This is a genomic window from Sphingomonas sp. Tas61C01, from assembly GCF_052567495.1.
The window spans coordinates 2,005,001-2,116,483 of the sequence record NZ_CP199583.1 but is presented as its reverse complement, the minus strand read 5'-3'; the positions used below and the strand labels follow the sequence as shown (position 1 = coordinate 2,116,483).

Annotated in this window: 113 protein-coding genes, 1 tRNA gene and 2 pseudogenes (2 of these 116 only partly in view); 73 read left to right on the top strand and 43 right to left on the bottom strand. The window is 67.9% G+C overall.

Annotation, left to right across the window (positions count from 1 at the left end; translation table 11 throughout):
• Together ACT009_RS09825 and ACT009_RS09820 are read right to left on the bottom strand one after the other, a co-directional pair.
• Positions 1-499, bottom strand: partial view of a hypothetical protein gene (locus tag ACT009_RS09825; protein WP_445190913.1) — the beginning only. It extends 1,286 nt beyond the left edge of the window; 499 of the gene's 1,785 nt are visible here — the first part of the coding sequence; its start codon is at positions 497-499; its stop codon lies off the left edge, out of view.
• Complete coding sequence (locus tag ACT009_RS09820; protein WP_445190912.1) at positions 496-750, bottom strand: hypothetical protein; 255 nt, start codon at positions 748-750, stop codon at positions 496-498. The genes ACT009_RS09825 and ACT009_RS09820 overlap by 4 nt, the downstream gene beginning before the upstream one ends.
• A 92-nt stretch (positions 751-842) precedes the next feature.
• Between ACT009_RS09820 and ACT009_RS09815 the strand changes: the two genes are divergently transcribed.
• Positions 843-1,247 carry a hypothetical protein gene (locus ACT009_RS09815; RefSeq protein WP_445190911.1) on the top strand — a complete coding sequence of 135 codons (405 nt, stop codon included), beginning with the start codon at positions 843-845 and terminating at the stop codon, positions 1,245-1,247.
• A gap of 55 nt (positions 1,248-1,302) precedes the next feature.
• Here ACT009_RS09815 and ACT009_RS09810 read toward each other — a convergent pair whose 3' ends face one another.
• The 6 genes and pseudogenes from ACT009_RS09810 to ACT009_RS09785 form a co-directional block, all read right to left on the bottom strand.
• Positions 1,303-1,740: a hypothetical protein gene (locus ACT009_RS09810; protein WP_445190910.1), complete on the bottom strand. Its 438-nt coding sequence runs from the start codon at positions 1,738-1,740 to the stop codon at positions 1,303-1,305.
• 278 nt (positions 1,741-2,018) lie between these two features.
• Positions 2,019-2,903: a flagellin gene (locus ACT009_RS09805; protein WP_445190909.1), complete on the bottom strand. Its 885-nt coding sequence runs from the start codon at positions 2,901-2,903 to the stop codon at positions 2,019-2,021.
• A gap of 205 nt (positions 2,904-3,108) precedes the next feature.
• A pseudogene (gene flgH / locus ACT009_RS09800) lies at positions 3,109-3,855 on the bottom strand (flagellar basal body L-ring protein FlgH).
• 16 nt (positions 3,856-3,871) lie between these two features.
• A complete protein-coding gene (gene flgA, locus ACT009_RS09795; protein ID WP_445190908.1) occupies positions 3,872-4,300 on the bottom strand; it encodes a flagellar basal body P-ring formation chaperone FlgA in 429 nt (142 codons plus the stop codon).
• Positions 4,297-5,085 carry a flagellar basal-body rod protein FlgG gene (gene flgG, locus ACT009_RS09790; protein ID WP_445190907.1) on the bottom strand — a complete coding sequence of 263 codons (789 nt, stop codon included), beginning with the start codon at positions 5,083-5,085 and terminating at the stop codon, positions 4,297-4,299. The genes flgA and flgG overlap by 4 nt, the downstream gene beginning before the upstream one ends.
• A gap of 29 nt (positions 5,086-5,114) precedes the next feature.
• On the bottom strand, positions 5,115-5,858 hold the full coding sequence (locus ACT009_RS09785) for a flagellar hook-basal body complex protein (RefSeq protein ID WP_445190906.1): 744 nt from the start codon (positions 5,856-5,858) through the stop codon (positions 5,115-5,117).
• Between the two features lie 128 nt (positions 5,859-5,986).
• On the opposite strand from ACT009_RS09785, the gene ACT009_RS09780 reads away from it, so the two are divergent.
• The 4 genes from ACT009_RS09780 to ACT009_RS09765 are packed head-to-tail and all read left to right on the top strand — an operon-like array spanning position 5,987 to position 8,476.
• Complete coding sequence (locus ACT009_RS09780) at positions 5,987-6,547, top strand: flagellar basal body-associated FliL family protein (protein ID WP_445190905.1); 561 nt, start codon at positions 5,987-5,989, stop codon at positions 6,545-6,547.
• Positions 6,544-7,569 (top strand): flagellar motor switch protein FliM, encoded by a 1,026-nt coding sequence (gene fliM / locus ACT009_RS09775; RefSeq protein WP_445190904.1) that lies wholly within the window; start codon positions 6,544-6,546, stop codon positions 7,567-7,569. Before ACT009_RS09780 ends, fliM begins: the two co-directional genes overlap by 4 nt.
• Positions 7,566-7,919: a hypothetical protein gene (locus tag ACT009_RS09770; protein WP_445190903.1), complete on the top strand. Its 354-nt coding sequence runs from the start codon at positions 7,566-7,568 to the stop codon at positions 7,917-7,919. The genes fliM and ACT009_RS09770 overlap by 4 nt, the downstream gene beginning before the upstream one ends.
• On the top strand, positions 7,916-8,476 hold the full coding sequence (locus ACT009_RS09765) for a hypothetical protein (protein ID WP_445190902.1): 561 nt from the start codon (positions 7,916-7,918) through the stop codon (positions 8,474-8,476). The genes ACT009_RS09770 and ACT009_RS09765 overlap by 4 nt, the downstream gene beginning before the upstream one ends.
• 139 nt (positions 8,477-8,615) lie before the next feature.
• Here the strand turns inward: ACT009_RS09765 and ACT009_RS09760 are convergent, their stop codons facing one another.
• Genes ACT009_RS09760 through ACT009_RS09745 form a run of 4 tightly spaced genes read right to left on the bottom strand, consistent with a single transcriptional unit; the run spans position 8,616 to position 13,028 of the window.
• Positions 8,616-9,533: a 50S ribosomal protein L11 methyltransferase gene (locus ACT009_RS09760; protein WP_445190901.1), complete on the bottom strand. Its 918-nt coding sequence runs from the start codon at positions 9,531-9,533 to the stop codon at positions 8,616-8,618.
• The gene (locus ACT009_RS09755; RefSeq protein ID WP_445190900.1) at positions 9,523-10,221 is read right to left on the bottom strand and encodes an SDR family NAD(P)-dependent oxidoreductase; all 699 of its coding nucleotides are present in this window, start codon (positions 10,219-10,221) and stop codon (positions 9,523-9,525) included. Before ACT009_RS09755 ends, ACT009_RS09760 begins: the two co-directional genes overlap by 11 nt.
• Positions 10,222-10,261: 40 nt before the next feature.
• Positions 10,262-11,626 carry a methyl-accepting chemotaxis protein gene (locus ACT009_RS09750; RefSeq protein WP_445190899.1) on the bottom strand — a complete coding sequence of 455 codons (1,365 nt, stop codon included), beginning with the start codon at positions 11,624-11,626 and terminating at the stop codon, positions 10,262-10,264.
• A 19-nt stretch (positions 11,627-11,645) separates the two neighbouring features.
• Positions 11,646-13,028 carry a methyl-accepting chemotaxis protein gene (locus tag ACT009_RS09745; RefSeq protein WP_445190898.1) on the bottom strand — a complete coding sequence of 461 codons (1,383 nt, stop codon included), beginning with the start codon at positions 13,026-13,028 and terminating at the stop codon, positions 11,646-11,648.
• 161 nt (positions 13,029-13,189) lie between these two features.
• Here ACT009_RS09745 and sdhC point away from each other — a divergent pair, with 161 nt between their 5' ends.
• The 4 genes from sdhC to ACT009_RS09725 are packed head-to-tail and all read left to right on the top strand — an operon-like array spanning position 13,190 to position 17,011.
• Positions 13,190-13,618, top strand: coding sequence for a succinate dehydrogenase, cytochrome b556 subunit (gene sdhC / locus ACT009_RS09740; protein ID WP_445190897.1), 429 nt, complete (start codon positions 13,190-13,192; stop codon positions 13,616-13,618).
• Entirely contained in the window at positions 13,618-14,001 is a 384-nt protein-coding gene (gene sdhD / locus ACT009_RS09735; RefSeq protein ID WP_445190896.1) for a succinate dehydrogenase, hydrophobic membrane anchor protein, read from the top strand. The genes sdhC and sdhD overlap by 1 nt, the downstream gene beginning before the upstream one ends.
• Positions 14,001-15,815, top strand: a complete 1,815-nt coding sequence (gene sdhA, locus ACT009_RS09730) for a succinate dehydrogenase flavoprotein subunit (RefSeq protein WP_445190895.1) — start codon at positions 14,001-14,003, stop codon at positions 15,813-15,815. Before sdhD ends, sdhA begins: the two co-directional genes overlap by 1 nt.
• Before the next feature lie 14 nt (positions 15,816-15,829).
• Positions 15,830-17,011, top strand: a complete 1,182-nt coding sequence (locus ACT009_RS09725; RefSeq protein WP_445190894.1) for a CaiB/BaiF CoA transferase family protein — start codon at positions 15,830-15,832, stop codon at positions 17,009-17,011.
• A gap of 101 nt (positions 17,012-17,112) precedes the next feature.
• On the opposite strand, the gene ACT009_RS09720 is transcribed toward ACT009_RS09725, so the two are convergent.
• The 4 genes from ACT009_RS09720 to ACT009_RS09705 all read right to left on the bottom strand — a co-directional run bounded on the left by ACT009_RS09720 (position 17,113) and on the right by ACT009_RS09705 (position 18,763).
• Positions 17,113-17,400 (bottom strand): hypothetical protein, encoded by a 288-nt coding sequence (locus ACT009_RS09720; protein WP_445190893.1) that lies wholly within the window; start codon positions 17,398-17,400, stop codon positions 17,113-17,115.
• A 219-nt stretch (positions 17,401-17,619) separates the two neighbouring features.
• Positions 17,620-18,327, bottom strand: coding sequence for a hypothetical protein (locus tag ACT009_RS09715; protein ID WP_445190892.1), 708 nt, complete (start codon positions 18,325-18,327; stop codon positions 17,620-17,622).
• Between the two features lie 39 nt (positions 18,328-18,366).
• Entirely contained in the window at positions 18,367-18,552 is a 186-nt protein-coding gene (locus tag ACT009_RS09710) for a hypothetical protein (protein WP_445190891.1), read from the bottom strand.
• A 124-nt stretch (positions 18,553-18,676) separates the two neighbouring features.
• Positions 18,677-18,763: transfer RNA gene (locus ACT009_RS09705), tRNA-Leu, on the bottom strand.
• A gap of 102 nt (positions 18,764-18,865) precedes the next feature.
• Here ACT009_RS09705 and ACT009_RS09700 point away from each other — a divergent pair.
• The 6 genes from ACT009_RS09700 (at position 18,866) to ACT009_RS09675 (ending at position 28,162) form a co-directional block, all read left to right on the top strand.
• A complete protein-coding gene (locus ACT009_RS09700) occupies positions 18,866-19,810 on the top strand; it encodes a complex I NDUFA9 subunit family protein (RefSeq protein ID WP_445190890.1) in 945 nt (314 codons plus the stop codon).
• 12 nt (positions 19,811-19,822) lie between these two features.
• Positions 19,823-20,629, top strand: a complete 807-nt coding sequence (locus ACT009_RS09695; RefSeq protein ID WP_445190889.1) for an undecaprenyl-diphosphate phosphatase — start codon at positions 19,823-19,825, stop codon at positions 20,627-20,629.
• A gap of 153 nt (positions 20,630-20,782) precedes the next feature.
• Positions 20,783-22,231, top strand: a complete 1,449-nt coding sequence (locus ACT009_RS09690; RefSeq protein ID WP_445190888.1) for an NAD(P)-dependent oxidoreductase — start codon at positions 20,783-20,785, stop codon at positions 22,229-22,231.
• Positions 22,228-22,809 carry a DUF2059 domain-containing protein gene (locus ACT009_RS09685; protein ID WP_445190887.1) on the top strand — a complete coding sequence of 194 codons (582 nt, stop codon included), beginning with the start codon at positions 22,228-22,230 and terminating at the stop codon, positions 22,807-22,809. Before ACT009_RS09690 ends, ACT009_RS09685 begins: the two co-directional genes overlap by 4 nt.
• A gap of 38 nt (positions 22,810-22,847) precedes the next feature.
• The gene (gltB, locus tag ACT009_RS09680; RefSeq protein ID WP_445194055.1) at positions 22,848-27,323 is read left to right on the top strand and encodes a glutamate synthase large subunit; all 4,476 of its coding nucleotides are present in this window, start codon (positions 22,848-22,850) and stop codon (positions 27,321-27,323) included.
• A gap of 164 nt (positions 27,324-27,487) precedes the next feature.
• Positions 27,488-28,162, top strand: coding sequence for a glutathione S-transferase family protein (locus ACT009_RS09675; protein WP_445194054.1), 675 nt, complete (start codon positions 27,488-27,490; stop codon positions 28,160-28,162).
• A gap of 15 nt (positions 28,163-28,177) precedes the next feature.
• Here the strand turns inward: ACT009_RS09675 and ACT009_RS09670 are convergent, their stop codons facing one another.
• Positions 28,178-28,588, bottom strand: coding sequence for a DUF1810 domain-containing protein (locus ACT009_RS09670; protein ID WP_445190886.1), 411 nt, complete (start codon positions 28,586-28,588; stop codon positions 28,178-28,180).
• An 84-nt stretch (positions 28,589-28,672) separates the two neighbouring features.
• Here ACT009_RS09670 and ACT009_RS09665 point away from each other — a divergent pair, with 84 nt between their 5' ends.
• Positions 28,673-29,173, top strand: coding sequence for a hypothetical protein (locus ACT009_RS09665; protein WP_445190885.1), 501 nt, complete (start codon positions 28,673-28,675; stop codon positions 29,171-29,173).
• Positions 29,173-29,793, top strand: a complete 621-nt coding sequence (locus ACT009_RS09660; protein WP_445190884.1) for a YbhB/YbcL family Raf kinase inhibitor-like protein — start codon at positions 29,173-29,175, stop codon at positions 29,791-29,793. Before ACT009_RS09665 ends, ACT009_RS09660 begins: the two co-directional genes overlap by 1 nt.
• 464 nt (positions 29,794-30,257) lie before the next feature.
• Here ACT009_RS09660 and ACT009_RS09655 read toward each other — a convergent pair whose 3' ends face one another.
• Together ACT009_RS09655 and ACT009_RS09650 are read right to left on the bottom strand one after the other, a co-directional pair.
• Positions 30,258-31,295: a diguanylate cyclase gene (locus ACT009_RS09655; protein WP_445190883.1), complete on the bottom strand. Its 1,038-nt coding sequence runs from the start codon at positions 31,293-31,295 to the stop codon at positions 30,258-30,260.
• 79 nt (positions 31,296-31,374) lie between these two features.
• Positions 31,375-31,902 (bottom strand): peroxiredoxin, encoded by a 528-nt coding sequence (locus ACT009_RS09650; protein WP_445190882.1) that lies wholly within the window; start codon positions 31,900-31,902, stop codon positions 31,375-31,377.
• 75 nt (positions 31,903-31,977) lie between these two features.
• Here ACT009_RS09650 and ACT009_RS09645 point away from each other — a divergent pair, with 75 nt between their 5' ends.
• The 9 genes from ACT009_RS09645 (at position 31,978) to ACT009_RS09605 (ending at position 41,986) form a co-directional block, all read left to right on the top strand.
• Positions 31,978-32,781 (top strand): inositol monophosphatase family protein, encoded by an 804-nt coding sequence (locus tag ACT009_RS09645; RefSeq protein WP_445190881.1) that lies wholly within the window; start codon positions 31,978-31,980, stop codon positions 32,779-32,781.
• A gap of 129 nt (positions 32,782-32,910) precedes the next feature.
• The gene (gene rpmI, locus ACT009_RS09640) at positions 32,911-33,114 is read left to right on the top strand and encodes a 50S ribosomal protein L35 (RefSeq protein WP_055841668.1); all 204 of its coding nucleotides are present in this window, start codon (positions 32,911-32,913) and stop codon (positions 33,112-33,114) included.
• A gap of 17 nt (positions 33,115-33,131) precedes the next feature.
• Positions 33,132-33,497 carry a 50S ribosomal protein L20 gene (gene rplT / locus ACT009_RS09635; protein ID WP_445190880.1) on the top strand — a complete coding sequence of 122 codons (366 nt, stop codon included), beginning with the start codon at positions 33,132-33,134 and terminating at the stop codon, positions 33,495-33,497.
• A gap of 292 nt (positions 33,498-33,789) precedes the next feature.
• Complete coding sequence (locus ACT009_RS09630) at positions 33,790-34,128, top strand: GIY-YIG nuclease family protein (protein ID WP_445190879.1); 339 nt, start codon at positions 33,790-33,792, stop codon at positions 34,126-34,128.
• A gap of 17 nt (positions 34,129-34,145) precedes the next feature.
• Positions 34,146-35,228: a phenylalanine--tRNA ligase subunit alpha gene (gene pheS, locus ACT009_RS09625; RefSeq protein ID WP_445194053.1), complete on the top strand. Its 1,083-nt coding sequence runs from the start codon at positions 34,146-34,148 to the stop codon at positions 35,226-35,228.
• Complete coding sequence (gene pheT, locus ACT009_RS09620; RefSeq protein WP_445190878.1) at positions 35,225-37,627, top strand: phenylalanine--tRNA ligase subunit beta; 2,403 nt, start codon at positions 35,225-35,227, stop codon at positions 37,625-37,627. Before pheS ends, pheT begins: the two co-directional genes overlap by 4 nt.
• Positions 37,620-38,495, top strand: a complete 876-nt coding sequence (locus ACT009_RS09615) for an aldose 1-epimerase family protein (RefSeq protein ID WP_445190877.1) — start codon at positions 37,620-37,622, stop codon at positions 38,493-38,495. The genes pheT and ACT009_RS09615 overlap by 8 nt, the downstream gene beginning before the upstream one ends.
• Before the next feature lie 110 nt (positions 38,496-38,605).
• On the top strand, positions 38,606-40,135 hold the full coding sequence (locus ACT009_RS09610; RefSeq protein ID WP_445190876.1) for a peptide chain release factor 3: 1,530 nt from the start codon (positions 38,606-38,608) through the stop codon (positions 40,133-40,135).
• Positions 40,136-40,369: 234 nt separating this feature from the next.
• Complete coding sequence (locus tag ACT009_RS09605) at positions 40,370-41,986, top strand: hypothetical protein (RefSeq protein ID WP_445190875.1); 1,617 nt, start codon at positions 40,370-40,372, stop codon at positions 41,984-41,986.
• 149 nt (positions 41,987-42,135) lie between these two features.
• Here the strand turns inward: ACT009_RS09605 and ACT009_RS09600 are convergent.
• Positions 42,136-42,243 (bottom strand): annotated as a pseudogene (locus ACT009_RS09600) (PEPxxWA-CTERM sorting domain-containing protein); the annotation flags it as partial.
• Between the two features lie 740 nt (positions 42,244-42,983).
• Between ACT009_RS09600 and ACT009_RS09595 the strand changes: the two are divergent.
• Positions 42,984-43,235 carry a hypothetical protein gene (locus tag ACT009_RS09595; protein WP_445190874.1) on the top strand — a complete coding sequence of 84 codons (252 nt, stop codon included), beginning with the start codon at positions 42,984-42,986 and terminating at the stop codon, positions 43,233-43,235.
• Between the two features lie 46 nt (positions 43,236-43,281).
• Positions 43,282-43,920, top strand: coding sequence for a phosphatase PAP2 family protein (locus ACT009_RS09590; protein WP_445190873.1), 639 nt, complete (start codon positions 43,282-43,284; stop codon positions 43,918-43,920).
• Here ACT009_RS09590 and galE read toward each other — a convergent pair.
• Positions 43,917-44,921, bottom strand: coding sequence for a UDP-glucose 4-epimerase GalE (galE, locus tag ACT009_RS09585; RefSeq protein WP_445190872.1), 1,005 nt, complete (start codon positions 44,919-44,921; stop codon positions 43,917-43,919). The two genes, ACT009_RS09590 and galE, sit on opposite strands and share 4 nt — an antisense overlap.
• A 62-nt stretch (positions 44,922-44,983) precedes the next feature.
• Here galE and msrA point away from each other — a divergent pair, with 62 nt between their 5' ends.
• Entirely contained in the window at positions 44,984-45,526 is a 543-nt protein-coding gene (msrA, locus tag ACT009_RS09580; RefSeq protein ID WP_445190871.1) for a peptide-methionine (S)-S-oxide reductase MsrA, read from the top strand.
• 132 nt (positions 45,527-45,658) lie between these two features.
• On the opposite strand, the gene ACT009_RS09575 is transcribed toward msrA, so the two are convergent.
• Positions 45,659-45,997 (bottom strand): DUF6481 family protein, encoded by a 339-nt coding sequence (locus ACT009_RS09575; RefSeq protein ID WP_445190870.1) that lies wholly within the window; start codon positions 45,995-45,997, stop codon positions 45,659-45,661.
• Between the two features lie 238 nt (positions 45,998-46,235).
• Between ACT009_RS09575 and ACT009_RS09570 the strand changes: the two genes are divergently transcribed.
• The 4 genes from ACT009_RS09570 (at position 46,236) to ACT009_RS09555 (ending at position 51,885) form a co-directional block, all read left to right on the top strand.
• Positions 46,236-48,566, top strand: a complete 2,331-nt coding sequence (locus tag ACT009_RS09570; RefSeq protein WP_445190869.1) for a PAS domain-containing protein — start codon at positions 46,236-46,238, stop codon at positions 48,564-48,566.
• Positions 48,567-48,711: 145 nt separating this feature from the next.
• The gene (locus tag ACT009_RS09565) at positions 48,712-50,322 is read left to right on the top strand and encodes an isocitrate lyase (protein ID WP_445190868.1); all 1,611 of its coding nucleotides are present in this window, start codon (positions 48,712-48,714) and stop codon (positions 50,320-50,322) included.
• Positions 50,323-50,554: 232 nt separating this feature from the next.
• Positions 50,555-50,893: a hydroxyisourate hydrolase gene (gene uraH, locus ACT009_RS09560; RefSeq protein WP_445190867.1), complete on the top strand. Its 339-nt coding sequence runs from the start codon at positions 50,555-50,557 to the stop codon at positions 50,891-50,893.
• Positions 50,890-51,885: a bile acid:sodium symporter family protein gene (locus tag ACT009_RS09555; protein ID WP_445190866.1), complete on the top strand. Its 996-nt coding sequence runs from the start codon at positions 50,890-50,892 to the stop codon at positions 51,883-51,885. The genes uraH and ACT009_RS09555 overlap by 4 nt, the downstream gene beginning before the upstream one ends.
• Here the strand turns inward: ACT009_RS09555 and ACT009_RS09550 are convergent, their stop codons facing one another.
• The 4 genes from ACT009_RS09550 to hppD all read right to left on the bottom strand — a co-directional run bounded on the left by ACT009_RS09550 (position 51,886) and on the right by hppD (position 55,620).
• Entirely contained in the window at positions 51,886-52,242 is a 357-nt protein-coding gene (locus ACT009_RS09550) for a Rieske (2Fe-2S) protein (RefSeq protein WP_445190865.1), read from the bottom strand.
• A complete protein-coding gene (gene maiA, locus ACT009_RS09545) occupies positions 52,239-52,871 on the bottom strand; it encodes a maleylacetoacetate isomerase (RefSeq protein ID WP_445190864.1) in 633 nt (210 codons plus the stop codon). The genes ACT009_RS09550 and maiA overlap by 4 nt, the downstream gene beginning before the upstream one ends.
• Positions 52,868-54,148: a homogentisate 1,2-dioxygenase gene (gene hmgA / locus ACT009_RS09540; RefSeq protein ID WP_445190863.1), complete on the bottom strand. Its 1,281-nt coding sequence runs from the start codon at positions 54,146-54,148 to the stop codon at positions 52,868-52,870. The genes maiA and hmgA overlap by 4 nt, the downstream gene beginning before the upstream one ends.
• Before the next feature lie 401 nt (positions 54,149-54,549).
• Entirely contained in the window at positions 54,550-55,620 is a 1,071-nt protein-coding gene (gene hppD / locus ACT009_RS09535; RefSeq protein ID WP_445190862.1) for a 4-hydroxyphenylpyruvate dioxygenase, read from the bottom strand.
• Positions 55,621-55,702: 82 nt separating this feature from the next.
• Here hppD and ACT009_RS09530 point away from each other — a divergent pair, with 82 nt between their 5' ends.
• The 5 genes from ACT009_RS09530 (at position 55,703) to ACT009_RS09510 (ending at position 63,194) form a co-directional block, all read left to right on the top strand.
• Positions 55,703-56,146: a MarR family winged helix-turn-helix transcriptional regulator gene (locus tag ACT009_RS09530; RefSeq protein WP_445190861.1), complete on the top strand. Its 444-nt coding sequence runs from the start codon at positions 55,703-55,705 to the stop codon at positions 56,144-56,146.
• Between the two features lie 130 nt (positions 56,147-56,276).
• On the top strand, positions 56,277-58,397 hold the full coding sequence (locus ACT009_RS09525) for a malate synthase G (protein WP_445190860.1): 2,121 nt from the start codon (positions 56,277-56,279) through the stop codon (positions 58,395-58,397).
• 179 nt (positions 58,398-58,576) lie between these two features.
• Positions 58,577-59,443: a UDP-2,3-diacylglucosamine diphosphatase gene (locus ACT009_RS09520; RefSeq protein ID WP_445190859.1), complete on the top strand. Its 867-nt coding sequence runs from the start codon at positions 58,577-58,579 to the stop codon at positions 59,441-59,443.
• 12 nt (positions 59,444-59,455) lie between these two features.
• Positions 59,456-60,478, top strand: coding sequence for a glycosyltransferase family 4 protein (locus ACT009_RS09515; protein WP_445190858.1), 1,023 nt, complete (start codon positions 59,456-59,458; stop codon positions 60,476-60,478).
• A 79-nt stretch (positions 60,479-60,557) separates the two neighbouring features.
• Positions 60,558-63,194 carry a TonB-dependent receptor gene (locus ACT009_RS09510; protein WP_445190857.1) on the top strand — a complete coding sequence of 879 codons (2,637 nt, stop codon included), beginning with the start codon at positions 60,558-60,560 and terminating at the stop codon, positions 63,192-63,194.
• Here ACT009_RS09510 and ACT009_RS09505 read toward each other — a convergent pair.
• Together ACT009_RS09505 and ACT009_RS09500 are read right to left on the bottom strand one after the other, a co-directional pair.
• Entirely contained in the window at positions 63,191-64,726 is a 1,536-nt protein-coding gene (locus tag ACT009_RS09505; protein WP_445190856.1) for an ABC transporter permease/substrate-binding protein, read from the bottom strand. The genes ACT009_RS09510 and ACT009_RS09505 overlap by 4 nt on opposite strands.
• On the bottom strand, positions 64,723-65,472 hold the full coding sequence (locus ACT009_RS09500) for an ATP-binding cassette domain-containing protein (protein ID WP_445190855.1): 750 nt from the start codon (positions 65,470-65,472) through the stop codon (positions 64,723-64,725). Before ACT009_RS09500 ends, ACT009_RS09505 begins: the two co-directional genes overlap by 4 nt.
• A gap of 68 nt (positions 65,473-65,540) precedes the next feature.
• On the opposite strand from ACT009_RS09500, the gene ACT009_RS09495 reads away from it, so the two are divergent.
• The 9 genes from ACT009_RS09495 to ACT009_RS09455 all read left to right on the top strand — a co-directional run bounded on the left by ACT009_RS09495 (position 65,541) and on the right by ACT009_RS09455 (position 72,395).
• The gene (locus tag ACT009_RS09495) at positions 65,541-66,320 is read left to right on the top strand and encodes an SDR family oxidoreductase (RefSeq protein ID WP_445190854.1); all 780 of its coding nucleotides are present in this window, start codon (positions 65,541-65,543) and stop codon (positions 66,318-66,320) included.
• Between the two features lie 60 nt (positions 66,321-66,380).
• Positions 66,381-67,283 (top strand): heme o synthase, encoded by a 903-nt coding sequence (locus ACT009_RS09490; RefSeq protein WP_445190853.1) that lies wholly within the window; start codon positions 66,381-66,383, stop codon positions 67,281-67,283.
• The gene (locus tag ACT009_RS09485) at positions 67,280-67,426 is read left to right on the top strand and encodes a hypothetical protein (RefSeq protein ID WP_445190852.1); all 147 of its coding nucleotides are present in this window, start codon (positions 67,280-67,282) and stop codon (positions 67,424-67,426) included. The genes ACT009_RS09490 and ACT009_RS09485 overlap by 4 nt, the downstream gene beginning before the upstream one ends.
• Positions 67,423-67,956 carry a cytochrome c oxidase assembly protein gene (locus tag ACT009_RS09480; RefSeq protein ID WP_445190851.1) on the top strand — a complete coding sequence of 178 codons (534 nt, stop codon included), beginning with the start codon at positions 67,423-67,425 and terminating at the stop codon, positions 67,954-67,956. The genes ACT009_RS09485 and ACT009_RS09480 overlap by 4 nt, the downstream gene beginning before the upstream one ends.
• Before the next feature lie 54 nt (positions 67,957-68,010).
• Positions 68,011-68,943 carry a cytochrome c oxidase subunit 3 gene (locus ACT009_RS09475; protein WP_445190850.1) on the top strand — a complete coding sequence of 311 codons (933 nt, stop codon included), beginning with the start codon at positions 68,011-68,013 and terminating at the stop codon, positions 68,941-68,943.
• A 23-nt stretch (positions 68,944-68,966) separates the two neighbouring features.
• A complete protein-coding gene (locus ACT009_RS09470) occupies positions 68,967-69,368 on the top strand; it encodes a DUF983 domain-containing protein (protein WP_445190849.1) in 402 nt (133 codons plus the stop codon).
• Positions 69,365-69,958, top strand: a complete 594-nt coding sequence (locus tag ACT009_RS09465) for an SURF1 family cytochrome oxidase biogenesis protein (RefSeq protein WP_445190848.1) — start codon at positions 69,365-69,367, stop codon at positions 69,956-69,958. Before ACT009_RS09470 ends, ACT009_RS09465 begins: the two co-directional genes overlap by 4 nt.
• 179 nt (positions 69,959-70,137) lie before the next feature.
• Positions 70,138-71,529, top strand: coding sequence for a threonine synthase (gene thrC, locus ACT009_RS09460; RefSeq protein WP_445190847.1), 1,392 nt, complete (start codon positions 70,138-70,140; stop codon positions 71,527-71,529).
• Positions 71,526-72,395 carry a class I SAM-dependent methyltransferase gene (locus ACT009_RS09455; RefSeq protein WP_445190846.1) on the top strand — a complete coding sequence of 290 codons (870 nt, stop codon included), beginning with the start codon at positions 71,526-71,528 and terminating at the stop codon, positions 72,393-72,395. Before thrC ends, ACT009_RS09455 begins: the two co-directional genes overlap by 4 nt.
• On the opposite strand, the gene ACT009_RS09450 is transcribed toward ACT009_RS09455, so the two are convergent.
• From ACT009_RS09450 to ACT009_RS09440, 3 genes are read right to left on the bottom strand one after another with little or no spacing between them, the layout of a single operon-like run.
• Positions 72,392-73,036: a heme exporter protein CcmB gene (locus ACT009_RS09450; protein ID WP_445190845.1), complete on the bottom strand. Its 645-nt coding sequence runs from the start codon at positions 73,034-73,036 to the stop codon at positions 72,392-72,394. The genes ACT009_RS09455 and ACT009_RS09450 overlap by 4 nt on opposite strands.
• Positions 73,033-73,614, bottom strand: a complete 582-nt coding sequence (gene ccmA, locus ACT009_RS09445; protein ID WP_445190844.1) for a heme ABC exporter ATP-binding protein CcmA — start codon at positions 73,612-73,614, stop codon at positions 73,033-73,035. Before ccmA ends, ACT009_RS09450 begins: the two co-directional genes overlap by 4 nt.
• Complete coding sequence (locus ACT009_RS09440) at positions 73,611-74,024, bottom strand: metallopeptidase family protein (RefSeq protein WP_445190843.1); 414 nt, start codon at positions 74,022-74,024, stop codon at positions 73,611-73,613. The genes ccmA and ACT009_RS09440 overlap by 4 nt, the downstream gene beginning before the upstream one ends.
• A gap of 49 nt (positions 74,025-74,073) precedes the next feature.
• Between ACT009_RS09440 and ACT009_RS09435 the strand changes: the two genes are divergently transcribed.
• Positions 74,074-74,367, top strand: coding sequence for a 4a-hydroxytetrahydrobiopterin dehydratase (locus ACT009_RS09435; RefSeq protein ID WP_375419968.1), 294 nt, complete (start codon positions 74,074-74,076; stop codon positions 74,365-74,367).
• A gap of 161 nt (positions 74,368-74,528) precedes the next feature.
• Here the strand turns inward: ACT009_RS09435 and ctaD are convergent, their stop codons facing one another.
• The gene (gene ctaD / locus ACT009_RS09430) at positions 74,529-76,190 is read right to left on the bottom strand and encodes a cytochrome c oxidase subunit I (protein ID WP_445190842.1); all 1,662 of its coding nucleotides are present in this window, start codon (positions 76,188-76,190) and stop codon (positions 74,529-74,531) included.
• Between the two features lie 3 nt (positions 76,191-76,193).
• Positions 76,194-77,300 carry a cytochrome c oxidase subunit II gene (coxB, locus tag ACT009_RS09425; protein WP_445190841.1) on the bottom strand — a complete coding sequence of 369 codons (1,107 nt, stop codon included), beginning with the start codon at positions 77,298-77,300 and terminating at the stop codon, positions 76,194-76,196.
• Between the two features lie 258 nt (positions 77,301-77,558).
• On the opposite strand from coxB, the gene pyrE reads away from it, so the two are divergent.
• The 5 genes from pyrE to ACT009_RS09400 all read left to right on the top strand — a co-directional run bounded on the left by pyrE (position 77,559) and on the right by ACT009_RS09400 (position 81,628).
• Positions 77,559-78,137: an orotate phosphoribosyltransferase gene (gene pyrE, locus ACT009_RS09420; RefSeq protein ID WP_445190840.1), complete on the top strand. Its 579-nt coding sequence runs from the start codon at positions 77,559-77,561 to the stop codon at positions 78,135-78,137.
• Entirely contained in the window at positions 78,134-78,865 is a 732-nt protein-coding gene (locus ACT009_RS09415) for a pyridoxine 5'-phosphate synthase (RefSeq protein WP_445190839.1), read from the top strand. The genes pyrE and ACT009_RS09415 overlap by 4 nt, the downstream gene beginning before the upstream one ends.
• Before the next feature lie 315 nt (positions 78,866-79,180).
• Positions 79,181-79,600 carry a holo-ACP synthase gene (acpS, locus tag ACT009_RS09410; protein ID WP_445190838.1) on the top strand — a complete coding sequence of 140 codons (420 nt, stop codon included), beginning with the start codon at positions 79,181-79,183 and terminating at the stop codon, positions 79,598-79,600.
• Positions 79,597-80,541, top strand: a complete 945-nt coding sequence (gene lepB / locus ACT009_RS09405; RefSeq protein WP_445190837.1) for a signal peptidase I — start codon at positions 79,597-79,599, stop codon at positions 80,539-80,541. Before acpS ends, lepB begins: the two co-directional genes overlap by 4 nt.
• 1 nt (position 80,542) lies before the next feature.
• Complete coding sequence (locus ACT009_RS09400; RefSeq protein ID WP_445190836.1) at positions 80,543-81,628, top strand: AI-2E family transporter; 1,086 nt, start codon at positions 80,543-80,545, stop codon at positions 81,626-81,628.
• Here the strand turns inward: ACT009_RS09400 and ACT009_RS09395 are convergent.
• Entirely contained in the window at positions 81,602-82,651 is a 1,050-nt protein-coding gene (locus tag ACT009_RS09395; protein WP_445190835.1) for a glycosyltransferase, read from the bottom strand. The two genes, ACT009_RS09400 and ACT009_RS09395, sit on opposite strands and share 27 nt — an antisense overlap.
• 114 nt (positions 82,652-82,765) lie before the next feature.
• Between ACT009_RS09395 and ACT009_RS09390 the strand changes: the two genes are divergently transcribed.
• Genes ACT009_RS09390 through ACT009_RS09380 form a run of 3 tightly spaced genes read left to right on the top strand, consistent with a single transcriptional unit; the run spans position 82,766 to position 85,428 of the window.
• Entirely contained in the window at positions 82,766-83,707 is a 942-nt protein-coding gene (locus ACT009_RS09390; RefSeq protein WP_445190834.1) for a hypothetical protein, read from the top strand.
• Complete coding sequence (locus tag ACT009_RS09385; protein ID WP_445190833.1) at positions 83,704-84,222, top strand: DUF2141 domain-containing protein; 519 nt, start codon at positions 83,704-83,706, stop codon at positions 84,220-84,222. Before ACT009_RS09390 ends, ACT009_RS09385 begins: the two co-directional genes overlap by 4 nt.
• A 9-nt stretch (positions 84,223-84,231) precedes the next feature.
• Positions 84,232-85,428, top strand: coding sequence for a glycosyltransferase (locus tag ACT009_RS09380; protein WP_445190832.1), 1,197 nt, complete (start codon positions 84,232-84,234; stop codon positions 85,426-85,428).
• Here ACT009_RS09380 and ACT009_RS09375 read toward each other — a convergent pair whose 3' ends face one another.
• A complete protein-coding gene (locus ACT009_RS09375; RefSeq protein ID WP_445190831.1) occupies positions 85,429-86,853 on the bottom strand; it encodes a hypothetical protein in 1,425 nt (474 codons plus the stop codon). It abuts the gene before it with no gap.
• A gap of 105 nt (positions 86,854-86,958) precedes the next feature.
• On the opposite strand from ACT009_RS09375, the gene ACT009_RS09370 reads away from it, so the two are divergent.
• Positions 86,959-88,575, top strand: coding sequence for an alkaline phosphatase D family protein (locus ACT009_RS09370; protein WP_445190830.1), 1,617 nt, complete (start codon positions 86,959-86,961; stop codon positions 88,573-88,575).
• Positions 88,576-88,688: 113 nt separating this feature from the next.
• Here the strand turns inward: ACT009_RS09370 and ubiG are convergent, their stop codons facing one another.
• Positions 88,689-89,426: a bifunctional 2-polyprenyl-6-hydroxyphenol methylase/3-demethylubiquinol 3-O-methyltransferase UbiG gene (gene ubiG / locus ACT009_RS09365; protein WP_445190829.1), complete on the bottom strand. Its 738-nt coding sequence runs from the start codon at positions 89,424-89,426 to the stop codon at positions 88,689-88,691.
• 52 nt (positions 89,427-89,478) lie between these two features.
• On the opposite strand from ubiG, the gene ACT009_RS09360 reads away from it, so the two are divergent.
• From ACT009_RS09360 to pal, 8 genes are all read left to right on the top strand, one after another.
• Positions 89,479-90,741, top strand: coding sequence for an aspartate kinase (locus ACT009_RS09360; RefSeq protein WP_445190828.1), 1,263 nt, complete (start codon positions 89,479-89,481; stop codon positions 90,739-90,741).
• A gap of 29 nt (positions 90,742-90,770) precedes the next feature.
• Positions 90,771-91,760: an NAD(P)H-dependent flavin oxidoreductase gene (locus ACT009_RS09355; protein WP_445194052.1), complete on the top strand. Its 990-nt coding sequence runs from the start codon at positions 90,771-90,773 to the stop codon at positions 91,758-91,760.
• A gap of 53 nt (positions 91,761-91,813) precedes the next feature.
• The gene (ybgC, locus tag ACT009_RS09350; RefSeq protein WP_445190827.1) at positions 91,814-92,275 is read left to right on the top strand and encodes a tol-pal system-associated acyl-CoA thioesterase; all 462 of its coding nucleotides are present in this window, start codon (positions 91,814-91,816) and stop codon (positions 92,273-92,275) included.
• Positions 92,272-92,964, top strand: coding sequence for a protein TolQ (gene tolQ, locus ACT009_RS09345; RefSeq protein ID WP_445190826.1), 693 nt, complete (start codon positions 92,272-92,274; stop codon positions 92,962-92,964). The genes ybgC and tolQ overlap by 4 nt, the downstream gene beginning before the upstream one ends.
• Positions 92,965-93,109: 145 nt before the next feature.
• Positions 93,110-93,547, top strand: coding sequence for a protein TolR (gene tolR / locus ACT009_RS09340; RefSeq protein WP_445190825.1), 438 nt, complete (start codon positions 93,110-93,112; stop codon positions 93,545-93,547).
• Positions 93,547-94,479: a cell envelope biogenesis protein TolA gene (locus ACT009_RS09335; protein WP_445190824.1), complete on the top strand. Its 933-nt coding sequence runs from the start codon at positions 93,547-93,549 to the stop codon at positions 94,477-94,479. The genes tolR and ACT009_RS09335 overlap by 1 nt, the downstream gene beginning before the upstream one ends.
• Positions 94,480-94,611: 132 nt before the next feature.
• Positions 94,612-95,982 carry a Tol-Pal system beta propeller repeat protein TolB gene (gene tolB, locus ACT009_RS09330; RefSeq protein ID WP_445190823.1) on the top strand — a complete coding sequence of 457 codons (1,371 nt, stop codon included), beginning with the start codon at positions 94,612-94,614 and terminating at the stop codon, positions 95,980-95,982.
• A 53-nt stretch (positions 95,983-96,035) separates the two neighbouring features.
• Positions 96,036-96,554 carry a peptidoglycan-associated lipoprotein Pal gene (pal, locus tag ACT009_RS09325; protein WP_445190822.1) on the top strand — a complete coding sequence of 173 codons (519 nt, stop codon included), beginning with the start codon at positions 96,036-96,038 and terminating at the stop codon, positions 96,552-96,554.
• A gap of 200 nt (positions 96,555-96,754) precedes the next feature.
• On the opposite strand, the gene ACT009_RS09320 is transcribed toward pal, so the two are convergent.
• The 3 genes from ACT009_RS09320 to ACT009_RS09310 are packed head-to-tail and all read right to left on the bottom strand — an operon-like array spanning position 96,755 to position 99,743.
• Complete coding sequence (locus ACT009_RS09320) at positions 96,755-97,615, bottom strand: S1/P1 nuclease (protein WP_445190821.1); 861 nt, start codon at positions 97,613-97,615, stop codon at positions 96,755-96,757.
• Positions 97,616-97,659: 44 nt separating this feature from the next.
• Positions 97,660-98,580, bottom strand: coding sequence for an isoaspartyl peptidase/L-asparaginase family protein (locus ACT009_RS09315; RefSeq protein ID WP_445190820.1), 921 nt, complete (start codon positions 98,578-98,580; stop codon positions 97,660-97,662).
• Positions 98,580-99,743 (bottom strand): acyltransferase family protein, encoded by a 1,164-nt coding sequence (locus ACT009_RS09310; protein ID WP_445190819.1) that lies wholly within the window; start codon positions 99,741-99,743, stop codon positions 98,580-98,582. Before ACT009_RS09310 ends, ACT009_RS09315 begins: the two co-directional genes overlap by 1 nt.
• An 89-nt stretch (positions 99,744-99,832) precedes the next feature.
• Here ACT009_RS09310 and ispG point away from each other — a divergent pair, with 89 nt between their 5' ends.
• The 3 genes from ispG to ACT009_RS09295 all read left to right on the top strand — a co-directional run bounded on the left by ispG (position 99,833) and on the right by ACT009_RS09295 (position 102,590).
• Positions 99,833-100,957 (top strand): flavodoxin-dependent (E)-4-hydroxy-3-methylbut-2-enyl-diphosphate synthase, encoded by a 1,125-nt coding sequence (gene ispG / locus ACT009_RS09305; protein WP_445190818.1) that lies wholly within the window; start codon positions 99,833-99,835, stop codon positions 100,955-100,957.
• Positions 100,958-101,223: 266 nt separating this feature from the next.
• Complete coding sequence (locus ACT009_RS09300) at positions 101,224-102,117, top strand: DMT family transporter (RefSeq protein ID WP_445190817.1); 894 nt, start codon at positions 101,224-101,226, stop codon at positions 102,115-102,117.
• Positions 102,114-102,590: a GNAT family N-acetyltransferase gene (locus ACT009_RS09295; RefSeq protein ID WP_445190816.1), complete on the top strand. Its 477-nt coding sequence runs from the start codon at positions 102,114-102,116 to the stop codon at positions 102,588-102,590. Before ACT009_RS09300 ends, ACT009_RS09295 begins: the two co-directional genes overlap by 4 nt.
• 126 nt (positions 102,591-102,716) lie before the next feature.
• Here ACT009_RS09295 and ppa read toward each other — a convergent pair whose 3' ends face one another.
• From ppa to ACT009_RS09280, 3 genes are all read right to left on the bottom strand, one after another.
• On the bottom strand, positions 102,717-103,292 hold the full coding sequence (gene ppa / locus ACT009_RS09290) for an inorganic diphosphatase (protein ID WP_445190815.1): 576 nt from the start codon (positions 103,290-103,292) through the stop codon (positions 102,717-102,719).
• Between the two features lie 37 nt (positions 103,293-103,329).
• Positions 103,330-105,258 carry a M61 family metallopeptidase gene (locus ACT009_RS09285; protein WP_445190814.1) on the bottom strand — a complete coding sequence of 643 codons (1,929 nt, stop codon included), beginning with the start codon at positions 105,256-105,258 and terminating at the stop codon, positions 103,330-103,332.
• Positions 105,259-105,355: 97 nt separating this feature from the next.
• The gene (locus ACT009_RS09280) at positions 105,356-106,006 is read right to left on the bottom strand and encodes a DUF1345 domain-containing protein (protein ID WP_445190813.1); all 651 of its coding nucleotides are present in this window, start codon (positions 106,004-106,006) and stop codon (positions 105,356-105,358) included.
• 49 nt (positions 106,007-106,055) lie between these two features.
• Here ACT009_RS09280 and hisS point away from each other — a divergent pair, with 49 nt between their 5' ends.
• The 4 genes from hisS (at position 106,056) to ACT009_RS09260 (ending at position 110,683) form a co-directional block, all read left to right on the top strand.
• Complete coding sequence (gene hisS, locus ACT009_RS09275) at positions 106,056-107,306, top strand: histidine--tRNA ligase (protein WP_445190812.1); 1,251 nt, start codon at positions 106,056-106,058, stop codon at positions 107,304-107,306.
• Positions 107,303-108,376: a peptide chain release factor 1 gene (prfA, locus tag ACT009_RS09270; protein WP_445190811.1), complete on the top strand. Its 1,074-nt coding sequence runs from the start codon at positions 107,303-107,305 to the stop codon at positions 108,374-108,376. The genes hisS and prfA overlap by 4 nt, the downstream gene beginning before the upstream one ends.
• Positions 108,377-108,574: 198 nt before the next feature.
• On the top strand, positions 108,575-109,393 hold the full coding sequence (gene prmC, locus ACT009_RS09265; RefSeq protein ID WP_445190810.1) for a peptide chain release factor N(5)-glutamine methyltransferase: 819 nt from the start codon (positions 108,575-108,577) through the stop codon (positions 109,391-109,393).
• Positions 109,394-109,663: 270 nt separating this feature from the next.
• Entirely contained in the window at positions 109,664-110,683 is a 1,020-nt protein-coding gene (locus ACT009_RS09260; protein WP_445190809.1) for a DUF4167 domain-containing protein, read from the top strand.
• A 67-nt stretch (positions 110,684-110,750) separates the two neighbouring features.
• On the opposite strand, the gene ACT009_RS09255 is transcribed toward ACT009_RS09260, so the two are convergent.
• Positions 110,751-111,029, bottom strand: a complete 279-nt coding sequence (locus ACT009_RS09255) for a hypothetical protein (protein WP_445190808.1) — start codon at positions 111,027-111,029, stop codon at positions 110,751-110,753.
• Between the two features lie 67 nt (positions 111,030-111,096).
• On the opposite strand from ACT009_RS09255, the gene ACT009_RS09250 reads away from it, so the two are divergent.
• A protein-coding gene (locus ACT009_RS09250; protein ID WP_445190807.1) for a CBS domain-containing protein crosses the window boundary here: on the top strand, positions 111,097-111,483 show its 5' portion. It continues 42 nt past the right edge of the window; 387 of the gene's 429 nt are visible here — the first part of the coding sequence; it begins with the start codon at positions 111,097-111,099; its stop codon lies beyond the right edge, outside the window.

The window sequence follows — 111,483 nt, the reverse complement described above, 5'->3', positions numbered from 1 at the left end:
GTGCCAGTGCAGCGGCGCCGAGCCCGGCCTCGGCCAGCGCACGCATCCGCCAAAGGCACGCCTCCGGATCGCCGATCAGCCGGTCGTCGGCGAGTGCCGCGATTGCGTCGTCGGGGCGCCGCAGCAGCGTCAGCGCGGCGCCGCGCGCGCGCCGCCAGGCGGGCACCAGCGTGAGATCGGGGTCGTCGGTCGCCATCACCTCGATTGCGCCGAGCGCGTCGCTGCCGCGTCGTGCGCCGATCAGGCTCAGCGCGTAGGTCCAGCGGGAGGATTGGCGTGCGGCGGCGCCACCGACGAGGTTGGCGCGCCACGCGGCGGCTTCGGCGATCCGCGGCCAGGCCGATGTGCCGATCGCCAGCGGTCGGTCGATCAACACCGCGGCGAAGCCGGGCATGCGCGCACGCGTGATTGCCGCGGCAGGCGAGGGCGGCGGCGGAAGCGACACCGCCGCGGATGGCGCCACTGCCGCCAGTGCCAGCGCGGCGGCGGCGCGGATCATGATCGAGTCAGCAGCGCGACGAGGATGCCGCCGCCGCCCGCGGCCAGCAGGAAGAGCGCGCCGAGCGCGAGCGTCATGCCCGCGCGCGCGTCGGCGATATCGGCGGCGCCGCCGGTGGTGGTGGCATCGACCGGGGGGTTGCCGTCGATCACCGCGACCGCGGGGGAGCCGCCATCGCGGCGGCGACGCCGGCTGGGGGTGCCCGCATTCTGCACGACCCGGACACGGGGTGGTTTCTGATCGTGGCTCATCGCGCTCCGCGTCTCCCTCTGCCCGCCTATTATAGGAGGGAGCGACGCCGCCCGTCGGGGGCGGCCGGTTTCGCGTCGATCGGAGTAGTTGCATGCGCCCGCCCCTCTATCTCGCCATCGCCGCGGTCGTCGCGTCGCAGGGCGGCGGCGCGGTCGGCGCCGAGGGTGGCGAGGCCGAGGCCGCACCGGTGTTCCTGTTGCCGATGGCGCCGCTCGACGTGCCGATCGTCGAGGGCGACCGATCGGACGGTCGATTGCGGCTGAAGCTGGTGCTGCGCGCGGCCGACGCCGCCGATCTCGAGCGGCTGCGCGGCGCGCTGCCGGCGTTGCGGGAGACGACGCTGGCGACCGCGAGCGAGTTCGCGCGGCTCTATGCGACGCCGTTCGCGCCGGTGAATGCGCGGTTGCTGGCGCGCGACATGACCGAGGCGCTACGTGGGCGCGACGCGACGATCAGCGCAGTGCTGCTGGTCGAGGTCGCGGCGGTCCGCGCCTGAAAGTCGCCGAAATGCGCTCCTCGGCGCATTTCCGAACGGACTCCGAGCGGCAGATTCAGCGAAGGTCGAGCATCGTCCCGGTCGCGGCGGGCATGCCGCGCATCGGCGGCTTGCCCTGCGGTTCGATGTCGTGGACGCGGGACGGGGCGATCGCCTGGTTGGTCTCGAACGCGAAGCGCTCGCGCCGGGCCTCCTCGCGCCGGGCCTCGACGTCGTGCCGCGTGCTCGGCGGCAGATCGTCATGGGCGGACGGCGCCGGATCCTGGACGATCGCGATGTCCAGCCCGTGGATGTCGCACCCGCCGAACCGCTCGGGCTGCATCAGCAGCGCCAGGCAATCGTCGATCTGCGGCGCGTCGATCGGGCCGATCGTCTCGATCACGTCGTCCATCGTCATGTAGGGAGAGTTCATGGCCAGCGCGGCGGCCGCTGCCCACAGGGCGGACGGGTCTGTGATCGCCAGCGAAAGGGTCAGCCGATAGCGGGTCTCCACGATGATCTCTCCCAAGGTAAATACCTGCCATTGCTGGATTGTCGTGGGCTGTCGCCTCTTCAAACCGAATTGGATGTATTTACAGGTGAACTTTATTATTTACTAGTGATAGTAATGTGGCTTCATGAAATCATTTGCAACCGCGATCACGTTACCAATGTTGTAAATCGTGCAAACGATTGATGTAAATTAGAAAAAAGAACCGGGATGAGCATCGCTCACCCCGGTTCTCCCCGTCCCGCCGACGTCTGGGGGGTGCCGGCGGAGCCGGCGAGCCCTTAACGGAAGAGCGAGATGATCGTCTGCGGCGCCTGGTTGGCGATCGACAGTGCCTGCACGCCGAGCTGCTGCTTGACCTGCAGTGCCTGCAACCGGGCCGATTCCTTGGCCAGATCCGCATCGACGAGATTGCCGATGCCGCTTTCGATGGTGTCCGACAGCTTGCTGGTGAAGACCAGCTGAGCGTCGATCTTGCGCGATGCCGCACCGAGCGTGCTCATCTTGGTGCCAAGCTTACCGGACAACACGTTGAGCGTATCGACCATCTTCGCCGCATCCGCGGCGTCGGCGATCTCCGAATCCTTGCCCAGCAGGCCGTCCGTTGCCGTGGTCGCCTGGGTTTCGGTGGCCGGCAGATCGAGCGCCAGATTGTCGACGGTCAGGGTATCCGCGACATAGGTGTCGGCAGTAGCTGCCTTCATGTTCGCCAGCGACTGGATCGCGCTGACGCTGCCGCCGGACGTCTTCAACAGGTTGGTGCCGTTGAACTCCGACGAGTTGATGATCGTCGAGATCTGATCGCGCAGATTCTTGAACTCGTTGTTGTAGGCCTCGCGGGTTTCGGTGCTGACGATACCCGTGTCCGCGGCCTGCTTGGCGAGCGTCTTCATCTGGTTGACGACATCCGAGATCTGCTCGACGCCGGCGACGGCGACATCGGTAACGCTCTTGGCGCGACCGAGCGACGACGTAACGGCCTTCAGGCCGCCGAGATCGCCGCGCAGGTTCTGGGCGATGGCGAACGCCGCCGAATCGTCCTTCGACGAAGACACGTTCAGGCCGGTGTTGATGCGGCTCTGCACGGTTTCGAGCTGGCGATTGGTCGCATTGAGCGACTGGAGGGCAGCGGCGGCGCCGATGTTGGTGTTGACGGACAATGCCATGGTGATCGTTCCTTCAAGTAAGCGCAGCCGCTTCTGCGGCCGTGGGCCCATCCGGGGACCCACCCGACCCGCCGGAACATCCGACGCGTCCCTCATTCTGGGAAGGAAAGCGGAGCGGCGGTCGCGGAGACGATTATTTTGATGGTGAACAGGAGGTTAGGGGCTTTGGGTGCGTGGAAGGAGCCCTCCCCCCGGGCGCTGCCCCTCAGAACGGAAACAGCGCGTCGTAGATCTGCTGGCCCCAGCGCGCCTGTTGCGCCTGGGTGAGTTGCCCGCGGCCGCCATAGCTGATCCGGGCTTCGGCGATCTGGCTGTGGCGGATGCTGTTGTCGCGGGCGATGTCCTGCGGGCGGATGATGCCGCTGACGATCAGTTCGCGCAGCTCGTAGTTGACGCGGATCTCCTACCGGCCGCGGATCGCGAGGTTGCCGTTGGGCAGCACGTCGGTGACGATCGCGGACATCGTCATGTTGATCGTCTCGCTGCGGCTGATCGTGCCGCTGCCGGTATATTGCGACGCCGAGTTCGTGGCGGCGAGCTTGCCCGGATCGCCGGGCAGGACCTTTTCGAGCCCGAGCAGCGCGGTCACGCCCGCGCTCTCGTTGCCGCCGCGGGTGCGGGCGGTGGTGTTGCCGATGTCCGCCTTGTCGGCGACGTTGATGCGTACCGTGACGATGTCGCCGGTCCGCGACGCGCGCTGATCGCCCAGGAACGCGCCGGCGCCGGCGCGGAACAGCGAGGCGCTGGGCTCCGCGGCCTGCGGCGTCACCGCGCGGCGGCGCTGGGTGCCGCTCGCCTGGCCGATCGAATCCTCGATCTCGGGGGAAAGCACCGCGTCCGCCTGGGTCAGCGGCGGCGCCTTGCCGATCTGTTTCAGCCGGCCGACCGTGCCGCAGCCCGACAGCAGCACCGCCCCCGCGCCGACCGCGAGCCAAGTCGATGTCTTCACCATGATCGTCTCCGAATGGTCAGGGCGTGCCGAGCCGGACCGCGCCGCTGCCCTCGACCACCGCGTCGAAGGTGCGGTTGGTGGCGGTCGCGACGACGCGGACGAGATCGCCCATCGCGCCGGCATTGAGCGCGCGGCCGGCGGTGGCGATCAGCAGGCCGCGGGCGCGCAGGTTGATGACGACCGGTTCGCCGCGCCGCACCAGCCGCGGCGTGATCGTGTCGCTCGCGCGTACCACCGCGCCGGCGGGCAGTGCGCGGACCAGCTCGCGTCCCGCGGCGCGCGTCGCACTCACCGCGCCGATCGCGAGGCCGGGCGCGCGCGGCGTCGTCTCGAAGTCCGACACCGCCAGCGTCTCGCCGCGCTCGACCGGGCGGACCAGCACCGCGACCTCCGCCACCGCGGGCGGCGCATCGGCGGCGAGCAGCAGCGCGAGCAACGCGATCATCGCAGCTGGCTCGACGTCGCGAGCATCTCGTCGGCGGTCTTCACCACCCGGCTGTTCATCTCGTAGGCGCGCTGGGCGGTGATCAGCGAGGTGATCTCCGACACCGGGTTGACGTTGGAGCTCTCGATGAAGCCTTGCAGCGTCGTGCCGAAGCCGGGTTGGCCGGGGGTGGCGACGGTGGGCAGGCCCGACGATCCGGTCGGCATGAACATGTTGCCGCCCTGCGCCTCCAGCCCCGCTTCGTTCACGAAGGTCGCCAGCTGGAGCTGGCCGACGGTCTGCATCTCGTTGGCGCCGGCGAGCTTCACCTGGACCTCGCCGGTCTTGCTGATCGCGACGTCGACCGCCTCGGGCGGCACGATGATGCCGGGTTCGATCGGGTAGCCGTCGGAGGTCACCAGCTCGCCCTGGTCGGACAGCTGGAACGCGCCGTCGCGGGTATAGCCGATCTCGCCGCTCGGCATCGTGACCTGGAAATAGCCGCGACCCTCGATCGACAGGTCGTAGCGGTTGCCGGTCTGGCTCGCCGATCCCTGTTCGATGATCCGGTAGATCCCGCCGGTCTTGACGCCCGAGCCGATCTGGATGCCCGCGGGCACCTTGTTGCCGCTGTCCCCCGCCGCCGCGGAACCGGGCCGGATCTCCTGCTGGTAGAGCAGGTCCTGGAACGCCGCGCGCTGGCGCTTGAAGGCGGTGGTGTTCATGTTGGCGATATTGTTCGAAATGACGTCGACGTTGGTCTGCTGGGCGAGCATCCCGGTGCTGGCGATGGAGAGCGAACGCATGGCGGGGCCTTTCTACTGGGGGGGTGGGGTCAGCCGATGCGGCTGAGCGAGCCGATCGCCCGCTTGCGCAGTTCGTCCATGTCCTGCGCGATCCGCATCGTCGTCTGGTAGGCACGGAGGATGTCGACCATCGCGGTGGTCTCGACGATCGGCTCGACGTTGGAGCCTTCGACGCCGCCGCTGCGCAGCCGGGTCTCGGTGGCAGGGAGTTCGCGGCCACCGCCGCCCGCCATCATCCCGTCGCCGCGCGGGGTCAGCGCGCGCTCGTCGCCGAACACCGTGACCGTCAGCCGGCTGAGCACGCCTTCGCGCGTCGATACCGTGCCGTCGCCCGCGATCGACAGGGTGGCGAGCTGTTCGATCGGCACCGCGATCGGCTTGCCGCCCTCGCCGAGCAGCTTCTGACCGTCGGCGCCGATCAATTCCCCGGTGTCGTTGGTCTTCACGAAGCCCGCACGGGTATAGGCCGTGCCCCCGCCCGGCGCCTCGACCGCGAAATAGCCGGGGCCGTCGATCATCACGTCGAGCGGATTGCCGGTCGCCTGGAACGCGCCCGCCTTGGTATCGTGGAGCGCGCCGTAATCGAGCACGAACGAGGTCGATTTCGCCGCGTCCACCGCGTTCTCGGCACTGCGTTCGACATATTCGCGGAACACCGGGCGCTCGCGCTTGAAACCCACCGTGGTCATGTTCGCCATGTTGTTCGCGGCGACGTCGAGCTGGCGGCGCAGCGCCTGCTCGCGGCTCAGCAACACATAGGAGGAGACGTCCATCGGATGCGACCTTCGAAAAGTTCGTTTTGTCGGCGGCTAGGCAAAATCTGCCTGCCACCCGTCCTATAATAGTCGGGAATGCGTCGCGCCGGTCGGCCGCGGGGCACAAACTCGAAGGGGCAGCGCACGTGGCGAGCGACGAGATCGGCAAGAACACGGGCGGCAAGGACGCGAGCGACGAAAACGGCGCCGACGGCGAGGAGGTGCTGGTCGGCGACGGCACCGCCGTCGCCCCCCGGCCGCGCCGCAAGAAGCTGGTCGTGATCGGCGCCGCCGCGGCGCTGGTGCTGGTCGGCGGGGGCACCGGCGCGGCGCTGCTGATGGGCGGCGGGGACAAGGCCGAGACTGAGGTCGCGTCGCACGAAGGCGGCGACGACGACGTGCTCAACCAGCCGGTCGACGTGCCGCCGCTGCTGGTCAACCTGCGCTCGCCCGACAATGCGCCGCATTTCCTGAAGGTCCACGTGATGCTGGTCCCCGGCCCCAGGAGCAGCAGCGAAGCGCTGAAGAAGGAGGTGCCGGTGCTGCTCGATGCCTATCAGCCGTTTCTGCGCGAGCTGCGGCCCGAGGATCTGGCGGGCTCCGCCGCGGTATTCCGGATCAAGGAGCAATTGCTGGTCCGCGCCCGCGAGACGCTGGGCGACGGCCATGTGAAGGACGTGCTCGTACAGGACCTGATCCAGCAATGAGCGACGCCCTCGACGATTTCGACGATTTCGCGCTGCCCGAGCCGCCCGCTGGGGGCGACTTCCCGATGGGCGCGCTCGACCAGGCCGGCATCGACGCGCTGTTCGGCGACGTCGGCGGACCGCAAAAGCCTCGCAGCGGGCTGAAGGCGGTCATCGAATCGGACGTCATCAGCTACGAACGCCTGCCGATGCTGGAGGTGGTGTACGACCGCATGGTCCGCGCCTTCTCCACGTCGATGCGCAACCTGACCTCCGACGCGATCGACGTCAGCATCGAGGAAGTCAGCTCGATCCGCTTCGGCGACTTCATCAACCGCATCGCGCTGCCCGCGATGATCGGGGTGTTCCGGGTCGAGGAATGGCGCAACTACGGGCTGATCACGGTCGAATCGACGCTGATCTATTCGGTGGTCGACGCGCTGCTCGGCGGGCGCAAGGGCGGCGGGCCGACGGTGATCGACGGCCGCGGCTTCACCGGGATCGAAACCGGTCTGGTGGCGCGGATGCTCAACCTCGCATTATCGGATCTCAGCGCGGCGATGCAGCCGATCACCACCGCGACGATGGCGCTGGAACGGGTCGAGACCAGCCCGCGCTTCGCTTCGATCGCGGGGGCGACCAACATCTGCACGATCGCGACGCTCCGGGTCGACATGGACGGGCGCGGCGGCTGCATCAACGTGCTGCTGCCGTACGCGACGATCGAGCCGGTCCGCTACACGCTCAGCCAGCGGTTCATGGGCGAGACGCTCGGCCCCGACAATATCTGGGGATCGCACATGGCGAGCGAGATCCGCCGCACCGAAGTCTCGGTCGACGTCGTGCTCGGCGAGGCGTCGCTGACGCTGGGCGACGTGCAGTCGCTCGCGGTCGGCGGGATCATTCCGCTCGGCAAGCGCCCCGACGAGCCCGTCGAACTCCATGTCGGCGGCGTGGCGCTGGCGCGCGCGCAGATCGGCCAACGCTGCAACAACATCGCCGTCCGCCTCTCCACCGACATCGACAAGGGACCGCTGTCATGAATTTCGCGACCGTCGCTAATCTCGGCACGATGATCCTGTGCGCCGCGGTGCTGGTGCAGAGCGTGCGCATGATGCGGTCGCTGAAGGCGGTGCGCGGCGGTGCGATCGTCGAGGTCGTGACGCTGCTCGACCGGTCGACTGCGGAGGCGCGGATGGTGCTGTCCGAACTGAAGACCGCGCTGGGCGACTGCGCGGGCGCGGCGCGGGCACTGGCCGACGGCAAGGCGATCGCCGACGAGCTGACCGTGATGGTCGGGATCGCCAACGCCTCGGCGGACCGGATGGCGGATGCGGCGCACGCCGCCCGGCGCCAGCATGCCGAGGATCGCGCGCAGGGGAGCTACACGTGATCGGCCGGCCATCGCTGCTGCTGATGACCGCGGCGGCGACCGCGCTCGCCTCGATCGCCAATGCGGTCGGGGTGGCGTCGCCCGATCCTGCGGTGCCGCAGACCCGGCTCGGCGTCGCGATCGCCGACGATGTCGACGCGCGCGACAAGACCGCGGTGCGGCGCGGCCGCTCGCTCGACCTGCGCGAACAGGCGATCCGCGCGGCGGAGGCACGGCTGAAGGCGGATCTGGAAACCCGCGCCGCGCCCGCCGGATCGGCAGCGCCGGGCGTGGTGGCGGGCGGCGACGGCGCGGCTTCGCCCGACCAGTTCGACGATCTCGCCAAGATCTACCAGGCGATGAAGCCGGCGGCGGCGGCGCTGGTGCTCGAACAGCTCGACCTCGACGTGCAGATGCGCGTCGCGCAGCGGATGCGCGAGCGATCCACCGCGATGATCCTCGCGGCGATGACCCCGAAAGCCGCCGCGGCGCTGACGATGGCGCTGGCGAGGCGGCAGGCGCCACGGCCGAGCTACGTGACGCCCGCCGGGGTGAAGCCGCAGGTGGCGAAGCGGTGAGGGGTGGGGCCTGTTCGCACGTCCACCCCGGCGTAGGCCGGGGCCCAGTAGGGAATAGGAGGTAACGAAGCACCGCCCGTCGTCACTTGGGCCTGCGTGACTGGGCCCCGGCCTTCGCCGGGGTACGACGGGGGAACGGCTATCCCGCGGCTTGAAGGCGCAGGATCGTCCAGTCGCCGCGCGCCAGTCGTTCCACGCAAGTCGCGCCTTGCGCCTCGTACGCCGCCACCACCCCGTCCGCCTGCGTCCCGAGCAGCCCCGCCAGCACCACCGTGGCGCCGGGCACGGCGATGGTCGCGATGTCGGGGGCCATGTCGACCAGCGGGCCGGCGAGGATGTTGGCGATCACCAGGTCGAACGGCGCGCGAGCCGCGATCGCGGCGTCATGGATGCCGTCTGCGACCACCAGCGCCACTGCGTCGGCGGCGACCGCGTTGATCGCGGCGTTCTCGCGGGTCACCGCGATCGCGATCGCGTCGATGTCGGTCGCCATCACCGCTGCGTCGGGCCAGAGTTCGAGCGCCGCGAACGCCAGCAGCCCGGTGCCGGTGCCGAGGTCGACGATGTCGGCGAAGCGTTCGCCCGCGCTCGCCAGCCGGTCGAGCATCTCCAGGCAGCCCGCGGTGGTCTCGTGATGGCCGGTGCCGAACGCCTGACTCGCCTCGATGCGGAACGCGCGCCCTCCCGGCGGCGCGTCGGCGGGGTAGGCGGCGGTGTGGACCACGAAACGGCCCGCGCGCACCGGCTCGAGCCCCGCCTGGCTCAGCGTCACCCAATCCTCGCTCGTCAGCCGCTCCACGGTCGGCGCGGTGTCGCCCGCGCTCGGCACCAGCGCGCGGACCAGCGCGATCGTCGCGGAATTGGGTTCCCGCTCGAAATAGGCGTCGAGGTGCCAGCGTTCGGCATCGTCGATCACATCCTCGGTGGTCATCAGCACCGGCATCGGATCGATCTCGGCGTTATCCGCCCAAGGTTCGCCCCAAGGCTCGGCGATGTCGATCGCCTCGGCCTCGGCACGGGTGCAGGGCAGGGTCAGCTTCCAGCTCTCAGCGGACATAGCTCGCCCCGTTGACGTCGATCACCGCGCCGGTCATCGACGCCGGCGCCTCCAGCGCGAGGAAGCGTGCCGCGACCGCGACCTCATGCGGATCGGCGACGCGGCCGAGGGGGATGTCGGCGAGCAGCTTGTCGCCGCCGCGGCTGGCGAGATAGTCGTCCGCCATTCCGGTCATCGTGAAGCCCGGGCAGATCGCGAAGGCGAGGATGCCCTGGCCCGCATAGCCGCGCGCGATCGACTTGGTCATCGCCACCATTCCCGCCTTCGACGCGGCATAATGCCAGTGCGCGGGGCTGTCGCCGCGATAGGCGGCGCGACTGGCGATGTTGACGATCCGCCCGCCGCATCCGCGCGACTGCCAGTGCAGGATGGCGAGGCGGCAGAGCTCGGCCGAGGCGGTGAGATTGATCCGCATCGTGCGTTCCCAGCCGGCGAGCCAGGCGGCATCTTCCGCGTCGATCGGATTGGCCTCGAACACTCCGGCATTGTTGATGAGCACGTCGATCGCACCGCCGGCCCGGTCGAGCGCCGCGGCCCAGAGCGCGGCGGGGGCGCCGGGATCGGCGAAGTCCGCGGGAATGCCGCTGGCGGTGCCGTGGCCGATCACGCTCGCGCCGGCGTCGGCGAGCGCGACGGCGGTGGCGGCGCCGATACCGCGGCTCGATCCGGTGAGGAGGATGTGGGTCATGGCTGCGCTCTAGCCGCAGCGATGGGCGCCCGTCACCCCGTCAGGCAACCTCGGACGAGAAGGTTTCCGCGGCCTGCTTCAGCAGCGCGAGCTGGTCGCCGACCGCGCCGAAGCCCTTGCCGAGCGCCTCGATCTCCTGCGCGACGATCTGCGCGTCGCCGCGGATCAGCGCGACGTTGGACGACATGGAATCGGCGGCGAGCGCGGTTTCGTCGACCGCGGCGGTGATCGCGGTGACGGTGTGCGCCTGCGCTTCCATCGCGGCACGGATCCGCTGCGCACCCGAGAGGACGTCGGCGACGGTGGATCGGATGCTGGAGTTGGTCTCCACCGCGCTGCGGGTCGCGGACTGGATCGCGGCGATCTTGGCGGCGATGTCGTCGGTAGCGCGCGCGGTCTGGTTGGCGAGGCTCTTCACCTCCTGCGCGACGACCGCGAAGCCGCGGCCGGCATCGCCGGCACGCGCGGCCTCGATGGTGGCGTTTAGCGCGAGCAAGTTGGTCTGCCCGGCGATATCGCGGATCAGGCCGAGGATCGATTCGATCGAGCGGGCGTGCTCGGTCAGCACCTCGCTCATGCGCACCGCCTCGCCGGTCTGCACCGATGCGCGGGTCGCGATGTCGGCGGCGGCTTCGACCTCGCTGCGCGCATCCTCGATCGCACGGATCAGCCCCGCCGCGGTGCCCGCCGCCTCGCGCATCGCGACCGCGGATTGTTCGGCGGCGGCGGCGACCTCGTTGGCCTTGCCCAGCACCTGACGGGTCGAATCGGACGCACCGTCGGCCTGGATGCGGATGCGGTTGCCGAGCTGGGCGGCGCCTTCGATCGATTGCGCGATGCTGCTGCGGAAATCGATCGAGCGCGCCTGTCGCTCGCCGAGCGCCTGCGCGGCATCGGCGGCGGCGAGGTGACCGCTCATCAGGTCGGACTCGACGAGCGTGACGCGCTGGACCGCGTCGCACAATCGCAGCAACCGCTTGGTGTCGCCGGGGATGCGTTGCTCGATCAGCGCCAGCGTCCGGCTGTGCGATACCGATAGCGCCGCCTGCAAGGTCGACAAGGGGATGCCCGCGGCCCGCGATTCCTCCGCATGCGCGATCGCGATCAGCTTCCATTCCTCGCCGAACGGCGCGCCGTATTTGGACACGGCATAGGCGGTGCTGCGCGCGATGCGGCGTTCGAGCCGGGCGGGGGTGAAATAGCTGCGAACCGACTGGGTGGCATCGAGCGACAGATAATAATGCCAGAAGCCTGCGGCGATCGTGCGATAATCGTCGTCGGCAAGCAGCGAGCAGATATCGCGGCACGAACCAGCGATACTGTCGTCCCAATCATAATCGCCGAGATGCTGGGCGACGGTGCGCACGGCACCGCCCCAGCTGCCTAGTGCGATCGCGTCGGCCATGTCGCGCTCCCCCGGCAGGTCATGCGGCGACCTTCGCGACGAATTCGCCGGCGCTGCTCTTCAGGCTGCTGAGCCGCCCGTCGAGCATGTCGAACCCACGGCCGACGCCGTCGATCTCGGAGGCGACCGTCTCGGTATCCTCGCGGATCGCGGCGATCGTCGACGACATCGAATCGGCGGCGAGTGCGGTTTCGTCGACCGCCGCGGTGATCGCGGTGACGGTCTGCGCCTGCGCTTCCATCGCGTAGCGGATGCGGTTCGCGCTTTCCTGCACCTCGGCGACGGTCGCCTTGATGCTGGCATTGGTGTCGACCGTGCCCTTGGTCGCGGACTGGATCGCGGCGATCTTGGCGGCAATGTCGTCGGTAGCGCGCGCGGTTTGGTTGGCGAGGCTCTTCACCTCCTGCGCGACGACCGCGAAGCCGCGGCCGGCATCGCCGGCACGCGCGGCCTCGATGGTGGCGTTAAGCGCGAGCAGGTTGGTCTGCCCGGCGATGTCGCGGATCAGGCCGAGGATCGATTCGATCGACTTGGCGTGATCGCTCAGCGCCTCGCTCATGCCGACCGCCTCGCTCGCCTGCGCGGAGGCGCGGGTCGCGATGTCGGCGGCGGCCTCGACCTCGGTACGCGCATCCTCGATCGCGCGGATCAGCCCGGCGGCGGTTTGTGCCGCCTCGCGCATCGCGACCGCGGATTGTTCGGCGGCGGCGGCGACTTCGCTTGCCTTGCCGAGCATCCCGCGCGCGACATGCGACGCCTGGTCGCTCTGTCGACGCAGTGCGTTGCTGTCGTCCGACGCCGATTCGACGGTACGGCCGATGCTGACGTTGAAGTCGCCCGCCAGCCGATCGCGGTCGAGCCGTTCTGTATGCGCCAGGAAGCCCGAATAGAGTTCGACGGTCAGCTCGGCTTCCATGCCGAACAGCCGCATCAGCGTGTCGACGAAGCGCGTCATCCGCGGATCGTCGAACGGCACCAGCCGCATCAACAGGTCCAGCGCCGCCCGATCGCTGGCGCAGGTCATCGACAGGAGCGACATCGTCTTGACCCCGGCCTTGTAGCCGGCGGCGACCGCGCGCTCCATCGATTCGACCCAGGCGCGGTCGGCGACCTTGCAGAAGCGGTTGCGCAGATACACCAGTCCGAGTTCGATCCGGCGATCGCGGCTGTGCTGGATCCAATGCGCCTGACCAGGATTCTGGCTCAGCCACTGGCTCCAATAGGCATCGACGATCTTGTCCGCCTCCGGCTCCAGGATCGCCCATAGCTCGCACCCGGACGATTCCAGCGTGCCTTCCGGATCGAATGCCGCGATCCGTGCGCCGAGATCGATATGGGCGGCGATGCTGCCGGGAACGGGAAGATCGTCGTCGGTGAGGGCGGTCAAGGCGGTGTGCTCCATCGGCCGGAAATCGGTTGAGCGTCCTGCCTAGGCCGGAAGAGTTAACGCCCGGTTAGGCACCACGCCCGCCGTTCCCCGCGCCGCACGCGGCTTGCATCCCTCCGCTCGCGGCCTAAATGGGCAGCATCGCCCGTTCGGGCGTCGCTACCCTGAGGATACACATGGCATCCCGCACCCCGGCCCGTCCGCGCAGCCCGCATCTCTTCGCGGGCTTCATGCGCCTGAACTATCGCTGGGGGCCGCACATGCTGGTCTCGATCCTGCACCGCGCGACGGGCAGCGGCATGGCGACGGTCGGCACGCTGTTGCTGGTGTGGTGGCTCGCTGCGATCGCGGCGGGGGCGGAAGCCTATGCCGAATTCGTCGACGTGTTCACGACGAACACCGGCAATCTCAACATCCTCGGCTGGATCGTCGGGGTCGGCCTGACGCTGTCGTTCTTCACGCATATGAGCAACGGCATCCGCCATCTGTTCATGGATGCGGGCGCCAATTTCGAACTGCGCCGCAACCGCATGTCCGCGCTCGCCGCGATGGCCAGCGGCGTGCTGCTGACGGTGGCGTTCTGGCTCTACGTGGGGATGAACTGATGGGTAACGGCACCAGCATCGGCCGCGTCCGCGGGCTCGGCAGCGCCAAGGAAGGCGCGCATCACTGGTGGCGCCAGCGGCTGACCGCGGGATCGAACCTGCTGCTGATGCTGTGGTTCTTCATCTCGATCGCGCGGTTGACTGGCTACGATCACGCGACCGTCTATACCTGGCTGCGATCGACCTGGGTCGCGGTGCCGATGATCCTGTTGATCGCGTCGGTCTTCTATCACTTCCGTCTGGGGCTTCAGGTGGTGATCGAGGACTATCAGCATGACCAGGCGCGGGTGGCCGCGATGATCCTGCTGAACCTGTTCACCGTCGCGACCGCCGCGACCGCCATCTTCGCGATCCTGAAGGTCGCATTCGGAGCCCCCGCCTGATGTCCGCATCCGTTCCCGCCGCCTACAAGATCATCGACCACACCTATGACGCCGTCGTCGTCGGCGCCGGCGGTGCCGGCCTGCGCGCCACCATGGGCATCGCCGAAAGCGGGCTGAAGACCGCCTGCATCACCAAGGTGTTCCCGACCCGCAGCCACACGGTCGCCGCGCAAGGCGGCATCGCCGCGTCGCTCGGCAACATGGGCCCGGATCACTGGACCTGGCACATGTACGACACCGTGAAGGGGTCGGACTGGCTCGGCGACCAGGACGCGATCGAATATATGGTCCGCGAAGCCCCTGCCGCAGTGTACGAGCTCGAACATGCCGGGCTGCCGTTCAGCCGCACCGACGAGGGCAAGATCTACCAGCGCCCGTTCGGGGGCATGATGCAGAACATGGGTGAGGGCCCGCCCGCCCAGCGCACCTGCGCCGCCGCGGACCGCACCGGCCATGCGATGCTGCACGCGCTGTACCAGCAGAGCCTGAAGTACAGCACCGACTTCTACGTCGAATATTTCGCGCTCGACCTGATCATGGAAAACGGCGTCTGCCGTGGCGTGATCGCGCTGTGCATGGAGGATGGCTCGATCCACCGGTTCCGCAGCCACCAGACGGTGCTCGCGACCGGCGGTTACGGCCGCTGCTATTTCTCCGCGACCTCCGCGCACACTTGCACCGGCGACGGCAACGCGATGGTGCTGCGCGCCGGCCTGCCGCTGCAGGACATGGAGTTCGTCCAGTTCCACCCGACCGGCATCTACGGCGCGGGCGTGCTGATCACCGAGGGCGCGCGCGGCGAGGGCGGCTACCTCACCAACTCCGAAGGCGAGCGCTTCATGGAGCGCTATGCCCCCTCGGCGAAGGACCTCGCGTCGCGCGACGTGGTGTCGCGGTCGATGGCGATGGAGATGCGCGAGGGCCGCGGCGTCGGCAAGAACGGCGACCATATCTTCCTGCACCTCGACCATATCGATCCGAAGGTGCTGCACGAGCGGCTTCCGGGCATCACCGAGACCGGCAAGATCTTCGCCGGCGTCGACCTGACACGCCAGCCGCTGCCGGTGACCCCGACCGTACATTACAACATGGGCGGCATCCCGACCAATTTCCACGGCGAGGTCGTTAACCTGGTCGACGGCAATCCCGACACCGTCGTGCCCGGCCTGTTCGCGGTCGGCGAGGCGGCGTGCGTCTCGGTGCACGGCGCCAACCGGCTCGGCTCGAACAGCCTGATCGATCTCGTGGTGTTCGGCCGCGCGACCGGCAAGCGCATCGCCGACATCACCAGGACCGACACCGCGCACGCCCCGCTGCCGAACGGCTCGGAAGAACTGGCGCTGGGGCGGCTCGACAAGTTCCGCCATTCGAGCGGCGGATCGTCGACCGCCGAGATCCGGCTCGACATGCAGCGGACCATGCAGAAGCACTGCGCGGTGTTCCGCGACAATGCGCTGCTGACCGAGGGTCAGGAGAAGATCACGGGCATCTACAAGCGGATGACCGACATCGGCATCGCCGACCGCAGTCTGATCTGGAACACCGACCTGATCGAGACGCTGGAGCTCGACAATCTGATCGGCCAGGCGGTGGTGACCGTCGATTCCGCTGCCAACCGCAAGGAATCGCGCGGCGCGCACGTCAACGAGGATCATCCCGATCGCGACGACGCCGGCTGGATGAAGCACACCATCACCACCTTCGACGGCTGGGGCGGGGAAGGTGGTAAGACCGCGATCGATTACCGGCCGGTCCACGAATACACGCTCACCGACGACGTCGACTACATCAAGCCGAAGAAGCGGGTCTACTGATCGGGCGTGGCGGCGTGCTGCCGTTGAACGGGATCCGCGTGCTCGACTTCGGGCGCTACATTGCGGGTCCCTATTGCGCGGCGCTGCTCGCCGATTACGGCGCCGACGTGATCCGCATCGAACGGATCGGCGGCAACGAGGATCGCTTCACGGTGCCGGTCGCCGACGATGGATCCGGCGCGGCGTTCCTCCAGCTCAATCGCAACAAGCGTTCGCTGGCGCTCTCGCTCGGCAGCGAAGCGGGTCGCGCGATCGTCCGCCGGCTGGTCGCGACCGCCGACATCGTCATCGCCAACATGCCCGCGGATGCGCTGGCGAAGGCGGGGCTCGATCTCGCCACGCTGCGGACGATCAAGCCCGACATCATCCTCGTCACCGCCTCCGCCTTCGGCGACGACGGGCCGATGGCGGGGCGGGTCGGTTTCGACGCGGTCGGGCAGGCGATGTCGGGCGCGGTGCATCTCACCGGCACGCCCGATCGGCCGCACCGGGCGCAGGTCAACTACGTCGATTTCGGCACCGCGCTCCACTGCGCGTTCGGCGCGATGGTCGCGCTCCGCGAACGTGACCGGACGGGGCAGGGGCAGCAGGTGTCGGGCTCGCTGCTCGGCACCGCGGTGGCGATGACCAACGGTCTGGCGATCGATCACGCCCTCAACGGCATCGAGCGGCGTCCGATCGGCAACCGCAGTTACGGATCGGGCCCAACCGACCTGTTCCGCACCAGCGACGGGTGGATCGTGACGCAGGTCGTCAGCAACGCGATCTTCGCGCGCTGGGCGATGCTGGTCGGCGCACCCGAGATGATCGCCGACCCCCGATATGGCGACGATATGGCGAGGGGCGACAATGGCGACGCGCTGAGCGCGAAGATGGCCGACTGGTGCGTCTCACGCACTACGGAGCAGGCCCTCGACGCCCTCGCTGGCGCCCGCGTCCCCGCCGGACCGGTGCTGGCCCCGTCACAGGTCGCCACGCACCCCCAGGTGATCGCGTCGGGCCTGCTCGAACCGATGGATTATCCGGGCACGTCCGCAGCAGCGCCGGTGATCGGCGCGCCGATTCGGATGAGCGAATCGCCCCGCGATCCGATGCAGCGCGCACCGCAAGCGGGCGAGCATACGCGCGCGATCTTATCCGAAGCCGGGTTCGCGGCGGAGGAAATAGCGGCGATGGCTGCGGCTGGGGCGATATGAGCCAGAAACTGAGCCGACGGAGTGGCATGCCTACCCCGCGAGACAGACCCAACCACGTCTCCTAGGACGTGCCCTGCTGCCAGCAAAGGCATCTTCAGTGATCAGTCAGCGGCAGCTCGGATGGCGTCGAGCTTGGCCATCGCGACCGGATCATCTTCCGCGAGCAGTTCCTCCAGATAGAAGCCCGATGGGATGCTGCGGACTGATTTTGCGGTTTCCTCGTCGTGCTCCAAGGCAACGACCGCGAACGCGTCGATCAACTCACGAAGGAATGCCCTGTCGAGCTGATCGAGATCATACCCCAGCGTCTCCAGCATCTCTACCGCAGCGTCTGGATCAAGGATCTCTTCGTCAGCACCTTCGAGAAACATGACGAAGTTCGTGATCATGCGTGCAATCTGTATAGCAATCATAGCTTGACTAGTCTCACCCTGATGTTGGTAACGTTGTACTTCTTGAACATGATCTGGGCCTTGCGCATCAGCTTGGGCGAAGGTACTTCCCAGACTCCGACGAGACCGTGTTCACGCAATACTTGCGATTGACGCAATAGCTGATCTCGTGCGTTCGGTCGGTCAACTACATTCGTCTTGCGATCGATGAGGGTCTCACCCTGCACGCCGTCGAATTTGACGGGTCGCTTCGATCCGTCCGGCATCGTGCGTTTCAACACTGGCGCTTGACCGGCGCGTGCCCCCGTCGCGGCATCGTTGTAGCGTGTAGCCGCATTGCTCTTGCCGAGGTTCTCCTTGACCCATTCGATCTTCGGCGACGGGAAGGGCCTTGGCCTGGGCCTTGCCATCCGCAGGCGACGCAAGGCCGACACCCTGGCAACACCGGCGCCCGGGGGCTGCAACAAGCGCGGCGTTGCCGGCCACCGTTCCCACCGCTTTGCCGATATCGCGTGCAGACGCGTTCGCAACCTTATCGGCTGCGCGCGCAATCTGCACACGCGCCGGTGTAGCCTCCGCCGCGATCGCGGCGTCGATCATGTCGGCGACGCCGCCGATCGTCTCGCGAGCGGTCGATACCGGGTTTGTCGTTACCGCGGAGTAGATCGCCTTGCCGGCTTGTTTGCCGACCTCCGCAATGCCTTGTCCGACACCGCTGGCGAACTCGGTCACCGGATCCGGTCGGGCGTCCAAGGTCGACTTGTAACGACGATAGCGCGCTTCGATGGCTTCGCGGTACGCCGGTCGATCGCCGTAGCGCGCCAGCAACTTGGCCCGCCAGGCATCGGCTTCCGGTATCGTCCGGATCGGAGGCTTCTTCGGATCTTCCCGATATTCTACCCGCGCTGCGGCACCGCCGCCCATTCGACCGCCCTGGCGTTCGACCTGCCCAGCACCGCCCGCCTATCCGGATCCCCCCGCGCCAAAGAAGCGACCCGATTGGGCGAACGTAAAACGCCCGTCGTCCGGGTCATGCCAGTGATCATATTTGAGCTCGAGCCCGCCAGGATCGATGACCAGCGGCAATCTGCCGGTCCGCAACCAATTCGAGAAATCGCGTGCTCGCTTGTTGTTCGATGTCTCGATCATGTAGCCTCACCCGCCTGTGCGACGAGAACATCTGGGCAACAAAATCCAACATTGCAAACGATGGCATCGGAACGCCGCGCTCAGCGGCCATGCCTGCGAGCGATCGCCGCTGCCGCGGCGGAAATGGTGCCCAGAAGAGGACTCGAACCTCCACGACCTTGCGATCGCCAGCACCTGAAGCTGGTGCGTCTACCAATTCCGCCATCTGGGCACGGGGTAGGCCGGCGCCTCTAGGGGAGCGGCGCGGCGCTTGTCAACCGGGCTCGGGCTGGGGCAAGGGGCTCGGGCGAATGCCACGGGAAAAGGTCGGGCGATGAAAGACGGATTGGTGACGATGATCGGCGGCGGCGGCTTCGTCGGCCGCTATGTCGCACAAGCCTTGTTCAAGACGGGCGTCCGGGTGCGGATCGCGCAGCGGGATCCGCGCGCGGCGTATTTCCTGAAGCCGCTCGGTGCGCTCGGCCAAACCCAGATCGTCGCCGCCGACGTGACGCGGGCGGACAGCATCGCGCAGGCGGTCGCCGGCGCCGATGTGGTCATCAACCTGGTCGGGGTGCTCGCGGGCGATTTCCAGCGCTATCACGTCGCGGGCGCACGCACCGTCGCGGAGGCGGCGGCGAAGGCGGGCGCTTCGGCGTTGGTGCATGTCTCCGCGATCGGTGCCGATCCCGAATCGCCGTCCGCCTATGGGCGGTCGAAGGGCGAGGGCGAGGCCGCGGTGCGCGCGGCGTTTCCGGGGGCGACGATCGTGCGGCCCTCGATCGTGTTCGGGCGCGAGGATGCGTTCATCAACCGCTTCGCCGGGATGATCGCCAAGGCGCCGGTGGTGCCGGTGCTGCGCGCGGGGACGAAGTTCCAGCCGGTGTTCGCGGCCGACGTCGCCGACGCGATCGCGGCGATCGTCGATCGGCCGGGCGAGGCGGCGGGGAAAACCTACGAGCTCGGTGGCCCCGATGTGATGACGATGGGCGCGATCATCCGCTGGATCGCCGCCGCGATCGGGCGGACGCCGTCGATCGTCGAGCTGCCCGACATCGCCGGGTCGCTGATCGCCCGCGCGGGGTTCCTGCCGGGTGCGCCGATCACCTACGATCAGTGGCTGATGCTCCAGCGCGACAATGTCGTCGCACCCGGCAGCGAAGGGCTCGCCGCGCTCGGCGTGACGCCGACGCCGCTCGCTGCGGTGGCGCCCGAATGGCTGGTGCGCTTCCGCCGCCAGGGTCGGTTCGGGCGTCGCAACGCCGATCTCGCCGCCTGATCGGCCGCAGCCATGGAACTCCTCACCGTCATTCTCCTCGGCATCGTCGAGGGGATCACCGAATTCCTGCCCGTCTCCTCGACCGGCCACCTGATCCTCGCGACGCGGCTGCTGGGCTATGATGCGGGCCGCTGGGAGGTGTTCAACGTCGTTATCCAGCTCGGTGCGATCCTGGCGATCGTCGTGCTGTACTGGCGGACCTTCTGGGCGGTCGGCATGGGGCTGCTGCGGTTCGATCCGATCGCGGTGCGCTTCGTGCGCAACCTGCTGGTGGCGTTCATTCCCGCGGCGGCGATCGGGCTGGCGATCCACAAGCAGATCGAGGCGATGCTCGGCAATGCCCAGATCGTGTCGATCGCGCTGATCGTCGGTGGATTCGCGATCATTGCGGTGGAGCGGTTCGCGCCGCGCGGGGATATCGTCGGCGTCGCGGATATCCCGTTGCCGCGCGTGATCGGCATCGGCTTCCTGCAGTGTCTCGCGATGGTGCCCGGGGTGAGCCGGTCGGGCGCGACGATCCTCGGGGCACTGGCGCTCGGGGTCGAACGGCGGACCGCGGCGGAGTTCAGCTTCTTCCTCGCGATCCCGACGATGCTCGGCGCCAGCGCGCTGGAGCTGGTCAAGAACCGCGATGCGCTGATGAGCGGGCAGGGCGTCGGGCTGGGTGCGATCGCGGTCGGCTTCGCGGTCTCGTTCGTCGTCGCGCTGCTGGTGGTCCGCTGGTTCATCGGGATCGTAACCAAGCACGGCTTCGTGCCGTTCGCCTGGTATCGGATCGTCGCCGGCGCGCTCGCCCTCGTCCTGCTGCACCAGCTATAGGAACAAAACGGACCTAATATCAGGTAAGATGATGCTCAAGATGAACCTCGCAGCATCATCAACATAGAAATTAGGGATGCAATGCTGTCGTATCGGCCATAATGTTCGTGACGAGCCCCGTTCGATCGCTTAGGGGCGACGACGGAGGCTGACATGGCGAACGAATCCCTGCTGAAGTTTGTCGATCGTGAGCAGGCTTATCCGGCCAAGCGAGCGGCCGAGGATCGGGCGGACGATTTCCGCGAGATCGCGGATCGCTATGCCGTCGTCACGGCGGAGGATCAGGCGGGGCGATGCTCGCAATGCGGCGTCCCATATTGCTCGGTGCACTGCCCGCTCCACAACCATATTCCCGACTGGCTGCGCCTGACCGCCGAGGGGCGGCTTCGCGAAGCGTACGAACTCAGCAACGCGACCTCGACGATGCCCGAGATTTGCGGCCGGATCTGCCCGCAGGACCGGCTTTGCGAGGGCAATTGCGTGATCGAGTTCTCCGGCCACGGCGCGGTGACCATCGGGTCGGTCGAAAAGTTCATCACCGATACCGCGTGGGAACAGGGTTGGGTCGAGCCGCTGGTGCCGGGATCGGCGCGGGGCGCGTCGGTCGCGGTGATCGGCGCGGGCCCCGCGGGGCTGACCGCGGCAGAATATCTGCGCGGCAACGGCTACGACGTCCATGTCTACGATCGCCACGATCGCGCGGGCGGGCTGCTGACCTATGGCATCCCCGGCTTCAAGCTGGAAAAGCCGGTCGTAATGCGCCGCGTCGATCGGCTGAAGGCGGGCGGCATCGTCTTCCATGAAGGCTTCGCGGTCGGCGACGACGCGTCGCTCGACGACCTTCGCCGCCGCCACGACGCGGTCCTGATCGCGACCGGGGTCTACCGCGCCCGCGCGCTCGATCTGCCGGGCGCCGACGGCGATGCCGACGGCAAGGGTAAGGCTATCGCCGCGCTCGATTTCCTGATCGCGTCCAACCGCAAGGGCTTCGGCGATGCGGTGCCCGCGTTCGACGACGGCACGCTCGATGCCGCCGGCAAGGACGTGGTCGTGATCGGCGGCGGGGATACCGCAATGGATTGCGTGCGCACCGCGATCCGCCAGGGCGCACGATCGGTAAAGTGCCTCTATCGCCGCGACCGCGCCAACATGCCGGGGTCGCAGCGCGAGGTCGGCAATGCCGAGGAAGAGGGCGTCGAATTCATCTGGCTATCGGCTCCCGCAGCGTTCGAGGCGGGCGGCGTCGTCCGTGCGCGGCGGATGCGTCTGGGCGCCGCCGACGCCAGCGGCCGCCGTGCGCCCGAGCCCGATCCGGCGGGCGATTTCACGCTCCACGCCGACCTGGTGATCAAGGCGCTCGGCTTCGACGCCGAGGACCTGCCGACGCTGTTCGGCGCACCCGAGCTCGGCGTCAGCCGCTGGGGCACCGTGCTGGTCGACGGCAAGACGCTGATGACCAGCCTCGACGGCGTGTTCGCGGCGGGCGACATCGTCCGCGGCGCCAGCCTGGTGGTCTGGGCGATCCGCGACGGCCGCGACGTCGCTTCGGCGATGCACAAGTGGTTGAAGAACAAGGCCAAGAACGAACGGGTCGCGGCGTGAGGCGGGCAATCATCGCCCTTGCGCTCGCAACGTTGCCGACCGTTGCCGCGGCACAGGCCGTAGCGCCCGCGGCCGACACGGCGGCGGTCGATCCTGCTCGCCTCACCGTGGCGCGGCGGGTGATCGACACGATCATGCCGCCGGCGACCCGCGAACAGATGATGAGCGCGATGCTCACGCCGATGATGGCCAATATCCGGCAGGGCATGAACCAGAACCCGGACTTCGCCAAGATGATGGGCGACGATCCGAAGGTCGCAGCGGCGTTCGAGCGGTACATGCAGCGTCAGCAGGCGCGATCGATCGAGATGATCGGTGCCTCGTTGCCGCAGATGGCGACCGCGATGAGCCGTGCCTATGCCCGTCGCTTCGACGTCGCGCAGCTCGAGGAGATCGAGCGCTTCTTCAAGACGCCGACCGGTCGTGCGTACATGCAGGCGTCGATGACGATCATGGCCGATCCCGACGTCGCTGCCTGGCAGCGCACGATGATGAACGACGCGATGAGCCATGTGCAGCAGGACACCGCCCAGTTCGTGAAAGAAATCACCGCCATCAAGCAGGGTGAGAAGAAGTGACCACTGAAGCCGAACGTCTCCGTCTCGCCGAACACGGCATGTACCGCCCCGAATTCGAGGGCGACGCCTGTGGCGTCGGCATGGTTGCCGCGACCGATGGCAAGGCGTCGCGTCGCGTCGTCCAGTCGGCGGTCGATGCGCTGAAGGCGGTGTGGCACCGTGGTGCGGTCGATGCCGACGGCAAGACCGGCGACGGCGCCGGGCTGCACATCGATCTGCCGCACCGCTTCTTCGACGATGCGGTGGTCGCATCGGGGCACAAGGTGCTGCCGAACCGGCTGGCGGTCGGCATGATCTTCCTGCCGCGCACCGATCTCGGCGCGTCGGAGAGCTGCCGTACGATCGTCGAGAGCGCGATCATCGAGGCGGGCTACACCATCTATGGCTGGCGACAGGTGCCGGTCGACGTCTCGGTGATCGGGATGAAGGCGCAGGCGACCCGGCCGGAGATCGAGCAGATCATGATCGCGGGCCCGCTGCCGGAAGAGGTCAGCGCCGACGAATTCGAGAAGAACCTGTATCTGGTCCGCCGCCGGATCGAGAAGCGCGTCATCGCCGCGCAGATCCAGGGTTTCTACATCTGTTCGCTGTCGTGCCGCTCGATCGTCTACAAGGGGCTGTTCCTCGCCGAGAGCCTGTCGGTCTTCTATCCCGATCTGCAGGATCAGCGTTTCGAATCGCGCGTCGCGATCTTCCATCAGCGCTATTCGACCAACACCTTCCCGCAATGGTGGCTGGCGCAGCCGTTCCGCTGCCTCGCGCACAATGGTGAGATCAACACGATCCGCGGCAACAAGAACTGGATGCTCAGTCACGAGATCCGGATGGCGAGCCTCGCGTTCGGCGACAATTCGGAGGACATCAAGCCGGTGATCCCGGCGGGGGCGTCCGACACCGCGGCGCTCGACGCGGTGTTCGAGGCGATCTGCCGCTCGGGCCGTGACGCGCCGACCGCCAAGCTGATGCTGGTGCCCGAGGCGTGGCAGAAGCGCGGCGACGTGCCCGACGATCATGCCGCGATGTATTCGTATCTGTCGTCGGTGATGGAGCCGTGGGACGGCCCCGCCGCGCTGGCGATGACCGACGGCCGCTGGGCGGTGGCGGGGATGGACCGCAACGCGCTCCGCCCGCTGCGCTACACCCGCACCGCCGACGGCCTGCTGATCGTCGGGTCCGAAAGCGGCATGGTGGTGGTGCCGGAGAGCACCGTGGTCGCCAAGGGGCGGCTCGGCCCCGGGCAGATGATCGCGGTCGATCTCGAGGAAGGCCGGGTGCTCGAGGATCTCGAGGTGAAGGACCGGATCGCCGGCGAGCAGGATTATGCCGGGATGATCGGCGAGTTCCACACGCTGAAGGACCTGCCCGTGGTCGAGGGCGGCATGATCGTCCGCTACGATCGTGCGGAACTCGCGCGGCGCCAGGTCGCGGCTGGGCAGACGCTGGAGGACATGGAGCTGATCCTGTCGCCGATGGTCGACGGCGCCAAGGAAGCGATCGGATCGATGGGCGACGACACCCCGCTCGCGGTGATCAGCGACAAGCCGCGGCTTATCAGCCAGTTCTTCCGGCAGAATTTCAGCCAGGTGACCAATCCGCCGATCGATTCGCTGCGCGAACGCCATGTGATGTCGCTGAAGACGCGGTTCGGCAATCTCGCCAACATTCTCGACCTGCGCGACCAGCGCGAGCGCGTGCTGGTGCTCGATTCGCCGGTCCTGACCGGCGAGCATTGGGCACGGCTGAAGGCGCATTTCGGCACCAGCGCGATCGAGATCGACTGCACCTTCGATGCCGGCGGCGGCCCGGAAAAGTTGCGCGCCGCGATTCAGCGGATCCGCAACCAGGCCGAGCAGGCGGTGCGCGAGGGCAAGAGCGAGCTGTTCCTGACCGACCAGCACGTCTCGGAGGAACGGGTCGCGATTGCGGGCGTGCTCGCCGCGGCGGCGGTCCACACCCATCTCGTCCGGCGCGGGCTGCGGTCGTTCGCGTCGATCAACGTCCGTACCGCCGAATGCCTCGACACCCATTATTACGCGGTGCTGATCGGCGTCGGCGCGACCACGGTGAACGCCTATCTGGCCGAGGCTGCGATCGTCGATCGCCAGGCGCGTGGCTTGTTCGGCGATCTTGCCCTCGAGGAATGCCTGCGCCGCCACCGCGTCGCGATCGAGGAGGGGCTGCTCAAGATCATGTCGAAGATGGGGATCGCGGTGATCTCCTCCTATCGCGGCGGCTATAATTTCGAGGCGGTCGGCCTGAGCCGTGCGCTGGTCAACGATCTCTTTCCCGGCATGCCCGCGAAGATCTCGGGCGAGGGCTATGCCTCGCTCCACCACAGCGCGACGGTGCGCCACGACGCGGCGTTCGACGATGCGGTGGCGACGCTGCCGATCGGCGGCTTCTACCGCCAGCGCCACACCGGCGAAACGCATGCCTATTCGGCGCAGCTGATGCATCTGTTGCAGACTGCGGTCGCGACCGACAGCTACACCAGCTACCTGCAATTCTCGCGCGGGGTCTCTGACCTGCCGCCGGTGTATCTGCGCGATCTGCTGCAGTTCAACTTCCCGGCCGAAGGCGTTCCCGTCGACCAGGTCGAGGCGATCACCGAGATCCGCAAGCGCTTCGTGACGCCGGGCATGTCGCTCGGCGCGCTCAGCCCCGAAGCCCACGAGACGATGGCGATCGCAATGAACCGGATCGGCGCCAAGGCGGTGTCGGGCGAAGGCGGCGAGGACAAGGCGCGCTACACGCCCTATCCGAACGGCGATAACGCCAATTCGACGATCAAGCAGATCGCCAGCGGGCGGTTCGGCGTGACCGCGGAATATCTCAACGCCTGCGACGAGATCGAGATCAAGGTGGCGCAGGGTGCCAAGCCCGGCGAGGGCGGGCAGCTGCCCGGCTTCAAGGTCACCGAATTCATCGCGCAGCTGCGCCATGCGACGCCGGGGGTGACGCTGATCAGCCCGCCGCCGCACCACGACATCTATTCGATCGAGGATCTCGCGCAGCTCATCTACGACTGCAAGCAGATCAACCCGCGCGCGCGGGTCTGCGTCAAGCTGGTGTCGTCCGCCGGGATCGGCACCGTCGCCGCCGGCGTCGCCAAGGCGCATGCCGATGTGATCCTGGTCGCCGGCCATGTCGGCGGCACCGGCGCGAGCCCGCAGACTTCGATCAAATATGCGGGGACGCCGTGGGAGATGGGGCTGAGCGAGGTCAACCAGGTGCTGACGCTCAACGGCCTGCGCGGCCGGGTGCGGCTGCGCACCGATGGCGGGCTGAAGACCGGGCGCGACATCGTCATCGCCGCGATCCTCGGCGCAGAGGAATTCGGGATCGGCACGCTGTCGCTGGTCGCGATGGGCTGCATCATGGTCCGGCAATGCCATTCCAACACCTGCCCGGTCGGGATCTGCACCCAGGATGCGCGGCTGCGTGACAAGTTCGTCGGCACGCCCGAAAAGGTCATCAACCTGATGACCTTCATCGCCGAAGAAGTGCGCGACATTCTGGCGCGACTGGGCGTCAAGAGCCTCGACGAGGTGATCGGCCGCACCGAGCTGCTCCGCCAGGTCAGCCGCGGTGCTGAGCATCTCGACGATCTCGATCTCAACCCGATCCTGGCCAAGGTCGACGCGACCGATGCCGAGCGCCGCTTCAGCCTCGCGACCTTCCGCAACGAGGTTCCCGACAGTCTCGACGCGCAGATCATCAAGGACAGCGCGGCGGTGTTCAGCCGCGGCGAGAAGATGCAGCTCACCTATTCGGTGCGCAATACCCACCGCGCAGTCGGCACCCGGCTGTCCAGCGAGGTAACGCGCACCTTCGGCATGTCGAAGCTCGCCGACGGTCATGTCACCATCCGCTTGCGCGGATCGGCGGGGCAGAGCCTCGGCGCGTTCCTGTGCAAGGGCATCACGCTCGAGGTGTTCGGCGATGCCAATGATTATGTCGGCAAGGGGCTGTCGGGCGGGATCATCATCCTGCGCCCTGCGGTCAGCTCGCCGCTTGCCAGCCAGGACAATACGATTCTCGGCAACACCGTGCTGTATGGCGCGACCTCGGGCAAATTGCTCGCGGCGGGCCAGGCGGGCGAGCGCTTCGCGGTCCGCAATTCGGGCGCGATGGTGGTGGTCGAGGGCTGCGGCGCGAACGGCTGCGAGTACATGACCGGCGGCGTCGCGGTGCTCCTCGGCAAGGTCGGCCAGAATTTCGGCGCGGGAATGACCGGCGGGATGGCGTTCGTCTACGACGCCGACGGCAGCTTCGAACGACGCGCCAACCCCGACAGCATCGTCTGGCAGCGCGTCGCGTCGGAATTTTGGGAAAATACGCTGTACGACCTGGTCGCCGACCACGCGAAATCGACCGACAGCAAATGGTCGAAGGGCCTGATCGAGGATTGGCCGCGGGTGATCGGCGATTTCTGGCAAGTGGTGCCGAAGGAGATGCTCACCCGCCTGCCGCACCCGCTGGTCGACGAGGACGAGGCGGTCGCGGCGGAATAGGGAAGTTTGGAGCGGGTAGACGCGAGCGCGCCGCTCACACCCGTCGTCCCCGCGCAGGCGGGAATAACGAAGTCGGCTGACACGTTCTGCGACAGGTCGCCGGGCTCGGCCTACCCACCCCGCGCCCCTTGCAGGCGCGCCTTCGCCGCCGCTACAGCGAGATGATGTGGCAGCTTTATCAATTCCCCCTGTGCCCCTTTTCCCGCAAGGTCCGGCTGTTGCTGGGTGAGAAGGGGGTCGGCTACGAGCTGGTGAAGGAATATCCCTGGGAACGCCGCGACGAGTTCATCGACATGAACCCCGCCGGCCAGACCCCGGTGATGGTCGACGTCGCCCGCGCGTCGGCGCCGCTGATCGATTCGGTCGCGATCTGTGAATATGTCGAGGAGACCGTCGACAAGGCGGCGATGATCAACGGCACTGCCGCGAACCGCGCCGAGATCCGCCGGCTGGTGACGTGGTTCGACACGCAATTCTATCGTGACGTCACCGGGCTGCTGCTCCACGAGCGTGTCGTCAAGCGCATCGCGCAGCGCGCCGCACCCGACGCGCGGGGCCTGCGCGATGCGATGAAGGGCGCGGTCGGGCATCTCGACTATATCGATTACCTGCTCGATCACCGGAACTGGCTCGCGGGCGCGACGATGAGCCTCGCCGATCTCGCCGCCGCGGCGCAGATCTCGGTCACCGATTATCTCGGCGGGATCGACTGGAAGGGCCACGAACAGACCGCGCGCTGGTATCGCGGCCTGAAGAGCCGGCCGGCATTCCGGCCGTTGCTGTCGGAACGGATGGAGATGATCAACCCGCCCGCGCACTACGACAACGTGGATTTCTGAGCGGGTTCGTTGCCGTCAGCCTAACAACCGCAACGTTGCCGCATCCCGCTCACCGGCAAAGAACCGCTCGATCGCCGCCGCGAACGGTGCAGCATCTGCTGCCACCGCCTCGAACAATGTCATCGACGAGCGCAGCTTGACTGCATCGATGCCGCCGAAGATCGCCTCCGCGGTGCCGCTCGCCGTAGTCGCAGCTTCCGTCGCCTCGATCAGTCGCGAACCAAGAACCGGATGCGACAGATACGACCGCGCCTCCTCCATCGACGCGATCGCGTAGAACCGCGCGGTCTCGCTCCGCCCCAGCCCGGCGATCTGCGGAAATATGAACCACATCCAGTGGCTGGTCTTGCGCCCGCACCGAAGCTCCGCGAGCGCCTGAGCATAAGCATCCTGCTGCGCGCAGAAGAAGCGGTCCAGATTATCCATCCGCTTCATCTGGGCGTCGGCCTTGCCGACCGCAACCGTCGCCCCAGCGATGCGTTCTGATCCCGTAACGACGGGGAACACGGCATGCGGGCGAGCATCGGATTGACGGCATTGGTCTTGCTGGCCGGCTGTGGGGGTGGTGGCGATCCGCCGCCGCCGACGAACGCTGCTGCCGGCTTCGTGCCGCCGCCGGTGCAGGCGCCGACCCCGCTGCCCGGACAGGCGCAGTCCAACCCGCTCACCGCCTATGTCGGCAGATACCCCGGAGAGGCGGTCGACGGCGTCGGCTTCTTCGACCGGACCGAAGTCGCCTCCGCCTTGATCGAGGCGGTGCCCGACGCGCGCTTCCGCCGCACCATCACCAGCCGCGACGTCACCGCGACGCCGATCTTCGCACGCGGCGGGCGGATCGGCGCGCATGGCTGCGAACCGCATAATTGCAGCGACAACAACTGGACCTTCATGGTTCGCGCCAACGGCACTGGCGGCGTTGCCTGCCATCATCTCGCATCCGACGGCGGCAACAGCCGCTGGTATTCGGGCGACAAGCCGGTGGTCCGCCCCGGCGATTGTCCGAGCGCCTGATGCTCGAACATCTCCCCTCCTGGCTGGGCAAGGCGCTCTCGGGACTGCGCGCCGGTGCCGACAAGCTCGCGATCGCCCGCACCGAACTCGGCGGCACCTATCCCGCGCTATCGCTGTCGAGCCCGGCCTTCGCCGATGGCGCGAGGCTCCCCGAGCGCTTCACCGCGGATGGCGAGGGCAGCTCGCCGCCACTGGTTTGGGGCGATCCGCCGGCGGGGACTGTATGTCTGGCGTTGCTGGTCGAGGATGCGGACGCGCCGGCGCCGCAGCCGCTGGTTCATGCGGCGATTTGGGGCCTCGCGGCCGATGCGGGTCGCCTGACCGAGGGCGCGATCGCGCCGGACGGCGCCGGTGACGCTGCGGGCGATGTCGGTCGCAATTCCTTCCGTCGCGAAGGCTGGCTGCCGCCCGATCCACCGACCGGGCATGGCGAGCATCGCTATGCGTTCCAGCTGTTCGCGCTGTCGGCTGCGGTCCGCGATCCCGGTCCGACGCCGGGCCGGACCGCGATGATCGAGGCGATGAGCGGTAATGTCCTCGCGGCGGGCCTGCTGATCGGCACCTATAGCCGCGGTGAGGAGGCGCCGGTCGGTCCGGTCGGGATGGTGGCGCCGGCTTGATCGATTTGAGAAATTGGGCGGCCGCGCAGGGGGTGGCCTGCGCGGTTCAGCCGATCGTCGTGCCGCCCTGGCCGACGATCATCAGCGCGGTCGCTACGAAGGCCGCCGCGGCGATGATGAAGCTGCGAAGCATCGGCTGCGTCCTGGTCCAGGCCGTCACGATCACGCGACCGGAACGACGGGGACCGCGGCGCTGATGGCGACGGCGGCGAAGAACAGGGCGCTGGCGAGCGAGAGAGCGACGCGCTGGGCGTTCTGGAAGCGGTAGGTCATGGTGGAACTCCTTGTCTAAGTCGGAGCGGACCGTCCGCTGCCGATGCAAAGGACTCTGCAACCACCGTGCCAAACATTGTAAGTCGTTGATCCGGCTGGATCGGGATCTCCGGTTCATCCCGAGTTGGTGCGATACGCCACATCCCGCGGTGAATTTCGCCAAAGCTCGGCGCCGGTCGCGGAAGGCGCCGCTATTCTGCCAGCACCCGGTTCCGGCCGGCGGTCTTCGCCTTGTACAATAGCTGGTCGGCGCGGACGAACGCCTGCTCGCCGGTCTCGCCGGCACGGACCGTGGTGATCCCCACCGACATCGTCACCGCGCCGAGCGAGCGATCGGTCTCGCGATTGCGGAAGCGCTTGGCGGCCACCGTGGCGCGCGCGACGTCGATCAGCGCCGCAGCCTGGGCCAGCGAGGTCGGGCCGATCAGGACCGCGAACTCCTCGCCGCCGTGACGCACCACCAGATGTTCGCCGCAGGCATCCGCAATGGTCTGCCCGACGACGCTGAGCACCCGATCGCCGACCGCGTGGCCGTGTTCGTCGTTCACGCGCTTGAACCGGTCGATATCGCACACCGCGAGGCACCAGACGCCGTGCGACAGGTCCCGCGCGGCGAACGCCTCCTCGAACGCGCGACGGTTGGGCAGCCCGGTCAGCGGATCGCGGCGTGCGGCGAGATGGGCCTCCGCCAGCTTCTCGCGCAGGTCGTCGGTCTCGTCGGTGGCGCGGGCGAGGCGTTTCTCGGCGTCGTGGATGCGCGCGATCATCGCGCCGGTCACTCGCGCGATCTCGTCGATTCCCTCGATCCCCGGCCGGTGGACGATCGCGGCCGCGCTCTGTTCGAGATCGCGGCCGAAGCCGCGGGTCTCGTCGTGCATCGCACGCACCATCAGCGCGAAGCCCTCGACCTGCGCCTGGGTCTGCGCAACCAGCTTATCGGCGCCGGCGGCGGCATCGTCGTTGCCGCGCATCGCGCGAGTCGGCTCGCCGGTGGCGACGCTCGTGCCGAGCTTCTCGATGTCGCGCGGGGTCACCCGGACGCGTCCGTCGCTCAGCCGATCGACGGCTTGCGCGATCGAGCCGCCGGGGTCGGTGAGGATCTGGTAGGCGAAGCTGTAATGCGCCGGATCGGGGCTCAGCCCGTGGTCGATGAGGAAGCGGCCGATCCGATCGTAGAGATCGTCCGCTGCTTCCTCATCGACCTGACGTGCGTGCCCCGATGCGCTCATTCATCATCCCATGCCGCCACAGCGATACACGGGAATGGTTAGGGTAGCGTTGACGATGGATCGGGTTCGGGCGGATCGGTTAGCCGCGCGCGGCGCCGCGCACCGCCGCCAGCGTCTTGGCGACATGCTCGCTCGCGTTCATGTCGCTATGGACGAACAGCACGCGGCCGTCGCGGCCGATCACGTAGCTGGTGCGGTTGGTGATCGCGCGGCCCTGCATCTTCTGCGGCAGCGCGACGTCGTATTCCGCGATCACCTTCGGCCCCGCGCTCGCCACCGCGAACTTGCCGGCGCACTTCTCCGCCGAGAACTTCGCGAGCGTGTCGACGGTATCAGCGGACATGCCGATCACGGTCGCGCCAGCCTTGCTGAAATCGGGGATCGCTTCGGCAAAGGCGCGCGCCTCGGCATTGCAGCCGCCGGTGAACGCCGCGGGGAAGAAGTAGAGCACGACCGGGCCCTTCTTCAGCGCGTCCGAGAGTTTCAGGTTGAAGACCTTGCCCGCGATCGCGCCGCGCGTCGCGAAGTCGGGCGCCTTGGCGCCGGGCGCGAGCGCAGCGGTGGCAGGCGAGGCGAGAAGCAGGGCGGCGGCGACGAGATAGCGCATGGCGGAAACTCCTGGATGATTGCGATACGCTAGGCGCCGTTGCCGCCTGCGTCCATTGGCGATACCGCTGCGACGATGCCCGTCAGCCAAGCCGATATCGATCTCGCCCACCGTCTCGCCGACGCTGCCGGCGCTGCCATCCGTCCTTATTTCCGCCGCGACCACGGCGTCGAGCTGAAGGAGGACCGCTCCCCGGTGACGCTCGCGGATCGTGCCGCGGAGACCGCGATGCGCCGGCTGATCGATGCCGAGCGATCGGGCGACGGGATCGTCGGCGAGGAATTCGGCACCAAGCCGGGCGTGACCGGGCGGCAGTGGGTGCTCGACCCGATCGACGGCACCCGCAGCTTCACCGTCGGGCGGGCAATTTTCGGCACGCTGATCGCGCTGGTCGAGGATGGCTGGCCGGTGCTCGGAGTAATCGACCAGCCGGTGCAGCGCGAGCGCTGGATCGGCGTCGCCGGGCGCCCGACGCTGTTCAACGGCGTCCCCGCCGCCACCCGTGCCTGCGCGATACTGGAGGGCGCCATCACCGCGACCACCAGCCCGCATCTGTTCGGTGAGGGCGACGTGCCGTATTATATGGCGCTGGTCGCGGCGGTCTCGGGCGGGAACGCGCGGCAGGGGCCGGTCTATGGCGGCGACTGCTACAATTACGGACTGCTCGCGAGCGGGCATCTCGACATCGTCTGCGAATCGGGGCTGCAGCTTTACGACTTCGCGGCCTTGGTCCCGGTGGTGGAGGGCGCGGGCGGGCGGATGTGCGACTGGAACGGCGATCCGCTGACCGCCGCCAGCGAGGGCCATGTCCTCGCGATCGGCGATCCCGCCCGCACCGACGACGTACTGGAGGCGCTGCACGCCGTCCCGCACGCGTGACGGCGATTGCGTTTCGCGCGGGGTTCGGCTAACGGCCCCGCTTCCTCGAACTTCGCGTGGAACAGATTGCCCGGCCAGTGTGGGCTGCCGCGGCGGTTTTTAGCGAAGATCGTTATCGAAAGGACGAAAATGCCCAAGCTCAAGACGAAGAGCGGCGTCAAGAAACGCTTCAAGCTCACCGCCACCGGCCTGTTGAAGCACGGCGTCGCCGGCAAGCGCCACCGTCTGCTGCATCACAACGGCAAGTACATCCGCCAGAATCGCGGCACCAAGGTGTTGGCCAAGGCCGACACCGCAGCAGTGAAGGCCTGGGCGCCTTACGGCCTCGGTTGAGCGGAAGGAATTAGACAATGGCACGCGTCAAACGGGGTGTAACCACCCGCGCCAAGCACAAGAATATCCTTGAGCAGGCGAAAGGCTATTACGGCCGCCGCAAGAACACCATCCGCATCGCGCGGCAGGCCGTCGAGAAGGCCGGCCAGTACGCGTATCGCGACCGCAAGGTTAAGAAGCGCACCTTCCGCGGCCTGTGGATCCAGCGCATCAACGCCGGCGTCCGCGCCGAGGGCCTGACCTATTCGCAGTTCATGCACGGCTGCAAGCTGGCGGGCATCGAACTCGACCGGAAGGTCCTGGCCGACATCGCGATGCACGAGGAAGCGGCGTTCAGCGCGATCGTCGCGCAGGCCAAGGCAGCCTTGCCCCAGGCCGCCTGAAGCGCCTGTCGCGAGGATGAGACAAGGGGCGTCGGTGGCAACACCGGCGCCCTTTTTCTTTGGTGCGGTATGCGTTCGCCTCTCCTCATTCGTCATCCCGGCGAACGCCGGGACCCATAGACCAGGGAGGCAACGAGGACGTGCCACCATCAGCCAAACCGCTCCCTTGGGTCCCGGCGTTCGCCCGAATGACGTGCCAGGTGGTGCGAGGTGTCGACGGTCACGTGCTACCATCGGCGGCACCGCTACCATGGGTCCCGGCGTTCGCCGGGATGACGGAAGGATCAGGCACGTGCGCGACGACTTCCAGCCTTGCGTCTATCTTCTCGCCAGCCGTCGCCATGGCACGCTCTACATCGGGGTCACCTCCAACCTGCTCGCGCGAACGGTGCAGCACCGCGAGGGGTTGATCCCCGGCTTCACGAGGCAGTACGGCGTCAAGCGCCTTGTCTGGTACGAGGTGCACGACACGATGGAGGCCGCCATTCTTCGCGAGAAGCGACTGAAGGAATGGCGGCGGGCGTGGAAGATCGATCTGATCGAAGCGCACAACGAAGACTGGGCCGATCTCGGCATCGCATTGGGACTGCCTCGCCTCGCGCCGGCATCATCGAAAGTGAGCACTACGTGACCGAAGACCTCGATCAGATGCGCGACCATATGCTCACCGCGATCGACGCGGCGGCGGGGCTCGAGGCGCTCGATGCGGTGCGGATCGAGGCGCTCGGCAAGCAAGGGCGGGTGACGCAGTTGCTGAAGACGCTCGGCGGGATGACCGCAGAGGAGCGCCAGGAACAGGGGCCGCGGATCAACGGGTTGCGCGAGGCGGTGGCCACCGCGATCGCGTCGCGCAAGGCGGTGCTGGAGACGGTCGCGCTCGACATGCGGCTTGCGTCGGAGACGATCGACCTGACGCTGCCGGCGGACGCGCCGCTCGCCGGCACGATCCACCCGGTCAGCCAGGTGATGGACGAACTCGCGGAGATCTTCGCCGATCTCGGCTTCGCGGTCGCGACCGGGCCCGAGATCGAGGACGACTGGTACAATTTCACCGCGCTCAACATACCGGAGACCCACCCGGCGCGGGCGATGCACGACACCTTCTATTTTCCGGACGAGGTCGATCCCGGCACCGGCGCGGTGACCAAGCGGACCGTGCTCCGCACCCACACCTCGCCGGTGCAGATCCGGGCGATGCAGGCGGCGGGCGGCAACACGCCGATCCGGATCATCGCGCCCGGCCGCACCTATCGATCCGACAGCGATGCGACCCACACCCCGATGTTCCATCAGGTCGAGGGGCTGGTGATCGACAAGGGGATCACGCTCGGCCATCTGAAGTGGACGCTCGAGACGTTCCTGAAGGCGTATTTCGAGCGCGACGACATCGTCCTGCGGCTGCGACCGAGCTATTTCCCGTTTACCGAGCCCAGCGCCGAGATCGACGTCGGTTATTCGGTAGTGAAGGGCAAGCGCGTGATCGGCGGCGCCGATGGCTGGATGGAGGTGCTCGGCAGCGGTATGGTCCACCGCACCGTGCTGGAGGCGGGCGGCTATGATCCCGATGTGTGGCAAGGCTTCGCATTCGGCTGCGGGATCGATCGGCTGGCGATGCTGAAATACGGCATGGACGATCTGCGCGCGTTCTTCGACGGCGATGTCCGCTGGCTGAAACATTACGGTTTCTCGAGCCTCGACGTGCCCACGCTGTCGGGGGGAGTCGGCGCATGAAGTTCACCCTGGGCTGGCTTCGCGAGCATCTGGACGGCGCCGCGACGCTCGACGACGTGGTCGAGGCGCTGACCCGCATCGGGCTGGAGGTCGAGGGAGTCGAGGATCCCGCGGCGAAGCTGGCGGCGTTTCGCGTCGCGCGCGTGCTGTCGGCCGAACGTCATCCGCAGGCCGATAAGCTGCAGGTGCTGTCGGTTGATGCGGGCGACGGGCCGCTGCAGGTGGTCTGCGGCGCGCCGAATGCGCGTGCCGGGATGGTCGGGGTGTTCGGCGCGCCGGGCGCCTATGTGCCCGGGCTCGACGTGACGCTGAAGGTCGCGAGCATCCGCGGCGTCGAATCGAACGGCATGATGTGTTCGACGCGCGAGCTGGAACTCGGCGACGATCACGACGGCATCATCGAGCTGCCCGCGGATGCGCCGGTCGGCATGTCCTACCCCGATTATGCCGGGCTCGCCGATCCGGTGATCGATGTCGCGATCACGCCCAACCGGCAGGATTGCATGGGCGTGCGCGGCATCGCGCGCGATCTCGCCGCGGCGGGGCTCGGCAATTTGAAGCCGCTCGCGGTCGAGGGTGTCGTCGGCGAGGGCGAAGGGCCCGACGTCCGCACCGAGGACGCGGTGGGCTGCCCCGCCTTCCATGCGCAGTCGGTGACCGGGGTGGCGAACGGCGAGTCGCCCGACTGGATGCGCCGCCGGTTGATCGCGATCGGGCAGAAGCCGATCTCGACGTTGGTCGACATCACCAATTACGTGATGATCGATCTCGGTCGGCCGCTCCACGTCTACGACCGCGCGACGCTTTCCGGCGGGCTGGTCGCGCGGACGGCGCGAGCGGGGGAGGAAGTGGTCGCGCTCAACGGCAAGACCTACGCGCTCGACGCGGGTATGACCGTGATCGCGGACGATGTGCAGGTCCACGACATCGGCGGGATCATGGGCGGCGAGCATTCGGGCGTGTCGGCGACGACGACCGACGTGCTGATCGAATGCGCCTATTTCGATCCCGACGCGATCGCGCGGACCGGGCAGAAGCTGCTCCTCACGTCCGACGCACGCACGCGATTCGAACGCGGAGTCGATCCGGCGTTCCTCGACGACGGGCTGGCGATCGCGACGCGGCTGGTGGTCGAGCTGTGCGGCGGCACCGCGAGCGGGGTCACCCGGGCCGGCGCGGCGCCGGTGGAACCGCGCACCGTCAGCTACGATCCGCGGCTGTGCAGCGAGCTTGCGGGACTGCATGTCGCACCCGAGCGGCAGGCACGAATCCTGCTGTCGCTCGGCTTCTCGGTCGGCGCGATCCAGCGGCCCGATGCTTTCTCAGATGCGCTGTTCGCGACGATCGGCTCGGCCTGGCCGGTCAGCGTGCCGAGCTGGCGCCGCGACGTCGACGGACCGGCCGATCTGGTCGAGGAGATCGTCCGGATCGAGGGGATCGACAAGGTGCCGTCGACCCCGCTGCCGCGCGTCCCCGGCGTGGCGCGGCCGACCGCGACCCCCGAACAGAAGCGCGAACGCCGCGTCCGTCGCGCCGCCGCGGCGCGCGGGCTCGACGAGGCGGTGACGTGGAGCTTCCTGTCGGAGGCCGAAGCCGCGCCGTTCGGCGGCGGCACCTGGTCGCTCGCCAATCCGATCAGCGAGGATCTGAAGGTGATGCGCCCGTCGCTGCTGCCGGGGCTGCTGTCCGCGACCACGCGCAACCTGCGTCGCGGCGCTACCGGCGTGCGGCTGTTCGAGCTCGGCCGCCGCTATCTGGCGACCGGCGAGCACCCGACGATCGGCGTCATCCTGGCGGGCGAGCGCCGTCCGCGTGGCTGGCGCGACGGCAAGGCGGCGAGCTTCGACGCCTTCGATGCCAAGGCGGAGGCGATCGCGCTGCTCGCCGCGGCGGGCGCACCGATCGAGAATCTGCAGGTCATGAAGGAAGCGGGGCATGCCTGGCATCCCGGCCAGTCGGCGACGCTGCGGCTCGGGCCGAAGACGGTGCTCGCGGCGTTCGGCATGCTTCACCCGCGGCTGCTGAAGGCGTTCGATCTCGACGGCGCGGTGGCGGCGGTCGAGCTGTACCTCGATGCGGTGCCGCTGAAGCGCGCGGCCGGCTTCATGCGCCCGGCCTATGCGCCGCCGGCGTTGCAGCCGGTCCGGCGCGACTTCGCCTTCCTGGTGCCCGCCGATCTTGCGGCGGACGCGCTGGTCCGCGCGATCCGTGGCGCCGACAAGGCGGCGATCGTCGCGGCGCGGATCTTCGACGTGTTCGAACGCGACGGGGAGAAGTCGGTGGCGGTCGAGATCGTGCTGCAGCCCGGCGAGAAAAGCTTTACCGAGGCCGAACTGAAGGCGATCGCCGACAAGGTCGTCGCGGCTGCTGGAAAATTAGGAGCATCGCTGCGTGGCTGAACCGATCCGCATCGCCTCCGACTTGCTGAGCGCCGCGATCGACCCGATGGGTGCGGAGCTGTCGAGCCTGCGCGACGTCGAAGGGCGGGAGCTGATGACCAACGCCGATCCGGCGTTCTGGACCGGGCGCGCGCCGCTGCTCTTTCCGGTGGTCGGAATGCCGTACCGCGAGACGATCCGCGTCGACGGCACCGAATATCCGATGAAGAAGCACGGCTTCGCGCGTCATTCGCGCTTCGCGGTCGCGGAGGTCGGGGCCGAACAGGCGCGACTCGTCCTCACCGACAGCGACGAGACCCGCGCGATCTACCCGTTCGCGTTCGAGCTGTCGGTCACGTTCCGCATCGACGGGCCGACGCTGTCGATCGAGGTAGCGGTGATCAACCGTGGGCCAGCCGAGATGCCGGCGAGCTTCGGCTTCCACCCCGCCTTCGCCTGGCCGCTGCCCTATGGCCAGGATCGTGGCGCTCACCACATCGTATTTTCCGCCGACGAGCCAGACGCGCTGAAGAGAATCGCCGCCGACGGCACGATCGCCGAGGCGACGCGGGACACGCCGCTGGACGGCCGCGTTCTGCATCTGTCCGACGCGGTCTTCGCGACCGACGCGCTGGTGTGGGATCGGGTGCGGTCGGACAAGGTCATCTACGGCGCGACCGCGGGTCCGCGGCTCGAGATCCGCTTTCCCGACACGCCGATGCTCGGCATCTGGACCAAGCCCGGTTCCGCCTATGTCTGCGTCGAACCCTGGCACGGCATCGCCGACCCCGAGGGCTATACCGGCGAGTATCGCGACAAGCCGGGGGTTTTCGTCGTTCCCGTCGGCGGCGAGAAGCGGATCGGGATGAGCGTGACGCTGGTGCCGTAGCGAGCGTGCGTCATGCCGCGCCCCGCGCCGGCATCCACCCATCGACGCACCGGCCGCGACCTGCGGCGCGGTGGATGCCGGATCGAGGCCGGCATGACGAAGAGCCGATCATGACCCAATCCCCCCGCCGCACCTTCGCGATCATCTCGCATCCCGACGCCGGCAAGACGACCCTGACCGAAAAGCTGCTCTATTTTGGCGGCGCGATCCATCTCGCGGGCGAGGTGAAGGCACGCGGGCAGAACCGCCGCGCGCGATCCGACTGGATGAAGATCGAGCAGCAGCGCGGCATATCGGTCACCTCGTCGGTGATGACCTTCGAACGCGAGGGGATCACCTTCAACCTGCTCGACACCCCGGGGCACGAGGATTTCAGCGAGGACACCTACCGCACGCTGACCGCGGTCGACTCCGCGGTGATGGTCATCGACGCGGCGAAGGGCATCGAGCCGCAGACGCGCAAGCTGTTCGAAGTCTGCCGGCTGCGCAGCGTGCCGATCATCACCTTCGTCAACAAGGTCGACCGCGAAGGCCGGCCGGTGTTCGAGCTGCTCGACGAGATTGCCGACATGTTGGCACTCGACGTCTGCCCGATGAGCTGGCCGATCGGCATGGGCGGCGAGTTCGAGGGCGTGCAGGAGCTGGCGACCGGCAAGGTCAGCCGACCCGAGGGCGACAGCCGCGCATTCCTGGGCAAGATCGACACCGACGTGACGCTGCCCGAGCGCTTCGCCGAGGAGATCGAGCTTGCGCAGATGGGCTATCCCTCGTTCGACGCCGAAGCGTATCGCAACGGCGATCTGACGCCGGTCTATTTCGGGTCGGCCCTGAAGGATTTCGGGGTCGCCGAGCTGATCGCGGCGCTCGCCGAGTTCGCGCCCAGCCCGCGGCCGCAGCCCGCCGAGCCGGAGCCGATCCTGCCCGACGAAAAGGAGGTCACCGGCTTCATCTTCAAGGTCCAGGCGAACATGGACCCCAACCACCGTGACCGGATTGCGTTCATGCGGCTGTGTTCGGGCGTGTTCAAGCGCGGCATGAAGCTGACACCGACCGGACATGGCAAGCCGATCGCGGTGCATTCGCCGATCCTGTTCTTCGCGCAGAATCGCGAGCTAGCGGACGAGGCGTTCCCGGGCGACATCATCGGCATCCCCAACCACGGCACACTGCGGGTCGGCGACACGCTGTCGGAACGCGCCGCGATCCGCTTCACCGGGCTGCCGAACTTCGCACCCGAGATCCTGCGCCGGGTGGTGCTGAAGGACCCAACGAAGACCAAGCAGTTGCGGAAAGCGCTCGACGATATGGCCGAGGAGGGCGTCACCCAGGTCTTCTATCCCGAGATCGGATCGAACTGGATCATCGGCGTGGTCGGGCAGCTCCAGCTCGAGGTGCTGCTCAGCCGCCTCGACGCCGAGTACAAGGTCGCCGCCGGGCTTGAACCCGCGCCGTTCGACACCGCGCGCTGGGTTTCGGCCGACGACGTGGCAGACCTGAAGGCGTTCACCGACATCAACCGCTCCGCGATGGCAAAGGACCGCGACGGCAACCCGGTATTCCTGGCGAAGAGTGCGTGGGAGGTCGGGTACATCGCCGACCGGTATTCGAAGGTTCGGTTCGCCGCCACGCGGGAGCGCTGACGCACTGATCAGGCGCAATAGGTACGAACGGTTCCCCCTATTTGGGGGGTTCGTCTCACGCCATGCACCGGCGGTCGCTGCACCGCAAAAATCGCCTTGTATCAAGCATGTGGCCGCGCTTTGTGGAAGATGCAGGCGGGAGGCAACGATCTCTCCCCGCCTGACCTCCATCATCGCTACACACGGCGTCGCGCTGTTCGCGCGCGGCTGCCCAAACGCCAGAACGGGCCCTCCATGCACCTCATTCCGTACCAGCCGAAGAAGATCATCACCAAGCGCCGCCTCCTGTCGACCGCTGTCGTCTGCGTCGTCGCCACGGCCGCCTATGCGGAACTTAAAGAGCCGTATGGCGAGGAGCTTCCGGTGATCATCGTTCCGGGTGCCACGCCGACGCCGACACCCGTCGCCACCCCGACCCCGACCCCCACCGCAACGCCGACCACGACGGCCGGCCGGTCGAACCGCCTGGGCGTCAACGTGGCGCCGAGCATCTATTACAATACGGAGCGGGTGTTCGCGAACCTCGCCCAGGCATCGGGCGGCTGGAAGGATCCCAATGCGGGCTGGGGCATCATGGCGGCCAACAAGCTCAACGCCTCTGGTTACCCGATCACCGGCGGCGTGCTGGCGCTCAACGTTCCCCAGCCGGTCTGGTCGGGCAAGGACGTCGCGGTCACCTGCACCTGGCTCGGCAGCGGGTCGGTGCGGATCGACGGCGATGCACGGGCGAGCGGTGCCAACAACCGCGTGTCGTTCACCTGGCTCGGCTCCAAGGGCAAGACGCGACCCAACATCCTGGTCTATGTCACCGGCGCCACGGCGTCGGCGCCGTTCCGCGGTCTCGACTGCCGCGAACCCGGCCTCGCGGTGACGGGCCAGTTCGACCAGCGGTATGTCGACGACATGAAGCCGTTCGGCGTGCTGCGATATCTCGACTGGTCGAACACCAACGGCAACCCGGCAAGCGTTACCTGGACCAATCGCTCGACGCTCGACAAGAGCGGCGTCGACGGGACCGCGATCGAAAGCCAGATCGATCTGGCCAATGCGACGGGATCGGACCCCTGGTTCACGATCGCCTACAATGCCGACGAGACCTACGTCCGTAACATCGCCAAGCTGGTCCACGATCGGATGGCGCCGGGCCGCCGGGCGTATTTCGAGCTTTCGAACGAAGTATGGAACTTCGCCTTCCCGGTTGCGACCCAGGCGCTCAACGAAGGCATTGCCGAGAAGCTGTCGACCGACAAGTACAGCAACGGGCTGATGCGCTATGCCGAGAAGTCGATCTGGATGCACAAGCTGCTGACCCAGGCGTTCGCGGACAATCCGTCGCGGCTGGTGCGCGTGGTCAGCGCGCAGAACGACAACAGCTTCACCGCGCGCACGATCATGTCGTTCCGCGATACCGCGAACTGGGTCGATGCGCTGGCGACCGCGCCGTACTTCGGGCACAGCTTCTACACTGGCGCCAACGCCAACGTCACCGATCTGTCGAAGCTGTTCACCGCACTCGAGGCGACGCGCGTCAACGCACTGGCCAAGGCCCGCGAGAACAAGGCGGTCGCGGACAAATACGGCAAGCGCTACATCACTTACGAGGCGGGGCAGCACGTCATCGCACCGACCGCGAAGGCGCCGCTCGATGCCGCGTTGCAGCGCAGCACGCTGATGTACGACATGTACAAGCGCTACATCGCCGACTGGAAGGCGCAGATGGGCGATGTGATGACGCTCTATTCGGCGACCGGGCCGCTTGGGCAGTCAGGCTCATGGGGCATGCGCGAATATGCGGGTCAGCCGCTCGCCCAGACCCCGAAGCTGCGCGCGGCGCTGGAGGCTGCCAAGTAACGCCTGATGGAAGCGCCGGCGCAGTTTACCGAAAGATCGGGAACCTGCCGGCGTCCAGGGGCGTACACTGGCATCGCTTCAGCATGGCGACTTTGACTGGCGGCGCCCCGTGGCGCCGCCAGTCGTCTTTTCGCCCCCGCGAAATCTGATCAGGTGTAGGTGACGACCGAGCGGCGACGGCGGTAGCGCATCGACGCGCCGAGCATGCCGAACCCGACGAGCATCAGGCCCCAGGTGGCGGGTTCGGGCACCGCAGTCCCATTGTCGGCGAACGTGGTTCCCGGACCATCAAAGGTTAGCGTATAGGCACCGAAATCGATGTTGTTGAAGCCGGTGACGACCGCCTGATACCCTTGGCCGAGTTCCAGATCGACGATGACCTGCGACGTGGTGAAGTTGCCTAGGACGATGTCGTCGTCCAGCGCGATCAGGTCGACGAGCGGTTTGGCCGGATCGAACGCGCCATTGTAGAGCGCCAGGAATGGATCGTAGGCGCGCGTCTGCGTAACCAGCGTCAGCGTGTAGGTCCCGCTCACATCGACGACGAATTCCGTGATCTGGAACGCGACTGCAGTTCCGACCAAGGACTTGATGGTCGGCGTCACCGGCCGGTTGAACGTCGGGCCACCGGTGGTGTTGCCGGAAATTACCACGGTCGCTGCGTAAGCCGGCGAGATCGTCGCGGCGAGCAGCGCCGCAGCCAATATGGTCTTCATGACGAACCCTCCGTGCCTGATCGTCGATCTTGCAAACCGTCTGGTTGCACCCTTCGTTAAGGATGTCGGATCACCCGGCGATTCGCAAACTTATTCCGCCTGCGAACCATTAACCCTGCGCAATACGTCCCACGATGATACAGGGGGCCGCGCGTCGATCGACGGCATTGCAACTCACCGTATCGGACGGGGCGGCTGTCGCAATCGCGGCGGGCATCGGTAGACGCCGCAGGGTCGCCCCGGCATTGGCTGACCGACGCCGGGGGGCTGGAGTTCGATTCTTGTTCAACACGATGTGGAAGATGCCCGCCCGATTGTGGCGCAGCCGCGACGCGGCCGTCGACGGTGGCCATGCCAGCGATCGGCTCGAGATCGCGCACGGCCCGCTCGAAGAGATGGTGAAGCTCGCCGCCGATGTCGACGAGGATGAAGGGCAGCTGCTCTCGATCGACTGCGTCGGCGCGAAGAAGCCGATCGCCTGGTCCGAGATCCGTGCCCTGCGCCGCGCACCGACCTTCCCGATCGAGATCTGACATCGGCGCTGCCGACGCGACCCGCCCGACGATCGGCACGCGGCGCATGCCGCGCGTGCTCGCGGGTGCGGGAGTGATCTCGGCAGGCGTCGTCCTCGTCCTGCTCGCCGGCGTCGCGATCGGTCGCTGGCCGTTCCCGTTCGACGGCCCGATCGTGACGGGGTTGCGGCACTGGGGCGGACCGCGCTGGCTGGCGCATGCGGCGGGCGACGTCACCGCGCTCGGCGGCGGCACCGTGCTGACGATCGTGGTGATCGCGGTGGCCGGGCTGCTCGCGGTGCAACGTCTCTGGCTGACCGCCGCCTCGGTCCTGCTCGCCAGCACGACCGGCGGGATCGCGGTCGACCTGATCAAGAACCATGTCCTCCGCGCGCGCCCCGATCTGGTGCCGCACCTCGTCCCGGTATCGGGGTACAGCTTTCCAAGCGGCCATGCCGCCAGCAGCGCGGTGGTCTATCTGACGATTGCCGCGATTGCGGGGCAAGTCACTCCCGATCGCGCGATCCGCCGCTACCTGCTCTGCTGCGCGATCCTGCTCGTCGGGATGATCGGCAGCAGCCGCGTCTATCTTGGCGTGCATTGGCCGAGCGACGTGCTCGTCGGCTGGAGCTTCGGCACGCTGTGGGCGCTCGGCTGGTGGATCGCCACCGCCCGCACCCGCGTCGCGATCGGCGGCGAGCGCTAGCGCCCCATCTCCGCGAGCTTGCGCTCCCAGGCCAGGGCGTCGCGGACGATGCCGTCGAGATCGTCGCGCTCGGGGCGCCAGTCGAGCGTGCGCAGGATCGCGGCATTGTCGGCCACGAGTTCGGCGGGGTCGCCCGCGCGGCGGCCCTCCAGCCGGCGCTCGATGACGTGGTTGGTCACCCGGTCGACCGCGTCGAGCACCTCGAGCACCGAGAAGCCGCGGCCATAGCCGGCGTTGAGGGTATGCGAGCGGGTCGGCTCGCCGATCAGGAGCGCCAGCGCGGCGACATGCGCGGCGGCGAGGTCGCTGACGTGGATATAGTCGCGCACGCCGGTGCCGTCGGGGGTGTCGAAATCGGTGCCGTAGATGCCCACCGCATCGCGCTTGCCGGTCGCCGCTTCGACCGCGATCTTGATCAGGTGCGTCGCGCCGACCGTCGACTGGCCGCTGCGCGCCTGCGGGTCGGCGCCGGCGACGTTGAAATAGCGCAGCGCCGCATAGTTGAGCGGATGCGCCGCCGCGACGTCGCGCAGCATCGCCTCGGTCATCAGCTTCGACATGCCATAGGGGTTGATCGGGACGGTCGGATCGCCCTCCGCGACGGGCACCTTGGCGGGCGTGCCATACGTCGCCGCAGTCGAGGAGAAGATGAAGTGCGGCACGCCCTCGGCCACCGCGCTCTCGATCAGTGCGCGCGAGGCGGCGGTGTTGTTGCGATAATATTTGAGCGGATCGCTCACCGATTCGGGCACCACCACCGATCCGGCAAAATGCATGATCGCGCGAACACCGTGTTCGCGGAGCGCAGCGCGGACCCTGGCATCGTCGGCAACGTCCGCCACCACCAGCGCCGCGCGCGGATCGACCGCCCAGTCGAAGCCGGTGACCAGATTGTCGAGCACGACGACGTCGTAACCGGCGTCGAGCAGCGCCAGCACCGCGTGGCTGCCGATATAGCCGGCCCCGCCAGTCACCATCACCTTGCCCTGCAATCGCGTCATTTCCGGCCTCCCACTTTGCGCGCGCCGTAGCGGCTTCCTATCTTGGCGGAAAGGAGATCGTGATGACCGACTATGCCACATTAGCGGGCGGTTGCTTCTGGTGCACCGAAGCCGTGTTCAAGGACGTGATCGGCGTCGAGAGCGTCGAGAGCGGTTATATTGGCGGCGATGTGCCGGATCCGACGTACAAGCAGGTCTGCGGCGGCGACACCGGCCATGCCGAGGCGATCCGGGTCGGCTACGATCCCGAACAGCTGCACTATGGCGACCTGCTGGACATCTTCTTCGCGACGCACGATCCCACCCAGCTCAACCGCCAGGGTGGCGATGTCGGCACGCAATATCGCTCGGCGATCTTCCCGGAGAACGAGGCGCAGGAGCGCGAAGCGCTGGCCGGCATCCAGCGCGCGCAAGCCGATCAGGACAAGCCGATCGTCACGACGGTGGAGCCGAAGAGCGTTTGGTATCCTGCGGAAATATACCACCAGGATTATTGGGAAACCTCGGGCCGCAGCAATCCCTATTGCATGGCGGTGATCCCGCCCAAGCTGCAGAAGCTGCGCAAGTCGTTCGCGGCGCGATCGAAGGCGGTGGTCTCGGCGTAGGGGCGAAGCTCCCGGAGTTACCTCCCGCTCCGCCACGGCGTCGCCGCGCCACCTCCGCTTGGCGGAGGAGGATCTTTAAATTCCTCCCTCGCGAAGCGGAGGAGGGGGCCCCTTCGTTAGGCGCTACCTAGATCAGCGCGACCGCGTGCGGCTCTTCCGCGCGGCGTATTTCGCGTCGCGGATCGCCTTGCGATCCGCATCGCTCAACTCCGGCGCTGCCACGGGAGCCGGCACCGCGGCGGCTGCTTCAGCCTTCTCGCGCTTCAACCGCTTCGCTTCCTCTTCGGCCGCGCGCTTGGCGATCCGCTTCTCCGCCTCGGCAGCCTCGCGCGCCTCGCGCGCGGCGGCCTTCGCTGCGACGACTGCTTCGTCGACCGGCGGTTTCGCCTTCAGCTGTTCCAGCGCCTTCTGCTTGGCGAGCGCGGACGCGCCCATCCGGTCGTTGTAATCGGGAAGCTTGAACCCCGCCATTCTCGTCGTCCTTGTGTCGTTCGTCGCGGCCCGCTGCTCCGCGGGCGATCGTGCCAGCCCCTTAAACATTTCTCGGCGTCACGATATCCCCCGCCCGTGCTTTTCATGATCGCACCACGGCAAGGGGCGGTGCGGAAGCGGCTTTCATTCGCAGGATTACTGTCCTAAGCCGGATGCCGAAACGCTGGGGCTCACCGATTTACGGTAGGTGTTTCAATAGCGTAGGGGAGGCTAGCGGTTGACGAGCGGACCTGCCAATCTGTCGGAGATCATCGTCCAATCCGGACGCGGTCCGATCTGCGCATTCGACCACGACTTTCGGCTGATCGCCTTCAACCAGGCCCATAGCGACGAGTTCTTCCGCATCTACGCCTATCGCGTGAAGATCGGCGACGTCTTCCCCGATCTGTTCCTGCCCGACCAGGCCCCGATCATCCGCGGCTTCATGGCGCGCGCGCTGGCGGGCGAGATCTTCAGCGTGGTCGAGGAATTCGGCGATCCAGACATGGCACGGCCTTATTGGGAGATTCACTACGCGCCGCTGCGCGAGGCGGACGGGGCGATCATCGGCGCCTTCCATCACGCGCAGGACATCAGCGCCCGGCTCCGGGCCGAGGCCGCGTTGGCCGAGACCCGCAACGTGCTGCGCGCTTCGCAGCGGATGGAGGCGGTCGTCGCCCAAGCCGCAGCCGGGATCGCCAATCTCGACGCGGTCGGCAACTTCACCTTCGTCAACGATCGCTATTGCGAGATGCTCGGGCGGCCGCGGGAGGAACTGTTGCGGCTGCGCATCCAGGACCTGACGAGCGTGACGGACGTCGGCCGCGACGTCGCCGACATCGCGGCGCTGGTCGAGGGCGGTCCATCGTTCGAAAGCGAACGTCGCTTCCGCCGTCCCGACGGCAGCGAGGTGTGGATCCGCAACGGGGTGTCGGCGATCCGCGGGCCCGACGGGCAGCTCGATTCTATCCTCGCGGTCGCATTCGACGTCACCGAGCGTCGCGGCCTGGAGGACGAACTCGCCCGCGCCCGCGACACGCTGGAAGGCGAGATCGCGACGCGCACCGCGCAGCTTCGCGCCAGCCAGGACCGATTGCGCTCGATCTTCGAGACGAGCTTCGGGTTCCAGGCCCTGATGGACGCCGACGGTGTCTTGCTCGACGCCAACGCGACCTCGCTGGCGACGATCGACGCGTCGCTCGACGAGGTGGTCGGGCGGCGCTTCTGGAACACGCCGTGGTTCGCCGCGACTCCGGGGATGAGCGACGCGGTACAGGCCGGGGTGAAGTCCGCCGCCGGCGGCGACATCTTTCGCCGGTCGATCCATGTCGACCTGCCGGTCGGCGGCTGGCGCTGGTACGACTTCGCGATGCGCCCGATCACCGATCAGGCGGGCAATGTCGTTACCATCGTCGCAGAAGCGATCGAGACGACTCGCCGTCGCATTGCCGAAGAAGCGCTGCGGCAGTCGCAGAAGCTCGAGGCGATGGGCCAGCTCACCGGCGGCGTCGCGCATGATTTCAACAACCTGCTCACCCCGATCATCGGCGCGCTCGACATGCTGCAGCGGCGCGGCGTCGGTGGCGACCGCGAGCACCGGCTGATCGACGGAGCGATGCAGGCTGCGGATCGCGCGAAGACGCTGGTCCAGCGGCTGCTCGCCTTCGCGCGGCGCCAGCCGCTGCGTTCGACCGCAGTGGATCTGTCGGCGCTGGTCGGCAGCATGGCGGGGCTGATGGCGAGCACGCTCGGCCCCAAGATCGCGGTCAATGTCGAGGTGCCGGCGGATACCCCGGCGGCGCAGGCCGACGCCCATCAGCTCGAGATGGCGATCCTCAATCTCGGGGTGAACGCGGGCGATGCGATGCCGGACGGCGGCGTGCTGACGATCTCCGCGCATCTCGAGACGGTCACGGCACGGCACTTCGCGGGGTTGGCGCCGGGCGTCTATCTGCGTCTGCGGGTGGCGGATACCGGTGCGGGCATGAGCGCGGAGGTGCGGACCCGCGCGGTCGAGCCGTTCTATTCGACCAAGGGGATCGGCAAGGGCACCGGGCTCGGATTGTCGATGGTCCACGGGCTGGTCGCGCAGCTCGGGGGAGCAATGGCGATCGACTCTGCGCCCGACGAGGGCACCCGTGTCGACCTGTGGCTGCCGGCCAGCGCGCAGCCCGCGCCGCGCAGTGCCCGCCCGGTGGAAACGCTGCCGCTGATCCGCACCCGGGGGATCGCGCTGCTGGTCGACGACGAGGAACTGGTCCGCACCAGCACCGCGGACATGCTCGTCCAGCTCGGCTACGACGTCATCGAGGCGCCGTCAGCCGAAGACGCGCTGACGATCATCCAGGGCGGCAGGCGCATCGACCTGCTCGTCACCGATCATCTGATGGCGGGGATCTCCGGAGCGGAACTCGCTCGCATCCTGCGCGATATCCGGCCGGACCTGCCGATCCTGATCGTCTCGGGCTATGCCGAGGTCGCCGAGATGGCTCCGGACGTTCCGCGCCTCGCCAAGCCGTTCCGGCAGGCGGATCTTGCCGCCAGCGTGGCGGCGCTCGCACCGGCGTGAGGATTTGTGTGATCTTTACAGCATGACTAGATGTGAACGCCGGCAGTGACCAGCCGTACGCGAAAACTCACGGTTAACGGCTAATCCAAGCTGCATCATCATGTACGTACCTTTGCAACGACGACTCGCAAGGGGACCTTCCGCCATGACCTATCAAGACAGCATCGCCCAAACCGACCAGCTGATCCGCAGCTACAAGGGCAGTTGGGACGGGATCGATGCCGAGGCGGTGGCGCGGATGAAGCTCCAGAACCGGTTCCAGACCGGGATCGAGATCGCGCGCTACACCGCCGCGATCATGCGCCGCGACATGGCTGCGTACGACGCCGATCCCGCGGCCTACACGCAATCCCTGGGTTGCTGGCATGGCTTCATCGGTCAGCAGAAGATGATCAGCATCAAGAAGCATTTCGGCTCGACCGAGCGTCGCTATCTCTACCTGTCCGGCTGGATGGTCGCAGCGCTGCGCAGCGAATTCGGGCCGCTGCCCGATCAGTCGATGCACGAGAAGACGAGTGTCCCGGCGCTGATCGAGGAACTCTACACCTTCCTGCGCCAGGCCGACGCGCGCGAACTGGGGATGATGTTCCGCGACATCGATGCGGCGCGCGACGCCGGCAACGAGCTGGAGGAGAAGCGGCTGCTGAACGCGGTCGAGAACTACCAGACCCATGTCGTGCCGATCATCGCCGACATCGATGCGGGCTTCGGCAATGCCGAGGCGACCTATCTGCTCGCCAAGAAGATGATCGAGGCGGGTGCCTGCGCGCTGCAGATCGAGAACCAGGTCAGCGACGAGAAGCAGTGCGGCCACCAGGACGGCAAGGTCACCGTGCCGCACGAGGACTTTCTCGCGAAGGTGCGAGCCTGCCGCTACGCCTTCCTCGAACTCGGGGTCGACGACGGCATCATCGTCACGCGCACCGACTCGCTGGGTGCCGGCCTCACCAAGCAGATCGCGGTCAGCAAGGAGCCGGGCGACCTCGGCGACCAGTATAACGGCTATCTCGACTGCGAGGAGATCGACCCCGCCAGCCCGAATGCAGTGATTGGGCGCAACGGCGACGTCATCCTCAACCGTGACGGCAAGCTGATGCGCCCGAAGCGGTTGCCGTCGAACCTGTTCCAGTTCCGCGAAGGCACCGGCGCCGACCGCTGCGTGATGGATTGCATCGCGTCGCTGCAACACGGCGCCGACCTGCTGTGGATCGAGACCGAGAAGCCGCACATCGAACAGATCGCGTCGATGGTCGACCGCATCCGCGAAGTCGTGCCCAACGCCAAGCTGGTCTACAACAACTCGCCGTCGTTCAACTGGACGCTGAACTTCCGCCAGCAGGTCTACGATGCCTGGGTGGAGGCGGGGCGCGACGTGTCCGGCTACGACCGGACGCGGCTGATGTCGGTCCAGTATGACGACACCGATCTCGGCGCCGAGGCCGACGAACGCATCCGCACCTTCCAGAAGGATGCGGCAGCGCGGGCGGGCATCTTCCACCATCTGATCACGCTGCCGACCTATCACACCGCGGCGCTCAGCACCGACAATCTCGCCAAGGAGTATTTCGGCGAGGCGGGGATGCTGGGTTACGTGAAGGGCGTGCAGCGCAAGGAGATTCGCGAGGGCATCGCCTGCGTGAAGCACCAGAACATGTCGGGCAGCGACCTCGGCGACGACCACAAGGAGTATTTCGCCGGGGAAGCCGCGCTGAAGGCCGGCGGCGCACACAACACGATGAACCAGTTCGCGGCGTAAGGGTAAGTGTAGTCGCTGCGGGTCTCGCCCGCACCCCGTGTCCCCGCGAAGGCGGGGACACAGTACTGTGCTCCCGCCTTCGCGGGAGCACAAGTTCGGATGCTGCCTGCTCACGAGCACCGATTGGCAACGGCTAGTCGCGCGTTCCGCTTGTATCGCGTCGTTTGGTGGGCAATTGACGGCGCGAACCCTGCGAGGACGCTCCCCTGACCCATGATCCGGCCGCGATCGCATGACCGGCCTCACCACCCACGTCTTCGACACCATGCACGGCTGCCCCGCCGCAGGGATGGCGGTGCGGCTGTTCATCGACGGCGACCTGCTGTCGGCCTGCGTCACCGATCGCGATGGCCGGTGCGAGGCGCTGCTGCTCGATGCGCCGCTGCGACCCGGGCGCTACCGGCTGGAGTTCGGGGTCGCGGCCTATTTCGCCGGCAAGGACGTGACGCTCGCCGATCCGCCTTTCCTCGACGTGGTGCCGGTCGAATTCGGTGTCGCTGACGAGGAGACGCACCATCACGTCCCGCTGCTCGTCTCGCCCTACATGTATTCGGTCCATCTGGGCGCATGATCCGCCGCGTCCTCGCGCTGGTCGAGCCGTTCATCCTGCTGCTGCTCGGCACGGTGCTGCTGGCGACGCTGCTGCCCGCGCGCGGCGGGTGGGCGACGGTGGCGAGCGTGACGGCGGACATCGGTATCGTGCTGCTGTTCTTCCTCCACGGCGCGAAGCTGTCGCGCGAGGCGATCGTCGACGGCGCGCGCAACTGGCGGCTGCATCTCGCGGTGCTCGCCACCACCTTCGTGATTTTCCCGCTGCTGGGGCTGGCGATCGGCAATGTTCGCCTGTTGTCGCCGCTGGTGTTGCAGGGCCTGCTGTTCCTGACGCTGCTGCCCTCGACGGTGCAGTCGAGCATCGCCTTCACCGCGATCGCGCGCGGCAACGTCGCTGCGGCGGTGTGCAGCGCGTCCTTTTCGAACCTGATCGGCATCGCGCTGACCCCAGCGCTGGTGGCGCTGACGATCGGCGGCGTCGGCGGGGCGGGCAGAGGCATCTCGATCGCGGCGGTCGAGGCGATCGTGCTCCAGCTGCTGGTACCGTTCGTCGTCGGCCATCTGCTGCGGCCGTGGATCGGGCCGCTGGTGACGCGGCACAAGTCGGCGCTGACGTTCGTCGATCGCGGCTCGATCCTGCTCGTCGTCTACACCGCCTTCGGCGCCGCGGTGGTGGAGGGACTGTGGCACCGCGTCTCGGCCGCCGATCTCGCGCTCATCGCGCTGTTATGTACCGTGCTGCTCGGCATCGTCATGCTGTTCGCGACGCTGCTCGGGCGGCTGATGAAGCTGGAGCGCGGCGATGCGATCGTGCTGCTGTTCTGCGGCTCGAAGAAGAGCCTCGCCTCGGGCGTGCCGATGGCGGGCGTGCTGTTTCCCGCCGCGCAGGTCGGGATCGTGCTGTTGCCCGTCATGCTGTTCCACCAGATCCAGCTCATCGCCTGCGCCTTCATCGCCCGCCGCTACGCCAACGCCGTGGTCGATACCGGCGAGGCGGACATCGCGATCTGATCAGGCGGTGACGATCGCGCCGTCGACCACCGCGACCGGCCACGCGGTCAGCCGCGCGCCGACGCAGGGGCCGCCGACGCAGCGGCCATCGTCGATCTCGAACAGCGCACCGTGCCAGCTGCACGCGATCAGCGCCCCGTCCGGCGCCAGATAGTCGTCGAGCGTCTGCGCGAGCGGTACGCCCATATGCGGGCAACGGTCGACATAGCCGGTCACCGATGCGCCGCGGCGAACCACGAAGCCGTGGAACCGCCCCGCCTTCATCTGCAGCACGAAGTTGCGTGCGGCGCCGTCCGCCACCTCGTCCAGCCGTGCGAGGGTGACACCAGGGGGGGTCGCGAGCAGCTTCTCGGTCATGGCGCGTCGGGCTGGCGATCGGGATGCGCCTGCTGGAAGGCGTCGAGCCCCCGGGCGCGATCGGCCGCCGCCATCAACGCGGGATAGGGCGCGAGATCGACCGCGAAGCGCTCCGCCGAATAGACCTGCGGCACCAGCACGCAATCGGCGAGCCCCGGCGCGTCTCCGAACGCGAAGCCGCTCCCGTGCCGCGCGATCAGCGTCTCCAGCGCCGCGAAGCCGTCGCCGATCCACCGCGCGATCCAGGCCGATACCGCCGCATCATCCGCGCCGAGATCGCGGCGGAGCATCGTCTGCACCCGCAGATTGTTGAGCGGGTGGATGTCGCACGCGACGATCGCGATCATCGCCCGCACGGCGGCGCGATCGTCGGCGCCTGCGGGAAGCAGCGCCGGTGTGGGGAAGCGCTCCTCGATCCATTCGAGGATCGCGGGACTCTGCACGATCACACCGTCGCCTGTCTCAAGCGCGGGCACGAGCCCTCGCGGATTGAGCGCGCGATATGCGGCGGCGCCCTGTTCACCGGTACGCAGGTCGTGCGTCGCCTGTCCGTACGTCACCCCTTTCAGCGCGAGCGCGATCCGCACGCGATAGGCGGCGCTCGACCGCCAGTAGCCGTGGAGGATCATCGCGGTAGCCGAGCCTTCGGAAAGTCGCTCCACACCGCGTCGTAATCGAGCTGCGCGTGATCGAGCGCATGGGCGGTCGGCTTGTACGGCCAGCAGCTCTCCAACATGAAGGCCATCGTGCCCTCGATCTTGTGCGGCTTGAGCTCCGCGGCGGACGCGCCCTGCCAGCTCGCCAGATCGGGACCGTGCCCGGCCATCAAATTGTGGAGCGACACGCCGCCGGGCGCAAACCCCTCGGCCTTCGCGTCATAGGCGCCGGTGATCAGCCCCATCGCCTCCGACATCACGTTGCGGTGAAACCAGGGCGGGCGGAACGTGCCCTCCGCCACCATCCAGCGCGGCGGGAAGATCACGAAATCGGCATTGGCGCGGCCGGGCACGTCGCTGGGCGAGGTCAGCAGCGTGAAGATCGACGGATCGGGATGGTCGAAGCTGACGGTGTTGATGGTGTTGAACCGGGCGAGATCGTAGCGCCACGGCGCGAGATTGCCGTGCCACGCGACCACGTCGAGCGGCGAGTGATCGAGCGTCGTGGTCCACAGCGTGCCCATGAACTTCTGCACCACCTCGGTCGCGTCGTCGCGATCCTCGAACCAGGCGACAGGCGTCTCGAAATCGCGCGGGTTGGCAAGGCCGTTGGCACCGATCGGGCCGAGATCGGGCAGCCGGAACAGGCTGCCGTGATTTTCCGCGACATAGCCGCTGGCGCTGCCGTCGGGCAGGTCGGCGCGGAACCGTACGCCGCGTGGCACCAGCGCGATCTGCCCCGGTGAGACCTCGACCCGTCCAAGCTCGGTATACAGCGTCAGCCGGCCCTGCTGCGGGATGAACAGCAGTTCGCCGTCCGCATCGGTGAACACCCGCCCGGTCATGTCGCGGTTGGCGGCGTAGACGTGGAGCGCGACGCCCTCGAGGTCCGCGGGATCGCGGTTGGCAAGCATCGTCGTCATGCCGTCGATCAGGTCGGTCGGTGCCTCTGGCATCGGCGCGGGATCCCAGCGCAGCCGGTTGGGCGCGAGCGGCGCGTCGGTGGTGCCAGGCGCAAGCCGCGGCGCGCCCTCGTAGCGGCGATAGGGCGGGTGCTCCGCGGTCGGCCGCATCCGATAGAGCCAGCTGCGCCGGTTCTCGTGGCGGGGCGCGGTGAAGGCGGTGCCGGAGAGCTGCTCGGCATAGAGCCCGAACGCCGGCCGCTGTGGCGAATTGCGCCCGATCGGCAGCGCGCCGGGAACCGCCTCGGTCGAGACGTGGTTGCCGAAGCCAGGCATATAGTCGCTCATGTCATCCTCTCCCGTCGGGCGCTCGATCGTTCACGCAAAGGCGCGAAGAAGTCGTGCGCCGGGCAATCGTTTTTCCCCCTACAACCACCCCGGCGGAGGCCGGGGCGCAGTTGAGAAACGATCGTAACCCGATCGCACTTCACCACATCCGCCTTCCCCCCTGGGCCCCGGCCTCTGCCGGGGTGGTAAGAAGGAGGGCAAGCCTTCGTCCCTCTTCTCGTGCTCCCGCGAAGGCGGGAGCCCAGGACCAAGCAGAACTAACGACCGTAGTTTGCTGGACTCTGGATTCCCGCTTTCGGGGGAAAACAGCAAGGGCGTTGCAGCCCGTGACCTTGCGAGCACCACGCGCCTCCGCGCCTCCGCGCAAACCGACCTTCTTCGCGCCTTCGCGTGAACGAGCCTCAAGCGTCGACGGTGATGACCCCCCGCCGGATCTGGTCCAGCTCGATCGACTCGTACAGCGCCTGGAAGTTGCCGTTGCCGAACCCCTCGTTCCCCTTGCGCTGGATGATCTCGAAAAAGATCGGCCCGACCATCGGCTCGGTGAAGATCTGCAGCAGCAGCCCCTCGTTCTCGACGTCGCCGTCGATCAGGATGCGGTTGCGGCGAAGGCGTTCGAGGTCCTCGCCATGCCCGGGCACGCGCTTGTCGACCAGTTCGTAATAGGTCTCGATCGTGTCCTGCAGCCGCACGCCGCGGCCGCGCAGTTTCTCGACGGTGCCGTAGATATCGTCGGTGGTCAGCGCGAGATGCTGGATGCCTTCGCCCTTATAGTCGCGGATAAATTCCTCGATCTGGCTATGCTCGTCCTGGCTTTCGTTCAGCGGAATGCGGATCGCCTTGTCGGGGGCGATCATCGCCTGGCTGAACAGCCCGGTCGCCTTGCCCTTGATGTCGAAATACTTCTGCTCTTCGAAGCCGAAGATGCGGCCGTAGAAGGACGACCAGGTCCGCATCTCGCCACGGCGCACATTGTGCGTGAGGTGATCGAGCAGGTCGAGCCCGACATTGTTTTCCGCCTCCGCCTGGGCGGCGCCGGGCACCGCGTCCCATTCGTCGTACAGGCTCCCGTTCGCGCCGTGACGGTCGACCAAGTACAGCAGCGAGCCGCCAATGCCCTCGAGAACCCACGACCCCTCGCCGAGCGCGCCGTGCGAGGCATCCGCCGCCTTCGCGCCGCGCTCGATCGCCGCGGCATGCGCCTTGGCGGCGTCGGCGACCCGGAACGCCATGCCGTTCGCGGAGGGGCCATGCGCCGCGTGGAACGCGGCAGCCTGGCCGTTCGGCTCGCGGTTGAGCAGCAGGTTGATCCGGCCCTGCTTGTAGCGCGTCACCGCCTTCGTCGGATGGGTGGAGGCGGGCACGAAGCCGAGCATTTCGAACTGTCGCGCCAGCGCATCGGGATCGGGCGAGGTGAATTCGGCGAATTCGAAGCCATCGAGCCCCATCGCGTTGACGTCGAAATGGTCCATCGTGCCGAATCCTTCGAAGTGGTATCTTGTGTTACCATTTCTGGGCGTTTGCCATTCGGTTGTCAACTGATACGGTTCGGCCATGAAGCGGCTCGTGCTCGACGATTTCATCCCGTACCGGCTGTCGGTGACGTCCAACCTGGTCAGCGACACGATCGCGCGCACCTATGAATCGCTGTACGGGCTCAGCATTCCGCAATGGCGGCTGATCGCGTTCGTCGCGGAGCGATCCGGGGTGACGCAGCAGTCGATCGGGCTGCAAACGCGGATGGACAAGGTGACCGTCAGCCGCGCCGCGATCGCCCTGGTCGAACGCGGGCTGCTCCGCCGCAGCGCCAATGTCGACGATCGCCGCTCGCACCTGCTCGAACTCACCGAGGCGGGCCGCGACCTGTACGCGGTGATCGCCCCCAAGGCGCTGGAGCTCGAACGACGGATCTTCTCCAAGTTCGATCGCGAGGAGGTCGCGACCTTCACCGCGATGCTGCGCCGGATCGAGGCGATCACGCTGTCGCTGGATGGGTGAGGACGGAGTTGGCGGGTGCGCCCTAGCTTCACCTCTTGCGCTTACCGACATTTTCAGGCCAAGCCGACCGTCCTTCCCCAGGGTGTCACGATAACGAGCCGCGCCTGCGGTGGTGGAAGGAGTGCGCGTGATGACAGCCGAACCCATGGTCGACCGGTCGGGCCTTCACGTCGCCGAATCGCTGGCGCGCTTCATCGACGACGCCGCGCTGCCCGGCACCGGGATCGCGCCGGACGCGTTCTGGGCAGGCGCTGCAGCGATCTTCGCGCGGTTCGCGCCCGAGAATACGGCACTGTTGCGGACCCGCGACCGGCTGCAGCGCGAGATCGACGACTGGCATAGCGCCCGCGCCGGCCGGCCGATCGACCAGCGCGCCTATCAGGCGTTCCTGCACGAGATCGGCTATCTCGTCTCCGAACCCGCGCCGTTCGCCATCGCCACCACCGGCGTCGATGACGAGATCGCGAGCCTCGCCGGGCCGCAGCTCGTGGTGCCGGTGCTCAACGCGCGGTTCGTGCTCAACGCCGCGAACGCGCGCTGGGGGAGCCTCTACGATGCGCTCTACGGCACCGACGCGATCCCCGGCACCGCCGAAGGAAAGGGCTATGATCCGGTGCGCGGCGGTCGGGTGATCGCGTGGGCGAAGGCGTTCCTCGACGAAGCCGTCCCGCTCGCGACCGGCAGTTGGCGCGACTGGAACGGCGGCGATCCGGTGCTCGCCGATCCGGCGCAGCTGGTCGCCCGTGCCGGTGCGAATCTGCTGCTCCGCCACCACGGCCTGCACATCGAACTGGTGATCGACCGCGATCACCCGATCGGACGCGACGATCCGGCCGGCCTGGCGGACGTGGTGCTCGAATCGGCGCTGACCGCGATCGTCGATCTCGAGGACTCGATCGCGGCGGTCGACGCCGAGGACAAGGTCGCCGCCTATGCCAATTGGCTGGGGCTGATGAAGGGCGATCTCGAAGCCAGCTTCGACAAGAACGGCCGCCCCCAAACCCGCACGCTCGATCCCGACCGGCGCTACGTCGCAACCGACGGCGGCGAGATCGTCCTGCCCGGCCGCAGCCTGTTGTTCGTGCGCAACGTCGGGCATCTGATGACCACGCCCGCGATCCGTCTCGCCGACGGCAGCGAGGCGCCCGAGGGCATTCTCGACGCGATCGTCACCAGCCTGATCGCGGTCCACGACCTGCGTGGGGGCGGCGCGTTCCGCAACAGCCGCAGCGGATCGGTCTATATCGTCAAGCCGAAGATGCACGGCCCCGACGAAGCCGCATTCACCGATCGGCTGTTCGACGCGGTCGAGGACCTGCTCGGGCTGGCGCGCCATACCGTGAAGGTCGGGGTGATGGACGAGGAGCGCCGCACCTCCGCCAATCTCGCGGCGTGCATCCACGCGGTGAAGGACCGCATCGTCTTCATCAACACCGGCTTCCTCGATCGCACCGGCGACGAGATGCACAGTTCGATGCTGGCGGGCCCGATGATCCGCAAGGGCGAGATGAAGAACGCCGCCTGGATCAAGGCGTACGAGGACCGCAACGTCCAGATCGGGCTCGCCTGCGGGCTGTCGGGGCGGGCGCAGATCGGCAAGGGGATGTGGGCGGCGCCCGACCGGATGGCCGATATGCTCGACCAGAAGCTCGCGCATCCCATGACCGGCGCGAATACCGCCTGGGTGCCGAGCCCGACCGCGGCGACGCTCCACGCCACCCATTACCACCGCGTCGACGTGTTCGCGCGCCGCGAGGAACGCGCCGCCGAGCCGGTCGCGCCGCTCGACGCGCTGCTCGACGTGCCGGTCGCGATCGGCCGCAACTGGACGCCGGAGGAGGTGCGCGAGGAACTCGACAACAACGCGCAGGGGATCCTCGGCTATGTCGTGCGGTGGGTCGATCAGGGCGTCGGCTGTTCCAAGGTGCCGGACATCCACGACATCGGCCTGATGGAGGACCGCGCGACGCTGCGGATCAGTTCGCAGCACATGGCGAACTGGTTGCGCCACGGCGTCGCGACGCCGGACGAGGCGGATGGCGCGCTGGTCCGGATGGCCGCCAAGGTCGATGCGCAGAATGCGGGCGACCCGCTGTACGAACCGATGGCCGGGCGGGAGCGGACCAGCCTCGCCTTCCAGGCAGCGCGCGCGCTGGTGTTCGACGGGCTGGAGCAACCCAACGGCTATACCGAACCGCTGCTCCACCGATTTCGTGCAATGAAGAAGGCGGATGGCGCAGGCGACCACTGAGTCCGGTGCTCCTGCGCACGCAGGAGCCCAGGGTAACTGGCTGCATCGCTTCTGGCTCTGGGCTCCTGCGTTCGCAGGAGCACGGTGCGGCCGCACAGACCCGAAACTGTAACCGCCACGAGACGCGGGTGACATATTAGGCGGGCATAGGCTGGGGGCGACAGCTCCGGGGGGAACCCATGCCGCCATTCGACAACGTCACCGACATCGCCGATTTCGTCCATTCGGCGCCCGCGATCCCCGAACGGATCGTCGAGCGCCGGCAGTACCGGACGATCTGGATCAGCGACGTCCATCTCGGCACCCGCGGCTGCAACGCCGATCTGCTGATCGACTTTCTCGATCATGTCGACAGCGAGCAGCTCTATCTGGTCGGCGACATGATCGACGGCTGGCGTCTGAAGAAGCGCTTCTACTGGCCCGCCGCGCACAACGACGTGGTGTGGCGCCTGCTGAAGCGTGCGCGGCGCGGCACCCGCGTGATCTATATTCCCGGCAATCACGACGAGGTGTTCCGCCAGTTCACCGGGCTCGATTTCGGCGGCATCCAGATCATGCGCAAGGCGATCCACGAGACTGCGGACGGCCGCCGGCTGCTGGTGCTGCACGGCGACGAATTCGACGCCATCACGCTCGCGCACCGCTGGCTCGCACATGTCGGCGACGGCGCCTACACCGCGCTGATGGTGGTGAACCGCTGGGTCAACGCCGCGCGCCGCCGGCTCGGCATGCCCTATTGGTCGTTGTCGAAGCACGCCAAGGCCAAGGTCAAGAACGCGGTCGCCTTCATCTCGCACTTCGAGGAGGTCGTCGCGCATGCGGCCGGCGTCCGCGGGGTCGACGGGGTGGTCTGCGGCCACATCCACACCGCCGAGATCCGCGAGATCGGCGGGGTCGCCTATTACAACGACGGCGACTGGGTCGAAGGCTGCACCGCGCTGGTCGAGCATCACGACGGCCGCATCGAACTGCTCCACTGGGCCGACGAGATCGCGCGCCGTCCCGCCGCCACCGCCACCGCCACCGTCGTCCCGCTCGCCGCCTGAGGAGAATAGCCGATGCGCATCGTCATCGTCACCGACGCCTGGACCCCGCAGATCAACGGCGTCGTCCGCACCCTGCAGGCGGTCACCCGCGAACTGGAGGCGATCGGGCACGAGGTGCTGGTCATCGCCCCCGACCGCTTCAGATCGGTGCCGTGCCCGACCTATCCCGAGATCCGCCTGGCGCTCGCCAGCACCGCGGCGGTGGCCCGGCTGATCGACGGTTTCGCTCCCGACGCGATCCACCTGGCGACCGAGGGTCCGGTCTGCCTCGCCGCGCGCAAGCATTGCCTGGCGACCGCGCTGCCCTTCACCACCGCCTATCACACCCAGTTCCCCGATTACGTCGCGGCGCGGACGGGCGCCAATCCCGACTGGATCTGGCGCTACATCCGCTGGTTCCACGCGCCCGCGCAGGCGATCCTCGCCGCCACCCCCTCGATCGCGCGGACGCTCGATCGGCAGGGTTTGGGGCAGGTCCGCGCCTGGGGCCGCGGGGTCGATTTCTCGCTATTCGGCATGGCCGGCGCGCGCGATCCCGACATCGCCGCGCTGCCCGGCCCGGTGCAGCTCTACGTCGGGCGGATCGCGGTGGAGAAGAACCTCGAGGCCTTCCTCGGCGCAGCGCATCCGGGATCGAAGGTGGTGATCGGCGAGGGGCCCGCGCGCGCCGCGCTCGAACGCCGCTTTCCCGACGCGCATTTCCTCGGCACCCGGTCGGGCACCGCGCTCGCGGCCGCCTATCGCGCCGCCGACGTGCTCGTCTTCCCGAGCCGCACCGACACCTTCGGGCTGGTCATGATCGAAGCGCTCGCCTGCGGTACGCCGGTCGCGGCCTATCCGGTCACCGGCCCGATCGACGTGCTCGACGACCGCGTCGCGGCGATGGACGCGGACCTCGACGTGGCGATCGCAGCGGCGCTGACCCGCGAGCGCATCGCCTGCGCCGCCTATGCCGGCCGCTTCAGCTGGCCCGCGAGCGCGCGGCAGTTCCTGGCCGCGCTGGTCCCGATTAGAGGATATTCGCTCGCCGCCTGACGACGGGCACATTCTTGCGACAATTGCGCGCTAGGCGCTTCGCTCACGATTGTTGGGTGATGGGTCGATGCGGTATCTGATGGTTCTTCTGACGGCGGCGAGCTGTACCGCCACCGCGACCGCACAACAGGCCCCCGCGCCTGCCGTGCCGGCCCCTGCTCCGACGGCGACCCCGGCGCCGGCACAGCTGCCCGCGACGGCCGCCGAGCAGGAGCCGGAGGGCGAAATGTCGAACGAACCCGACATCATCGTCACCGGGCAGCGCAACCTGCCGGGCTCCGTGGTCGGCGACATTCCGCCGGACCAGCAGCTCGGCCCCGCCGACATCCGCAGCTACGGCGTCAGTTCGGTGTCGGACCTGCTTACCGAACTCGCGCCGCAAACCCGCAGCGGGGCGGGCGGCGCGCCGGTGGTGCTGCTCGACGGGCACCGTATCGCGGGCTTCCAGGAAATCCGCGACATCCCGACCGAGGCGATCGCGCGGGTCGACATCCTGCCCGAGGAGGTCGCGCTCAAATACGGCTATTCCGCCGACCAGCGCGTGATCAATTTCGTGCTCCGCCGTCGTTTCCGCGCGACCACCGTGGAGGCCGCGGATCGCGCCGCGACCGAAGGCGGGCGGAACAATCCGCAGGGCGATCTCGACCTGCTCCAGATCCGCAACGGCGGTCGCTTCAACGTTCACGCCAAATACCAGGAACAGTCGCCGCTGTTCGAATCGGAACGGTCGATCCTGGCCGCACCGACCGAGAATGCGGGCAGCAATTCGTTCGACCAGCGGCCCTATCGCACGTTGCAGAACTTCAGCCGCGACCTGTCGATCAACACGATCTACGCGCGGCCGATCGGGTCGGTATCGGCGACGATCAACGCCCAGATCGAGGCGACCGACAGCGTCGGCCGCTTCGGCCTGCCGACCGTCCAGCTGAGCGTTCCCGCGGGGTCGCCGTTCGCGACCGATGGCACCGCGAGCGCGGTGACGCGGGTGCTCGACGGCGGCGATTATAGCCCGCTGAAGCAGCGCAACGCCGCGATCACCAGCCATCTCGGCACCACGCTGACGGGCATGGTCAGCAGCTGGAACTGGTCGCTGACCGGCAGCTACGACCGCATCGAGAGCGAGACGATCACCGATGTCGGGGTCGACACAGCCGGGTTCCAGGCGCGGCTGAACGCCAACGATCCGACCGCCGATCCGCTGTCGACCTTCACGGTGCGCGATTTCGGCGCGCTGCCGAGCAATCGCGGCGAATCGACGTCCAGCGTCGGAGTGGTCGATGCGCTGATCAACGGTTCCCTGTTCGAGCTGCCCGCGGGCAAGGTCTCGACCGCGATCCGCATCGGCGGCACCACCAGCGATTTCTCCAGCCGATCGTACCGGTCGGGGCTCGTCCAGACCGGCGATGTGTCGCGCGACGGCGTCAACGGCCGGATCAACGTCGACCTGCCGATCGCCAGCCGATCACGCGACGTGCTCGGCGCGATCGGCAACTTCTCGCTCAGCGCCAACGCCGCGGTCAACCAGCTGTCGGACTTCGGGACACTGACCTCCTATGGCTATGGCGCCAACTGGTCGCCGGTGGAGGCGGTGCGGATCATCGGATCGATCAACAATCAGCAAGGCGCACCGACCGCCAACCAGCTCGGCAACCCGGTGATCACCACGCCCAATTCGCGGGTGTTCGATTACGTGCAGGGCCAGACCGTGACGGTGACGACGCTGACCGGCGGCAATCCGTTGCTGCGCGCGGACGATCGCCGGGTCCAGCGGCTCGGCCTGACGCTGAAACCGTGGAGCGCGAAGGACCTGACGCTTACCGCGAACTTCACCGATACGCGGATCGACAACCCGATCGTCTCCTTCCCGTCGCCGACCGCCGCGATCGAGGCGGCGTTCCCCGACCGCTTCACCCGCGATGCGAGCGGGGCGCTGACCCGGATCGATGCGCGGCCGATCAACTTCGCGCGATCGGAAAGCTCGGAGATCCGCTGGGGAATCAATTTTTCCAAGCCGATCAAGTCGAAGATCCAGAAGGAGCTAGAGGCTTTCCGCGCCGGCACCGGGCCGAACCCGTTCGCGGGGCTCCAGCCGCCAGGCGGTCGCCGTGGCGGTGAAGGGGGTCCGGGTGGACCGGGTGGTGCCGGCGGACCGGGCGGTGCGGGCGGCGGCGGCGGCGGATTTCGCGGCGGTGGTGGCGGCTTCGGCGGCGGCGGTCGCGGGCAGGGCGGTGGCCGCGTCCAGTTCGCGCTCTACCATACCTGGCATCTCACCGAACGCGTGCTGGTCGCGGACGGTGGCCCCAACCTCGATCTGCTGCGGGGCGACGCGATCGGCACCTCGGGCGGGCAGCCGCGCCATGAATTCGAGGGGCAGGCGGGCTATTCGAACAACGGCATCGGCGTGCGCCTGTCCGCCAATTACGCGACCGGCACGCGGGTCAACGGCGGCACCGCGGCCAATCCTGAGGCGCTCGCTTTCGGTGGGCTCGCGACCGCCAACCTGCGGATCTTCGCGGATCTCGGGCAGCAGCTCGGGCTGGTTAAGGCGCATCCGTGGATTCGCGGGACGCGGGTGACCTTCTCGATCGACAATCTGTTCAACACGCGGCAGCAGGTGACCGATGCAACGGGAGCGACGCCGATCAGCTTCCAGCCGGATTATCTGGATCCGTTGGGGCGGTCGGTTCGGATCAGCTTGCGGAAGCTGTTCTTCTAGGGCGCGATGCGCTGTGCGAGCCAGGCGGCGGCCTGTTCGGGCGTGCGCTTGGCGGTGTCGCGATCGACCTGATAATTGGCGGCGCGCATCGCGGCGACCGGGATGCGTCCTACCAGCGGCTTGATCGCCGCGAGGAACGCCGCGTCGCGCGCCCGCGCGGGTGCCACCAGCAGGATCGCGTCGTAGCTCGGGATCGCATGCCGCGGGTCGGCTAGGACCACCAGCCGGTCGGCAGCGATCCGGCCGTCGGAGGAGAAGGCGGAGATCACGTCGGCGTCGCCGCTCGCCAGTGCGCGGTACATGAAGGTCGGACTGTACGGCTTGGTTGCGGCGAAGCGCAGCGGATAGGCGCGCTTCACCGCCGCCCATTCGGGACGTTCGAGGAATTCGAGGTCACTGCCGAGCGTCAGATCGGACGACCGCGGCGCCAGATCGTCGAGCGTGGCGACCCCCAATCTCTTCGCGACATCGGCCTTCATCGCAAATGCATAGGCGTTCTCGAACCCCAGCGCGCCGACCACGCCGACGCCGCTGGTCCGCTTCGCCCAGTCGCCGATCGCGGCGATCATCTTGGCGGGTGCGGGCACGTCCTTGCGCTGCATCGCGCCGGTCCAGATCGTGCCGGCATAGTCCACATAGACGTCGACATCGCCCCCAGCGACCGCGCCGAACACCACCGCCGAGCCGAGCCCGTCGCGATAGTCGACATGGTAGCCGGCGGCCGACAGCCGTGCGCCGATCAGCCGCGCCAGGATATATTGTTCGGAGAAGTTCTTGGCGCCGACCACGACGCGGCGGTCGTCGTGCCGCGCCCACAGCGGCGTGGTCGCGGCGGCGAGGCCGACGAGCAGCACCGCCGTCGCGATCATCCAGATGCCCCGCCGCCGGGTGCGCAAGCCCCGCTCGATCGCGCCGATCAACGCATCGACCGCGAGTGCCAGCCCCGCCGCCGCAACACAGCCGGCGAGCACCAGCGCCCAATTCTGGGTCTGCAGCCCCGCGAAAATCAGGTCGCCCAGGCTCGGCTGCCCGACCGTGGTCGACAGCGTCGCCGCGCCGATCGTCCACACCGCGGCGGTGCGAATGCCCGCGACCAGCACCGGCGCGACCAGCGGCGCTTCCACCAGGCGCAGCTTCTGCCCCGGAGTCATGCCGACCGCATCGGCGGCCTGCAGCACCGCGCGGTCGATTCCGTGCAGCCCCGCCACGCCGTTGCGCAGGATCGGCAGCAGGGCATAGAGCGTCAGCGCGATCAGCGACGGCAGGAAACCGAGCGCCGGGATGCCGCCCCCGACCAGCCCCGACAGCCACAGCAGCAACGGATAGAACAGCGCCAGCAGCGCCAGCGACGGGATCGTCTGCACCAGGCTGGCGAAGCCCAGCGCCACCCGCGCCACCGACGGCGAGCGCGCCGACCAGATCGCGAGCGGCAGGCTGATCGCGATGCCGATCAGCAGCGCCGCCGCCGCCAGGAGGACGTGCTGCGCCAACAGCGGCGGGACGCGACCGAGTGCCTCGACGAACGCGCTCACCCGGTGATCGCCCGCAGCCGCTCGGCCTGGTCGCGCGGCACCGCGACGAGCGCCTGCGCGGCCTCGCCGCCGCCCCCGGCTAGCAGAGCCGCCGGGGTGGCGTCGGCGACGATGCGACCCGCGGTCATGACCAGCACCCGATCGGCGAGCAACAGCGCCTCGGCCATGTCGTGGGTGACGAGGATGGTGGTCAAATCGAGCCGGTCGTGGAGCCGGCGGATCTCGCCGCCGAGCGCATCGCGGGTCACCGGATCGAGCGCGCCCATCGCCTCGTCGAGCAGCAGCAGCCGCGCGCCAGGCGCCAGCGCGCGGGCGATGCCGACCCGCTGGCGCTGGCCGCCGGACAGCGCGTCGGGCATCCGGTCGGCGACCTCGCGCGGCAACGACACGAGATCGAGCAGCGCGCCGACGTCCGCCGGCTTGCCCGCGATCCGCGCGCCGATCGCGACGTTCTCCGCGACCGTCATGTGCGGGAACAGGCCGACCTCCTGAAAGACATAGCCGATCCCGCGGCGCACCACCGGCGCTGGCGCGTCGGTGATGTCGGTCCCGTCGATCAGGACCCGGCCGGCGCTGGGTTCGACCAGCCGGTTGACCATCTTGAGCAGCGTCGACTTGCCCGATCCCGAGGTGCCGACCAGCGCGACGAAGCTGCCGCCGGCGATCTCCAGCGAGACGTCGTCGACCGCCAGCGTGGCGCCGAAGCGGCGGCTGACGCCTTCGAACCGAAGCGATACTGCTGGCATTGCTGCGTACGATGCGGGAAAGGCCTTTCAAGGTCAAACGGCCAGCGACGACGAATAGGCGAGGGTTCATGAGCGAAGTTCGGGCGATCTTCATCACCGGGGGCGGATCGGGCATTGGCCGCGCCACCGCGCGGCTGTTCGCCAACCGCGGCTGGCGGGTCGGCCTCGCCGACGTGAACGAGGCGGGGCTTGCCGAGACCCGTGGCATGATCGGCGGGATGGCGAGCAGCTACATCATGGACGTCCGTGATCGCGACGCCTGGCGCGCCAGCCTCGACGCCTTCGCCACAGCGAGCGGCGGGCGGCTCGATGTGCTGTTCAACAATGCCGGGATCGGATCGGGCGGGCCGCTGGCGCAAGCGACGTTCGAGGAGATCGACCGCGTCGTCGCGGTCAACTTCGTCGGGGTGCTGAACGGCGCGCGGATCGGCTACGACTATCTCGCGCGCACCCCGGGTTCGTGCCTGCTGAACACCGCCTCGGCGTCGGCGATCTACGGCACGTCGGGGCTCGCGACCTATTCGGCGACCAAGTTCGCGGTCCGCGCGCTGACCGAGGCGCTGGACGGCGAATGGCACGGCGCGGGGATCAAGGTGCGCGACCTGATCCCCGGCTTCATCGAGACCCCGTTGCTCGACGCGCTGCCCGGCAACAGCAACCGCACCATCCGCGAGGCGGTGACCGCTGCGGGGATGGAATTGACCTCGGCCGACACCGTCGCCGAGGCCGCGTGGGCCGCGGTGCACGGCGACAAGGTCCACACCTATGTCGGCAAGACCGCGCACCGTCTGGCATTCGCGGCGCGCTGGACCCCCAAGGGCCTGCGCAAGCGGATGCGGCGCGCCTGACCGCCCAAGCGAACCATCGCTTTTCCTCGTCCGTCCAACGGCCTATAGCCCCGCCCACGCATGACCACCGCGACTCCCCTGCTGCCGCCTGCCGACTGGCGGGACTTCCTCGCGCTGACCAAGCCGCGGGTGATGACGCTCGTGGTGTTCACCGGGCTTTGCGGGATGCTCGCGGCGCCCACCTCGATCCACCCGGTGCTCGGCTTCACCGCGATCCTGTGCATCGCACTCGGCGCGGGCGCGGCGGGTGCGCTCAACCAGTGGTACGAGGCCGATATCGATGCGGTGATGCGGCGCACCCAGAAGCGGCCGCTGCCCGCCGGCCGGATGGACCGCCAGTCGGCGCTGCATTTCGGGGTTGGGCTGAGCGCGTTTTCGGTGCTGCTGATGGGGCTGGCGGTCAATCTCGCCGCGGCGGCGATCCTGACCGTGTCGATCCTGTTCTATGTGTTCGTCTACACCGTCTGGTTGAAGCGCCGCACCCCGCAGAACATCGTCATCGGTGGGGCCGCGGGCGCGTTTCCGCCGCTGATCGGCTGGGCGGCGGCGACCAACGACGTCGCGACGCTGCCGGTGCTGCTGTTCCTGCTCGTGTTCCTGTGGACCCCGCCGCATTTCTGGGCGCTCGCGCTGTTCGTGAAGACCGATTACGCCAATGCCGGGGTGCCGATGCTGCCGGTGGTGGCGGGCGAGCGGGTCACGCGGCGGCAGATCGGCTTGTACACGATCCCGATGTCGGCGGTCGCGATCGCGCCCTGGCCGCTCGGCCTGACCGGCTATGTCTACGGCGCCGTAGCGGTCGCGACCACCGCGATCTTCGCCGCGCTGGCGCTGGTCGTCGCGACCCGCACCACCGCGACCGATGATCTGATGACGCCCGAGAAGCGGCTGTTCAAATATTCGATCCTCTACCTCTTCGTCATCTTCGGCGCGCTGGTCGCCGATCGCTGGATGCTGTCATGACCCCCCCCGACCATGATCACGACCAAGACCTGATCCGCCGCCGGCAGAAGAGCCGCGCGCTGGTGCTGGCGCTGTTGCTCGGGGGGCTGGTGGTGCTGATCTTCTTCATCACGCTGGTCAGGATCCGGGGGTCGATGCAATGAACCGTCAATCGCGGACCGCGCTGCTCGCGGTGCTCGCCATCGGCTTTATGGGCGGGCTCGCCTTCGCCAGCGTGCCACTCTACCGGATGTTCTGCGAAGCGACCGGCTTCAACGGCACCACCAACCGCGGGCTCACCGCCCCCGGCGCGATCAATCGCCGGATCACGGTCGATTTCGACGCCAATGTCGCCAAGAAGATGCCGTGGCGGTTCCGCCCCGAAAGCCCGTCCGACGTGGTCGATATCGGCGCGCGCGACATGGCGTTCTTCACCGCGACCAACGTCAGCGACAAGCCGATCACCGGCACCGCGACGTTCAACGTCACCCCCGCCACCGCCGGCAAGTATTTTACCAAGATCCAGTGCTTCTGCTTCACCGAACAGACGCTGAAGCCCGGCGAGACCGCGCGGATGCCGGTGATCTTCTACGTCGACCCCAAGATCCTGAAGGATCCCGACGCCGCGGACATCGACACGATCACGCTCAGCTATACGTTTTACGAGGTGGATTCCGCCAAGGCTGCGGGCTAGGGTGAAGGCATAATCGCTCCGGCAAGGGGCACCAGACGAACAGGGAAGCGACGAATGACCGGCGCCAAGAACCACGATTACCATATCCTTCCGCCCGACATCGTCCCGATCATGGGCGCGTTCTCGGCGCTGACCATGGCGGTCGGCGGCATCATGTGGATGCATGGCGGTCACCTCGGCCCCGACAAGGGCAATGGTGGCGGCTGGATCTTCTTCATCGGCCTCGCCGCGGTGCTGTTCACGATGTACTCGTGGTGGGCCAAGGTGATCGACGAGGCGCATCACGGCGATCACACCCCGGTCGTCCAGCTGCACTTCCGCTACGGCATGATCCTGTTCATCGCCTCCGAAGTGATGTTCTTCGTCGGCTGGTTCTGGGCGTTTTTCGATTTCTCGCTGTTCCCGACCGCGATGAGCATCGTCGACGGGCAGGTCGAGCGTGCGGCCGAAGGTGCCGCGGCGATCGCCGCGACCTGGCCGCCCAAGGGGCTGGAGGTGATCAATGCCTTCGAACTGCCGCTGCTCAACACGTTGATCCTGCTGACCAGCGGCACCACCGTCACTTGGGCCCACCACGCGTTGATCCACAACGAGCGGGGCGGCGAGAAGACCGGGCTGTGGGGCATGATCGGCGTCGGCAACCGCGACGGTGTGCTGAAGGGGCTTTGGCTCACCGTCATCCTCGGCGCGCTGTTCACCTCGATCCAGGCCTATGAATACGCCCACGCCCCGTTCCCGTTCAAGGGGATCAACTATGGCGCGGCGTTCTTCATGGCGACCGGGTTCCACGGTTTCCACGTGCTCATCGGCACGATCTTCCTGATCGTCTGCCTGGTCCGCGCGTACAAGGGCGACTTCACCCCGCGCCAGCATTTCGGCTTCGAGGCCGCTGCCTGGTACTGGCATTTCGTCGACGTGGTGTGGCTGTTCCTGTTCGTGACGGTCTATGTCTGGGGCGGCTGGGGCGCACCGGTCCACGGCGGCTGATCGCATCGGGGCGCAGGATCATCGTGGACGATCTTCCTGCGCCCGATCGCGGCGAACGCGACCGCCGGCCGACCATCGTCCAGGCCGGATTGAAGGGCCTCTGCCCGCGCTGCGGCGAACCGACCCTGTTCGCCGGCATGCTCCGCTTCGCCGACAGATGCAGCGCCTGTGGGCTCGACATCTCCTCCTTCAACGTCGGTGACGGCCCGGCCGCGTTCTTGACTCTGATCCTCGGCACGATCGTCGTGATCATGGCGATCACGGTGGAGCTGATGTTCAGTCCGCCCTTGTGGCTGCACATGCTGATCTGGATCCCGGTGACGCTGGCGGGGACGATCGGCACGCTGCGCCTGACCAAGGGCGCGCTGCTCGCCGCGGAATTCCGCAACGCCGCGCGCGAGGGCAAGATCGACACCCGTCCATGACCGTCCGTCGCGTGCCCGTGATCCCGACGATCGTGGTCGCGCTCGTGGTCGCGGCGATGATCGCGCTCGGGCTATGGCAGCTGCTCGATCGCCTGCCCAAGAAGGAGGCGTTCCTCGCGCAGCTGGCGGGCAATCCCGTCAAGCCCGCGGTCGCCTTTCCGATGTCGCCGGACGACCGGCTGCTGTTCCGCCGCTCCTTCGTCGATTGCCGCGACCCGCGCGACCAGCAGCTCGCCGGGGCGGGCGGTGCGGGCTACCGCGTGATCGTGCGCTGTGCGGATGGCGTGCCGGTGCAGCTCGGCACCACGCGCGACCCGAAGGCGACGGTCGCGTGGTCCGGCGGGCAGGTCGACGGCTATATCAGCCACGCTCCCGATTCCCGCGCTCTGATCGCGACGCTGTTCGATCATCGCCCGCAGGAGATGATGCTGATCGCCGCCGCGCCCCCCGCCGGCCTCGCCCCGAACCGCCCGCCCGATCTGTCGGCGATCCCCAACAGCCACCTGGCCTATGCCGGGCAGTGGTTCTTCTTCGCCGCGATCGCGAGCGTGATATACGTGCTGGCGCTCAGGCGGCGGAAGGGATCCTAACGCTCCGTCATCCCCGCGCAGGCGGGGATCCAGACCGGCAGGCCTCTCGCTTCGATCACTGACGCTCGCCAGTATGGATCCCCGCGTTCGCGAGGATGACGGAGCGACTGGGCAGGTTGGCTTCGCGCACCCACCCCACAGGTTGCCGCGTCCGGCCCGCGCCGCTAAGCCGCGCGGCCATGCGGTACATCAGCACGCGGGGCGCGGCCCCCATCCTCGACTTCCGCGGCGCGACACTCAACGGGCTCGCCGCCGATGGGGGCCTGTACCTGCCCGAAGCGTGGCCCACGCTGTCGCGCGAGGCGATCGCCGGCCTCGCGGGGCTTTCCTACGCCGATACCGCGGTCGAGATCATGCTGCCCTTCGTCGGCGACACGCTTACCCGCGCCGAGCTGAAGGCGCTGTGCGACACCGCCTATGGCCGCTTCTCACACGCCGCCGTGACGCCGCTGGTGCAGATCGACGAGGGCCAATGGCTGCTCGAGCTGTTCCATGGCCCGACGCTCGCGTTCAAGGACGTCGCGCTGCAGTTGCTCGGGCTGTTGTTCGAACGATTTCTAGCCGGCACCGACCAGCATCTGACCGTGATCGGCGCGACCTCGGGCGATACCGGGTCGGCGGCGATCGACGCGGTCGCGGGGCGAACCGGCGTCGACATCTTCATGCTCCACCCGGTCGGGCGGGTGTCCGACGTCCAGCGCCGCCAGATGACCACGGTGCTCGCGCCCAACGTCCACAACATCGCGATCGACGGCGATTTCGACACCGCGCAGGCGCTGGTGAAGGCGGTGTTCAACGATCCCGACCTTTCCGCCCGCTACGATCTGTCCGCGGTCAATTCGATCAACTGGGCGCGGCTGATGGCGCAGATCGTCTATTATTTCTACGCCGCGGTCCGGCTCGGCGCGCCCGATCGGCCGGTGGCGTTCTCGGTGCCGACCGGTAATTTCGGCGACATCTTCGCGGGTTACGTCGCGGCACAGATGGGCCTGCCGGTCGCGCGGCTGATCGTCGCGACCAATGTCAACGACATCCTCCACCGCGCGCTGACCGTGGGAGACTATTCGAAGGGTTTAGTCCAGCAGACCCCGACGCCGTCGATGGACATCCAGGTCAGTTCGAACTTCGAACGCCTGTTGTTCGATCTCGGCGGTCGCGACGGGATCGCGCTGTCGGCGCAGATGGCGGGCTTCGAATCCGCGGGTGCCATGCGCCTGACCAACGCCCAGTCGCAGGGCGCCGCGGCCTTGCTGTCCAGCGAGCGCGTCGATGTCGATTCGATGTCGATGGCGATGCGTTGGGCGTCGGAGAAGGCGGGGCAGATCATCGATCCCCACACTGCGATCGGGCTGGCGGCGGCGCAGCGCGCCGGGCTCGACGTGCCGGTCGTCACCCTCGCCACCGCGCACCCCGCCAAGTTCCGCGACGCGGTCGAGCGCGCGACCGGGGTCCGCCCCGAGCTGCCCGCCCGCGTCGGTGACCTGTTCGACCGCACCGAGCGCTACGTGACGCTGCCCGCGACCAAGGCCGCGATCGCCGCCTATCTCGACGGGCATGCGGTACGGACATGACGCTGGTCACGATGATCGGCGAGCCCTGGGCCGATTACGGGCTGGTCGATAGCGGCCATGGCCGCAAGCTGGAGCGCTATGGCCGCTTCCGCTTCATCCGCCCCGAGCCGCAGGCGATGTGGGCGCCGCACCGTGACGACTGGCGGGCGCAGGGGGAATTCGTGCCCGGCTCGGACGAGGATGGCGGCGGGCAGTGGCGCTTCGCCGAACCGGTGCCGCGCGACGGCTGGCCGCTCGAATGGAACGAGGTCCGGTTCGGTGCGCAGACGACACCGTTCCGCCATCTCGGCTTCTTCCCCGACATGGCACCGGTCTGGACCTGGATGCGCGAACGGCTCCACGGGCTAAACACCCCCGACTGCATGAACCTGTTCGGCTATACCGGGGTCGGCACGCTGGCCCTGGCGAGCCGCGGCGCGAAGATGGTGCATGTCGATGCATCGAAGAAGTCCGTCGAGGCGGCTCGTGCCAATGCCGTGCTGTCGGGGATGGGCGCGGCGCCGGTGCGCTGGATCGTCGACGACGCCGCCAAGTTCGTCGCGCGCGAGGTTCGCCGCGGCCGACGCTATGACGGGATCCTGCTCGATCCGCCCAAATACGGACGGGGGCCGGAGGGCGAGGTGTGGCGGCTCGAGGAGGATCTGCCGCAATTGGTTGCCGACTGCCGCAAGCTGCTGGATGCCGAGTCGCGCTTCCTGTTCCTCACCGTCTACGCGGTGCGAATGTCGGCGCTGGCGATCGGCGAATTGCTGCGCCAGCTGTTCGCGGACCTGCCCGGGACCGTCGAGGCGGGAGAACTCGGCGTGCGTGAAGAGGCGAGGGGGTTGGTGCTGCCGACAGCGATCTGGGCGCGCTGGAGCCGCTAGTCCATGCCGGCGCGGATCGCGGCGGCAGCCACGAACGGTGCGCCCGCGGTGAGCAGCAGGGACACTGCCGCGAGCAGCTTCAAGGCGCCCGCGCCGCTGTCGATCGATCCGGCGCCGAAGATCAGCAGCGGCAGCGCGAGGGGTAGCATCACCAGCCCCGCCACCGCGCCCGCACCGCGCAGGCCGGCGGTCAGCGCCGCGGTCGTGACCGCCAGCGCGGCAAGGCCGGGCGTGCCGAGCAGCAGCCCCAGTTCGACGATCGCGAGCGTCGCCGAGGACAGGTCGAACAGCCCCCCCACCACCACCGCCGCGAGCATCAGCGGCGGGGAGAAGGCGAGCCAGTGCGCGAGAATCTTCGCCGCGGCGACGAGCGCCATCGACGCGCCGCGCACCGCGAGTTGATCGAGCACGCCGGCCTCGAGATCGGGCGCGATCAACCGCTCGACGGGCAGTAGCGCCGCGAGTAGCGCCGCCGCCCAGATCACGCCGCCGCCGATCCGCGCGAGCAGCGCGAGGTCGGGGCCGACCGCGAAGGGGAACAGCGTCGCGACCAGCAGGAAGAACGCGATCGGCCACCACAGGCCGCCGCTGCGCCAGGCCCGGCGCAGGTCGCGGGCGACGAGGCTGGCGACGAGGCTCATGCCGCGCCCAGTCGGATCGGCAGCGCGTCGGGTAGGTCGATCGGCAGGTGGGTCGCGATCAGCACGGTGCCGCCGCGCGCGCGGTGATCGGCGACGATTCTGCCGAGCGCGTCGACCGCCTGCGCGTCGAGGCCGTTGGCGGGTTCGTCGAGCAGCCACAGCTTGGCGCCCGACGCGATCACCCGTGCGATCCCGGCGCGGCGGCGCTGGCCGGTCGAGAGCAGCCGGACGGGCACCTCGGCAAGGGCTGCGAGGTCCATCGCTGCAAGCGCCACGCTTGCCTGGGCGGCGTCGTCTCGGTCCAGTCGTACCCAGAACCGCAGCGCTGCCGCCAGGGTGAGGTCTGCGTCGAGCGCGGCGACCTCGCCGAGCAGCGCGGGTGCGCCGCTCCGCGTCACCACGCCTGCCGCCGGGCGCAGCAGCCCTGCGGCGAGGCGGATCAGCGTCGACTTGCCCGCACCGTTGGCGCCGGTCACCAGCGCCGCGTCACCCGGGGCGAGCGTGAAGGACAGGTCCTCGAACAGCAGCGCGTCGCGGCGGATCGCCGACACCCGGTCGAACGCCAGGACCGCGGTCACGCGTCGGTCACCAGATCCTCGAGGGCGTGCATGTCGTCGTCGCTCAGGCCGAAATGATGGCCGATCTCGTGGATCGTGACGTGCGCGACGAGATCGTCGAGCCGGACGTCGGTTTCGATCCATTCGTCGAGGATCGCACGCCGGTAGAGGTGGATGCGATCGGGTAGGCTGCCCGATTCGGTCGAGGATTTCTGCCCCACCGGATTGCCGTGGTAGAGGCCGGTAAGGTCGAGCGGGTGTTCGATGCCGAGATTGGCGAGGACATGATCCTCGGCGACCTCCTCAATGATCAGCACGATATCGGTGAGGTGCGAGGCGAAGGGTTCGGGCAGCGCCGCGATCGTCGCGCGCGCGATCGCCTCGATCGCCGCCGCGTCCGGCGCGGTTCCGATTGCCCCTTGCCCGTCCATGGCCTGAGCCATAGTCGGTCGCGGACACACGCGGCAAGGAGCGGCACGCATGATCGAGGCGCTGAACGAGACCGAACGCGCCGAGGCGCTCGATGGCCTGCCGGATTGGGACTATGACGAGGCGCGTGACGCGATCACCCGCGCGCTGGTGTTCGCCGACTTCGTCGAGGCGTTCGGCTTCATGACCCAGGTCGCGTTGATGGCCGAGAAGGCGGATCACCACCCCGAGTGGAAGAACGTCTATAACCGCGTCGACATCCTGCTGACGACGCACGACGCCGGTGGCCTGTCGCCGCGCGACATCGAGATGGCCGAGGCGATCGACGCGCTCGTCGACGATTGAGGTGCGCGGGCTCCTGCGCACGCAGGAGCCAGGGTTATCGGCGTCATCGATCTTGGCTCTGGGTTCCTGCTTGCGCAGGAACACGGCATTACAATCACACCCGAACCAAAAACGCCCCGACTTTCGTCGAGGCGTTTCGTGGTTGGCGTCGGTGACCTGCCTCAGTCGATCTTCGGCAGCGTCTCGAACTGGTGGTAGGGCGGGGGGCTCGACAGCGTCCATTCGAGCGTCGTCGCGCCTTCGCCATAGGGGTTGTCGCCTGCCGGCTTGCCCGCTGCCAGCGACCAGATGACGTTCACGAAGAACACCACCATGCTCGCCGCCATGATCTCGTAGCCATGGCTCGCCAGCGCATTCCAGTGCGCGAAGGCGTCGGGATAGTCGGGGTAACGCCGCGGCATGCCCTGCAGGCCCAGGAAGTGCATCGGGAAGAACAGGATGTTCACGCCGACGAAGAAGGTCCAGAAATGTATCTGGCCGAGCAGCTCGTTGTACATCTTGCCCGACATCTTCGGGAACCAATAGTAGAAGCCGGCGAACAGCGAGAACACCGCGCCGAGCGACAGAACGTAGTGGAAATGCGCCACCACGTAGTAGGTGTCGTGCATGTAGTCGTCGATGCCGCCATTGGCGAGCACCACGCCGGTCACGCCGCCGACCGTGAACATGAAGATGAACCCGATCGCCCATACCATCGGCGTGCGGAACGACAGCGAGCCGCCCCACATCGTCGCGATCCAGGAGAAGATCTTGATGCCGGTCGGCACCGCGATCACCATCGTTGCGGCGGTGAAGTACATCTTCACGTTCACGCTGAGGCCGGTGGCGAACATGTGGTGCGCCCACACCACGAAGCCGACGACGCCGATCGCGACCATGGCATAGGCCATGCCGAGATAGCCGAACACGGGCTTGCGGCTGAACGTCGCGATGATCTGGCTGACGATGCCGAAGCCCGGCAGGATCATGATGTAGACTTCGGGATGGCCGAAGAACCAGAACAGATGCTGGTAGAGGATCGGATCGCCACCGCCCGCGGGATCGAAGAAGGTCGTCCCGAAATTACGGTCGGTGAGCAGCATGGTGATCGCCGCGGCGAGCACGGGGAGCGCCAGCAGCAGCAGGAACGCGGTGACCAGCACCGACCAGACGAACAGCGGCATCTTGTGCAGCGTCATGCCCGGCGCGCGCATGTTGAAGATGGTGGTGATGAAGTTGATCGCGCCGAGGATCGACGAGGCGCCCGCCAGATGGAGCGACAGGATCGCCATGTCGGTCGACGGCCCCGGCTCGCCATAGGTAGAGAGCGGTGCGTAGAGCGTCCAGCCATTGCCGGCGCCGCCGAAGAAGGGCGAGGCGAGCAGCAGGGTGAAGGCGGGAACCAGCAGCCAGAAGCTGACATTGTTCATCCGCGGGAACGCCATGTCGGGCGCACCGATCATGATGGGCACGAACCAGTTGCCGAAGCCGCCGATCATCGCCGGCATGACCATGAAGAACACCATGATCAGGCCGTGTGCGGTGATGAGCACGTTCCACAGATGCAGCGACTGATCGAGGCTCGCCTCGCCGCCGTGCATGAACGCCGCCCAGCCCTGCAGATACTGGATGCCGGGATGCGCGAGTTCGGCGCGCATCAGGCCCGAGATCGCACCGCCTATTATTCCCGCCACGATGGCGAAGATCAGGTAGAGCGTGCCGATGTCCTTGTGGTTGGTCGACATGAACCAACGCGCGAAGAAGCCGGGCTTGTGATCGGCGTCGTGATGCGCGTGGTCGGCATGCGCCTGGAACGCGGACGGATGGAGGGCGGTATCGGTCATGGCTTACTGTCCGGCGTTGCCGGTGCCGCCGGGGTTACCGGTTGCACCTTGCGTGATGGTGGGGGCGGCGACCGTCGCGTTCTCGGTCGCGCCGGTCGCGGCGGAAGCTTCCTTCGCCGCGTCCTGCTTGGCGGCGGAGCCGTCGGCGCCCGGCTGCGGGATGACGTTGGGCGACGCCTTGCCCGGGGTCGGCATGGTGCCGCCCTTGGACTTGATCCACGCGGCGAACTGCGCCGGGGGAACCGCCTCGACCGCGATCGGCATAAAGGCGTGGCGGGTGCCGCACAGTTCCGAACACTGGCCGAAATACACGCCCGGCTTGTCGATCGTGAAGCTGGTCTCGTTCAACCGGCCGGGGACCGCGTCGAGCTTGATCCAGAAGGCAGGGACCGCCCAGCTGTGGATCACGTCTTGCGCGGTGGTGATCAGGCGGATCGGCACGCCGACCGGCAGCACGATGCGGTTGTCGGCGGCGAGCAGGCGGGGGCCGTCGGCATCGGTGCGGTAGCGTTCGCCGCGTCCGACATCGCCCTGTTCCTTCAGCATGTTGGCGGTGATCTCGATCCCGCCATTGTCGGGATATTGATACGACCAATACCATTGGTTGCCGATCGCCTTCAGCGTGACGGCGCCGGCGGGAGCGGGCTTGAACTGCGCTTGGAGCAAACCGATCGAGGGGATCGCGATCAGCACCAGGATGACGACCGGCGCGAGCGTCCAGATCACTTCGATCACGGTGTTGTGGCTGGTCTTCGACGGCACCGGATTGGCCGAGCGGCGGAACCGCAGCGCGACGTAGATCAGCAGGCCGAGGACGAGCAGGCAGATCAGCGTGATCAGCGGCACCAGCACGATATCGTGCATCCACTGCGCGAATTCGCCGTTGCGGGTCACCTGCGGCTGAATGCCGTATTGGCCGTCGGTCGGCTGGCCGATGCTGGCGATCGGAGCAGTCGGCGCGTCGTTGACCGCCTTGGCCGGGACCGACGCATTCGCGGTGCCGGGCGCGGAGGCGGGATCGGCGGCCGCGGCCGCGCTGTTCTGCACCGGCGCGGTCTGGGCATTGCCGGCGACGCTGCCAAGGCCGGCAAGCGCGAGGCCGGCGGCCATCGCGATACCCTTAACCGCGCTCTTCGACCTAATCATGCGCATGCGTGTCGTGACCCCAGTTCAGATGTGCGTACCTATCGTTCGATAGGCCCATCGTGGCGCGTGCAGCGCCCCTTTTGCCCATGGCCTATACGCTTGGCTTTCCACGGTCTCAAGCGCCTGTCTGGATGAATTTGTCTGGATGAATTTCGCAACCGCTGCTTGGCGCCGCCGGACGCTTCTCCTATCAGGCGGCTCCCCGCTGGCGAAGAGGTTCGCATGACCGACGACGACGTGCTTGCCGAGTTCCGCGCCGCCGATGCGCTGCTCGAAGGTCACTTCGTGCTGTCGTCGGGGCTGCGCAGCTCGCGCTACCTTCAATGCGCCCGCGTCCTGATGGATCCGGCGCGGGGCGCGCGGCTGGCGCAGGCGCTGGTGGCGCAGCTGCCCGCCGAGGTAAAGTCGGTGGTGTCGGCGGTGGTGTCGCCGGCGATGGGTGGCGTCATCGCGGGGCACGAGATGGCCCGCGCGCTCGGAGTCGAGGCGATGTTCCTCGAACGCCCCGACGGTGTGTTCGGCCTGCGTCGCGGGTTCCGGCTCGAGCCCGGGCAGCGCGTGCTGATGATGGAGGACGTCGTCACCACCGGGCTGTCGTCGCGCGAGGCGATCGCCGCGATCGCGGTGGCGGGCGGGGTCACGGTCGCCGCGGCGGCGCTGGTCGATCGATCCAACGGCACCGCGGACCTAGGCGTACCGTTCTTCCCGCTGGTGCGGCTCGACGTACCGACCTACGCCCCCGAGGCGCTGCCGCCCGAACTCGCGGCGATCCCCGCGATCAAGCCGGGCAGTCGGGCGTGACCGATCACCTGCGGCTAGGCGTCAATATCGATCACGTGGCGACCGTCCGCAACGCGCGCGGCGCCGGCTATCCCGACCCGGTCCGCGCGGCGCTGGTCGCGGCGGCGGCGGGCGCGGACGGCATCACCGCGCATCTGCGCGAGGACCGGCGGCACATTACCGACGACGATATCGCGCGGCTGTCGGCCGAGCTGACCGTCCCGCTCAACCTGGAGATGGCGGCGACCGACGAGATGCTGGCGATCGCGCTCCGTCATCGTCCGCACGCGGCGTGCATCGTTCCCGAAAAGCGCGAGGAGATCACCACCGAAGGCGGGCTCGACGCAGCGGGGCTGCACAACCGCCTGGCGCCGCTGGTCGGCGAGCTGAAGGCGGCACACATCCGCGTCTCGCTGTTCATCGAACCCGATGCGCGGCAGATCGAGGCGGCGATCCGCCTCGGCGCCCCGGTGGTCGAGCTCCATACCGGGCGCTATGCCGAGCTGGACGGCGCGCCGCGCGCCGACGAGTTGCGCCGGCTGGCCGATGCCGCGGCGCTGGCGGCGAAGAACGGCATCGAGGTGCATGCCGGGCATGGGCTGACCTACGACAATGTCGGGCCGATCGCGGCGATCCCGCAGGTACGCGAACTCAACATCGGGCATTTTTTGGTGGGGGAGGCGCTGTTCGTCGGCTTCGACGGCGCGGTCCGCCAGATGCGCGACGCGATGGATGCCGCGCGTGGGTGAAGCCCGTTATTCCTCCCCGGTACGGGGAGGGGGACCGCCGCGTAGCGGTGGTGGAGGGAGAGCGGCTGCGATCGCTACCGTCGACAGAAGGTTTGTTCACGCGGAGACGCGGAGACGCGGAGAAGAAAATGAAAGAAGGATGATGCGCTGCGCGCGGGCTTCGGTCGGCGCCGATGGCAACCACATTCCTCCTTCTTCTCCGCGTCTCCGCGCCTCCGCGCGAATCAATCTTCTTCTTCTGGCGTCACCCGTAGAGGCACGCTTCCTCCACCACCGCTACGCGGCGGTTCTCCTCCCCGTGCCGAGGAGGAGCGGGTGATCGTCGGGCTTGGGTCGGATCTGTGCAACATCGAGCGGATCGAGCGGTCGCTCGCGCGGTTCGGCGGGCGGTTCGAGGCGCGCGTCTTTACCGATGTCGAGCGCGCCAAGGCGGCGCGGCGGCCGTTCACCAAGGCCGGCACGCTCGCCAAGCGCTTCGCCGCCAAGGAGGCCTTTTCCAAGGCGGTCGGAACCGGGTTTCGCGCCGGCGTGTTCATGAAGGACATCGGCGTCGTCAACGCCGCCAGCGGCGCCCCGACACTGGCGCTGACCGGCGGCGCAAAGGCAAGGCTTGACGCGCTGATACCGCAAGGCCACGGCGCCCGCGTGCATCTGACCATGACCGACGATCATCCCTGGGCGCAGGCTTTCGTGATCATCGAGGCGGTTCCTCTCGCAACGGGTGCGAACGAATGAAGGAAGCGGTCTTGGACGGCAATCAGACGCCCGATCAACAGGCGGGTACGGCAGCGCCCGAGGCGAAGCGGAGCGGCACCGACTGGTGGGGCGAGATCAAGGGCATCTTCTGGCTGGTCCTGATCGTGCTCGGTTTCCACAGCTTCATCGCCAAGCCGTTCTACATCCCGTCCGAATCGATGCTGCCCGGCCTGCGCATCGGCGATCGGCTGGTGGTGTCGAAGTTCGCCTATGGGTGGTCGTTCGTATCGCCGACGATCCCCAATCCCGTCGCGATCTTCGAGGGAGCGGTGCTGCGCAAGCCGACCGAGAGCTGGAGCGTCGGTTTGCCGTTCATCAAAGGGAGGCTACTGGGCAGCCTACCGACCCGCGGCGATGTCGTCATCGTTACCCCGCCGGGGACCCGCAACGATTATATCAAGCGCGTGATCGGGCTGCCGGGCGATCGGCTCGCGGTGAAGGGCGGGGTGGTGTATTTGAACGGCGTCGCGGTGAAGCGCGGGCCGCTCCACTACACCGACATCCCGGTCGACGCGAACAGCCCGTGCTCGACGATCGAATATCCCGGCGCCCGCCTGCCGCAGCGTGACGGGTCCGAGATATGCCATCTGCCGACGATCACCGAAACGCTGCCGAACGGGCGGCATTACGACACGATCGACCTGGAGCCGGACAGCGAGGGTGACAATTATCCCGAGCGGGTGATCCCGGCCGACCACGTGTTCCTGATGGGCGACAATCGCGACCGCTCGGCCGACAGCCGCTTCCGGCTCGATCAGCTCGGTCTCGGCGGCCCGGTGCCGTACGAGAATCTCGGCGGACGGGCCGAGTTCGTGACCTTCTCGCTCGACGGCGACGCGACGCTCAATCCGCTGACGTGGTGGCCGTCGCTGCGGTCGGGACGCGCGGGCACGTCGCTGCATCCGGCGGGAGGACACTGAGATGAGCGACGGCGTGCAGACGGTGCAGGAACCGAGCCCGAACGAACTACGCGATCCACTGGTCCGGACCGAACTGAAGCGCGCGTCGGTGTGGCTGGGGCTTGCCTGCGCGATCGCGCTGGCGGTGCTGCTGGTCCAGCCGTTGCTGATCATCTTCGCGGGGCTGGTATTCGCGTCGATGCTCGACGGCGGCGTACGCCTGCTCGGCAAGGTGCTGCCGATCGGGCGCGGGTGGCGGCTGCTGATCGTCGTGTTGCTGGTGGTGCTGTTCCTGGTCGGGACCTTCTACCTCACCGGCGTCCAGCTGGTCGCGCAGTTCACCCAGCTGCAATCGACGCTGGTCGCGCAGTTCAACACCTTTACCGACTGGCTGTCGTCGAAGGGCGTGATGCCCGGCCAGTCCGACGTCAACGGCATCCTGCGCCAGGCGCTGGGATCGGTCGGGCGGCTCACCTCCTGGGTGGGGACCGCGATAGGCGCGCTGACCAGCCTGTTCATGATCCTGGTGATCGGGCTGTTCGTGGCGATGGAGCCGCGGCTCTACGGGCGCGGGCTCGAATGGATGGTGCCGACCGCCAACCGCCGCGAATTCGCGCTGGTGCTCGATCGCATGGGGCAGACGCTGCGCCGGCTGCTCGCGGGGCGGCTGCTGGGGATGGCGTTCGAGGGCGTGCTGACCTTCATCATCCTCGAAGTGTTCGGGGTGCCGATGGCGCTGGTGCTCGGGATCATCGCTGCGATCCTCGCCTTCATCCCCAATGTCGGCGCGTTCGTCACCGGCGTACTGATGACCGCGGTCGGGTTCAGCGCCGGAGTCGATACCGGGCTCGCGGCGCTCGCCACCTATGTGGTGGTGCAGACCTTCGACGGCTATGTCGTCATCCCGATGGTCGCCAAGCGCACCGTCGATCTGCCACCGGCGCTGACGCTCGGTGCGCAGATCCTGGCGAGCGCGCTGTTCGGGATCATGGGCCTGGCGCTCGCCGACCCGATGACCGCGCTGATCAAGGTGGCGCTTGAACGCAGTTCCGAACGCGAGGCCAAGCGCAAGGACGACGGCTCAGACGAGCCGGTCGAACAGGTCTAGGTAGCGCGCGGCGGCATCGGCGCCCGGTGGCGGCACCGGGGCGGGGCGCGGCGCATCGAGCCAGTGTAGCAGCGCTGCCGCCAGCGCCTGCGGATCGTCGCGAGGCACGATGCTGCCGAGCGTGGGTGCGGCGACGATCTCCGAGATCGAGACGCTCGAGTCCGTGGCGACCACCGGCGTGCCGACCGACAGCGCCTCGCGCAACACGCCCGGCACGCCTTCATAATCGGAGGTCAGCGCAACGACCGCCGCCTGCCTCATCGCGGGCAGGGGATTGGCGGCGTGACCGGGCAGGATGACCCTGCCAACCATCCCCGATGTAGCGATCTGCCGTTCGAGCACCGGACGCAGATCGCCCTCGCCGAAGATCGCGAGCGACACGTCGGCGGGCAGCGACGGCATCGCCGCGATCAACCGGTCCCAGCGCTTCTGCGGGACGAGCCGCCCCACGCCGAGGACCCACCTGCCCTCGACTAGCGGAGCACCGGCCATCGCGGCCAGCGTCGCGACCGGCGGGTTGGCGATCACGCTCGTCCGCCCGATCATCCCCATCGCGCGCGCCGCCGCCGCCGCGGTTGCCGGCGTCATCGCGACGAGGTGATCGAGGAAGCGGTGATGCCGGGCGAGCCACAGCCGGTTGGCATAGGCGCCCGCCGCCCCGAGATCGGCGCGATCGGGGGCATTCGACATCTTGGCGACGATCGGCGGCGCGGCGCGGCCGAGCCGAAGCCCAATCCAGGCAGCGACAAGGGTATAATGGTTGCCGGGGCAGAAGACGACGTCGGGGCGTTCGGCGCGAACGATCGCCGGAAGCTTCGTCAGCGCGCGATACGCGGCGCTTCCGAGTTCGATCGTCGCCAGCCCGTCGGGGAGCGGCGGCGCCCCCGCCCCGCGGTCACCGAGCACCAGGGTCACCCGGCGGCCGGCCTTGATCCAGCCCGATGCCAGCCGCAACATCGCGCGTTCCACCCCGCCGCCGTCCGCGAGCGATTGCGCATAGGTCAGGATATGGCCGGCCGGCATCGTGCCGCGGCCTTGGCACGGCGGGAACAAAGGTGATAGCCGCTGCGTCGATACGGGCTCGCACGGGCGGGCGCGAAGCGCTAAGAAGCGCGCATTCCTCGTTCGGGCGTCCGGGTGCAGATCGACCACATCAATCAGCGTCCGGTCGTCGAGATCCTGCAGCCCGCTCCGGAGCTTGCGGGGCTCGAACCGCTGAAGACGATCCGCAGCCGCTGGCCTGCGATCATCGGCGCCATTGTCACGATCGCGATGCTCGTCGGGCTCGGGCGCGACCTGTTCGGCGCGGGGCTGGCGGGGCTCGGGCGGGCGGTGCCGCGCAACCCGGCCTTCTATGTCGCCTTCGCGGCGCTCTACATCACCCCGCCGCTGGTCGACTACGTCATCTTCCGGCGGCTGTGGAACATCCCGCTGGCGGGGTTCGTCGCGCTGATCAAGAAGCGCATCGCGAACGACGTGGTGATGGGCTATTCTGGCGAGACTTATTTCTACGCCTGGGCGCGCGCCCGCGCGCACCTCGTCGCAGCGCCGTTCGGCGCGGTGAAGGACGTCTCGATCCTCTCGGCGATCGCGGGCAATACGATCACGCTGGCGATGATCGCCATCGCGCTCCCAGTCGTCCGCGGGCTGATCCCGGCGGAAATGATGCGCTATGTCTACGGATCGCTGCTGGTGATCGTGGCGACCTCGCTGCCGTTCTTCGTGTTTTCCAAACGCGTCTTCTCCCTCGCCCGCGAGACCTTGTGGTGGGTGTTTTCGATGCAGTGCCTGCGCATCGTCGCAGGCGCGCTGCTGCTCGCGCTGGCGTGGCATTTCGCGCTGCCGGGGGTGTCGATCGGACTGTGGATGTTCCTGACCGCGGGGCGGTTGCTGTTCTCGCGTTTGCCGATGCTGCCCAACAAGGACCTACTTTTCGCCAATTTTGCGATCCTGTTCATCGGCCAGGATCAGGCGCTGTCGGGGTTGATCGCGTTTACCGCCGCCGCCGTGCTGCTGGTCCACGCCGCCTTCATCGTCGCCTTCGGCCTGCAAGGGCTGCTGATCAGGGACAAAAAATGAAGCGCTTCGTCATCGCCGTCGCACCGATCGCCTTCGCCGTGGCGATGCCAGCGCATGCACAGACGATCGGCGGCGACGCCGGTGCCTGCGCGGCGGGTGGTGGCCCCGCGATCCTGGCGAACCTCGGCGGGTTGAAGGACCGCAACGGCACGCTGAAGCTCGAGCTGTATCCCGCCAACGACGCGGATTTCCTCGCCGACGACACCAAGCTGATCGCGGCGGGCAAGGTGTTCCGCCGCATTCGTTTGCAGATTCCCGCCTCGGGCCCGATCGAGATCTGCATGCGGGTGCCGCGGCCCGGCCGCTACGCGCTGCTCGCGGTCCATGATCGCGACGGCAAGAACAAGTTCAACTTCTTCAGCGACGGCGCCGGCTTCCCGAGCAACGCCAAGCTGGGCATGAGCCGTCCCAAACTGGCACAGGCGTTGATCGACGTCGGGCCCGGTGTCGTCAGCACCGCGATCCGGCTGCAATATCTCCGCGGGATCAGCGGCTTCGGTCCGTTGAAGAACTGATCCGCCGCGGTGCGGATCGTCGACGTCAATGAATTCTACTCTCCCACCGGCGGCGGCGTCCGCACCTATTGCGATCGCAAGATGGCGATCCTGGCGGAGATGGGCCACGAGCTGATCGTCGTCGCGCCGGGCACCGAAAACCGCGTCGAGGAACGCGCCGGCGGCGGCAGCGTCGTCTATGTCCGCTCACCGAAGATGCCGTTCGATGCCAATTACGGCGTGTTCTGGGACGAGGCCGCGATCCACGCGGTGCTCGACCGCTACGATCCCGACGTGATCGAGAACTGCTCGCCGTGGCGCGCAGCGTGGTTCGTGCTCGGCTGGCGCGGGCGCGCGATCCGATCCTTCTTCATGCACAACGATAACATGGAGGCGTATCCGAAGCGCTGGCTGGGGCGCTTCGCCTCGGCCGAGCGGATCGAGCATGCGTTCGCGTGGTACGATCGCTACACCGATCGCTTCCTGCGCCGCTACGACACCGTGGTGACGAACGGTCCGGCGACCACGGCGCGGATGCTGGCACGCGGGGTGCGGGTCGACGCGACGATGACGCTGGGGATCGAGCGGCGCTATTTCTCGCCGACCCTGCGCAACGAAGCGCTGCGGATTGCGCTGCTGGAGCAATGCGGGTTGCCGCCGTCAGGCCATCTGCTGCTCGGCATCGGGCGCCACCATGCCGAGAAGCGCTGGCCGCTGGTGATCGACGCGGTACTGCGCGCAGGCACGACGCTGCCGGTCGGGCTGGTCATCCTGGGACAGGGCATGGACAGCAAGTCGCTCGAGCGCCGCATCGCCGACAGTCCGCATATCCGGCTGTTCCGCCCGGTGTACGATCGCGAGCGGCTTGCCGAGATCATGGCGAGCGTCGATGCCTTCATCCACGGCAACGATACCGAGACGTTCGGGCTGGTCGGTTACGAAGCGCTGGCGTGCGGCGCGCCGCTGATCGTGCCCGACGCAGGCGGCATGGCGGCGCTGGCGGGCGCCGACTATTCCGAGACTTATGGCGGCGGCGACGCGCACGACTGCGCCGAAGCGATCCTGCGCCTGTTCGCGCGCGACCGGGCGTGCGTGCGCCGGGCGGCGGTGGAGGCGGCGGGGAAGGTTCGCAGCGACGTCGATCATGCGGCGCTGCTGGTGAGTCATTATGCAGGTGTTATCGCGGCGAAGAGCGCGCGAGAAAAAGGTCGGGCTGAGCGGCTGTAGCTATCGGCGGGCGTACACGGAGATGGTCTCGTTACCGAGCCTCACCCTTGCGCGCGTCCTGAAATGTTGGGTGATCTCGCTCATAACAAGCGCGCGTATGTCGGTGCGTTCGCCCCGATATGGGGGCCGCATCACCACGATAGCAGGTCCGGCCGCGAGGATGCGCCTCACTTCGCCGGCTTGATCGACGCCGATCGCCCCATTTTCGCGCTGCCGTCCAAGATGACTGGGGAACACATAGTGCGACAGCATGCATCGTCCCGTCGCGGCGTAGAGCATCGTCGAGCCTGAATAGACGTAGAGGCATCCCGACCCGCGGCCGATCGCCCCGGCAAGTGCGGCGAATTGACGCGGGGTGCCGCGATTCGCTCGGTTGATGAGCGTCGTGATCAGCCCTGCAACCGCGATGGTCGTCAAAATCGCCAGCGACTGTCGGCGCAGCTGGGGCGTGCCGAGAAATCCTGCGGCACACGCGCAGCCTGGCACCAGCACCGGCAGCCCGTAATGATCGAAGTAGGATCCGAACACTGCAAGTCCAGCCAACGCGGCCCCGAGCCAAAGGCCCAGGAACAGGCGCGCGAAACGATCGCCGCCGCAAGATCGTCCGCGACTACCGGCCGCCATGGCGATCAGGGGCGAAAGAATGAGCATCAAGGTGGCGGCATTGCCAAGCGTTTCCGTCAGCGGATCGGGATTGCGTGCGAGGATCGAGGTAAAGTTGGCAAAGATGAACGCGTCGGATTGCCCGGCTGACGCATAGAAGGCCCAAGCCGCTGCGGTCGGGATCAATGCCACCGCCACCATCGCCGCGCCGTATGCAACCAGCGCCAACGTCGATCTCGCCAGCCGCCAGTCCATCGCGAGCAGCCAAAGCCCGAAGTATAACCCTTCGAATACGACCGAGTATTTGATCTGCAGCGCGACCCCGACGAGCATCATTGCTGCCACACCGCGGAGCCGGCGACGTCGTCCATCAGCGTCAATGATCAGCAAGCCAGCGGCGGCCATAGCCAAGTTGAAGAACACGGGAGCCTGTCCGCCGACGCCTCCCAATGTGCTCAGCCACAAAAGGTAGGATGTGGCCCCTGCGGTGCCGCCAACGCGCCAACCGGCTCGGTCCGCCAGTCGCGCGATGATCCAAGCAGTGCCTACAGCGCTTGCAAAGGCGATCGCCTGATAGCCATAGATCGCCCATGGCAGCGGCAGTGCTGCCGCTGGCAAGTAGATCAGGAACAAGCCTATCGGCTTGCGATCCCAGATGTCTACGAACGGCAAGGCGCCATGCGACATCGCCCGCGCGACCACGAGGTAGAACTCTTCATCGACATGCACGATCGGATTGCCGATCGTCAGACCGCGCGCCAAGATGGCGACGAGGATAAGAACGCCCAGCCGTCTCCAGCCGCTATTGTTCGACGTTTGCATAGGCGCGACTTATAAACGGCTGGCGAGTGAGGCGATATGGTTGCGATTGTCACGGATAGATAACAATCCGCGCCCAAGCATGCGTCGACCTCCAGGAGCCCGACCATGATCATCGACCGTCGCTCGTTCGTCGCCACCGGCGTTCTCGGCTATGGCGCCTTCTCGATCCCCGGGTTTGCGAGCGCCGCGATCGTTTCCGATCTGCGCGGCTTCACGCATTCGGTGGCGAGCGGGGAGCCGGGGTCAGATTCGGTGCTGTTGTGGACGCGCTACGTGCCGGCGGGCGGTGGCGAGGCGACGCTGCGGGTCGAGCTGTCCGAGACCGCGGACTTCGCGCGGATCGCAGGCGGCGGCGTGCAGCAGACCGGGCCGTGGCGCGATCACACCGCCAAGGTGACCGTCGGCGGGCTGCGCGGGGGGCGGGACTATCACTATCGCTTCGTCGCCCCCGATGGCAGCTTCTCGCCGGTCGGGCGTACCCGGACGCTGCCCGACGACGCCAAGGCATGGCGGGCGGCGGTCTTCTCCTGCTCCAATCTCGGCTTCGGGATGTTCAACGCCTATGCGCATGCCGCGGCGCGCGACGATTTCGACTGCGCGATCCACCTCGGCGATTATCTTTACGAATATGGTCCGGGCAAATATCCGCTCGCCAAGGACGCGATGGCGGCCCGCGAGCCGCTGCCGGCGCACGAGATCGTCGCGCTCGCCGACTACCGGCTGCGTTATGCCAGCTACCGCGCCGATCCCGACCTGCAGGCGCTGCATCGCCGGCTGCCGATGATCGTGCAGTGGGACGATCACGAGAGTGCCAACGATTCCTGGGAAGGCGGCGCCGAGAACCATGATCCGGCGACCGAAGGATCGTGGAATGCGCGGCGCGATGCGGCTATGCAGGCGTATCGCGAATGGATGCCGGTCTCCGACGAACCGTGGAAGGCCTACGACATCGGCCGGCTCGCGACGCTGTTCCGCACCGAGACTCGTCTGCTCGGCCGTACCCGGCAACCCGACATCGCGCCGCTGTTCAAGCAGGCCGATCCCGCCGCGGCGCTGAAGGCGTTCCACGACGGCGCCTGGATGGATCCGAGCGCGACGATGATGGGGACGCAGCAGGAGGCGTGGCTTGCCCAGACGATGCGGGCGTCGGTGAAGGGTGGGCGCGCGTGGCAGGTGATCGGCTTCGGCACGATCATGGGCGACACGAAGATGCCTGCCGATGCGGCGACGTGGCTCGGCGGATCGAGCGACCGTGCGCGCGACTATATCGAGAGCGGGATCGCGGCGGCGAAGGTCGGACTGCCGTTCGCCTACGACAATTGGGGCGGCTACCCCGCCGCGCGGGCGCGGTTCCTGCGATCGGCGCAGGCGGTCGGCGGCAGCACGGTCGTGATCTCCGGCGACAGCCACAATGCCTGGGCTTATGACCTGGCTCAGGACGGCAAGCCCGCCGCGGTCGAATTTGCGGGGCAGGGCGTCACCTCGCCCGGTTACGAGGCGGGGGTCAGCGCCGATCCGAAGACCGTCGCCGCGTCGCTGGTCCGCGCGAATGCGGAGCTCAAATGGTGCGACACTTCGCGCCGTGGCTACATGGCGCTGACGATCGCGGCCGATCGGGTGACCAACGACTGGATCATGCTGGACACGATCAAGCAGCGAAACCTGGGCGTGACGATCGGCCATCGGGCGACGGTGATGCGGGGGCGGAACGTGATGGTTTAGGTGAGAAAAGTCGAGCGGCAATAACGGCAGTTGTGCTCCCGCGAAGGCGGGAGCCCAGTACTGGGTCCCCGCCTTCGCGGGGACACAATGAGGACGTGGTTGACCTAGCTGGATTAGCCGCGCACCGCCGTCATGAAATAGTCCAGCGCGGTCGACTCGCTCAGCTCGAAGCCGCGGGCGGGGGAGAAGGCGAGGCCCTGGACGTCCATCACCGTCAGCCCCGCATCCTCAACCAGCGCGCGCAATTCGTCGGGGGTGAGGAACTTCTCCCAATCGTGGGTCCCGTGGGGGATGCGGCGGGTGCCCTCTGCCAGCGTGATCAGCGCGAGGCGAGACAGGGGCGTGCGGTTGGGGGTCGACAGGATCAGCAGCCCGCCGTCCGCGACCGCGCCGGCCAGGCCGTCGACGAACGCGGCGGGCTCGGCGACGTGCTCGATCACCTCCAGGCTGGTGACAAGGTCGTAGCGGCCGGTCACCTCCTCGATTCCCGCGGCACGGTAGCCGATCGCCAGCCCCGACCGAGCGGCATGGACCGCCGCCGCCTCGACATTCTCGGGTGCCGGATCGATCCCGGTGACGGTAGCGCCGAGCCGCGCGAGCGGTTCGCACAGCAGCCCCGCGCCGCAGCCGACGTCGAGCGCGGTCTTGTCCGCCAGCGGCGCGTAGCTCGCCGGGTCGCTGCCCCAATGCGCGTCGATCCGGCTGCGGATGTAGCGCAGCCGCGGCGGGTTGAGCTTGTGCAGCATCGCCGACGATCCCGCCGGGTTCCACCAATCCGCCGCCATCCGGCCAAAATGCGCCGCCTCGCTGGGGTCGATCGTGCTGCCCATCGTGCTGCTTGCGCTATTCATGGCCGCTACCTATCAGCACCTACCTTCCATCCCAAGGAGTTTGGGCCCCCGCATGGCGCGCATCGTGATGAAGTTCGGCGGCACGTCGATGGCCGGGATCGAGCGCATCCGCAACGTCGCGGCGCGGGTGAAGCGCGAGGTCGACGCGGGCAACCAGGTCGCGGTGGTGGTCTCGGCGATGGCCGGGGAGACCGACCGGCTGGTCGGGTTCTGCCGGGAAGCGTCGCCGCTCTACGATCCGCGCGAATACGACGTGGTGGTGTCGGCGGGCGAACAGATCACCAGCGGGCTGCTCGCGATCTCGCTGCAGGCGGCAGGGGTGAACGCGCGGTCGTGGATGGGCTGGCAATTGCCGATCCACACCGACGACGCCTTCGCCAAGGCGCGGATCGGCATCATCGACACCGCCGCGCTCGACGCCAGTCTGGCGGCGGGCGAGGTGGCGGTGATCCCCGGCTTCCAGGGCGTCGCCGAGAACGACCGGATCACGACGCTCGGCCGCGGCGGTTCCGATACCTCGGCGGTCGCGGTGGCGGCGGCGATGAAGGCGGACCGCTGCGACATCTATACAGATGTCGACGGCGTCTACACCACCGATCCGCGGATCGTGCCGCGCGCGCGCAAGCTCGCCAAGGTGACGTACGAGGAAATGCTGGAGCTCGCCAGCGTCGGGGCGAAGGTGCTCCAGACGCGATCGGTGGGGCTGGCGATGAAGGAACGCGTCCGCGTCCAGGTGCTGTCGTCGCTGACGGGGCCCGACGCACCGATGGCGGATACACTGCCCGGCACGATGATCGTGGGGGAAGAGGAGAATGACGACGTGGAACGCCAGCTGATCACCGGGATCGCGCACGACAAGAACGAGGCGAAGATCACGTTGACGACGGTTCCCGATACCCCGGGCACGGTGGCGGCGATCTTCGAGCCGCTGGCGGCGGCGAACATCAACGTCGACATGATCATCCAGAACATCGCGCACGATCACGGATCGACCGACGTCACCTTCACGGTGCCGTCGTCGGATCTGCCGCGCAGCCTGGAAGCGCTCAACCAGGCGCGCGATGCGATCGGGTTCGGCGAGCTGGTCCACGATACCCGCGTCGCCAAGATTTCCGTGGTTGGCGTGGGGATGCGCAGCCACGCCGGCGTCGCCAGCACGATGTTCACGACGCTGGGTGGCCGCGGGATCAACATCCTCGCGATCTCGACCAGCGAAATCAAGGTATCGGTGCTGATCAACGAGGACGAGACCGAGCTCGCGGTGCGGCTGCTCCACACCGCCTACGGGCTCGATGCCGTGGACGTGGCGGCGTGACCGTCGGGCAGGATCGCCTCGCGCGGCGGATGGCGCGCGGCGCCGACTTCCTCGGTGCCGAGGTGGCGATCATGGCGGGCGCGATGTCGTGGGTCAGCGAGCGCAACCTCGTCTCGGCGATGTCGAACGCGGGCGGCTTCGGGGTGATCGCGTGCGGCGCGATGACCCCCGAGCTGCTCGACGCGGAGATTGCGGGCACCGGGGCGCTGACCGAGAAGCCGTTCGGGGTGAACCTGATCACGATGCATCCGGGGCTGTTCGATTTGATCGCGGTCTGCGCCAGACACAAGGTTGGCCACGTCGTGCTCGCGGGTGGCCTGCCGCCAAAGGGGTCGCTCGAGGCGATCAAGGAAAGCGGCGCCAAGGTCGTCTGCTTCGCACCGACGCTGGCGCTCGCCAAGAAGCTGATCCGGTCGGGCGTCGACGCGCTGGTGATCGAAGGCATGGAAGCGGGCGGGCATATCGGCCCGGTATCGACCAGCGTGCTGGCGCAGGAGATGCTGCCCGAGATCGCGTCGGCGGTGCCGGTGTTCGTCGCCGGCGGGATCGGCCGTGGCGAGGCGATCGCGGGCTATCTCGACATGGGTGCCGCCGGGGTGCAGCTCGGCACGCGGTTCGTGTGCGCGACCGAGAGCATCGCGCACGCCAATTTCAAGAAGGCGTTCATTCGCGCCTCCGCGCGCGACGCGGTCGCCAGCATCCAGCTCGACCCGCGGCTGCCGGTGATCCCGGTCCGCGCGCTGAAGAACGCGGCGGGCGAGCTGTTCAGCGCGAAACAGCGCGAGGTCGCGCAGCTGCTCGACGGCAAGCAGGTCGAGATGCTCGAGGCGCAGTTGCAGATCGAGCATTACTGGGCGGGCGCTCTGCGCCGCGCGGTGATCGACGGCGACGTCGAGCATGGCAGCGTGATGGCGGGCCAGTCGGTCGGCATGGTGACCAAGGAAGAGCCGATCGCCGACATCATCGGCACGCTCGTTGCCGAGGCGTCGGCGGCGCTGGAGTTGCGCGCAGCGGCTTAAATCGCGGCAGGCCAAGGGTTCCTTCGTTCGCACGCTTCGGTTAACGCCCCCCGATGACGGCGACGCGCGCAGATCTTCCGCTCGAAGGATATTTCGACGGGTCCGAGCATCGCTTCGCGCTGCGGGTGTATTTCGAGGACACCGATCTCTCGGGCGTCGTCTACCACGCCAATTACCTGCGCTACATGGAACGCGCGCGGTCTGACATGCTGCGCGTCGCCGGGATCGATCAGCGCGCGGTGTTCGAGGCGGGCGAGGGCGCCTATGCGGTCGCGGCAATGGCCATCCGCTACGCCGCCCCGGCGCGGCTCGATGATGCGCTGCTGGTGGCCAGCCGCATTCACCAGGTCCGCGCGGCGAGCGTGGTCATTCATCAAACAGTCAGGCGCGGAGCGGTTCTGCTGGTGTCGGCGGAGGTGACCGTTGCGCTGGTCGCCGCCTCCGGCCGTGCGAAGCGACAACCACGCGCCTGGCTCGACATCTACGAACGCCTCATTTGGCAGGGGGACGCATGAATCCGGTCTTCAACATGGACGCTGCGACGATGTCGCCGGTGGCGCTCTTCATCCAGGCGGATTTCGTCGTGAAGATCGTCATGGGCGGGTTGCTGATCGCAAGCATCTGGACCTGGGCGCTGATCGTCGCCTTCTGGCGGCGGCTCGGCACCACTCGGCGGGAGATGACGCGGTTCGATCGTGCCTTCTGGCAGGCCGAGGACATCGACGTCTTCTACAAGGCGGAAAGCGGCCGCGACCTGCCATCGGCGCGGGTGTTCGTCGCCGGGGTGAAGGAATGGCGCGAATCCACCGTCGGCGGCGGGATCGACAAGGCGGGCACGCGCGAGCGCCTCGCCACTGCGATGGGCGCGGCGGTCGCCAACGAGATCGACAAGTTGTCGGACCGGCTCAACATCCTCGCGACGATCGGGTCGGTGGCGCCGTTCGTCGGACTTTTCGGAACGGTGTGGGGGATCATGCGCGCGTTCACCGGGATCGCGTCGGCACAGAATTCGAGCCTCGCGGTGGTTGCGCCGGGGATCGCGGAGGCGCTGTTCGCGACCGCGATCGGGCTGTTCGCGGCGATTCCCGCGGTGATCGCGTACAACCGCTTCAGCCACGGCGTGAACCGGATCGAGGCACAGCTGAACCGTTTTGCCGACGGCTTCCATGCGACGCTGTCGCGCCAGCTGGACGCCGCGCGGTGAAGGGCGGCGCTAAACTCCTCCCCGGTACGGGGAGGTGGCGCGCCGAAGGCGTGACGGAGGGGGGCATCCTCCCGCGTGACGCTGCTGGGCACGCCCCCTCCACCACGCTTCGCGCGGTCCCCCTCCCCGTGCCGGGGAGGAGTGCATGTCGATGAACCTTCCGTCGCAGCGTGGGCGTGGACGGCGGGCGCCGATGGCGGACATCAATGTCACGCCGCTGGTCGACGTCATGCTGGTGCTGCTGATCATCTTCATGGTCACCGCGCCGCTGCTTACCGCGGGCGTGCCGGTGAACCTGCCCGACAGCCGCGCGAAGGCGCTCGACCAGGATCAGAAGCCGGTGCAGATCTCGCTCGACGAGGCGGGCAAGCTGTTCGTCGATGATAAGGAGATCGGCGAGGCGGCGCTGCCCGGCGAGCTCGAACGGATCGCCGCACTGCAGGCCGGGGGCGAGCCGCCCCAGGTGTTTCTTCGCGCCGATCGCGCGCTCGATTACGGCCGTGTGATGCGGGTAATGGGCGAACTCAACCGCGCCGGGCTGAACCGCGTCGCGCTGGTGACGGTGGAGGGGCCGCAGCGCTGATGGATCGCGCGGAGAAGATCGGCCTCGGCGTTGCCGTCGTCGGGCACGTCGTGCTCTTCGGCCTGCTGTCGGTCGGCTTCCTGGCGACGCCGAACCCGGCCAAGCTGATGCAGCAGCCGGTCGAGGTCAGCCTAGTGAATGATGTCGGGCTGGAGGCGGCGGCGCCGCAGAACGTCGCGCCGCCGGCGCAGTCGGTCGCGCCCGACAAGGGCACGCCCGAAGATGCTGCGCCGCCGCCGCCGCAGGAGGCCGCGCCCGCGCCCGAACCAGATCCCGCGCCGCCGCAGCCGCAGCGGAAACCCGCGCCGCCCGAACCGGTGCGTCAGCCTAAACCCGCACCCGCCTCCAAGCCCGCACTGACGCCTGCAAAGGCCAAGCCACAGCCCGCTGCGCCCGAAAAGGCCGCGGCGCAGCCCGCACCTGCGAAGAAGGCGAGCGCCAGCGCGGCGGCCAAGCCGAAACCCGCCGCTGCAACCGGGGCGGGGACGAAGGCGACCGCCACCAACGCGCGTCCGCGCGGCTCACGGCTCGGCGCCAACTTCCTCGAAGGGTTGACCGACAAGCCGTCGACCAGCACCTCCACCGCGCCGCGAGCGGCCAAGATCGATGCGCGCGCGATGGCGGGGATCGTCCAGGCGATCGCGCGCCAGATCCAGCCCTGTGCCGACCGGCAGGTAAATCCCGGACCGGGCGCGAACGCGATCGTGACCACGCTCAACCTCCGCCTCAACGAGGACGGCACGCTCGCCGCCACCCCGCGGATGGTACGCCAGTCGGGCGTCGACGGCGAGAACGACCGCTACGCGCAGCGCGTGGTCGATCTCGGCATCGCAGCCTTCAAGGGCTGTTCGCCGTTAAAGCTGCCTGCGGAATATTACTCCACGCCATCGGGCGGGTGGAACAACATCAATTTTCAGTGGAAGCTGCAGTGATTGGCTCGTTCGGCCAGCACCACGGCGCGTGTCCCCGCGAAGGCGGAGACCCAGTACTGGGCTTCCGCCTTCGCGGGAGCACATGGAGCTTGGTACGATGTCTGTGGTAAGCTGCGAAAAAGGTTTGAGAGGATGCGTATGATCCGGTCGTTGCTTGTCGCGCTCAGCGTCGCCGTTGTCTTGCCGGCCGCGGCGCAGCAGGCGTCCGTGCCGCAGGATCAGGCGGCGGCGCATGGTCCGGCGCCGCTCGAGGTGTCGGTGACGGGCGGCGTGTCCGCGCCGATGCCGATCGCGATCCCGCCGATGCCGACCGCGGCGGTGGTGCAGACCAGTGCCGGGACGACCGCGGAGGTCGGCAGCAAGCTGGCGGGGATCGTCGCCGACGACCTGCGCAATTCGGGGCTGTTCACGCCGCTGTCGCCCGGCCGGCTGCGGCAGGTTGGCTTCGCCGAGGTAACCGCGCCCGCGTTCGATTATTGGGGCGGCACCGGCGCGCAGGCGCTGGTCCAGGGTTATGTCCGCGCCAATGGCGACGGCACGCTAACGGTCGGCTGCTACCTCTACGACGTGTTCTCGAAGATCGAGCTGACCCGCCAGGGCTTCGTGGTGCCGCCGGCGGACTGGCGGCGGGCGGGGCATAAATGCGCCGACATGGTCTATGCGCGGCTGACCGGCGAGGGCCCGTATTTCGACAGCCGCGTCGTCTACGTCGCGGAAACCGGGCCCAAGGGCAAGCGCATCAAGCGGCTCGCGATCATGGACCAGGACGGTGCCAACCACCGCTTCCTGACCAACGGCCAGTCGATCGTGCTGACCCCGCGCTTCGCGCCGAACCAGCAGTCGATCGTCTATATGAGCTATCTGGGCGATCGACCGTCGATCTACGTCTACGACATCGGATCGGGGCGGCAACGGCTGGTGGTTCGCAACGTCAGCCTGACGTTCGCGCCGCGCTTCTCGCCCGACGGCCGCTTCATCCTGTTTTCGATGGCGCAGGGTGGCAACACCGACGTTTACCGCGTGCCGAGCGCGGGGGGGACGCCGCAGCGGCTGACCACCTCGCCCGGGATCGATACCGGCGGCAGCTATTCGCCCGACGGATCGAAGATCGTGTTCGAAAGCGATCGATCGGGCGGCCAGCAGCTCTACGTGATGAACGCCGACGGATCGAACCAGCAGCGGATCAGCTTCGGCGGCGGGCGCTACGCCACCCCGGTCTGGAGCCCGCGCGGCGACCTGATCGCGTTCACCAAGATCGCGGGCGCGTTCCGCATCGGCACGATGTCGCCGTCGGGCGGCAACGAGAAGCTGCTGACCAACGCCTGGCAGGACGAGGGGCCGAGCTGGTCGCCCAACGGCCGGGTCATCACTTTCTTCCGATCGGGCCGCGGCGGGGCGGGGAAGGCCGATCTCTGGGCAGTCGACCTGACCGGCTCGGTCGAACGCCGTATCCCGACCCCGCTCGACGGATCTGACCCGGCCTGGGGACCGCTGCGGCCGTAGAAACGTTGTCATCCGAGTTTCGGGGGCGAAACGAACAATTTGGGAGATACGATATGAACAAGCTCACGACGATCCTGATTGCGGGCACCGCGCTCGTCGCGGTCGCGGGCTGCGCAAAGAAGCGGCCCGAAGTGCTGCCGCCGGCGCCGTCCGATACCGCGACGTCGCAGGCCGGCACCGGCACCGGCGACACCAACGGCGCGATCGTGCCAGGATCGGACGCCGATTTCCGACGCTCGGTGTCGTCGAACACCGTCAATTTCGGCGTCGACGTGTTCGACATCGATCCGGCCGCACGCGCGATCCTCGACAGCCAGGCAGCGTGGCTCGCCAAATTCCCGCAGGTCCGTGCGACGATCGAGGGGCATTGTGACGAGCGCGGCACCCGCGAATACAACCTCGCGCTCGGCGATCGCCGCGCCAACTCGGCGAAGAACTACCTCGTCGCGCGCGGGGTCGATCCATCGCGGCTGACCACGATCAGCTACGGCAAGGAACGCCCGCTCGCGACCGGATCGGACGACGACAGCTACGCGCAGAACCGCCGTGCGGTGACGGTGGTCCTGAACTAGCGCATGATGACCCGTTCGTGCCGAGTAGAGATCGAGTAGCTCCTGCAAGGAGCGTATCGAGAGCTCGTATCGAGGTACAGGTGCCACGCACCAACCATCCCTCGATACGCCGTCTCGATACGCCCTACGGGCTACTCGACCGCTACTCGGGACGAACGGGAAGGCTGGGCCGGTGTCCTGATGCTCAGGTCCAGTTTCGGCTATCCCAGCGCGGCGTCGAGCAGCTTGGCGAGGCGCAGCCCGCCGCGTTCGACCTCGAGGCGGGCGATCGGCACCAGCCGCGCGATCGTGGCGTCGTCGAGCGTCGTGCTTTTGATCGGGGCGGCGCAGGCGTCGCCGCCCGCGGCGCTCGCATAGACGTAGCGGCGCGACACCTCCCAGGCTTCGCGGCTCCAGTCGGTGACCGTGCCCGTGGCGATCCGCCGGCGTTCGGCTGCGGGAAATCGGCGGACCAGCGACGGCCCGCTGGTGATCGCGCGCTCGGCGAGCGGCCCGTCCCAGATCGAATGCAGGTTGAAGCGCTTCGGCGCGTAGATGCCGTAGCGCGCCGCGACCTCGTTGCCGCCCTTGTCCGCACGGTCACCGGCGTGGAGCGGCTGGTGCAGGTCGCCGACGAAGTGGATCAGGAAGACGAGTGCCTCGACCCGTTGCTTCGGCGTCGAGCGGCGGTTCTTCAGGATGCCGACGTCGCGGTCGATCTGCGCGCTGACGCAGTCGCCGTCCTTGCATGCTGGCATGAGGCTGAACGGTGCGCAGACGTCGACGTTCTGGAAATGCCAGTTGTACGCGTAATCGAACCGGCGCTTGCCGTCGGCGCCCTTTAGCGGCTTGACGCAATCCGCCCAGACGCTCGCGTCCTCGAACGTCCGCGCGGGGCAGCTTGGGGTGTCGAGCAGCGCGGAGCGGGCGAGGAGGCGGTGGATCGCGGCGCGGGTCCGCGGCGTGACGTTCGCCTCGGCGATCTGCGCGATGGTCTGGTGGCCATATTCCCAATAGGCCTGGGTGGGGGCGGCAGCCCCGAGCATCGCCGTGCCGGCAATTACCGTACGAATACTGATCATTACCGCGCCTTAGGCGCAGCCGATGGTCTTTCCAACCGCGCGCATCACGCCTCGTCGCCATAGATCGCGACGACGCGCTCGCCCGACGCGTCGGCGCGGCCGCGGAACATGCCGGGGGTGGAGAAGCGCCACACCGCCTCGCCGGTCGGCGCGACGACGATGGTGCCGCCGGTGCCGCCGAGCGCGACCACCTCGCCGATCGCGGCATCGACCGCATCGGCGAGCGACGCGCCGGCGAAGCGGACCCGCGCCGCGATCTCGTGCGCGAAGCCGGTGCGGATGAAGAACTCGCCGGCGCCGGTGCACGACACCGCGCAGGCGCGATCGTCGGCCCATGTGCCCGCGCCGAGGATCGGCGAATCGCCGATCCGGCCCCAGCGCTTGCCGGTGACGCCCCCGGTCGAGGTCGCGGCGGCGACATGGCCCCGCGCATCGACCGCGACCGCACCGACCGTGCCGTATTTCATGTCGACGTCGAACGCGTCGCCGCCACGGGCCTTCAGCGCGGCGAGCTGGTCGCGCCGTTCGGGAGTGATCAGCCAGTCCTGCGTCACCGGCTCGACACCCTCTGCGGCGCCGAACTCGTCCGCGCCGACGCCGGCGAGGAACACGTGCGGGCTGCGCGCCATCACCGTGCGGGCGAGGGTGACCGGATTGCGGGTCCGCGTGGTGCCCGCGACCGCGCCCGCCGCGCGCGTGGTGCCGTCGACGATCGCGGCGTCCAGCTCGGCGATGCCGTCATAGGTAAGCGCCGCGCCGCGCCCGGCGTTGAAATGGGGATCGTCTTCCAGCACGCGGATCGCGGCCTCGACCGCATCGACCGCGCTGCGCTCCGCCGCCAGTGCCGCGGTGCCGGCATCGAGTGCGCGGTGTAGCGCCGCGCGGACGCCGGCGTCGGTTTCGGCCGAGATGGTCTGCCGGTCGAAGATCCCGCAGCCGCCATGGATCATCAGCGCCCATGCCATCACAGTGCCGCCGCCGCGGTACGCCGGGGAAGCGCCGCCGGCCGGCCGCTACGCAGGCCGATCAGCGGCCGCAGCGGCGGGATCGCGCGCCCGACGACGTAGAACAGCCAGCAGCCTCCGATCGTCGCCACGACGAGAATGGCGAATTCGGCCCAGCCCGGCAGCCCGGCGGGCAGGATCGCCCACATCGCGACGACGATGATCGTCTGGTGGACCAGATAGAAGGGGAACACCGCCTCGGTCAGCATTGGCCGGATCGGCAGATCGCGGTTGAGGTAGCGTTCGGCGATGCCGATCAGCGCGACGATCGCGGCCCATTGCTGCACCGCATGCGCGGCACCGTAGAAGGGATAGATCCAGCGCGGTGCCGGGGTGTCGCCGGGCCAGGTCCGCTCGACCCCGATGATAAAGGCATAGCCGACCACCGCCAGCACCGCGCCGACCCGCCACCAGCGCCCGATCGCGGCCATCGCCGGCTCCGACCCCGCCAGCCCGAAGCCGAACAGGAAGGCGGGCAGGAAGGTCGCGTGCGCGATCCAGTCGCCGAACAGCGCGTGGCTTTCGGCGGCCATCGGGAAGATCCAGCCATGCACCGCGATCAGCCAGGCGAGCGGCACGATCAGCACTCCGACGCCGGCGAACACCTTGTCGAACACGCGCTGCGGCGCAGGCGACCGCGCCACCAGCAGCACCAGGCCGAGCGCGAGCGTGTAGACCCACAGGTAGACGACGAACCACAGATGGTTCCAGGTCGGCAGCGACAGCCCCGCCAGCGTGGCGAAGCGGAAGTAATCGTGCAGCCAGAAGGTCGCGTAGCCGCCCGAATAGGCGTGCTTGGTAACCAGCTCGACCCAGGGCTGCGGCGGGACGATCACCGCCATGCCGAACAGCAGCGGCACCAGCAGCCGGAAGGTGCGGTTGCCGATGAACCCGCCCACCCCGCTCGATCGCCGCAGCAGTGCGCGACTCGCATAGCCCGACACCACGAACAGCAGCGTCAGCCGCCAGGCGTTGGTCGCGAGCATCGGCAGCGTCGCCCAGGTCGCGACATGGGTGGATTTGACGTGGAAGTTCCACGGCACGAACACCATGCCGATATGGTAGAAGATCAGCAGCGCGAAGGCGCCGATCCGCAACCAGTCCATCCCGTAATGCCGCGTCATTCCCGCGCCCTACCGGCAGAAGGGCGCCGGCGCCAGCGATGTGCGCCGGGTGCTGGCGCGGCGGCGGGCAGGGGAGTATAGGCGCGGCCATGTCCATTCGTCCGTGGCGCGACATCACGCGTCGTCACAGCCGCCAGATCATGGTCGGCAACGTTCCCGTCGGCGGCGATGCGCCGGTCACCGTGCAGACGATGACCAACACGCCGACCTCCGATCCGCGCGCGACGATCGACCAGATCCGCCGCTGCGAGGACGCCGGGGTCGACATCATCCGGGTATCGTGCCCCGACACCGACTCCACCGCCGCGCTCGGCCAGATCGTCCGCGCGGCGCGGGTGCCGATCGTCGCCGACATCCATTTCCACTACAAGCGCGCGCTGGAGGCGGCCGACGCGGGCGCGGCGTGCCTGCGGATCAACCCCGGCAATATCGGCTCGTCCGATCGCGTCCGCGAAGTCGTCAATGCGGCCAAGGCGAACGGCTGCGCGATCCGGATCGGCGTCAACGGGGGCAGCCTCGAACGCCATCTGCTCGAGAAATATGGCGAGCCCTGCCCGGAGGCGCTGGTCGAATCCGCGCTGGATCACATCAAGCTGCTGCAGGACCACGACTTCCACGAATTCAAGGTCGCGGTGAAGGCGTCCGACCTGTTCCTGGCGGTGGCGGCGTACCAGCAGCTGGCCGAAGTGGTCGATTGCCCGCTGCATCTCGGCATCACCGAGGCGGGTGGCTTCGTCGGCGGCACCGTCAAGTCCGCGATCGGAATGGGCAGCCTGCTCTGGTACGGGATCGGCGACACCATCCGCGTGTCGCTCTCCGCCGAACCGGAGGAGGAGGTCCGCGTCGGGTTCGAGATCCTGAAGGCGCTCGGCATCCGCAACCGCGGGGTCCGCGTGGTTTCCTGCCCGAGCTGCGCGCGGCAGGGCTTCGACGTGATCCGCACCGTGCAGGCGCTGGAGGAACGGCTCCAGCACATCCGCACCCCAATGTCGCTCAGCGTCCTCGGTTGCGTGGTCAACGGCCCCGGCGAAGCGCGCGAGACCGACATCGGCATCACCGGCGGCGGCAACGGCAAGCACATGGTCTATCTGTCGGGCGTCACCGACCACCATGTTCAGGATTCCGGGATGGTCGATCACATCGTGTCGCTGGTCGAAGCGAAGGCCCGCGAGATCGAGGCGGCGGACGAGGCGGCGAAGGTGGCGGCGGCGTAGCAAGTCCGCCCTCCGCTGGAGCATGAACATCGGTGTCACCCCGGACTCGATCCGGGGTCCCGCTAAGCCTCAGAAGCAGTAGTCGTTGTACTCACTGCATAGCGGGACCCCGGATCAGGTCCGGGGTGACGAAGATGGATCGGGCCACTGCGACTCTCGCAGAGGTTTCGCCTTCGCGGGAGCACAACCAGCGTTGACCTGTCGATGTTGCACCGTGTCCAATCGCTCGCTTCACCTCACCCACCACTCTCCCTAGAAGACCGTCGATGCGCAGCCCGTCCCCCGCTCTCGCCTTCGCGGTAGCCGCGCTCGGGATCGGGCTGTTCTCGATCATGGACGCGTTCATGAAGTCGCTGGTGCTGGCGATCGGCGTCTACAATGCGCTGTTCTGGCGGGTGACGGTATCGGCGGGGCTCGGTGCGATCGCCTGGCGGGCGGGGCATGACGGGTTGCCGACCCGGCGTACGCTCAGGATCCATCTGCTGCGCGGGACGGTCACCGCGGCGATGGCGCTGCTGTTCTTCTGGGGGCTGGCGCGCGTGCCGATGGCGCAGGCGATCACGCTCGCCTACATCGCGCCGATCCTGGCGCTGCTGTTCGCCGCGGTGGCGCTCGGCGAGCGGGTCGGGCGGCGGGTGATCCTTGCGTCGATCCTCGCCTTCGTCGGCGTGTTCGTGATCCTCGCGGGGCAGGCGCGCGCCGCGCCGATGCCGGGGGCGTTCGACGGCGCGCTGGCGATCCTCGCTTCGGCGGTGCTGTATGCGATCAACCTGGTGATCGCGCGGGTGCAGTCGCAGGCGGCGCGGCCGGGCGAGATCGCGTTCTTCCAGTCGGGCACGGTGGTGGTCCTGCTCGCCTGCGCGGCGCCGTGGCTGGCGGCGGTACCGGCGGCGGCGCACTGGCCGCAGATCGTGATTGCCGCGGTGCTGGGGACGAGTTCGCTGTGGCTGCTCGGCTGGGCCTATGCGCACGGTGAGACCGGCTACCTTGCGACGACCGAATATACCTCGTTTCTCTATGCCGCGGCGCTCGGCTGGGCGGTGTTCGGGGAGCGAGTGTCGGCGTTCACGCTGATCGGCGCGGCGGTCATCGTCAGCGCCTGCTTTTATGCCGCGCGGCGTGGCGGAACCGTCGCGCCGCCGCTACCGGCAGCGTCATGACTTGGATCCGCCCCGCCACGCCCGCCGATGTCGGCACCATCCTCGGCTTCATCCGCGATCTCGCCGCGTTCGAGCGCGAGCCCGACGCGGTCGAGGCGACCGAGGAGACGCTGACCGCGGCGCTGTTCGGTGCCGAGCCGGCGGCCGAGGCGGTGATCGCCGAGGACGGCGAACCGCTCGGCTTCGCGATCTTCTTCCACAATTTTTCGACATGGACGGGAAGGCGGGGGCTGTACCTGGAGGATCTGTACGTCACCCCGGCGGCGCGGGGATGCGGGGTCGGCACCGCGTTGTTGCGGCATCTCGCGGGAATCGCGGTGGCGCGCGGGTGCGCGCGGTTCGAATGGTCGGTGCTCGACTGGAACGAACCCGCGATCCGCTTCTACCGCGCGATGGGCGCGGTCGGGCAGGACGAGTGGACGGTGCAGCGCGTCAGCGGCGAGGCGCTGGTGAAGCTGGCGGGGGGCCAGTAGCAACCTTCAGGCCCCTCCCCTTCAGGGGAGGGGTTGGGGTGAGGGCTCTCCACAAGCGCCGCGTTTGCGGCGAGGCCCCACCCCCGACCCCTCCCCTGAAGGAGAGGGGAGAGGTTTAGAAGTCCTTCAACGACCCGCGACGTCGTGGTCGTGGGGTTCTTCGCCCTGTTCCTTCGCGGTGTTGTAGCGCTCGATCGCCTCGATGGTGATGCGCCGCGCTTCGTCGGCGTCGCCCCATACGCCGACGCGGACCCACTTCTTCTTTTCCAGGTCCTTATAGTGGGTGAAGAAATGTTCGATCTGTTCGAACACGATCTCCGGCACGTCGGCGCGGCTGTCGACGTTGCTGTAATAGGGGAACACCTCGTTGACCGGTACGCAGACGAGCTTCTCGTCGCCACCGGCCTCGTCTTCCAGGTTCAGCACCGCGATCGGACGCGCGCGGACGACGCAGCCGGGGATGAACGGCGAGCGCGCGATCACCAGCGCGTCGAGCGGGTCGCCGTCGGGGGAAAGCGTGTGCGGAACGAAGCCGTAGTTCGCCGGGTAGCGCATCGGCGTGTGGAGGATGCGATCGACGAACAGCGCGCCCGACGCCTTGTCGAATTCGTACTTCACCGGTTCGCCACCGGTCGGCACCTCGATGATGACGTTGAGGTCTTCCGGCGGGTTCTTGCCGGTCGGGATGAGATCGATACGCATGAAGCCAGCCGTCCTTACAGTCGAGTGCGTGCCACGGTCACCGCGGCATCAGCAGTTGGTCCAGGCCACCCTCTCCGGCACCCGTCTTTTCGAGGCGCGGATAGCGGGGCCCGCCGTGATAGTCGATGGCGAGATCGCGGAAACGCGTACCGTTCTTGACCAGCAAGCGGATCGGTTCCTTGCTATCCTTCGCCGCGAGGATCGATGCCTTCAGCCGTTCGGGGGTGAAGGCTTGCCCGTCGACCGCCTGGATCTGCGTGCCGACGTCGATCCCCGCCTTGAACGCGGGCGACTCCCAGATCGAGGCGGTGACCTCGGCATCCTTGTTGATCACCAGTCCGATCGAGAAGCTGACATCGGTGCCGCGGGTCTTTTCCTGGGTCTTCGCATAGGCGCTCTGATCGGGGCCGTAGACGAGCTTGTAGCCGTTCATCGCGAAGCCCTGGATCGGCGCGGGCCGGCCGGTTTCGGTCAGGCGACTGGTCAGGAAGCTCGCCCAGTCATAGGGGACGATGCCGTTCAGCGTCGCGGCGACGTCGGCGAAGGTGTAGGTCAGCTCGCCATAGTCGCCGTCGCGCACCCCGAAGAAGGCGCGCGCAAAATCGTCGATCGACTTGGTGCCGCCCGATTTCTGGCGGAGCATCGCGTCGACCTCCATCCAGACCATCAGGCCCTCGTTGTAGTAATCCTCGCTGCGCTGCCAGCTGGTCCAGCCCTTCGGCCGGCGCTGCGAGATCGTCGGATCGTTGGTGGTGTCGATCAGGTTGCGCCACTGCCGCGCCGGCGCGGTGTCGTAGAGGCCGAGGATCGCGGCATAGCCGTCGAGCGTGTCCTGCTTCGACACCAGCCCCGACCGCGCCTGCAGCACATAGCCCCAGAACTGGGTCTGGCCCTCGTACACCCAGAGCAGCGAATCGCGCATCGGGGTACGGTAATCGGGAGTCCACAGATCGGCGCCGCGACGGAACTTGCCGTCCCAGCTATGCGTGAATTCGTGCGGCAGCAGGTTGCGCGCCGCCGCATTCTGATCCCATTCGGTAAAATAGCCGGGTCGTGATCCGTTTTCCGAGCTGCGATGATGTTCCAGCCCGATCCCGCCGAGCTGGTCGGTGAGCGACAGCAGGAATTCGTAATGATCGTAATGCTGCGCGCCGAAGGTCTTCACCGCCTGATCGACCAGCCGCTTGTGCGCGTCGATCTGCGCCGGGGTCGCGGCGAGCAGGTCGGGCGTGTCGGCGAAGACGTTGAGGACGACCCGCGGGCTCAGCGGCCAGACCTTGCCGTAGCGGCCCGCCAGCACCGGCGAGTCCATCAGGATCTCGTAATTGCTGGCGTCGTAGCGATAGATCGTGCCCGCCGCGGCGTTGGTGACCTTCGCGGGCAGCGCCCCAGCCGCGGTCCAGCCCGCGGGGAAGGTCGCGGTCATCTGGATGGGGATGCGGCGGACGAAATAGCCTGCGGGATAGAGGCTCATCGAGATCGGCTGGAGGCTGATCAGCGCGGGCGTCATCATGATCCGGCCCTGGTCGGCCTTGGTCGCCGACAGGAACTGGAACTCGACGTCGAGCCGCTTCACGCCGGCGGGCACGTCGATGTGGAAGGCGGTGACGTCGATCGGATCGCGCGTCCACGGCAGCACGCGACCATTGCCCCGGATGACCAGCCCGGCGACCTTTTCGATCTGGCCGCTCGGCGAATGGCTGCCGGGGATCCATTTCGGATAGAGCAGCGCCATCGGCCCGGGCTTGGCGACGGGGATCGTCTCCTTCACCCGGAAGATGCCGCGTTCGGTGTCGGTGGCGTCGATGTCGAGCTGGAGCGTGCCGGGATAGGCGGTGTCCTGAGCCGCAGGGATCGTATCGACGAACGGAACCGGCTGCGGCGCCGAATTGCCCGCGGGAACCTGCGCCAGGGCGGGAGCGGCGACGGACAGCAGCAGCGAAGCGACGGCGAGGGTGCGGATCATGGGAAGCCTTCGGCAGGGAATGTTGCGGCGGGTGTAACCAGCGGAAACGCCGCGCGTCCAGTGCCTTGCCCGATCGCGTCCACCGCCATGTGCCGCGTCAGCCGCCGCCCAGCACGTTGATCGTGAACGCGACCACGCCGAGGTTGAACACGAACGCCGCGAGCGAATGACCGAGCACCACCCGGCGGATCCGGCGCGAGGTGATCGACACGTCGGAGGTCTGGAAGGTCATGCCGAGCGTGGCGCTGAAATAGAGGAAGTCCCAATAGTCGGGCTCGTCGCAGGACGGGAATTCCATGCCGCCGGCATCGTCGCCGCCGTCGTTCTCGATATAGAACAGGTGCGCATAATGGAGCGCGTAGATCATGTTGGTGAACAGCCAGGCGAGCGCCAGCGTCGCGATCACCAGCATGATCGCGTAGGTGTCGTTGCGGCCCTTCAGCTCGCCCGCCACCGCGGTGAGGATCGCGATCATCGTCGTCGCGGTGATCGCCAGCAGCAGCGCGCGATTGGCATCGTTGTCGCGCGCGGCGCGGCGCATGTGATCGACGTCGCCGTTGCGGAACAGGCCGATCAGCGACAGCAGGAATGCGGTCGCGGCGATGTCGAACGCCATCATCGTGCCGCGTCCGGCGCCGGCGGCGGGGATCAGCACCACCAGCCCGATCACGAACAGCAGCGCGAACAGCGCGAAACGCGGCGGCGCGATGCGCTTGCCGATCCCCCAATAGCGTCGCTGGCTGGTCATCGTCGGGTGCTAGCGCTTGTCGCGCGCCTCGCCTAGATACGCCCCCCATATGGCCCGTATCGAAACGCCGCGCCGGGTGCGCGGCACCCAGGACATCTTCGGCGAAGACCAACGCCGCTTCGCGCACGTGCTGGACACGTTCGACCGCGTGCGGCGGCTCTATTGCTTCCAGCGCGTCGACCTGCCGGTGTTCGAGGCGACCGAGGTGTTCGCCCGATCGATCGGCGAGACCACCGACGTGGTATCGAAGGAGATGTACACGTTCGACGATCGCGGCGGCGATTCGATCACGTTGCGTCCGGAGTTCACCGCCGGCATCGCCCGCGCCTTCCTGACCGAGGGTTGGCAGCAATATGTGCCGCTGAAGCTCGCGACCAGCGGCGCGGTGTTCCGCTACGAACGCCCGCAGAAGGGGCGCTATCGCCAGTTCCACCAGATCGACGCCGAGATCCTGGGTGCGCCCGAGCCGGCGGCGGACGTCGAGCTGCTGGTGCTGGCGGATCAGCTGCTGAACGAGCTCGGCATCGCCGACGGGGTGACGCTGCAGCTCAACACGCTGGGCGATGCGGCGACCCGCGAGGCGTGGCGGGCCGGGCTGGTCGCGCATTTCGAGGCGCATCGCGGCGATCTGTCGGAGGACAGCCTGATCCGGCTCGACAAGAACCCGATGCGCATCCTCGACTCCAAGGACCCGCGCGACCGACCGATCGCGGACGCGGCGCCGGATATCGACGCGTACCTGACCGACGAGGCGCGCGCGTTCTTCGACGCGGTGACCGGCGGGCTCGACGCCGCGGGCGTGGCGTGGACCCGCAACGCGCGCCTGGTGCGCGGACTGGACTATTACCGGCACACCGCGTTCGAGTTCGTCACCGACCGGCTCGGCGCGCAGGGCACGGTGCTGGCGGGCGGGCGCTACGACGGGCTGGTCGAGTCGCTGGGCGGTGCGCCGACCGCCGGCGTGGGCTGGGCGGCGGGCGTCGAGCGGCTGGCGATGTTGCTGGCGGAGCCGGCGGCGGAGCGGCTTGAGGTCGCTGTCGTCGTTGAGGATGATTCACTGGTGCCGATAGCAATGGCAACAACAGCTGCTCTTCGACGCGCGGGAGTTAGGTCCGACACGATTGCTAGTGGGAGCGTACGAAAGCGTTTCGATCGTGCGCTAAAGCTCAGCCCGCGTCAGATCGTCTCTTTGAAAAAGGATGAGCAGGTAATTGGCTTCTCCCAGCGAGGGTACGGCGCTGATAAAGAGGAGATGGATCGCGTGACTCCCATTATCAACGCGATCGTACAAGCTGCATGACCACCATTTCCCCCGATCGGATCGCGCAGATCGAGGCGCGGCGGGACGAGTTGCAGGCGCAGATGGCGACCGGCGATCTGCCGTCCGATCGCTTCGTCGCGGTGTCGAAGGAATATGCAGAGCTCGAACCCGTCGCGCAGGCCGCGGGGCTGGTCAGGCGGTTACGCGCGGAGGCGGACAGCCTCGCCTATATGGCGGGCGACGCCGACGACGAACTTCGCGCGATGGCGGAGGAGGAACTGCGCGAGAACAAGGCCGCGCTGGAGACCGCCGACCGCAAGCTCGCGCTCGCGCTGCTGCCGCGCGACGCCGCGGACGAGCGCTCGGCGATGCTCGAGGTGCGCGCGGGCACCGGCGGCGACGAGGCGGCGCTGTTCGCGGGTGACCTGTTCCGGATGTACCAGCGCTATGCCGAGGCGCAGGGCTGGCGGGTCGAGATGATCTCGTCTTCGGCGTCCGATGCGGGCGGCTTCAAGGAAGTCGTCGCCAGCGTCACCGGGCAGGGGGTGTTCGCGAAGCTGAAATTCGAGAGCGGGGTCCACCGCGTCCAGCGCGTGCCGGTGACCGAGGCGGGCGGGCGGATCCACACCTCGGCGGCGACCGTCGCGGTGCTGCCCGAGGCGGAGGATGTCGACGTAAAGATCGACGACAAGGACCTGCGCATCGACATCTACCGGTCGTCGGGCCCGGGCGGCCAATCGGTCAACACCACCGATTCGGCGGTGCGCATCGTCCACATCCCGAGCGGGCTGGTGGTGATCCAGCAGGACGAGAAGTCGCAGCACAAGAACAAGGCCAAGGCGATGAAGGTCCTGCGCACCCGGCTCTACGAAGCCGAGCGCGAGCGGCTCCACGCGGAACGGGCGGGCGCGCGGAAGTCGATGGTCGGATCGGGAGACCGATCCGAGCGGATCCGGACGTATAATTTCCCGCAGGGACGCGTGACCGACCACCGGATCAACCTGACGCTCCACCGGCTGCCCGAGATACTGGTCGGCGAGATGGACGACCTGATCGGCGCGCTGATCGCGCAGGACGAAGCGGAGCGCCTGGCGACGCTGGATGGGTGAGTGGGCTGCGGGTTGAATGGAATACCGTGCACCCCTTCTGCCGTCGTCTCGGCGAACGCCGGGACCCACGGAAACGGTGTCGCTGGCGTTGGTCCGCTCCCCCCACCGCGCGCTTCCATGGGTCTCGGCTTTCGCCGGGATGACGGAATGGGGGGTGTCGCGATGTGCGACGGCGGTGCCGGTCGCGAACCCCGCTCGATGACGCTCTCCATCCCCGCCGCCCTTGCCGCCGCTGCGGCGCGGTTCGCGTTCTCCGCGACGCCGCGCCTCGATGCCGAGCTGCTGATGGCGCATGCGCTGATGATTGATCGCACCGCGTTGCTGCTCGACTCCGATCGCGCCGTGTCGCCGGGCTTCGCCGCGCTCGTCGAGCGCCGTGCCGCGCAGGAGCCGATCGCCTACATCACCGGCACCCGCGGCTTCTGGAGCATCGATCTCGCGGTCGGCCCAGGCGTACTGGTGCCGCGTGCCGACAGCGAGACGCTGATCGAGGCGGCGGTCGCGCAGTTCGCGGGGCGACCGCCCGGCCGAATCCTCGATCTCGGCACCGGGCCGGGGACGTTGCTTCTGGCGGCGCTGGCGGAATGGCCCGCGGCGACGGGGCTCGGCGTCGATGCCTCGCCCGACGCGCTCGGCTATGCCCGGCGCAACGCGGCGGCGTTGGCGATGGAGGCGCGCGCCGCCTTCGCGCTCGGCAATTGGGGTGCCGGTATCGCCGAGCGCTTCGATCTGGTGCTCGCCAATCCGCCCTATGTCGCGACCGGGGACGACCTGCCGGCGGAGGTCCGCGATCACGAACCCGCAGCGGCCTTGTTCGCGGGCGCGGACGGGCTGGACGACTATCGCCGGCTGGCGCCGCAGCTCGCCGGGCTGATCGCGCCGGGCGGTGCCGCGGTGATCGAGATCGGTGCGGATCAGGCGGCGGCGGTGACCGCGCTGCTGGCCGGCGCTGGGCTGCGCGCGACCACGGTTCGCGATCTCGGCGGGCGCGATCGTTGCCTCGTCGCCACGGCTTGAATCGGAACAGCGCCGATCCAATATTTCGCTTGTGGTACAGGCGGTCCGCCCGCTATTGGCAGGCCGGGGCACGCATTTTCCACAGACAGTCATCTTCGACGGAATTTGTTGAATCGGGCGGTGGCTCGCACCCTTCGTCATGAAACCGCTGCAGTCCGGCGGCCGTGGCAGGCTCCATCGTTGCGCCCGGCGCACGGTGCGATGCCCGAAGGGTTGCACCGTGTGACCGGGAGCAAGGCCAGTTTTGGTTTTGAGTACAAGGACAGAAGATTGATCAACAATCGGCAGCAGAACGGCCGTCGCCGCGGTCGTGGCGGTAACAATCCCGGTGGCGGCAACGCCCCGCGTCAGGGCGGCGGCGGTCAGGGCCGATCGGACAACGGCAATCGCATCGATAATCGCGCGCGCGGCAACGCCAGCCAATTGTACGAGAAGTACAAGAATCTGGCGAGTGATTCGCAGCGCCAGGGCGACCGGGTGAACACCGAATATTACCTGCAGTTCGCGGATCATTACTTCCGTGTGCTCGCCGACCAGCGCGGCCGCGTCGAAGAGAACCAGCCGCGCCGGCAGCAGCGCGACGACTTCGACGGCGATGGCGACGACTTCTATGGCGACGAGGGCGAGCCGGTGCGCGCCGGCGAGCAGCAGCAGCCACAGCAGGCGCAGCCGTCGCAGCAGTATCAGAACGACGACGGGCAGGGCGACCGCCAGGGCAATTACCGCCGCGAACGTCCCGAGCGTCAGGATCGTGGCGCGAACGGCGGCGATCGCCAGGAGCGTAACGGTCAGGAACGTAACGGTCAGGAACGTAACGTTCAGGATCGCAGCCAGGATCGCGGCCAAGATCGGAGTGGCCAGGATCGGGGCGGCAATGCCGGTGGCGATCGCAGCGAAACCGATCAGTCGCGCCCACCGCGCAATTGGGAGCCGCGCGCCGATCGCGACCAGCAACCCCGGCGTGCGCGCCCCGAGCGCGAGCAGCAGGCCGACACCGCGCCGCGCCGCGAGGCGGAGCAGCCGCAACAGCTCGACGCCTTCGCGCCCGCCGATCAGGCCGCGCCGGAGCAGGACGCCGAGGCGCCCCGCCGCCGTGGTCGTCCGCGTCGCGAGCCGGTCGCCGACGTCGCGCCGCAGCCCGATACGAGCGACACCGGCTTTGGCGCCGATCGCCTGCCGCCCTCGCTCGGCATCTCGGCCGCGGCCAACGATGCGGATGGCGATGCGCCCAAGCCGCGCCGCCGCCGCACCGCACCGCGCACGCGCGACGTGCCCAGCGCCGCGGAGTGAGCGCCGGCCGCAAGGCTTAGTGACGATGAAGAAGGGTCGGTCTTGCGGGGCCGGCCCTTTTTCCGTGTCAGTCGATCCGCTCGACGTCCTCGTCATGGCCGCTGCCCGAGCTGAGGAAGATCAGTCCCATCAGCAGCCCCGCCAGCATCACCGATCCGCCGACCCCGCCGATCACCGCGAGCATGGTCACCAGGTGCAGCCGGCCGTAGACCTGGCCGAGGATCACGATCACCACCGCCACGCAGATCGCCGCTGCCAGCGTCATCCACGCCATGATCGCGCGGAACCGCCCCCACGCGAACGCGGCGTAGACGGGATCGGTCAGGCCTTGCGGGGACTCGGACATGCTTTGCCTTAGGCGCGCAAACATGATCTTCTCAAGCCGCCAAGAACATAGACGAGGAGAGTCTGACATGACGATCGCGGCCATCCTGCGCGGCAAGGGCGACGCGGTGATATCGATCGATCCGGAGGCGAGCGTCGCGGATGCGGTCGCGCTGCTCGCGCAGCACGGCATCGGCGCGGTGCCGGTGATGGCGGCGTCCGCGGTGGTTGGGATCTTTTCCGAACGCGACGTCATCCATGCGCTGGCCGAGGGCGGCGCCGCGGCGCTGACCCGCAAGGTGGCGGAGGTGATGACCAGCCCGGTCGAGAGCGTCGGCCCGCGCGATCCCGCGATCGGCGCGCTGTCGCTGATGACCCGCCGGCGGATCCGGCATCTGCCGGTGGTGGAAGGCGAGCGGGTGGTCGGCTTCGTCTCGATCGGCGACATCGTCAAATACCGGATCGACCGGATCGAG

Coding starts and splice junctions, on each gene's coding strand:
- sdhC (WP_445190897.1), top strand. CDS start 13,190: ATGGCATCCCGCACCCCGGCCCGTCCGCGCAGCCCGCATCTCTTCGCG.
- tolR (WP_445190825.1), top strand. CDS start 93,110: ATGTCGATGAACCTTCCGTCGCAGCGTGGGCGTGGACGGCGGGCGCCG.
- ACT009_RS09395 (WP_445190835.1), bottom strand. CDS start 82,651: ATGCCGGCCGGCCATATCCTGACCTATGCGCAATCGCTCGCGGACGGC.
- ubiG (WP_445190829.1), bottom strand. CDS start 89,426: ATGAATAGCGCAAGCAGCACGATGGGCAGCACGATCGACCCCAGCGAG.
- ACT009_RS09255 (WP_445190808.1), bottom strand. CDS start 111,029: ATGTCCGAGTCCCCGCAAGGCCTGACCGATCCCGTCTACGCCGCGTTC.
- ACT009_RS09525 (WP_445190860.1), top strand. CDS start 56,277: ATGACAGCCGAACCCATGGTCGACCGGTCGGGCCTTCACGTCGCCGAA.
- uraH (WP_445190867.1), top strand. CDS start 50,555: ATGACCGGCCTCACCACCCACGTCTTCGACACCATGCACGGCTGCCCC.
- ACT009_RS09385 (WP_445190833.1), top strand. CDS start 83,704: ATGAAGCGCTTCGTCATCGCCGTCGCACCGATCGCCTTCGCCGTGGCG.
- ACT009_RS09605 (WP_445190875.1), top strand. CDS start 40,370: ATGCACCTCATTCCGTACCAGCCGAAGAAGATCATCACCAAGCGCCGC.
- ACT009_RS09485 (WP_445190852.1), top strand. CDS start 67,280: ATGACCCCCCCCGACCATGATCACGACCAAGACCTGATCCGCCGCCGG.
- ACT009_RS09555 (WP_445190866.1), top strand. CDS start 50,890: ATGATCCGCCGCGTCCTCGCGCTGGTCGAGCCGTTCATCCTGCTGCTG.
- ACT009_RS09370 (WP_445190830.1), top strand. CDS start 86,959: ATGATCATCGACCGTCGCTCGTTCGTCGCCACCGGCGTTCTCGGCTAT.
- flgA (WP_445190908.1), bottom strand. CDS start 4,300: ATGATCGCGTTGCTCGCGCTGCTGCTCGCCGCCGATGCGCCGCCCGCG.
- ACT009_RS09695 (WP_445190889.1), top strand. CDS start 19,823: ATGGAACTCCTCACCGTCATTCTCCTCGGCATCGTCGAGGGGATCACC.
- flgG (WP_445190907.1), bottom strand. CDS start 5,085: ATGCGTTCGCTCTCCATCGCCAGCACCGGGATGCTCGCCCAGCAGACC.
- ACT009_RS09490 (WP_445190853.1), top strand. CDS start 66,381: ATGACCACCGCGACTCCCCTGCTGCCGCCTGCCGACTGGCGGGACTTC.
- ACT009_RS09300 (WP_445190817.1), top strand. CDS start 101,224: ATGCGCAGCCCGTCCCCCGCTCTCGCCTTCGCGGTAGCCGCGCTCGGG.
- ispG (WP_445190818.1), top strand. CDS start 99,833: ATGTCCATTCGTCCGTGGCGCGACATCACGCGTCGTCACAGCCGCCAG.
- ACT009_RS09310 (WP_445190819.1), bottom strand. CDS start 99,743: ATGACGCGGCATTACGGGATGGACTGGTTGCGGATCGGCGCCTTCGCG.
- ACT009_RS09805 (WP_445190909.1), bottom strand. CDS start 2,903: ATGGCATTGTCCGTCAACACCAACATCGGCGCCGCCGCTGCCCTCCAG.
- ACT009_RS09295 (WP_445190816.1), top strand. CDS start 102,114: ATGACTTGGATCCGCCCCGCCACGCCCGCCGATGTCGGCACCATCCTC.
- ACT009_RS09530 (WP_445190861.1), top strand. CDS start 55,703: ATGAAGCGGCTCGTGCTCGACGATTTCATCCCGTACCGGCTGTCGGTG.
- ACT009_RS09575 (WP_445190870.1), bottom strand. CDS start 45,997: ATGGCGGGGTTCAAGCTTCCCGATTACAACGACCGGATGGGCGCGTCC.
- ACT009_RS09280 (WP_445190813.1), bottom strand. CDS start 106,006: ATGACCAGCCAGCGACGCTATTGGGGGATCGGCAAGCGCATCGCGCCG.
- ACT009_RS09665 (WP_445190885.1), top strand. CDS start 28,673: ATGCGGGCGAGCATCGGATTGACGGCATTGGTCTTGCTGGCCGGCTGT.
- fliM (WP_445190904.1), top strand. CDS start 6,544: ATGAGCGACGCCCTCGACGATTTCGACGATTTCGCGCTGCCCGAGCCG.
- pheT (WP_445190878.1), top strand. CDS start 35,225: ATGAAGTTCACCCTGGGCTGGCTTCGCGAGCATCTGGACGGCGCCGCG.
- ACT009_RS09440 (WP_445190843.1), bottom strand. CDS start 74,024: ATGGACGGGCAAGGGGCAATCGGAACCGCGCCGGACGCGGCGGCGATC.
- ACT009_RS09655 (WP_445190883.1), bottom strand. CDS start 31,295: ATGAGCGCATCGGGGCACGCACGTCAGGTCGATGAGGAAGCAGCGGAC.
- ACT009_RS09520 (WP_445190859.1), top strand. CDS start 58,577: ATGCCGCCATTCGACAACGTCACCGACATCGCCGATTTCGTCCATTCG.
- rplT (WP_445190880.1), top strand. CDS start 33,132: ATGGCACGCGTCAAACGGGGTGTAACCACCCGCGCCAAGCACAAGAAT.
- ACT009_RS09785 (WP_445190906.1), bottom strand. CDS start 5,858: ATGGACGTCTCCTCCTATGTGTTGCTGAGCCGCGAGCAGGCGCTGCGC.
- pyrE (WP_445190840.1), top strand. CDS start 77,559: ATGACCGACGACGACGTGCTTGCCGAGTTCCGCGCCGCCGATGCGCTG.
- coxB (WP_445190841.1), bottom strand. CDS start 77,300: ATGGCCGCCGGCCTCGCGCTTGCCGGCCTTGGCAGCGTCGCCGGCAAT.
- hisS (WP_445190812.1), top strand. CDS start 106,056: ATGGCCCGTATCGAAACGCCGCGCCGGGTGCGCGGCACCCAGGACATC.
- ACT009_RS09590 (WP_445190873.1), top strand. CDS start 43,282: ATGCCGCGCGTGCTCGCGGGTGCGGGAGTGATCTCGGCAGGCGTCGTC.
- prmC (WP_445190810.1), top strand. CDS start 108,575: ATGACGCTCTCCATCCCCGCCGCCCTTGCCGCCGCTGCGGCGCGGTTC.
- ACT009_RS09715 (WP_445190892.1), bottom strand. CDS start 18,327: ATGGGCGGCGGTGCCGCAGCGCGGGTAGAATATCGGGAAGATCCGAAG.
- maiA (WP_445190864.1), bottom strand. CDS start 52,871: ATGATCCTCCACGGCTACTGGCGGTCGAGCGCCGCCTATCGCGTGCGG.
- ACT009_RS09360 (WP_445190828.1), top strand. CDS start 89,479: ATGGCGCGCATCGTGATGAAGTTCGGCGGCACGTCGATGGCCGGGATC.
- ctaD (WP_445190842.1), bottom strand. CDS start 76,190: ATGACCGATACCGCCCTCCATCCGTCCGCGTTCCAGGCGCATGCCGAC.
- ACT009_RS09820 (WP_445190912.1), bottom strand. CDS start 750: ATGAGCCACGATCAGAAACCACCCCGTGTCCGGGTCGTGCAGAATGCG.
- ACT009_RS09690 (WP_445190888.1), top strand. CDS start 20,783: ATGGCGAACGAATCCCTGCTGAAGTTTGTCGATCGTGAGCAGGCTTAT.
- ACT009_RS09495 (WP_445190854.1), top strand. CDS start 65,541: ATGAGCGAAGTTCGGGCGATCTTCATCACCGGGGGCGGATCGGGCATT.
- ACT009_RS09315 (WP_445190820.1), bottom strand. CDS start 98,580: ATGGCATGGGCGCTGATGATCCATGGCGGCTGCGGGATCTTCGACCGG.
- rpmI (WP_055841668.1), top strand. CDS start 32,911: ATGCCCAAGCTCAAGACGAAGAGCGGCGTCAAGAAACGCTTCAAGCTC.
- ACT009_RS09755 (WP_445190900.1), bottom strand. CDS start 10,221: ATGACCCACATCCTCCTCACCGGATCGAGCCGCGGTATCGGCGCCGCC.
- ACT009_RS09675 (WP_445194054.1), top strand. CDS start 27,488: ATGTGGCAGCTTTATCAATTCCCCCTGTGCCCCTTTTCCCGCAAGGTC.
- pal (WP_445190822.1), top strand. CDS start 96,036: ATGAACAAGCTCACGACGATCCTGATTGCGGGCACCGCGCTCGTCGCG.
- ACT009_RS09450 (WP_445190845.1), bottom strand. CDS start 73,036: ATGAGCCTCGTCGCCAGCCTCGTCGCCCGCGACCTGCGCCGGGCCTGG.
- hppD (WP_445190862.1), bottom strand. CDS start 55,620: ATGGACCATTTCGACGTCAACGCGATGGGGCTCGATGGCTTCGAATTC.
- ACT009_RS09500 (WP_445190855.1), bottom strand. CDS start 65,472: ATGCCAGCAGTATCGCTTCGGTTCGAAGGCGTCAGCCGCCGCTTCGGC.
- ACT009_RS09320 (WP_445190821.1), bottom strand. CDS start 97,615: ATGATCAGTATTCGTACGGTAATTGCCGGCACGGCGATGCTCGGGGCT.
- thrC (WP_445190847.1), top strand. CDS start 70,138: ATGCGGTACATCAGCACGCGGGGCGCGGCCCCCATCCTCGACTTCCGC.
- ACT009_RS09660 (WP_445190884.1), top strand. CDS start 29,173: ATGCTCGAACATCTCCCCTCCTGGCTGGGCAAGGCGCTCTCGGGACTG.
- ACT009_RS09335 (WP_445190824.1), top strand. CDS start 93,547: ATGGATCGCGCGGAGAAGATCGGCCTCGGCGTTGCCGTCGTCGGGCAC.
- pheS (WP_445194053.1), top strand. CDS start 34,146: ATGCGCGACCATATGCTCACCGCGATCGACGCGGCGGCGGGGCTCGAG.
- gltB (WP_445194055.1), top strand. CDS start 22,848: ATGTACCGCCCCGAATTCGAGGGCGACGCCTGTGGCGTCGGCATGGTT.
- ACT009_RS09645 (WP_445190881.1), top strand. CDS start 31,978: ATGCCCGTCAGCCAAGCCGATATCGATCTCGCCCACCGTCTCGCCGAC.
- ACT009_RS09550 (WP_445190865.1), bottom strand. CDS start 52,242: ATGACCGAGAAGCTGCTCGCGACCCCCCCTGGTGTCACCCTCGCACGG.
- ybgC (WP_445190827.1), top strand. CDS start 91,814: ATGACGGCGACGCGCGCAGATCTTCCGCTCGAAGGATATTTCGACGGG.
- lepB (WP_445190837.1), top strand. CDS start 79,597: ATGAAGGAAGCGGTCTTGGACGGCAATCAGACGCCCGATCAACAGGCG.
- ppa (WP_445190815.1), bottom strand. CDS start 103,292: ATGCGTATCGATCTCATCCCGACCGGCAAGAACCCGCCGGAAGACCTC.
- ACT009_RS09720 (WP_445190893.1), bottom strand. CDS start 17,400: ATGATCACGAACTTCGTCATGTTTCTCGAAGGTGCTGACGAAGAGATC.
- ACT009_RS09760 (WP_445190901.1), bottom strand. CDS start 9,533: ATGTCCGCTGAGAGCTGGAAGCTGACCCTGCCCTGCACCCGTGCCGAG.
- ACT009_RS09375 (WP_445190831.1), bottom strand. CDS start 86,853: ATGCAAACGTCGAACAATAGCGGCTGGAGACGGCTGGGCGTTCTTATC.
- ACT009_RS09670 (WP_445190886.1), bottom strand. CDS start 28,588: ATGGATAATCTGGACCGCTTCTTCTGCGCGCAGCAGGATGCTTATGCT.
- ACT009_RS09750 (WP_445190899.1), bottom strand. CDS start 11,626: ATGGCCGACGCGATCGCACTAGGCAGCTGGGGCGGTGCCGTGCGCACC.
- ACT009_RS09285 (WP_445190814.1), bottom strand. CDS start 105,258: ATGATCCGCACCCTCGCCGTCGCTTCGCTGCTGCTGTCCGTCGCCGCT.
- ACT009_RS09510 (WP_445190857.1), top strand. CDS start 60,558: ATGGTTCTTCTGACGGCGGCGAGCTGTACCGCCACCGCGACCGCACAA.
- tolQ (WP_445190826.1), top strand. CDS start 92,272: ATGAATCCGGTCTTCAACATGGACGCTGCGACGATGTCGCCGGTGGCG.
- ACT009_RS09475 (WP_445190850.1), top strand. CDS start 68,011: ATGACCGGCGCCAAGAACCACGATTACCATATCCTTCCGCCCGACATC.
- ACT009_RS09745 (WP_445190898.1), bottom strand. CDS start 13,028: ATGGAGCACACCGCCTTGACCGCCCTCACCGACGACGATCTTCCCGTT.
- tolB (WP_445190823.1), top strand. CDS start 94,612: ATGCGTATGATCCGGTCGTTGCTTGTCGCGCTCAGCGTCGCCGTTGTC.
- sdhA (WP_445190895.1), top strand. CDS start 14,001: ATGTCCGCATCCGTTCCCGCCGCCTACAAGATCATCGACCACACCTAT.
- ACT009_RS09700 (WP_445190890.1), top strand. CDS start 18,866: ATGAAAGACGGATTGGTGACGATGATCGGCGGCGGCGGCTTCGTCGGC.
- ACT009_RS09815 (WP_445190911.1), top strand. CDS start 843: ATGCGCCCGCCCCTCTATCTCGCCATCGCCGCGGTCGTCGCGTCGCAG.
- sdhD (WP_445190896.1), top strand. CDS start 13,618: ATGGGTAACGGCACCAGCATCGGCCGCGTCCGCGGGCTCGGCAGCGCC.
- ACT009_RS09480 (WP_445190851.1), top strand. CDS start 67,423: ATGAACCGTCAATCGCGGACCGCGCTGCTCGCGGTGCTCGCCATCGGC.
- msrA (WP_445190871.1), top strand. CDS start 44,984: ATGACCGACTATGCCACATTAGCGGGCGGTTGCTTCTGGTGCACCGAA.
- ACT009_RS09650 (WP_445190882.1), bottom strand. CDS start 31,902: ATGCGCTATCTCGTCGCCGCCGCCCTGCTTCTCGCCTCGCCTGCCACC.
- ACT009_RS09565 (WP_445190868.1), top strand. CDS start 48,712: ATGACCTATCAAGACAGCATCGCCCAAACCGACCAGCTGATCCGCAGC.
- ACT009_RS09465 (WP_445190848.1), top strand. CDS start 69,365: ATGACCGTCCGTCGCGTGCCCGTGATCCCGACGATCGTGGTCGCGCTC.
- ACT009_RS09770 (WP_445190903.1), top strand. CDS start 7,566: ATGAATTTCGCGACCGTCGCTAATCTCGGCACGATGATCCTGTGCGCC.
- hmgA (WP_445190863.1), bottom strand. CDS start 54,148: ATGAGCGACTATATGCCTGGCTTCGGCAACCACGTCTCGACCGAGGCG.
- galE (WP_445190872.1), bottom strand. CDS start 44,921: ATGACGCGATTGCAGGGCAAGGTGATGGTGACTGGCGGGGCCGGCTAT.
- ACT009_RS09355 (WP_445194052.1), top strand. CDS start 90,771: ATGGCGCGCGGCGCCGACTTCCTCGGTGCCGAGGTGGCGATCATGGCG.
- ACT009_RS09610 (WP_445190876.1), top strand. CDS start 38,606: ATGACCCAATCCCCCCGCCGCACCTTCGCGATCATCTCGCATCCCGAC.
- prfA (WP_445190811.1), top strand. CDS start 107,303: ATGACCACCATTTCCCCCGATCGGATCGCGCAGATCGAGGCGCGGCGG.
- ACT009_RS09455 (WP_445190846.1), top strand. CDS start 71,526: ATGACGCTGGTCACGATGATCGGCGAGCCCTGGGCCGATTACGGGCTG.
- ACT009_RS09515 (WP_445190858.1), top strand. CDS start 59,456: ATGCGCATCGTCATCGTCACCGACGCCTGGACCCCGCAGATCAACGGC.
- ACT009_RS09400 (WP_445190836.1), top strand. CDS start 80,543: ATGAGCGACGGCGTGCAGACGGTGCAGGAACCGAGCCCGAACGAACTA.
- ACT009_RS09435 (WP_375419968.1), top strand. CDS start 74,074: ATGATCGAGGCGCTGAACGAGACCGAACGCGCCGAGGCGCTCGATGGC.
- ACT009_RS09710 (WP_445190891.1), bottom strand. CDS start 18,552: ATGATCGAGACATCGAACAACAAGCGAGCACGCGATTTCTCGAATTGG.